Annotated in this window: 101 protein-coding genes, 3 pseudogenes and 2 riboswitches (2 of these 106 cut by a window edge); of the genes and pseudogenes, 82 read left to right on the top strand and 22 right to left on the bottom strand. The window is 28.0% G+C overall.

The window, feature by feature from the left end:
• Positions 1–146, top strand: the 3' end of a protein-coding gene (locus tag KGF38_RS00760; RefSeq protein WP_054271605.1) for an ArsR/SmtB family transcription factor. The gene continues 220 nt to the left of window position 1, outside the view; only the last 146 of its 366 coding nucleotides appear in the window; its start codon lies beyond the left edge, outside the window; the stop codon is at positions 144–146.
• Positions 147–310: 164 nt separating this feature from the next.
• Here KGF38_RS00760 and KGF38_RS00755 read toward each other — a convergent pair whose 3' ends face one another.
• On the bottom strand, positions 311–1,060 hold the full coding sequence (locus KGF38_RS00755; RefSeq protein ID WP_227832075.1) for an EFR1 family ferrodoxin: 750 nt from the start codon (positions 1,058–1,060) through the stop codon (positions 311–313).
• A 362-nt stretch (positions 1,061–1,422) separates the two neighbouring features.
• Between KGF38_RS00755 and licT the strand changes: the two genes are divergently transcribed.
• The 3 genes from licT to KGF38_RS00740 all read left to right on the top strand — a co-directional run bounded on the left by licT (position 1,423) and on the right by KGF38_RS00740 (position 5,866).
• Entirely contained in the window at positions 1,423–2,265 is an 843-nt protein-coding gene (gene licT, locus KGF38_RS00750) for a BglG family transcription antiterminator LicT (RefSeq protein ID WP_074179899.1), read from the top strand.
• Between the two features lie 147 nt (positions 2,266–2,412).
• Positions 2,413–4,341 carry a beta-glucoside-specific PTS transporter subunit IIABC gene (locus tag KGF38_RS00745; protein ID WP_227832074.1) on the top strand — a complete coding sequence of 643 codons (1,929 nt, stop codon included), beginning with the start codon at positions 2,413–2,415 and terminating at the stop codon, positions 4,339–4,341.
• Between the two features lie 97 nt (positions 4,342–4,438).
• Complete coding sequence (locus tag KGF38_RS00740; RefSeq protein ID WP_167639899.1) at positions 4,439–5,866, top strand: 6-phospho-beta-glucosidase; 1,428 nt, start codon at positions 4,439–4,441, stop codon at positions 5,864–5,866.
• 361 nt (positions 5,867–6,227) lie between these two features.
• On the opposite strand, the gene KGF38_RS00735 is transcribed toward KGF38_RS00740, so the two are convergent.
• Positions 6,228–6,344 (bottom strand): hypothetical protein, encoded by a 117-nt coding sequence (locus KGF38_RS00735; protein ID WP_227832104.1) that lies wholly within the window; start codon positions 6,342–6,344, stop codon positions 6,228–6,230.
• Between the two features lie 90 nt (positions 6,345–6,434).
• Between KGF38_RS00735 and KGF38_RS00730 the strand changes: the two genes are divergently transcribed.
• The gene (locus KGF38_RS00730; protein WP_227832073.1) at positions 6,435–6,710 is read left to right on the top strand and encodes a hypothetical protein; all 276 of its coding nucleotides are present in this window, start codon (positions 6,435–6,437) and stop codon (positions 6,708–6,710) included.
• A gap of 230 nt (positions 6,711–6,940) precedes the next feature.
• Positions 6,941–9,763: a DEAD/DEAH box helicase gene (locus KGF38_RS00725; protein ID WP_227832072.1), complete on the top strand. Its 2,823-nt coding sequence runs from the start codon at positions 6,941–6,943 to the stop codon at positions 9,761–9,763.
• Between the two features lie 18 nt (positions 9,764–9,781).
• Here KGF38_RS00725 and KGF38_RS00720 read toward each other — a convergent pair whose 3' ends face one another.
• On the bottom strand, positions 9,782–10,171 hold the full coding sequence (locus KGF38_RS00720; protein ID WP_054271589.1) for a (deoxy)nucleoside triphosphate pyrophosphohydrolase: 390 nt from the start codon (positions 10,169–10,171) through the stop codon (positions 9,782–9,784).
• A gap of 477 nt (positions 10,172–10,648) precedes the next feature.
• Here KGF38_RS00720 and KGF38_RS20535 point away from each other — a divergent pair.
• From KGF38_RS20535 to gatY, 11 genes and pseudogenes are all read left to right on the top strand, one after another.
• A pseudogene (locus tag KGF38_RS20535) lies at positions 10,649–10,831 on the top strand (helix-turn-helix transcriptional regulator); the annotation flags it as partial.
• A gap of 27 nt (positions 10,832–10,858) precedes the next feature.
• The gene (locus tag KGF38_RS20530; RefSeq protein WP_413926740.1) at positions 10,859–11,074 is read left to right on the top strand and encodes an AbrB/MazE/SpoVT family DNA-binding domain-containing protein; all 216 of its coding nucleotides are present in this window, start codon (positions 10,859–10,861) and stop codon (positions 11,072–11,074) included.
• A 32-nt stretch (positions 11,075–11,106) separates the two neighbouring features.
• Positions 11,107–12,282, top strand: a complete 1,176-nt coding sequence (locus KGF38_RS00710) for a macrolide family glycosyltransferase (protein WP_227832071.1) — start codon at positions 11,107–11,109, stop codon at positions 12,280–12,282.
• Positions 12,283–12,574: 292 nt separating this feature from the next.
• Positions 12,575–12,976, top strand: a complete 402-nt coding sequence (locus KGF38_RS00705) for a DUF3139 domain-containing protein (RefSeq protein WP_074179890.1) — start codon at positions 12,575–12,577, stop codon at positions 12,974–12,976.
• 314 nt (positions 12,977–13,290) lie between these two features.
• A riboswitch (Lysine riboswitch) is annotated at positions 13,291–13,470 on the top strand.
• A gap of 146 nt (positions 13,471–13,616) precedes the next feature.
• A complete protein-coding gene (locus KGF38_RS00700; RefSeq protein ID WP_054271585.1) occupies positions 13,617–15,008 on the top strand; it encodes a YfcC family protein in 1,392 nt (463 codons plus the stop codon).
• Between the two features lie 13 nt (positions 15,009–15,021).
• Positions 15,022–16,209: a M20 family metallopeptidase gene (locus KGF38_RS00695; protein WP_074179889.1), complete on the top strand. Its 1,188-nt coding sequence runs from the start codon at positions 15,022–15,024 to the stop codon at positions 16,207–16,209.
• 100 nt (positions 16,210–16,309) lie between these two features.
• Complete coding sequence (locus tag KGF38_RS00690) at positions 16,310–17,470, top strand: glycerate kinase (protein WP_074179888.1); 1,161 nt, start codon at positions 16,310–16,312, stop codon at positions 17,468–17,470.
• A 254-nt stretch (positions 17,471–17,724) separates the two neighbouring features.
• On the top strand, positions 17,725–18,477 hold the full coding sequence (locus KGF38_RS00685; protein WP_054271582.1) for a MurR/RpiR family transcriptional regulator: 753 nt from the start codon (positions 17,725–17,727) through the stop codon (positions 18,475–18,477).
• A 101-nt stretch (positions 18,478–18,578) separates the two neighbouring features.
• Entirely contained in the window at positions 18,579–19,499 is a 921-nt protein-coding gene (locus KGF38_RS00680; protein ID WP_054271581.1) for a 1-phosphofructokinase family hexose kinase, read from the top strand.
• A gap of 2 nt (positions 19,500–19,501) precedes the next feature.
• Positions 19,502–21,433 carry a PTS fructose transporter subunit IIABC gene (locus tag KGF38_RS00675; RefSeq protein ID WP_074179887.1) on the top strand — a complete coding sequence of 644 codons (1,932 nt, stop codon included), beginning with the start codon at positions 19,502–19,504 and terminating at the stop codon, positions 21,431–21,433.
• An 11-nt stretch (positions 21,434–21,444) separates the two neighbouring features.
• Entirely contained in the window at positions 21,445–22,314 is an 870-nt protein-coding gene (gene gatY / locus KGF38_RS00670; protein WP_054271579.1) for a tagatose-bisphosphate aldolase subunit GatY, read from the top strand.
• A gap of 463 nt (positions 22,315–22,777) precedes the next feature.
• Here the strand turns inward: gatY and KGF38_RS00665 are convergent, their stop codons facing one another.
• The gene (locus tag KGF38_RS00665; RefSeq protein WP_054271578.1) at positions 22,778–23,344 is read right to left on the bottom strand and encodes a CD3073 family putative ECF transporter S component; all 567 of its coding nucleotides are present in this window, start codon (positions 23,342–23,344) and stop codon (positions 22,778–22,780) included.
• A 164-nt stretch (positions 23,345–23,508) separates the two neighbouring features.
• Between KGF38_RS00665 and KGF38_RS00660 the strand changes: the two genes are divergently transcribed.
• The 6 genes from KGF38_RS00660 to KGF38_RS00635 all read left to right on the top strand — a co-directional run bounded on the left by KGF38_RS00660 (position 23,509) and on the right by KGF38_RS00635 (position 29,186).
• Positions 23,509–24,030: a CD3072 family TudS-related putative desulfidase gene (locus KGF38_RS00660; RefSeq protein WP_074179886.1), complete on the top strand. Its 522-nt coding sequence runs from the start codon at positions 23,509–23,511 to the stop codon at positions 24,028–24,030.
• Positions 24,031–24,599: 569 nt separating this feature from the next.
• Positions 24,600–26,678 (top strand): TIM-barrel domain-containing protein, encoded by a 2,079-nt coding sequence (locus tag KGF38_RS00655; RefSeq protein ID WP_167640285.1) that lies wholly within the window; start codon positions 24,600–24,602, stop codon positions 26,676–26,678.
• A complete protein-coding gene (locus KGF38_RS00650) occupies positions 26,678–27,457 on the top strand; it encodes a PTS mannose/fructose/sorbose/N-acetylgalactosamine transporter subunit IIC (RefSeq protein ID WP_021385973.1) in 780 nt (259 codons plus the stop codon). The genes KGF38_RS00655 and KGF38_RS00650 overlap by 1 nt, the downstream gene beginning before the upstream one ends.
• Positions 27,444–28,259: a PTS system mannose/fructose/sorbose family transporter subunit IID gene (locus KGF38_RS00645; RefSeq protein WP_223153229.1), complete on the top strand. Its 816-nt coding sequence runs from the start codon at positions 27,444–27,446 to the stop codon at positions 28,257–28,259. Before KGF38_RS00650 ends, KGF38_RS00645 begins: the two co-directional genes overlap by 14 nt.
• Positions 28,260–28,278: 19 nt before the next feature.
• Positions 28,279–28,761, top strand: a complete 483-nt coding sequence (locus KGF38_RS00640) for a PTS sugar transporter subunit IIB (RefSeq protein ID WP_044213929.1) — start codon at positions 28,279–28,281, stop codon at positions 28,759–28,761.
• Positions 28,762–28,781: 20 nt separating this feature from the next.
• The gene (locus tag KGF38_RS00635; RefSeq protein WP_227832070.1) at positions 28,782–29,186 is read left to right on the top strand and encodes a PTS sugar transporter subunit IIA; all 405 of its coding nucleotides are present in this window, start codon (positions 28,782–28,784) and stop codon (positions 29,184–29,186) included.
• A 465-nt stretch (positions 29,187–29,651) separates the two neighbouring features.
• Here KGF38_RS00635 and KGF38_RS00630 read toward each other — a convergent pair whose 3' ends face one another.
• On the bottom strand, positions 29,652–30,833 hold the full coding sequence (locus tag KGF38_RS00630; protein WP_227832069.1) for an ROK family transcriptional regulator: 1,182 nt from the start codon (positions 30,831–30,833) through the stop codon (positions 29,652–29,654).
• A gap of 208 nt (positions 30,834–31,041) precedes the next feature.
• Here KGF38_RS00630 and xylB point away from each other — a divergent pair, with 208 nt between their 5' ends.
• A complete protein-coding gene (xylB, locus tag KGF38_RS00625; protein ID WP_227832068.1) occupies positions 31,042–32,592 on the top strand; it encodes a xylulokinase in 1,551 nt (516 codons plus the stop codon).
• Between the two features lie 88 nt (positions 32,593–32,680).
• Positions 32,681–34,018, top strand: a complete 1,338-nt coding sequence (xylA, locus tag KGF38_RS00620) for a xylose isomerase (RefSeq protein ID WP_227832067.1) — start codon at positions 32,681–32,683, stop codon at positions 34,016–34,018.
• Positions 34,019–34,105: 87 nt separating this feature from the next.
• On the opposite strand, the gene KGF38_RS00615 is transcribed toward xylA, so the two are convergent.
• The 3 genes from KGF38_RS00615 to KGF38_RS00605 are packed head-to-tail and all read right to left on the bottom strand — an operon-like array spanning position 34,106 to position 37,914.
• On the bottom strand, positions 34,106–35,836 hold the full coding sequence (locus KGF38_RS00615; protein WP_223153226.1) for an alkyl sulfatase dimerization domain-containing protein: 1,731 nt from the start codon (positions 35,834–35,836) through the stop codon (positions 34,106–34,108).
• A 30-nt stretch (positions 35,837–35,866) separates the two neighbouring features.
• Positions 35,867–37,126, bottom strand: a complete 1,260-nt coding sequence (locus KGF38_RS00610; RefSeq protein WP_227832066.1) for a DUF1254 domain-containing protein — start codon at positions 37,124–37,126, stop codon at positions 35,867–35,869.
• A 14-nt stretch (positions 37,127–37,140) separates the two neighbouring features.
• Positions 37,141–37,914: a sulfite exporter TauE/SafE family protein gene (locus KGF38_RS00605; RefSeq protein ID WP_054271569.1), complete on the bottom strand. Its 774-nt coding sequence runs from the start codon at positions 37,912–37,914 to the stop codon at positions 37,141–37,143.
• Positions 37,915–38,228: 314 nt separating this feature from the next.
• Between KGF38_RS00605 and KGF38_RS00600 the strand changes: the two genes are divergently transcribed.
• From KGF38_RS00600 to KGF38_RS00565, 8 genes are all read left to right on the top strand, one after another.
• Complete coding sequence (locus KGF38_RS00600; RefSeq protein WP_227832065.1) at positions 38,229–39,449, top strand: S41 family peptidase; 1,221 nt, start codon at positions 38,229–38,231, stop codon at positions 39,447–39,449.
• A 331-nt stretch (positions 39,450–39,780) separates the two neighbouring features.
• Positions 39,781–40,239 carry a helix-turn-helix domain-containing protein gene (locus KGF38_RS00595; protein WP_054271567.1) on the top strand — a complete coding sequence of 153 codons (459 nt, stop codon included), beginning with the start codon at positions 39,781–39,783 and terminating at the stop codon, positions 40,237–40,239.
• Positions 40,240–40,259: 20 nt separating this feature from the next.
• Positions 40,260–40,616, top strand: coding sequence for a DUF4180 domain-containing protein (locus KGF38_RS00590; RefSeq protein ID WP_054271566.1), 357 nt, complete (start codon positions 40,260–40,262; stop codon positions 40,614–40,616).
• 159 nt (positions 40,617–40,775) lie between these two features.
• The gene (locus KGF38_RS00585; RefSeq protein ID WP_054271565.1) at positions 40,776–41,528 is read left to right on the top strand and encodes an ABC transporter ATP-binding protein; all 753 of its coding nucleotides are present in this window, start codon (positions 40,776–40,778) and stop codon (positions 41,526–41,528) included.
• A complete protein-coding gene (locus KGF38_RS00580; RefSeq protein WP_054277530.1) occupies positions 41,529–43,436 on the top strand; it encodes an FtsX-like permease family protein in 1,908 nt (635 codons plus the stop codon).
• 151 nt (positions 43,437–43,587) lie between these two features.
• The gene (locus KGF38_RS00575) at positions 43,588–44,265 is read left to right on the top strand and encodes a response regulator transcription factor (RefSeq protein WP_074179880.1); all 678 of its coding nucleotides are present in this window, start codon (positions 43,588–43,590) and stop codon (positions 44,263–44,265) included.
• On the top strand, positions 44,262–45,281 hold the full coding sequence (locus KGF38_RS00570) for a HAMP domain-containing histidine kinase (protein WP_227832064.1): 1,020 nt from the start codon (positions 44,262–44,264) through the stop codon (positions 45,279–45,281). Before KGF38_RS00575 ends, KGF38_RS00570 begins: the two co-directional genes overlap by 4 nt.
• 627 nt (positions 45,282–45,908) lie before the next feature.
• Positions 45,909–46,940, top strand: a complete 1,032-nt coding sequence (locus KGF38_RS00565; protein ID WP_227832063.1) for a transglutaminase-like domain-containing protein — start codon at positions 45,909–45,911, stop codon at positions 46,938–46,940.
• 115 nt (positions 46,941–47,055) lie between these two features.
• On the opposite strand, the gene KGF38_RS00560 is transcribed toward KGF38_RS00565, so the two are convergent.
• Entirely contained in the window at positions 47,056–48,030 is a 975-nt protein-coding gene (locus KGF38_RS00560) for an aromatic acid exporter family protein (RefSeq protein WP_227832062.1), read from the bottom strand.
• Positions 48,031–48,499: 469 nt separating this feature from the next.
• Between KGF38_RS00560 and pepI the strand changes: the two genes are divergently transcribed.
• From pepI to KGF38_RS00530, 6 genes are all read left to right on the top strand, one after another.
• Entirely contained in the window at positions 48,500–49,381 is an 882-nt protein-coding gene (pepI, locus tag KGF38_RS00555; RefSeq protein WP_227832061.1) for a proline iminopeptidase, read from the top strand.
• A 289-nt stretch (positions 49,382–49,670) separates the two neighbouring features.
• Positions 49,671–50,474 carry a hypothetical protein gene (locus tag KGF38_RS00550; RefSeq protein ID WP_074179877.1) on the top strand — a complete coding sequence of 268 codons (804 nt, stop codon included), beginning with the start codon at positions 49,671–49,673 and terminating at the stop codon, positions 50,472–50,474.
• Positions 50,475–50,485: 11 nt separating this feature from the next.
• The gene (locus tag KGF38_RS00545) at positions 50,486–51,616 is read left to right on the top strand and encodes an ATP-binding protein (protein WP_074179876.1); all 1,131 of its coding nucleotides are present in this window, start codon (positions 50,486–50,488) and stop codon (positions 51,614–51,616) included.
• 3 nt (positions 51,617–51,619) lie between these two features.
• Positions 51,620–53,029 (top strand): VWA-like domain-containing protein, encoded by a 1,410-nt coding sequence (locus KGF38_RS00540; RefSeq protein ID WP_074179875.1) that lies wholly within the window; start codon positions 51,620–51,622, stop codon positions 53,027–53,029.
• A 214-nt stretch (positions 53,030–53,243) separates the two neighbouring features.
• Positions 53,244–53,741: a CarD family transcriptional regulator gene (locus KGF38_RS00535; protein ID WP_054271555.1), complete on the top strand. Its 498-nt coding sequence runs from the start codon at positions 53,244–53,246 to the stop codon at positions 53,739–53,741.
• A 1,908-nt stretch (positions 53,742–55,649) separates the two neighbouring features.
• Positions 55,650–57,005, top strand: a complete 1,356-nt coding sequence (locus tag KGF38_RS00530; RefSeq protein WP_054271554.1) for a peptide MFS transporter — start codon at positions 55,650–55,652, stop codon at positions 57,003–57,005.
• 190 nt (positions 57,006–57,195) lie between these two features.
• Here the strand turns inward: KGF38_RS00530 and KGF38_RS00525 are convergent, their stop codons facing one another.
• Positions 57,196–58,077, bottom strand: coding sequence for a PhzF family phenazine biosynthesis protein (locus KGF38_RS00525; RefSeq protein WP_074179874.1), 882 nt, complete (start codon positions 58,075–58,077; stop codon positions 57,196–57,198).
• Entirely contained in the window at positions 58,064–58,816 is a 753-nt protein-coding gene (locus tag KGF38_RS00520; RefSeq protein WP_074179873.1) for a TrmB family transcriptional regulator, read from the bottom strand. The genes KGF38_RS00525 and KGF38_RS00520 overlap by 14 nt, the downstream gene beginning before the upstream one ends.
• Positions 58,817–59,070: 254 nt before the next feature.
• Between KGF38_RS00520 and trxA the strand changes: the two genes are divergently transcribed.
• On the top strand, positions 59,071–59,388 hold the full coding sequence (gene trxA, locus KGF38_RS00515; protein ID WP_054271551.1) for a thioredoxin: 318 nt from the start codon (positions 59,071–59,073) through the stop codon (positions 59,386–59,388).
• Between the two features lie 349 nt (positions 59,389–59,737).
• Here the strand turns inward: trxA and KGF38_RS00510 are convergent, their stop codons facing one another.
• Complete coding sequence (locus KGF38_RS00510; protein ID WP_074179872.1) at positions 59,738–61,012, bottom strand: aminotransferase class V-fold PLP-dependent enzyme; 1,275 nt, start codon at positions 61,010–61,012, stop codon at positions 59,738–59,740.
• Positions 61,013–61,360: 348 nt separating this feature from the next.
• On the opposite strand from KGF38_RS00510, the gene KGF38_RS00505 reads away from it, so the two are divergent.
• From KGF38_RS00505 to KGF38_RS00445, 13 genes are all read left to right on the top strand, one after another.
• On the top strand, positions 61,361–61,948 hold the full coding sequence (locus tag KGF38_RS00505; protein WP_227832060.1) for a response regulator transcription factor: 588 nt from the start codon (positions 61,361–61,363) through the stop codon (positions 61,946–61,948).
• 72 nt (positions 61,949–62,020) lie between these two features.
• Entirely contained in the window at positions 62,021–63,067 is a 1,047-nt protein-coding gene (locus KGF38_RS00500) for a sensor histidine kinase (RefSeq protein ID WP_074179871.1), read from the top strand.
• Between the two features lie 63 nt (positions 63,068–63,130).
• On the top strand, positions 63,131–64,486 hold the full coding sequence (locus KGF38_RS00495) for an ABC transporter permease (RefSeq protein ID WP_074179870.1): 1,356 nt from the start codon (positions 63,131–63,133) through the stop codon (positions 64,484–64,486).
• Positions 64,487–64,496: 10 nt separating this feature from the next.
• A complete protein-coding gene (locus tag KGF38_RS00490; protein WP_074179869.1) occupies positions 64,497–65,183 on the top strand; it encodes an ATP-binding cassette domain-containing protein in 687 nt (228 codons plus the stop codon).
• Positions 65,184–65,947: 764 nt separating this feature from the next.
• Positions 65,948–66,784, top strand: coding sequence for a PRD domain-containing protein (locus KGF38_RS00485; protein ID WP_054271549.1), 837 nt, complete (start codon positions 65,948–65,950; stop codon positions 66,782–66,784).
• A gap of 434 nt (positions 66,785–67,218) precedes the next feature.
• Positions 67,219–68,796 carry a PTS transporter subunit EIIC gene (locus KGF38_RS00480; protein WP_054271548.1) on the top strand — a complete coding sequence of 526 codons (1,578 nt, stop codon included), beginning with the start codon at positions 67,219–67,221 and terminating at the stop codon, positions 68,794–68,796.
• Positions 68,789–69,970 (top strand): MalY/PatB family protein, encoded by a 1,182-nt coding sequence (locus tag KGF38_RS00475; RefSeq protein ID WP_074179868.1) that lies wholly within the window; start codon positions 68,789–68,791, stop codon positions 69,968–69,970. Before KGF38_RS00480 ends, KGF38_RS00475 begins: the two co-directional genes overlap by 8 nt.
• A 19-nt stretch (positions 69,971–69,989) precedes the next feature.
• Positions 69,990–70,589, top strand: coding sequence for a KpsF/GutQ family sugar-phosphate isomerase (locus KGF38_RS00470; RefSeq protein WP_054271547.1), 600 nt, complete (start codon positions 69,990–69,992; stop codon positions 70,587–70,589).
• A 24-nt stretch (positions 70,590–70,613) separates the two neighbouring features.
• Complete coding sequence (locus KGF38_RS00465) at positions 70,614–71,084, top strand: PTS glucose transporter subunit IIA (protein WP_054277507.1); 471 nt, start codon at positions 70,614–70,616, stop codon at positions 71,082–71,084.
• A 239-nt stretch (positions 71,085–71,323) separates the two neighbouring features.
• Positions 71,324–72,070 carry a DUF2087 domain-containing protein gene (locus KGF38_RS00460; RefSeq protein WP_074179867.1) on the top strand — a complete coding sequence of 249 codons (747 nt, stop codon included), beginning with the start codon at positions 71,324–71,326 and terminating at the stop codon, positions 72,068–72,070.
• Positions 72,071–72,137: 67 nt separating this feature from the next.
• Positions 72,138–72,812 (top strand): 4Fe-4S binding protein, encoded by a 675-nt coding sequence (locus KGF38_RS00455; protein ID WP_074179866.1) that lies wholly within the window; start codon positions 72,138–72,140, stop codon positions 72,810–72,812.
• 184 nt (positions 72,813–72,996) lie between these two features.
• Entirely contained in the window at positions 72,997–73,929 is a 933-nt protein-coding gene (locus KGF38_RS00450; RefSeq protein ID WP_054271543.1) for a TDT family transporter, read from the top strand.
• Between the two features lie 105 nt (positions 73,930–74,034).
• Positions 74,035–74,502 (top strand): C-GCAxxG-C-C family protein, encoded by a 468-nt coding sequence (locus KGF38_RS00445; RefSeq protein ID WP_054277503.1) that lies wholly within the window; start codon positions 74,035–74,037, stop codon positions 74,500–74,502.
• Between the two features lie 118 nt (positions 74,503–74,620).
• On the opposite strand, the gene KGF38_RS00440 is transcribed toward KGF38_RS00445, so the two are convergent.
• The gene (locus tag KGF38_RS00440; protein ID WP_074179865.1) at positions 74,621–75,475 is read right to left on the bottom strand and encodes a GRP family sugar transporter; all 855 of its coding nucleotides are present in this window, start codon (positions 75,473–75,475) and stop codon (positions 74,621–74,623) included.
• Between the two features lie 165 nt (positions 75,476–75,640).
• On the opposite strand from KGF38_RS00440, the gene KGF38_RS00435 reads away from it, so the two are divergent.
• From KGF38_RS00435 to KGF38_RS00390, 10 genes are all read left to right on the top strand, one after another.
• Complete coding sequence (locus KGF38_RS00435; RefSeq protein WP_176702539.1) at positions 75,641–77,605, top strand: BglG family transcription antiterminator; 1,965 nt, start codon at positions 75,641–75,643, stop codon at positions 77,603–77,605.
• Positions 77,605–78,063, top strand: coding sequence for a PTS sugar transporter subunit IIA (locus KGF38_RS00430; RefSeq protein WP_054271539.1), 459 nt, complete (start codon positions 77,605–77,607; stop codon positions 78,061–78,063). The genes KGF38_RS00435 and KGF38_RS00430 overlap by 1 nt, the downstream gene beginning before the upstream one ends.
• A 2-nt stretch (positions 78,064–78,065) precedes the next feature.
• Positions 78,066–78,386 carry a PTS fructose transporter subunit IIB gene (locus tag KGF38_RS00425; RefSeq protein ID WP_054271538.1) on the top strand — a complete coding sequence of 107 codons (321 nt, stop codon included), beginning with the start codon at positions 78,066–78,068 and terminating at the stop codon, positions 78,384–78,386.
• 15 nt (positions 78,387–78,401) lie between these two features.
• Complete coding sequence (locus tag KGF38_RS00420; protein ID WP_054271537.1) at positions 78,402–79,502, top strand: PTS fructose transporter subunit IIC; 1,101 nt, start codon at positions 78,402–78,404, stop codon at positions 79,500–79,502.
• An 85-nt stretch (positions 79,503–79,587) separates the two neighbouring features.
• Complete coding sequence (locus tag KGF38_RS00415; protein WP_074179863.1) at positions 79,588–82,188, top strand: alpha-mannosidase; 2,601 nt, start codon at positions 79,588–79,590, stop codon at positions 82,186–82,188.
• Between the two features lie 472 nt (positions 82,189–82,660).
• Positions 82,661–82,993, top strand: a complete 333-nt coding sequence (locus tag KGF38_RS00410) for a winged helix-turn-helix transcriptional regulator (RefSeq protein ID WP_021385918.1) — start codon at positions 82,661–82,663, stop codon at positions 82,991–82,993.
• Positions 82,994–83,039: 46 nt separating this feature from the next.
• The gene (locus tag KGF38_RS00405) at positions 83,040–84,317 is read left to right on the top strand and encodes a cytochrome c biogenesis protein/redoxin (RefSeq protein WP_074179862.1); all 1,278 of its coding nucleotides are present in this window, start codon (positions 83,040–83,042) and stop codon (positions 84,315–84,317) included.
• A 124-nt stretch (positions 84,318–84,441) separates the two neighbouring features.
• A complete protein-coding gene (locus KGF38_RS00400) occupies positions 84,442–85,830 on the top strand; it encodes a dihydrolipoyl dehydrogenase family protein (protein WP_074179861.1) in 1,389 nt (462 codons plus the stop codon).
• A 278-nt stretch (positions 85,831–86,108) separates the two neighbouring features.
• Positions 86,109–86,822, top strand: a complete 714-nt coding sequence (locus KGF38_RS00395) for a DUF434 domain-containing protein (protein WP_074179860.1) — start codon at positions 86,109–86,111, stop codon at positions 86,820–86,822.
• A gap of 136 nt (positions 86,823–86,958) precedes the next feature.
• Positions 86,959–87,810 carry a L,D-transpeptidase family protein gene (locus tag KGF38_RS00390; protein WP_074179859.1) on the top strand — a complete coding sequence of 284 codons (852 nt, stop codon included), beginning with the start codon at positions 86,959–86,961 and terminating at the stop codon, positions 87,808–87,810.
• Between the two features lie 180 nt (positions 87,811–87,990).
• Here KGF38_RS00390 and KGF38_RS00385 read toward each other — a convergent pair whose 3' ends face one another.
• Both KGF38_RS00385 and KGF38_RS00380 read right to left on the bottom strand, forming a co-directional pair.
• Positions 87,991–89,136: an iron-containing alcohol dehydrogenase gene (locus KGF38_RS00385; protein WP_074179858.1), complete on the bottom strand. Its 1,146-nt coding sequence runs from the start codon at positions 89,134–89,136 to the stop codon at positions 87,991–87,993.
• Positions 89,137–89,474: 338 nt separating this feature from the next.
• Positions 89,475–90,251, bottom strand: coding sequence for an IclR family transcriptional regulator (locus KGF38_RS00380; RefSeq protein WP_054271531.1), 777 nt, complete (start codon positions 90,249–90,251; stop codon positions 89,475–89,477).
• Between the two features lie 593 nt (positions 90,252–90,844).
• Between KGF38_RS00380 and KGF38_RS00375 the strand changes: the two genes are divergently transcribed.
• From KGF38_RS00375 to KGF38_RS00340, 8 genes are all read left to right on the top strand, one after another.
• Complete coding sequence (locus tag KGF38_RS00375) at positions 90,845–91,819, top strand: 2-keto-3-deoxygluconate permease (RefSeq protein WP_074179857.1); 975 nt, start codon at positions 90,845–90,847, stop codon at positions 91,817–91,819.
• A gap of 92 nt (positions 91,820–91,911) precedes the next feature.
• A complete protein-coding gene (locus KGF38_RS00370; protein WP_074179856.1) occupies positions 91,912–92,220 on the top strand; it encodes a UxaA family hydrolase in 309 nt (102 codons plus the stop codon).
• A gap of 152 nt (positions 92,221–92,372) precedes the next feature.
• Positions 92,373–93,533, top strand: a complete 1,161-nt coding sequence (locus tag KGF38_RS00365; RefSeq protein WP_021385940.1) for a UxaA family hydrolase — start codon at positions 92,373–92,375, stop codon at positions 93,531–93,533.
• Between the two features lie 51 nt (positions 93,534–93,584).
• Positions 93,585–94,487 (top strand): fumarylacetoacetate hydrolase family protein, encoded by a 903-nt coding sequence (locus KGF38_RS00360; protein ID WP_074179855.1) that lies wholly within the window; start codon positions 93,585–93,587, stop codon positions 94,485–94,487.
• Between the two features lie 81 nt (positions 94,488–94,568).
• Positions 94,569–95,462 (top strand): dihydrodipicolinate synthase family protein, encoded by an 894-nt coding sequence (locus tag KGF38_RS00355; protein WP_074179854.1) that lies wholly within the window; start codon positions 94,569–94,571, stop codon positions 95,460–95,462.
• A gap of 139 nt (positions 95,463–95,601) precedes the next feature.
• Positions 95,602–95,786: riboswitch (cobalamin riboswitch) on the top strand.
• Positions 95,787–96,012: 226 nt separating this feature from the next.
• Entirely contained in the window at positions 96,013–97,143 is a 1,131-nt protein-coding gene (locus KGF38_RS00350) for an ABC transporter substrate-binding protein (RefSeq protein ID WP_176702538.1), read from the top strand.
• Between the two features lie 72 nt (positions 97,144–97,215).
• Positions 97,216–98,241 (top strand): FecCD family ABC transporter permease, encoded by a 1,026-nt coding sequence (locus KGF38_RS00345; protein WP_054271524.1) that lies wholly within the window; start codon positions 97,216–97,218, stop codon positions 98,239–98,241.
• A 2-nt stretch (positions 98,242–98,243) separates the two neighbouring features.
• On the top strand, positions 98,244–99,440 hold the full coding sequence (locus KGF38_RS00340; protein WP_074179852.1) for an ABC transporter ATP-binding protein: 1,197 nt from the start codon (positions 98,244–98,246) through the stop codon (positions 99,438–99,440).
• 83 nt (positions 99,441–99,523) lie between these two features.
• Here the strand turns inward: KGF38_RS00340 and KGF38_RS20295 are convergent.
• The 7 genes and pseudogenes from KGF38_RS20295 to KGF38_RS00305 all read right to left on the bottom strand — a co-directional run.
• A pseudogene (locus KGF38_RS20295) lies at positions 99,524–99,640 on the bottom strand (transposase); the annotation flags it as partial.
• Between the two features lie 311 nt (positions 99,641–99,951).
• Complete coding sequence (locus KGF38_RS00330; RefSeq protein WP_074179851.1) at positions 99,952–100,509, bottom strand: hypothetical protein; 558 nt, start codon at positions 100,507–100,509, stop codon at positions 99,952–99,954.
• A 6-nt stretch (positions 100,510–100,515) separates the two neighbouring features.
• Positions 100,516–101,526 carry a hypothetical protein gene (locus KGF38_RS00325; RefSeq protein ID WP_074179850.1) on the bottom strand — a complete coding sequence of 337 codons (1,011 nt, stop codon included), beginning with the start codon at positions 101,524–101,526 and terminating at the stop codon, positions 100,516–100,518.
• A gap of 403 nt (positions 101,527–101,929) precedes the next feature.
• Positions 101,930–102,337 (bottom strand): hypothetical protein, encoded by a 408-nt coding sequence (locus tag KGF38_RS00320; protein ID WP_074179849.1) that lies wholly within the window; start codon positions 102,335–102,337, stop codon positions 101,930–101,932.
• Between the two features lie 81 nt (positions 102,338–102,418).
• Positions 102,419–102,718, bottom strand: coding sequence for a hypothetical protein (locus tag KGF38_RS00315; protein ID WP_074179848.1), 300 nt, complete (start codon positions 102,716–102,718; stop codon positions 102,419–102,421).
• A gap of 107 nt (positions 102,719–102,825) precedes the next feature.
• Positions 102,826–102,900 (bottom strand): annotated as a pseudogene (locus KGF38_RS20290) (hypothetical protein); the annotation flags it as partial.
• Between the two features lie 285 nt (positions 102,901–103,185).
• On the bottom strand, positions 103,186–103,911 hold the full coding sequence (locus KGF38_RS00305) for a pentapeptide repeat-containing protein (protein WP_054271522.1): 726 nt from the start codon (positions 103,909–103,911) through the stop codon (positions 103,186–103,188).
• Positions 103,912–104,356: 445 nt separating this feature from the next.
• Here KGF38_RS00305 and nrdE point away from each other — a divergent pair, with 445 nt between their 5' ends.
• The 11 genes from nrdE to KGF38_RS00250 form a co-directional block, all read left to right on the top strand.
• The gene (gene nrdE, locus KGF38_RS00300; RefSeq protein WP_074179847.1) at positions 104,357–106,456 is read left to right on the top strand and encodes a class 1b ribonucleoside-diphosphate reductase subunit alpha; all 2,100 of its coding nucleotides are present in this window, start codon (positions 104,357–104,359) and stop codon (positions 106,454–106,456) included.
• A 12-nt stretch (positions 106,457–106,468) separates the two neighbouring features.
• The gene (gene nrdF, locus KGF38_RS00295) at positions 106,469–107,440 is read left to right on the top strand and encodes a class 1b ribonucleoside-diphosphate reductase subunit beta (RefSeq protein ID WP_054271520.1); all 972 of its coding nucleotides are present in this window, start codon (positions 106,469–106,471) and stop codon (positions 107,438–107,440) included.
• Between the two features lie 79 nt (positions 107,441–107,519).
• Positions 107,520–108,146: a GyrI-like domain-containing protein gene (locus KGF38_RS00290; RefSeq protein ID WP_074179846.1), complete on the top strand. Its 627-nt coding sequence runs from the start codon at positions 107,520–107,522 to the stop codon at positions 108,144–108,146.
• A gap of 63 nt (positions 108,147–108,209) precedes the next feature.
• Entirely contained in the window at positions 108,210–109,109 is a 900-nt protein-coding gene (locus tag KGF38_RS00285; protein WP_074179845.1) for a helix-turn-helix transcriptional regulator, read from the top strand.
• 364 nt (positions 109,110–109,473) lie between these two features.
• A complete protein-coding gene (locus KGF38_RS00280) occupies positions 109,474–110,103 on the top strand; it encodes a hypothetical protein (RefSeq protein WP_054271517.1) in 630 nt (209 codons plus the stop codon).
• On the top strand, positions 110,104–110,886 hold the full coding sequence (locus KGF38_RS00275) for an ABC transporter permease (RefSeq protein ID WP_054271516.1): 783 nt from the start codon (positions 110,104–110,106) through the stop codon (positions 110,884–110,886).
• A complete protein-coding gene (locus tag KGF38_RS00270; protein WP_074179844.1) occupies positions 110,879–111,757 on the top strand; it encodes an ABC transporter ATP-binding protein in 879 nt (292 codons plus the stop codon). The genes KGF38_RS00275 and KGF38_RS00270 overlap by 8 nt, the downstream gene beginning before the upstream one ends.
• 32 nt (positions 111,758–111,789) lie before the next feature.
• Positions 111,790–112,749, top strand: coding sequence for an NrtA/SsuA/CpmA family ABC transporter substrate-binding protein (locus tag KGF38_RS00265; RefSeq protein WP_074179843.1), 960 nt, complete (start codon positions 111,790–111,792; stop codon positions 112,747–112,749).
• A gap of 145 nt (positions 112,750–112,894) precedes the next feature.
• Positions 112,895–113,587 (top strand): response regulator transcription factor, encoded by a 693-nt coding sequence (locus tag KGF38_RS00260; protein ID WP_054271513.1) that lies wholly within the window; start codon positions 112,895–112,897, stop codon positions 113,585–113,587.
• A gap of 153 nt (positions 113,588–113,740) precedes the next feature.
• Complete coding sequence (locus KGF38_RS00255) at positions 113,741–114,598, top strand: ATP-binding protein (protein WP_413926737.1); 858 nt, start codon at positions 113,741–113,743, stop codon at positions 114,596–114,598.
• Positions 114,599–114,821: 223 nt separating this feature from the next.
• Positions 114,822–115,343, top strand: partial view of an undecaprenyl-diphosphate phosphatase gene (locus KGF38_RS00250; RefSeq protein ID WP_054271511.1) — the 5' portion only. Its footprint extends 330 nt past the window's final position; only the first 522 of its 852 coding nucleotides appear in the window; the start codon lies at positions 114,822–114,824; its stop codon lies off the right edge, out of view.

Below are 115,343 nucleotides of genomic sequence, written 5' to 3'. Positions count from 1 at the left end.
TTGTTAATGTACGTAGAGAAGGAACAAAAAACTATTATTATCTTGATTCAAAAAAATCACAATGGAAATCACTAACAGAACTAATAAATCTTATATTTATTGGGATACAACATATTGGTGAAAATGATATAAGAAAAGGTGAGTAAAATAATTTAACAAAAAGGGAGTATCTCAAAATCAACTTTTTAGTTCATGAGGTTCTCTTTTTTGTATGAAATCAAATATATTTCTATGATTTTAACAATGAAAAAGGGGCTTATCTCAATTTTGAGACTGCCCCTTTTATAATGGTTTAAATAGCAAAAATATATTATTCTAAATAGTATCTTTCTTTATTCTGAGTATTATTTTTATACTCAATAGCTTCAGTAGGGCAACCGCAAATACATGCCATACAATGAGTACAGTTATTTCCCCAATCTGGTTTTTGATTTTTTAAGTTAATATTATTTAAAGGACATAGTTCTACACATTTTCCACAACCAATACATTTATCAGTATAGTGAAATCCTTTAGCATTAATAATCATTTTATAAAAAACTATATTTGTTATCCCACTTTTAATTGTACCTCCTAAACCACTAGGGGTAATGATTTCAAATTCATTTTCATTATTTATATCAGAAATAATTTTATATATTTGTTTATCTGCTTCTTTAATAATTTGTTTTGATGTTTCTTTATCTGGTGTAGGAAATAAAGCTATATAGTTTTCTGGCATTTTAATTTCTGCCATACCTTTTAGTTGCCAATCTTTATATTCACACAATTTTTTAATATAGTTTATGGATTTTGCTGTATCACCACCACAAGTCATTATAAAGTAAACTTTTTTGTTTCCCAAAAACTTTGTTTTTTTTATAAAATCTGTAACAACTACTGGTAATCTCCATGCATAAGTAGGGCATACGAATATGAATGGCTTGTTTGTTGATATTAAGTCATCTGTTTTTTCTTCTTTTATAAGTTGATTTAATGATATTAACTCATCGCTTAATTCTTGTGCAATTTTGCGAGCTATATATCGGCTATTGCCAGTACCACTAAAATATAAAATCATAATTATATCTCCCTAACTATTTTTTATTTTAATTCTTAATACTTTTGTTCTGATAAAGTATTTTATGGATATATTGTATTATAATAAACATAAAATTTACTAGTTAAAGAAATTATAGCACATTAATCGTTCTTATACTTATTGGTAAAGAATTTGATTACCATTAAATAATAGTCATAGAAGATGAAATATATAAAGAAAACGTTGACAAAATATGTCTAATGTTTTATCATAATAATTGGAATTAGGTAGTAATTGTTTAAGTACAAGCTAAGCTTATTCATTAATAATAGCAGTATCCTAGGAAGGAGTATGCCCATTATTATGGATAAGCTTTTTTTATGCTTAAAAGGAGGATAATCATGATAATTAATAAGATATTAAACAATAATGTTGTAATCACATTAGATGAAAATGATGAAGAAATTATCGTCATGGGTAAAGGCATTGGTTATCAAAAACCAAAAGGTAGTCTAATAGATAAAACTAAAGTAAACAAAGTATTTAGAATATCGAACAAAGAAATATCAAATAAGCTACAAGAATTACTTAATAACATTCCTATAGAACACATGAAATTATCAAGTGAAATTATAGAGTATGCACAGACAAAGTTAAACAAGAAGTTAAATGAAAGTATTTATATATCACTAAGTGACCATACATATTCTGCAATTCAAAGAATGAAAGAAGGAATAAACGTAAAAAATGCAATACTTTGGGAAATTAAAAGGTTTTACAAAGAAGAGTTTGAAATTGGAATGAAAGCACTAGACATTATCGAAAGCAAAACAGGTGTAAAATTACCTGAAGATGAAGCTGGCTTTATAGCTTTTCATATAGTAAATGCCCAGTTAAGTGAAGGTCATACTTTAGCATCTGATATTACAAAGTTAATACAAGAAGTACTTAGCATAGTTAGATATCATTTTAGGATAGAATTTCATGAAGAATCAGTATTTTATTATAGATTTATAATGCATCTTAAATTCTTTGTGCAGAGATTACTTTTAAATAGTGCACATGAAGGTGAGACAGATAAAGAGTTATTAAGTATTATTAAGTCTAAGTACAATAAAGAGTTTGAATGTGTAATCAAGATTAAGAATTTTATTAAAAAACAATATAACTACATATTAACAGATGATGAACTTATATATTTAACTATACATTTAGCTAAAGTAGTTAAAGATTCAAAAATATAAGTTGAATAATCTTGTAGTAGTTTATATAGGAATAACGATTGAAAGGAAGTGATACTAAAAAGATATACCTATGGTTGGATGGTAACATTGAGTTGGCCAAACCTTCAAATTTCAAAAATTTAATTTAAACGAAATATGGAGGAAAAAATGGGAAAATACAAACAATTAGCACAAGACATAGTAAAAAATGTTGGAGGAAAAGAAAATATTAGTGGATTAGTACACTGTATTACGAGATTACGTTTTACATTAAAAGATGAAAGTATAGCAAATGACGATGTGTTGAAAAATATGGAAGGTATTGTTACTGTAATGAAAAGTGGAGGGCAATATCAAGTAGTTATAGGAAATCATGTTGAAGCTGTATATAAAGATGTAGTTGAAATAATTGACTTAGATGACTCAAGTGAAAATTTGGAAACAAAGAAGTCAGGTAGTATGTTGGATAAATGTATAGATATAATATCAGGAATTTTCCAGCCAGTACTAGGAATAATGGCAGCCTGTGGTATGTTAAAAGGTTTTAATGCTTTATTTGTAGCAATGGGACTATATAGTGATGTATCTGGTGTATATCTGGTAATAAATGCAACAGGAGATGCATTATTTACATTTCTTCCTTTATTTTTAGGATATACTTCAGCCAAAAAATTTGGTTTAAAACCAATGTTGGGATTAGCACTAGGAGCTGCAATGTGTTATCCTGCTATACAAGGTAGCAGTATATCAGCAGGTACAGATGCGATGTATACTTTATTTAAAGGGACTATGTTTGCATCACCAGTATATATTGATTTCCTTGGATTACCAATAATATCAATGGATTACACTGGAACAGTTGTACCAATTATATTTATAGTGTATTTTGCATCTAAGTGTGAAAAATTATTTAATAAGTTTATTCCAGACTTAGTTAAGTTCTTCTTTGTACCAATGCTCACATTATTAGTTACATTACCTGTTGCACTTATAGTTATAGGTCCTATAGCAACATTTGGTTCTACACTTATTTCACAAGTTGTACTTTCAGTAAGAGATTTTAGTCCATTATTAGCAGGTGCTATAGTAGGATTTACTTGGCAAATTCTTGTTATTTTTGGTATGCACTGGGGATTTATTCCTGTATATATAAATAATGTTATGACTTTAGGATACGATAATGTTATGATGCCGTTCTTTGCTTGTACATTTGCAAGTTCGGCAGTTGTATTAGCTATATTTTTTAAGACTAAAAATAAGAAATTAAGAGAGATGGCAATACCAAACTTTATATCTGGTATATTTGGAGTTACAGAGCCAGCAATTTATGGGATACTACTACCTTTAAAGAAACCATTTATAATAAGTTGTATTGCTAGTGGTATTGGAGGAGCTTTCTATGGATTCTTTAATCTTAGAAAGTTTATAACTGGAGGGATGGGAATATTCGAACTTCCAGCAATGATTGAACCAGATGGAGGAATGGGCAACTTAATAGTAGCTCTTTCTGGTATAGCTATATCAATGGTTGTAGCTTTTGTATTAACTATGGTTTTATATAAAGATGAGAAAACAGAAGAATCTAAAAAGGTAAACAATAAAGTAGAAGAAGAAACAAAAGGAGTTAAGTCTGTTAAATTAGAAAAAGAGATAATAGCAAGCCCTATAAAAGGAGAAGTATTAAATTTAAGTGATATAGAGGATGCAGCATTTGCATCTGGTGTACTGGGTCAAGGTGTAGCAATAATACCTAGTGATGGAAAAGTAGTTGCACCAGTAGATGGAGTGGTTACGACCTTATTCCCAAGCTTGCATGCTATAGGAATCATTTCAGATGCAGGTGTTGAGGTACTTATTCATATTGGATTAAATACTATTCAATTAGAAGGAAGAGGTTTTAAGGCATATATAAAACAAGGTGACAGGATTACAAAAGGTCAAACAATACTAAAATTTGATATTGATGTAATAAAAGAGTCAGGATATAGTGTTGTAACTCCAATTGTTATTACAAATTCATCGCAGTTTTTAGATGTGGTAGAAACAGAAAGTAAAAATACTGAATTAAAAGATAATCTAATTACAGTTATATTTTAGTAAAAGATTAAGGCATTAATAAAATACTAAGGTATTAATAAAAGACTAAAGTATTAGCATAAGTTAATGCTTTAGTGTAATTTTAGGAGGCTTAACTATGAGTTTTAAAAAAGATTTTCTCTGGGGAGGAGCTACTGCTGCTAATCAATGTGAAGGTGGATATAATGAAGATGGAAGAGGTCTAGCAAATGTAGATGTATGTCCAACAGGAAAAGATAGAACAGCAGTTATTACAGGAAAATTAAAAATGTTTGATTTTGATGATGAACATTATTATCCAGCTCAAACTGGTATTGATATGTACCATAATTATAAAGAAGATATAAAGTTATTTGGTGAAATGGGATTTAAAGTATACAGAATGAGTATTGCATGGAGTAGAATATTCCCAAAAGGTGATGAAGAAACGCCAAATGAAAAGGGTCTTCAATTTTATGAAAATATATTTAATGAATGTAAAAAGTATAATATAGAACCATTAGTTACTATTACACATTTTGATTGTCCTATGCATTTAATTGAAAAGTATGGTGCATGGCGTAATCGAAAGATGATAGGTTTTTATGAGAAACTATGCAATGTAATCTTTAGAAGGTATAAAGGATTAGTGAAGTATTGGTTGACTTTTAATGAAATAAATATGATTTTGCATGCTCCATTTATGGGTGCTGGTATTTGTTTTGAAGAAGGAGAAGATGTTGAAAGGATAAAATATCAAGCTGCCCATCATGAACTTGTGGCTAGTGCGGTCGCAACTAAAATAGCACATGAAGTTGATGAAAATAACTCAGTTGGATGTATGTTTGCAGCTGGAAGTGTATATCCTTATAGTTGTAATCCTAATGATGTATGGGAAGCTACGAAGCTAGATAGAGAAAACTATTTTTTTATAGATGTACAATCTAGAGGAAAATATCCTAATTATGCCTTAAAGTATATGGAACAAAAAGGTATTACACCAGAAATGGAACCTGGTGATATTGAATTATTAAATAAACACACTGTAGATTTTATTGCATTCTCATATTATAATAGCCGTTGTGTTAGAACTGATAAAAGTGTAGATGATGTAGCTGAAGGAAATATATTTACATCTGCTAAAAATCCATATCTTTCATATAGTCAATGGGGATGGCCAATTGACCCACTAGGTCTAAGAATTACGTTAAATCATGTATATGATAGATATGAAAAGCCATTATTTATTGTAGAAAATGGATTAGGAGCTAAAGATATAGCTGATGAAAATGGTTACGTAGAAGATGATTATAGAATCGATTATTTAAGAGAACATATAAAAGCTATGTATGATGCAGTTTCTATAGATGGAGTAGATTTACTAGGATATACTATGTGGGGTCCTATTGATTTAGTAAGTGCTAGTACGGGTGAAATGGAAAAGCGTTATGGATTTATATATGTAGATAGAGATAATAGTGGTAATGGAAGTTTGAAAAGAAGTAAAAAGAAAAGTTTTGAATGGTATAAGAAAGTAATTGCTTCAAATGGTGAAGATTTAGATTAAATAAAAAAATATGAAACTAATAATGGGCATAATTTTTTAGTTTTGTATCGACTATTTAAACTCGCAAAAATGAACTGGATAAATAACTTATAATTATTATGTTAGATTGATTGAGATGAAAATTCATTTTAATAGACATAAAAAGTCATGAAAATAGAGTTAAATTAAAATGTACCCTATAGAGTAGATATATAATGTCTATTTTGTAGGGTATTTTTAAAGATTCAAAAGATGAAATAGATTAGTATGTTTATGACTATAATAATTAAAAGAATTAATGAGTACAAAAAAGATGGTTCCTACTCAATATAGGAATCATCTAATTAATGTTGTATAGATTTAAAAAAATTGTTTTTGATATTTATTTCTTACTTTGTTGTAGGCAAATATCTATACAATTACTTAGCCATTTAATTTGACCTTCTTCTCTTATAATCGCCCCATCTAATACAAGATAATCACCAAAAAAATTAGGAATTTCAGCATGAGCATCTTTTCAAAATTTATAATATAAATATGAATTGAGGTACTTCGTAAAACTAATATAAATGAGTGATAAATAATTAAGATGATAGTGAATAAAGAGCTAATTATTGATTGTTTAAAATCCAAGCAAGAAAGTATCATAAGTAATATTAGAAGTCTAGTTGAAATACCATTAATTAGAGACCAAAGTACAGTAGATATAAATCAGCTGTTTGGGATAGAAATAAAAAAAGCATTTGATAAGTTTATGCAAATAGTAAAATATAAAAATTTTGTTGTAAAAGATTTTGATAGATATGTAATCCACATAGAATATGAAGAAGGTGAAAAGGTGTTAATGATAATAAAGAGCCTTTAGTAGGAATTTTATATGCATTACTTATATTAAAGAAAACTTAATATAAAACCAAAGATAAAGATTAGATTAATAGATATAGAGACATACAAATTATATTAGTTTGTATAGTTTTATTTATTTAATAGGTATGGTATGTCTAATAATTAAGTAGCTATACAAGTGAAAATAAGGATTCTTCTATATTTTTATGATATAATTTAAACATATTTATAACAATTAAGGGGAAAAAGATGCAGGAATCAAAACAACTAATTATAAATTCAAAATATAGTAATTTATTAAATGAACTAAAGAAAAGCTTAAAAGAATGTAAAGCATTTTATTTTAGTGTAGCATTTATAAATTATAGTGGAGTACAGTTGTTGCTAGATACATTTAAAGAGTTAGAAGAAAAAAATGTAAAAGGCAAGATAATAACTACTACATATCTAAATTTTACAGAGCCAAAAGCATTAGAAAAAATAAAAGAATTTAATAATGTAGATATGAAAATATTCATAGCAGATAGAGAAAAAGGTTTTCATACAAAGGTGTACATTTTTGAAAATGCAGACCATTATAAAATTATAATAGGTTCTTCAAATATTACTCAAAGTGCATTAAAAAGCAATATAGAATGGAATGTAAAGATAGTTTCAAAAGAAGATGAACCATTTATAAAAGATGCATTGAAGGAGTATGATAACCTTTGGAAGATGAGTTCAAATCTTAATGATGAAGTGTTACAAAGATATATGTTATTTCTAAATGAAATTAAAAGAACAGAATTAAAAAGAAAAATGGTGTTTGATAATTTTGTACCTATTAGACCTAATAAGATGCAGATAAAAGCTATGGAAAATCTAGAAAGGCTAAGGGTTCATGGAGAAAACAAAGCTTTAGTTATCGCAGCTACTGGGACAGGGAAAACATATATGTCCGCATTTGATGTAATGGAATTTAAACCAAAGAGATTATTATTTATAGTTCATAGGGAAGAAATTTTAAAGAAGTCAAAAGAAACATTTGATAGATTATTAAGAGAAAGAAATTTAAAAACAGGTTTATTTACAGGCAATAAAAAAAACTATGAGGCAAATTATCTATTTGCAACAATACAAACTATGAATAAGCATTATACTGAATTTGAAGAGGATTATTTTAATTATATTATAGTTGATGAAGCTCATCATAGTGCGAGTAAATCATATCTAAATGTTTTGAATTACTTTAAACCTCAGTTTACATTAGGTATGACTGCCACTCCAGAGAGATGTGATAGTTTAAGTGTATTTGAGCTTTTTGATAATAATGTTGCCTTAGAAGTTAGATTGCATGAAGCACTTGAAGAAGATTTAGTAATACCATTTCATTACTTTGGTATAACAGATATTGAAGGTGTAGATTTAGAGGGTATTAATTTAGATGATACATCAGAGTTGGCTAAACGTTTAATGATACATAAAAGAGTGGATTTTATTATTGAAAAAATGAAATTTTATGGACATGATGGACAGTTTAGAAAATTATTAGGATTCTGTGTAAATATAGAACATGCAAGATATATGGCTGAAGAGTTTAAGAAAAGAGGTATAAATAGTGTTGCACTTTGTGGCGAGGATTCTATTGATAAAAGACAAGAATACATTGAACTACTAGAAAGTAATAAGGATAGCTTACAGGCTATATTTACTGTTGATATTTTTAATGAAGGTGTTGACATACCTTCTGTAAATACAATTTTAATGTTACGACCTACTGCATCTCCTATAATATTTATTCAACAATTAGGGAGAGGACTTAGAAAAAGTGGAGATAAAGAATTTCTAACAGTACTTGATTTTATAGGAAATCATAATAAGACATTTTTAATAGCTATAGCTTTAAATGGTGCAAGATATTATGATAAGGATAGTATAAAAGTAGCTGTAAGTACTGATTTTGCTAATATACCAGGATGTACTCATATTCAAATTGATGAGATTTCCAAGGAAAGGATTCTAACACAAATTGATAGAGAAAATTTCAGGTCAGCACAATATTTGAGAGAAGAGTATAATCAGTTCAAAATCTTATGTGGAGGAAAAGTACCATATTTGTTATTAGATTATATAAAATTTGATGGCTCACCAGACCCAGTTAAGTTTATAGATAAAGATGGGACCTATTTAAGTTTTGTAGGTAAAACAGAAAAGGATGATAGTATTAAAACTTTATTAATGGATGAAGATTTTGAAAAAATATTAAGAGAATTAAATACTAGTCTGCCTTTAAAAAGAATAAATGAATTTATTATACTTAAATATTTATTAAATCATGATAGTATTAGCATAGAAATGGCAAGTAATGAAATATTGAAGTATATTAATAAAGTAGACCAGGATAGTATAATTCACGCTTTTGAATGTTTAAATCATCAATATTGTGATTCATCAATGATAAAAAGTAAGATTAAACTAATAGAGTATAAAGGTGATAATTTATATAGAAGTAGTATATTTACACAAATAATTAGTGATAAAAAATATAGAAAATATATAGAGGATGCTATTACTTATGGGATTATTAGATATGAAAAAGAGTTCAAAGAAGATTACTATGGAGTACCATTCTTAAAGTTATATGAACAGTATAAAATGATTGATATAGCATTACTTTCTAATTATAGAAAGATTCATTCTTCATTTAGGGGTAGTGGACTTTTAACTAATGGGAATGAATATTTTCTGTTTATTGATTTGCATAAGGAAGAAGGAATAGATGAAAGAATAAACTATAAGGATAAATTTTTAAATCAAAATTATTTTCAGTGGCAATCTCCAAATTCTACACGACAGCTGACTGATAGAGGTAAGAATTTAATTCATAATAAAGATAGAAAAGTTAACTTACATTTATTTGTGAGAAAATATAAAGAAATAGATAAGAAGGCACAGCCATATATTTATATAGGTAAGGGTGACACTGTAGAATACAATGGGGAGAAACCTATAACAATGAAAATAAAACTTCATCAAGAGGTTCCTGTTAAAATATATAGAGAATTTATAAAAAAAGTAGAGATAATGAAATAGGGATATATTAATATATCTCTATTTCATTATCTCTTTTACAATAGGGATATCTGCAGGAGCCCATACTAAAGAGCTTAAGTTTTCCTTTCTAAGGTAAATTAATTTAGAGTGTTCATTAGGTGTAGGAAACTCTTTTATTAACGAACATTTTATACCAATTAAGTTTACTATAATTTTTTCATATTCATGAGTGTTTTCAGCAAATACAATGTCTGCTTTCACTTTACAACTTAATTCTTCTTGTATTTCTCTTTCTATTGCATCAAATAAAGATTCTCCTTCTTTAACTTTTCCACCTGGAAATTCCCAGTGATTTGGTAGAGACATATCTGGAGCTCTAAGAGCGCATAGAATTTCATTATTCTTATTTTCTATAATTGCAGCAACCACTTTTATTGTTTTTTTCAATGAAATCACCTCATAAAATAAAATACCATAATTAATAAATTTAAACAAATTTAAAATTATAAAGTTAATTATAGGGACGATAGTATATAAGCTTCGTGAGGGATTTACTTATTTGACCTAAATTCAGAATAGTATAATTGGATAGTAATCACATTAATATTTTTTATATTTATTGGTAAAGAATTTGATTACCATTAAATTTGAAAATTATTTAGAATTAAATTTAGTATGGTTTAAATAGTGTAATTGAAAATAGAGGCTGTATATATTTTTATTTATTGAACTTTTATAAATAGAAGATGCCATTTTAGATAAATTAAAGATTGTATCTATTAATTATAAATTTTCTTATAATATATTTATTAAAGGGTAAATGTGTACAAGAGAAATGTATATCAATATATACATAAATGTTAAAATTAGTTGATAGAATTTAAATAATAAATTTAGTACGATAAATATAGGAGATATTAAAATATGCTTAATACAAATTTGAAAAGACTAAGAAAAATTCATCAGTATACGCAAGAGGATTTAGCTGAAAAACTTAATATATCTAGACAATCAGTAGCAAAATGGGAAAGTGGAGAATCCACTCCTGATATAGATAGTTGTATTAAACTTGCAAAATTGTACAATGTCAAACTAGATGATTTAGTCAATCATTCAGAAGAAAAAACGGGTATTATAATACCACCTAAAGGAAAATTTTTCTTTGGAGCTGTTATAGTTGGAGAAGGTGGTCAGATTGTTATTCCAAAAGAAGCAAGAGATATATTTAATATAAATACAGGAGATAAATTATTGATACTTGGAGATGAAGAAAGAGGACTAGGAATTGTTCATCAACGTGATTTGGTAAATTTTATAGGTCATATGGGAGTAACAAATAACGAAGAATAATTTTAGAAAAATTATAAAAGGATGGATAAAATATGAGTAAAATAGTTTTTTTCAGCATTCCTGCATATGGTCATACTAATCCAACCATTGAAGTAGTTCGTGAATTAGTAGATAGAGGGAATGAAGTATTGTATTATTCTTTTAATGAATTTAAAGATAAAATTGAAGATACTGGAGCAAAATTTATTAGTTGTGATAAATATCTCCCAGAATTACGTCCTGAAGATGAGAAAAAAATTGGCAAGGATTTCTCTGGGTTAATTGAGATGATAGCAGACACTACAATATCTTTAGATGAAAAAGTATGTAGAGAACTTAAAGTTTTTAATCCAAATTGTATTGTATCAGACTCATTAAGCTTTTGGGGAAAGTTATTTGCACAAAAACTTAATATTCCATATATATGCTCTACAACAACTTTTGCATTTAATAAACATACAGCAAAAATGATGAAGCAAAGTTTTATGGAAGTTGTTCATATGTTTTTGGGGATGAGACGTATTAATAAAAAAATAAAGCTCTTACAAAGAAAGGGATATTATGTAAAAAACTTTGTTTCTATGATTTCTAATGATAATGATACAAATACTATTGTATATACATCAAAAGAATTTCAGCCAATGTCAGAAACTTTTTCCAGTAAATATTCTTTTGTAGGGCCATCAGTATCAAAGTTGATTGTTAAGCCTAAAGATAAAAAGAGAAAACTTATATATATTTCACTTGGTACGATTAATAATAAAAATGTTAATTTTTATGAAAACTGTATAAAAGCATTTAAAGATTGTGATGTTGATATAATTATGTCTGTTGGTAGAGATACTGACATTAAAAGTTTAGGGAATATACCAAATAACTTTGAAGTTAAAAATAGTGTTGAACAGATTGCTATACTTCAAGAAGCTGATGTGTTTATCACTCATTGTGGTATGAATAGTGTAAATGAAAGTTTATATTATGGGGTACCTATGGTCTTATTTCCACAACATTCAGAGCAGAGAATGGTAGCTAATAGAGTTGCTTATTTAGGTGCAGGACTGATGTTAAAAGAAAATAGGTCAAAAAATATTAAAGATACTGTATTTAAAGTTATGAATGATAATGGATACAAAGAAGAGGCAATTAAACTATCAAAAAGCTTTTATAATGCAGGTGGTTCAAATAAGGCAGCTGATGTAATATTACAGCTTATAAAGTCATATTGCTGAATATATAAATTTAGAAGCTAATATGATACTTATTATGTTAATTGAAATATTGCAATAGATATTCTAAAACAAATACTTGTGAAATTTTTATAATAATGAAATAAAACTACATGGAAAGTAGGAAATATATATACTACTTAATAAAAATACTGACAGTAGGGCCTTTTAACCTACCAGTTAGGGCATGTATATTGATACTAAATACGATGGATGTTATATTTTAATAGAAAAATATAACATCTTTTTTTAGTGAATTATAATAGTTTTAAATAATAAAAGAAGGGGAATTAGCATGAGAAAATATAGAATTATTTTAGTAGTATTAATTATAGGTATTGTAGGTATAGCAGGAAGTGTTGTATATAATAACTATTTCAAACCATGGAAGGAGGCTGAGATATATATCAATAAATATATGGTAAAGCAAGGCATTTTGGAAGATGATATAAAGAGTATTACAAAAGAAAAAGCAAAGAAAGCAAGCTATAATGGAATACTGTATAGAGTAAATTATAAAGATGATTCACAATATGAATATCAATATTTTTATAGTGATGATTATTATGCCCTATATGTAAATAAAGTTATGTTACAAATTTATAATGTAGAAAACAATAAGCTTCTAAAAAGTAATGAAGAATTAAAAAGTGTTAAGTATCCACCAATTTATCTTAAAAAAGAATTGAATAAATAGTTGAGGATACAATGGAATGATTTCTTATGGTAATCAATTATTAATAAACATCTAATAAAAATATCCAAAGATTCACTTAATAGAGAAAGTATAATTTGTTACATATAAAAACATATATCTTCAGACTTTAAAAAATTAGATATAAAAATATACTACATTCTTTGAATGTATGTGCAGATATAAAGTTTATTGATGTGGAAAATAAAATTTAATTCTAAGTATATTATATTGAAAATATTTACAATCTCGACATATTATGCTACAATTATTTACAATAAATAAAATTTAATAAGCATTACCTCATCTAATAAAAAGATTGAGGTAGAGGTTGCATTTACTAAGATTAGTATTGAAGAGGTTGGAAACCAATGAAGCAATATAAAAGGAGTAAGTGCCGAAGTGCTAGTGTCCAAAGCTAGTGCTGGGACTGTATTTAATAGGTACAGTACTGTCATCAAATTCATCCCGAATTTTGATGGAGAGCTATCTTAGATAAGATAAAGGGAAGATGTAGGTATATTGTATTTAGCACATTTAGCTCAACATGTATCCATGTTGAGCTTTTTTACATCTATACAAAATAGGATAGAAAAGGGATGCAATAATAAAATATTTTAATTTAAAAGTGGGGAGAATAAAAATGAGCAGTTTAAAAAAGAAGAGGTTTACTATGCCGCAGACACTTACTATAATATTCTTATTAATAGTAGTAATGGCAGTTCTTACTTGGATAGTACCAAGTGGAAATTTTGAAAGGGTAGATATAGACGGAAGGTCAGTTGTTGTAGCTGGAACTTATGAAAAAGCACCATCAAATCCACAAGGTATTACTGATGTATTTTCAGCTCCTATAAATGGATTTATAGATGCAGCTGAAGTAGTTGGATTTGTTTTAATAGTTGGAGGGGCTTTTGGAATAGTTAATAAAACAGGTGCAATAGAAGCCATTATAGCGCACACTGTAAATAAAATGAAGAAGTTTCAATTTTTAATAATACCTATATCTATGATTTTATTTGGTCTTGGTGGTACAACTTTTGGAATGAGTGAAGAAACATTACCTTTTTATATGATATTTATTCCACTTATGACCAGCATGGGATATGATTCATTAACCGCGGTGGCAACAGTATTTATAGGGGCAACAGCTGGATTTGGAGCGGCGACTACTAATCCTTTCTCTGTAGGAATAGCACAGGCATTGTCACAAATAGCACCAGGTTCTGGAATAGAGTTTAGAGTTGTTATGTTTATAATATATATGGCTATATCTATAGCATTTGTTATGATGTATGCTAATAAAGTAAAAAAAGACCCTAAAAAGTCTTTAGTACATGATATATCACTGAATCAAGAATCAATGGTTAATAGTGATACAAACATAAAAGAATTTACAAAAAGAGAAGCCATTGTAATAGCAATTTTCGTAATAGGTATGGGAATTATGATATTTGGTGTTTTAAAATTAGGATGGTATATAGCTGAAATTGCAATGATATTTACAGCCATAGGTATAATATCTGGAATAGCATCAGGGCTTAAGCAAGATGAAATAGTTAATTCATTTATAAGTGGAGCTGGAGATTTAATGACAGCAGGATTATGTATAGCATTTGCACGTGGAATCGTAATAATAGCAGAAAATGGATTTATAATAGATACAATTTTAAATTCTGCGGCAAATTTATTAAATGGATTACCAAAAACTATATTTATAAACTTAACTTTCTTAATAGAAGGATTAATAGCATTTTTAATACCATCAGCATCAGGGCTTGCATCACTTACAATACCTGTACTTGCACCACTTGGAGACTTAGTAGATGTATCTAGACAAATGATAGTTACAGCTTATCAATTTGGGATAGGTGTAACTAACTTAATAACACCTACATCAGGTGTTTTAATGGGAGCACTAGCAGTAGCTAATATTCCTTGGTCAAAGTGGGTTAGATTCATAGTTCCTCTAATGGTAGTATTAACAATTCTTGTAATGGTATTTTTGACAGTAGGATTATATCTAGGATTCTAATAGGAGGTAAGTTATGATAGAGAGTATAAAGAAAAGAGCTTATGAGATAGAGAATGAACTTGGAAAAGAAATTGAAGAAGTATGCGATTTTATATTCAACAACCCAGAGCTAGGAGATGAAGAATATATATCATCAAAATATTTAGTAGATAAAATGAAGGAATATGGATTTGACACAACTTATCCATACTGTAATATGGATACTGCTTTTAGAGCAGAGCTAGGAGATAGTGATGGTCCTACTATAGCGTTTTTAGCTGAGTATGATGCACTTCCTGGATATGGAGAAGATAAAGAGCCAGGTCATGCTTGTGGTCATAACTGGATTGCAGCATCTACACTAGGAGCTTGTATAGTATTAAGCAAGTTAAAAGAAAGTTTTAAAGGAAAAATTGTATTAATAGGAACACCAGCTGAAGAAACAACAGGAGGAAAATGTGACTTAGTTAAAGCAGGAGCTTTTGATGATATTGATGTAAGCTATCAGATGCATATAGAAGCTTTTAATAATATAAACTGCAAAGCTTTAGCAATAGATTCATTAGAGTTTAGTTTTGAAGGTGTATCAGCACATGCGGCTAGTCATCCTCATATGGGAGTTAATGCATTGGATGCAGTACAACTTACTTTTGCTGGAATAAATGCTCTAAGACAACATGTAAAATCAGATGTTAGAATACATGGTATAGTTTCAAATGGAGGAGAAGCTCCAAATATAGTTCCAGAAAAAGCTGCTTGTAAGTTTTTTGTAAGAGCTGCTGAAAGAAGTTATTTAGATGAAGTTACCAAAAAAGTTATAAACTGTGCAAAAGGTGCAGAGTTAATGACAGGAGCTAAGCTATCTTATAGATATTTTGAAAATTCTTTTGACAATATAATAAATAATAAAGTACTTCAAAATATAACAAAAAATAATTTGATTGAAGCAGGTATAACAGATATACTAGAGGGAAAAGATGGACCAGTGGGTTCTACAGATATAGGTAATGTAAGTCAAGTTTGCCCTACTATGTATACAGAAATAGCTTTAGATATAAATCCAATGGTATATGTTCACGAAAAAGAATTTCTAAATTATGCAAATTCTACAGAAGCTTATGATAAACTTCATAAAGCAGTAAAGGCAATGGTGGGTTGTGCATTAGAAATTTATTTAGAAGATGGACTACTTGATGAGATTAAGAAAAATCACATAAATTAATTTAAATTAAAAATAAAACAAAGAGGTATTACTTGAAAATCGGTAATACCTCTTTTATTAATATTATAAAATCGTATATTAAAATAAGGAGTAGATAAATATGAAAATATTAATCTCTATAGATTCCTTTAAGGGAAGTTTATCCTCAATTGAAGCAGCAAATGCAATCAAAAAAGGGATATTAAAAGTTGAAAAAGATGCAAAAGTAAAGATACTACCACTTGCTGACGGTGGTGAAGGAACAGTAGATGCTTTAGTTCAAGGAATGAATGGGACAAAAGAAACTATAGAAGTTACTGGGCCAATAATTAAGAAAGTAAATGCGACATATGGATTATTAAAAGATACGAATACTGCAATAATAGAAATTGCTCAAGCATCAGGATTGACATTAGTCCCAACTGAACTTAGAAATCCTTTATACACTACAACTTATGGTGTTGGAGAAATAATAAAGGAAGCAATAAATAAAGGCTGTAGAAATTTTATAGTAGGATTAGGTGGAAGTGCTACCAATGATGCAGGAGTAGGTATGCTTCAAGCTTTAGGGTTTGAGTTTTATGATAAGAATAATAAATTAGTAGATTTAGGTGGAAAAGTTTTAAATAAAATAAGACACATAAAAATAGATAATAGACTAAAAGAATTAGATGAATGTAACTTTAAAATAGCTTGTGATGTAAACAATCCACTGTTTGGAGAAAATGGAGCTGGATACATATATGGACCTCAAAAAGGTGCAACACGAGAAATAATTGAAGAGTTAGATAATGGGCTTAGAAATTTTTCTAATGTAGTTAAAAATGATTTGGACAAAGATATAGCCAATGTAGAAGGGGTAGGAGCAGCAGGTGGATTAGGATTTGCCTTTTTAGGATTCTTAAATTCAAAGTTAGAATCTGGCATAAAAATAATATTAGAAGAAATTAAATTAGAGGATGAGTTGAAAGATGTAGACTTTGTAATAACAGGAGAAGGTAGATTGGATAAGCAAACTGCTATGGGCAAGGCACCAATAGGAGTTGCAAAATTGGCTAAAAAATATGGGATAAAAGTAATAGGTTTGGCTGGAGCAACAACAGAAGATGCAGTTAAGTGTAATGAAGACGGCATAGATGCTTATTTTTCTATAGTAAATAGAGCTATGACAATAGAAGAGGCTATGGATAAAAAAACTGCTAGCGATAATATGACTGCTACCACAATACAAATATTTAATCTCATAACTAGTGTACAACAGTTAAGAAATAAGTCATATTAAAAATAAGATATGCTAGATAAAAAAGAAAGATATTACACATGAATTTAGATTTTTTCAGTGAGATAGACTGTTTATTTTTATTACAGAATACTATAATAAATTGAAGTACAAAATTATTATATTATAAATTTACATATATAGACATTGACTAAATCTTAATTGTGTATAAAAATAAGTAGTTAAGAGGGAATATATTATTTATATAATATTTGATAAAATTAGATAGACAAACTTAGATATAAGGAGAGAAAAATATGATAATTGAGCTAAACAAAAGTAATTCTGAAAATCTAACTAAGACAGAACTTGAAATAATTAAATTTATAAATGAAAATGAGTCGATATTACCAGAATTATCTATAGTAGAGATTGCTCATGAAACATATTCATCTCCAGCAACTGTTTCAAGGGCAATTAGAAAATGTGGTTTAAATGGATTTAATGAACTAAGGTATAGATTAACAGTAAAAGATGAAAATGATGATATACAAAATATGGGGGATATAATAAATAAATCTTTTATTGAAGCACAAAGGGTTATAGAACAAATATCTTTAACTACATTAATTAATATAATAAAAGCTATAAACGAGTCTAGTAAGATATATATTTTAGCAAGAGGACTTACTGAATATGTAGCAAAAGAGTTTAGTCTTAAATTGCAACTGCTCGATTTCAATGTGGTCTTTATAAATGACCCTAATATAATGAAAATAAAATCTAAATCAATAAAAAAAGATGAGCTTATAATTATTTTTTCATTGAATGGAAATACTGTGGAACTTGTAGAGTCAGCACAAAATGCCAATTTAGGAGGAGCTAAAGTTATAACATGCTGTTGTAGTGAAAATGCAAAACTTATAAAGTATTCAGATTTATATATTGTAGGATATAAGCATGAGCATATATCAATTTCTGAATATGAAGTATCATCTAGGTTACCCTTGTATATTATATCTAGGATAATTATAGACTATATGGTTAGGTATAATAATTCTGAGAATTAAATTGAAGAGTCTATGAAAATCGATTTTCTATTTGTGAAAAGATTTTCATAGACTTTTTTATTATAATGAAAATATACACAACAGAAGCAAGGGGGAAGACAATGATATATACATTAACTACTAATCCAGCAATAGACATGAATATATCTACTAATGGTATAAAAAGCAAATTAGTAAATCGTACATCTAATGCTATATATTCTCCTAATGGAAAAGGTCTAAATGTATCATTTGTACTAGGTCATTATGGTATAGAATCCAAAATATTAGGTTTTTTTGGAGGATTTTCAGGAAGATATATAGTTGAGGAAAGTGAAAAAAGAGGGTTTGATGTATTACCCACTTGGGTAGAAGATACGACTCGTATAAATATATTTTTAAATGATGGGAGTGACGAGTTTAAATTTGTTAACTCTGGGTCATATGTAGATGAAAAACAAAAGCTAGATATGTTGGAGAAGATAGAGTCTCTAGAAGATATAAGTCATCTATCGATAAGTGGTAGTCTACCACCTGGAATTGATGATAATTACTATGAAGAGATATTTAAAATTTGTAAAAATAAAAACATAAAAATAATACTGGATATAAGTTCACCAAAACTAAAGGAATTACTACAATATAATCCATATTTGATAAAGCCAAATGATGAAGAAATAAAAGATATATTTGGAATTATTGTAAGAGATGAAGAAGATATTAAAGATGTACTTAAGCTATTACACTTGAAAGGTGCTCAAAATATCTTGCTAACTCTAGGGGAAAAGGGTTCTTATTTTTATAATGGAAAATCGATTTATTATGCTAGTACTCAACCGGTTACAGTTGTTAGTTCTGCTTGTGCTGGAGATTCTGCATTGGCTGCTTTTTTGAGTATATGGTTAGAAAATCAAGAAGATATTGAAAATGCATTAAAAAGGTCATCAGCAACAGGAGCAAGTGTAGCTGAAAGTAATGGTATAGGTAATTTGGAGAATGTAGAAGACTATATAAAAAATATAAAAGTTAGAAAGGTGGTATAAAAATGGGTAAGAGGATGATTCTAGGTGTAACAGGTTGCCCAACTGGGATAGCTCATACTTTTATGGCAGAAGAAGCATTAAAAAAAGCTGCCAAAGAATTAGGTTGCGATATAAAAGTTGAAACGAATGGAGCTATAGGAGTAGAAAATAAACTAACAGCAAAAGATATTGAAATGGCAGATGCAATAATAGTGGCTTGTGATAAAAACGTCGATATGGATAGATTCAATGGAAAGCCAGTAATAGAAGTACCTGTCAAAGAAGGTATACACAAAGCTACTGAACTTATACAAAAATGTATGGATGAGAAAGCCCCTATTAGAAAAGGAAGTGCATCAAGTAGCAAACTTAAAGAAGAAGGTAATTTATCATTTGGTCAAAAGCTATATAAGGACTTAATGAATGGTGTATCTCATATGTTACCTTTAGTAGTAGCAGGTGGAGTACTAACTGCCATATCATTTTTGTGGGGTATTTACTCATTTGACCCAAATTCAGAACAGTATAATCAGATAGCAGCTACATTAAAATCTGTTGGTGGATATTCTATGAATTTGATGGTTCCTGTATTAGCAGCATTTATAGCTCAATCTATATCAGGAAGACCTGGTATGTTAGCGGGTCTTGTTGGAGGAATGATATCCTTTGACACAGGTTCAGGATTTTTAGGTGGAATTATAGCAGGATTTTTAGCAGGTTACTTAGTAAATTTATTTGTACATATATTAAGAAAATTACCAAGACAGTTAGAAGGTCTTAAATCAATTTTTATAATTCCTATAGTCAGTGTAGGTTTTGTCGGTGTAGTTATGTTATTGCTTGGAGGGCCATGTTCAGCACTTAACAATGCTATGATGAACTTCCTTTCAGGATTACAAAATTCAAGTCCTATAATATTAGGAATCGTAATAGGTTGTATGTCAGCATTTGATATGGGAGGTCCAGTAAATAAAGCAGCATATGTAACTGGAACAATGCTTCTAGGACAAGGAAACTATTTATTTATGGCAGGTGTATCTGCAGCTTGTATAACACCACCATTAGTAATAGCAATAGCATCTACTTTATTTAAAAACAGATTTACAGAAGAAGATAGAGCAGCAGGGTTAATTAACTATATACTAGGTAGTACTCATATAACAGAAGGAGCAATACCTTTTGCAGCAAAGAATCCATTAAAAGTGTTGCCAGTACTTATGATTGGTTCATCAATATCAGCAATTTTAACTTATATAATGAAAATAGAGGTACCAGCTCCACATGGAGGATTTTTGGTTCTAGGATTAGTCAATAAGCCACTTTTATGGGTAGGGTGTATATTGGTAGGTTCATTAGTAGGAGCCATACTTTATATGGTGGTTACACCTAAAGTAGTAAATAACAAAACTACTACAGAAAATTCAACTGAAATTAAAAATGAAAATAGACATAAAAGCACAGATAACATTACAAGATTGGAAAACGTATCTAATGGCATAACTTTATATGATGAAGAAACAGTAGTTTTAAATGTTAAGGGAAAAAAGAAAGCAGATGTAATTGATGAGATGGTTGAAATACTTGATAAATCAGGTGTTCTTTCAGATAAGAATAAATTTAAAGAAGAAATTTATAAGAGAGAAGAAATATCGTCTACAGGTTTTGGGATGGGGATAGCTATACCACATGCAAAGACAGATGCAGTAAAAATACCACGTGTAGCAGTAGGTGTATCAAAAGAAGGATTTGATTTTGAATCAGAGGATGGAAGTTTAGTAAATATTATATTTATGATAGCAGCAACAGATAGTGATGATAATTTACACTTAAAGACACTGTCTCAGCTATCTTCAAAGTTAATGCATGAAGAATTTTTAAATGAGTTACTAAACAGTAAAACAAGTAGAGAAATAGTATCGAAATTAAATAATGAAGAAATCAGTATAAGTATATAGGAGGATGAATTATGGCATTAGTGACAACTAAACAAATATTATTAGATGCACAAGAAGGACATTATGCAGTAGGTGCATTTAATGTAGAAAATATGGAGATGGTTATGGCAGTAATAGAGGCTGCTGAGGAACTTAAATCACCTGTAATACTACAAACAACACCTTCAACAATAAAGTATGCAGGGCTAGATTATTATTTAGCAAATGTAAAGGTAGCATCAGAAAAGGCAAGTATACCTGTAGCAATGCACTTAGACCACGGTTCAAGTTTTGAACTAGCTATGCAAGCACTTAGAGTTGGATATACTTCTATTATGATTGATGGTTCTCATGAAAGTTACGAAGACAATATTTCAATATCCAAATCTGTTGTAGATGCATGTATGCCTTCAGATATACCTGTTGAAGCTGAATTAGGTAAAGTTGGAGGTAAGGAAGACGACTTAGATGGTGGAGATGGTGGAGCATACACAGACCCACTAGAAGCAAAAGAGTTTGTAGAGAGAACAGGAGTATCATCTCTAGCAGTAGCAATAGGTACAGCACATGGTCTATATAAAGGAGAACCAAAGCTTGATTTAGATAGATTGTCTCAGATTAGAGAAGTGGTATCAGTTCCATTAGTGTTACATGGAGGGTCTGGAATACCAGATGAGATGATTAAAGAATCTATAAAAAGAGGAATTTGTAAGGTTAATTATGCAACAGAATTAAGGATTGCTTATAGTAATGGAGTTAAGGATGTACTTAATTCTGACCCAGAAGTGATTGACCCTAAGAAGTATGGGAAGAAAGGTTTAGATTCAGTTAAAGAGTTTGTGAAGAGTAGAATGGAAGTTTGTGGATGTGTAGGAAAAGCAGTAGGAACAGTAGAGTGTTAATAAAAGAAAATAATTTTATGAACATTTGAGATAAAGTTATATACAATTACAGAAAAATTAAAAAATAAAATAGAGAAGATTTAGTGTGTATTTATTTAACTAAATAACTAGTTCTTCAAGTATCTAGATAAATCTAGTTAAAAGATATTATACAAGTTTTAAAGTTACAATTGTATTAGAATATATAGAGGATTCTGTATATAAGTCAAATAATCTTAATAAGTATAAAGAATAAATTTATAGTTTAATAGTAGATTAAAATAAAAAATTGAATATGGATAATATAGAAATACAAAAAGAGATATTGAATGTTTCTGCAATATCTCTTTTTGAGTAATAAATTAGACAATTAAATTAATTTAAATACTATCTAATTAAATTGTTAATATTAAGGCCTAATAAAAAATATTATACAAAGATAAGTCTATGACTTTATTAATAAATCATATGTATAAATAACTCATTAAGACGAACTAGACGTATTTCTACTATATTGACTTATAAAACCTTTAGGCATTTTACTTATAAAATATACAACCATGATACAAGATAAAGGCTTGTCCACTATATTGCTGAGAATTCTTGGAAAGAATGCAGCAGTAAATATCTTCTGCCCAGATTGAACTAAAAAACCAACCAATAAATCAGCACCACTTCCACTTAATCCCCCAAATAATAAAACTGAAATAGGAGTACCAATTAAAGGACAAACAACAGCTAAAATTATTCCTGTGATAAGAGCCTCTTTATAGCCAAACCCTTTTTTCTTAGAAATATAACCGACAATAAGACCAAGAGCAATATTTACAAGAGCAAAAGGAATATTTGTAGGTCCTGATATAACACCTAAAACTAAGTTTGTGCATCCACCAATAAGAGCACCCCAAAAAGGACCTAATACAACAGCCCCAAGTACAGTACCAACTGTATCTAAAAATAATAAAGGTATGTTTATCATAGATATAAATATACCTAAGACAATGTTGATAACTATACACATTGAAGAAAACGTGATTTTTTTAGTATTCAATTATAATACCTCCTAAAAAATGTATACATTTATCATATTATAGATTATAAAAGATTACTAATTGTATATTTCTATATAGAATATTACGAATATAGAGCAAATAAATAATATAATTGGCGAAATATATAGTATTATTAAAGTTAAGAATAACTAAGGAGATTATTATGAAAAGAAGTAGAGAGATTGTAGTAGTATGTCATTGTATATTAAACTGTAACTCCAAAGTAGAGGGCTCATCAGAATTTAAAGGTGCACAAAATATAGCAGTAGATTTAATAAATAATGGATATGGAATAATTCAACTACCTTGCCCAGAGATAATTATGTATGGAATAAATAGATGGGGACATGTAAAAGAACAGTTTGATAATATGTTTTTTAGAAAACAGTGTAGACAAATGTTGATACCTTATATAATGCAGTTTGATGAATACTTAAAAAATAATTACAATATAAAAAGTATTATTGCAATAGATGGTAGCCCAAGCTGTGGTTATAATAAGACATGTAGTTCTGAGAAGTGGTCTGGTGAATTATGCGGTTGCACTGATTTGAGAAACAAAATAAATGATGTACAAATGGTAGATGGTAAAGGAATTTTTATAGAAGAGTTGGAAAAATTACTTAATGAATACAATTTGAATATACCAATAGTTGGACTTGATGAATCTGAAGAGGGCAAATAAATATATTATGAATATATTTTTAGAAAGTATGATAACTATTTATGATTAAAAGAGTATTGAATATTTGTAGTGATATAAATGAATTTTTAGTAATTTTAAAATTAAAAGAACAAAACTCTTGAAGATACTAGTTTGTTAAAGCTAGTATCTTTTGTTTTTGTCATAAAATCCATAAATTATATTTAAAACATGTATTAATTAATTAAATTACTAACAAATTCAAATTATACCAATTACCATTATAGAATGATTTAATACATATGGGGCAGTACAAAAAAATTACTAAAAATATATGATTTGTTATACTTTCTAATCATGACAAACTAAAAAATATAAATTAAAAGAAATTTAAGACATTAAAAAGTATTATTTTTTATTAAATTGGAAAATTACGTTAAATTATGGAAAACGATTGACAAATAGAGTCAAATAAAGTATATTATTGGTAAGTTAGTTTAATGTACAAATAAATGACAAAATAAAATCATCTACATCAATTCATATATTAAAGTAGTTGACCTAACAGTACATTAAATATAACACTATATCATCTATTTAGGAGGGTGGCTGTGGTAAGAATATTTGAAGATTATATTGAAAAAAGATTTGACAATGAACTATTGCGAATAGAAGCATGGGGAAAAAATTCTTTACGTATCAGGTCATTTGTAGACCAAAATTTTGTTGATGAAAACTATGCTCTTAACGAAAAACCTAAGTTAAATAAAGACGATATTATAATTAATAAAAATGAAGATGGTAGTGTAATCATTAAAAATGGAAAGATAAAGGCTGTCTTAGACCATAGAGATAGAATCACTTTTTACAATGATAAAAATGAAATATTATTGAAAGAGTATATTCGATTAAGAGCTGTAAAACATGATGATGGTGGGGAAGATGTAGGTACAATAGAAATTACCAAAGACTTCAACTCTACTCTTAAATTAAAATCAAGAGAATATCGACCAAGTTATAATGGAGACTTTGAAGTGACTACTAGATTTGAGTCTGAGCCTTTTGAAAAAGTTTTTGGAATGGGACAATATCAACATAAATTTTTAGATTTAAAGAACACTGTGCTAGAATTGGCACAAAGAAATTCTCAAATATCAGTTCCTTTTTATATTTCTAGTTTAGGTTATGGATTTTTATGGAATAATCCAGGGATTGGAAAAGTATCTTTTGCCAAAAATATGACAGAATGGAAGATGTTTTCTACAAAATTTATAGACTATTGGATTACTTGTGGGGAAAGCCCAAAAGAGCTAAATAAAAATTATTCTCAAGTCACAGGAACTGTTCCTATGATGCCTGAAAACCTTTTGGGGCTATGGCAAAGTAAGTTAAGATATAGAACTTCAGAAGAAGTTTTAGATGTTGTGGAAGAATATTCTAAAAGGGGAATTAAACTTTCATCAATTGCAATTGACTATTTTCATTGGCCTAAACAAGGTGAATATAAATTTGACCTAGATTATTGGAAAAATCCCAAGGAATTAGTTAGGAAACTAAAAGAAGAGTATTCAGTAGAGCCAATGGTATCTGTATGGCCTACAGTTCAAAGTGATGCAGAAAACTACAATGATTATTTAGAAAATGGTTATTTAGTTAATGTTAATCGTGGTGTCAGAATGACAATGCAAATTCAAGGAAATACGGTATTTGTAGATATGACAAACAGAGATGCAAGAGACTATGTTTGGGATAGAATAGATAAAAATTATAAACAGCTTGGAATTAACTATTATTGGTTAGATGTAGCTGAACCTGGATATTCTGTTTATGATTTTGATAACTATAGATATAAAAAAGGAAATGTTTTAAGTTGTGGTAACATTTATCCTATTGATTATTTAAAAATGATTTATCATGGTTTACATGATGATACAGAGTCTGTTGTAACTCTTGTAAGAGGAGCTTGGGCAGGAGCTCAAAAGTATGGAGCTTTAGTATGGTCTGGTGATATTGATTCTAGTTTTGAAGCTTTTAATAATCAAGTAAATACAGGATTAAATATGGGACTAGCAGGTATACCATGGTGGACGACAGATATTGGAGGTTTCCATGGAGGAAATCCTAAAGACCCAGAATTTAGAGAACTTATGGTAAGATGGTTCCAATATGCTACTTTTTCACCAATTTTAAGAATGCATGGAGATAGATTGCCTCATAGCAAACCATTATCAAATAAAGGTGGAGGTTCAATGGTAACAGGAGCTCCTAATGAAATATGGTCTTATGGTGAAGAAGTTGAAACAATTCTTACAAAGTTTATCAAAATTAGAGATAGTATAAAAACTTATTTATCAAAATTGATGAAAGAAGCTCATGAAGAAGGTATACCAGTTATGAGAACTTTATTTTATGAATTTCCTGAAGATGATAAAGCTTGGGAGATTGATAATACATATATGCTTGGAGATGAAATTTTGGTTGCTCCAATAATGAATTATAAAGATAGAGGTAGAAAAGTATATTTACCAAAAGGATATACATGGGAGAATATCTTTAGTGGGGTCAGTTATGAAGGTGGAAAAATTTATGAAATTGAATGCCCTCTTGAAGAAATTCCTATTTTCTTAAAGCAAAATTCTAAATATAACTTTGAAGAGTTAAAAAATATTTTGAGCGAGGTGAAATCATAATGGAACCACAATTATGGCAATTATTATTAATAGTAGTATATGGATTTTTTATAAACTATGAAAAAAATTCAACAATGTTTGGAACATATCAACCAGTAACAGCAGGTTTTATTACTGGTCTTATCTTAGGTGATATAAACACAGGTTTATATATCGGAGGGACACTACAATTATTATCATTAGGTATTAGTAACTTTGGTGGAGCATCAATACCTGATTATCAGACAGCAAGTATAGTAGCAACATTTATAACTATTACAACTAAGCAAGAAGCATCTGTAGGAATCTCTATAGGTATTCCAGTTGCTTTATTGATGGTACAGTTAGATGTTCTTAGAAATACTATTGGTATATGGCTAGTTCATAAAGCAGAAGATGGAGCTAGAAAAGGAAATTACAAAAATATAACATATATGCAAATGTTAGGAGTATTATTAACAGCAGCTACAACAGGTATTCCAGTTGCTTTATCTGTAATATTTGGACCTTCTTTAATTAACACAATTTTAAAATATACACCTGAATGGTTAACAGGTGGTTTAACAGTAGCTGGAGGATTACTTCCAGCAGTAGGAATAGGATTATTACTTAGATACCTTCCTGCTAAGGAGTATTTTAGTTATTTAGTAATTGGTTTTGTTTTAGCAGTATATATGAAAGTACCATTGTTAGGTGTAGCTTTAATTGGAGGAGCAATTGCACTTATAATTTACAAAAAGAATGTAGAAAATCAAGCACAACATTATACTGTGGCAGGAGGTATGGATGAAGATGAGTGATAATGTATCAGTAAATAAATCAAATGAAAAAGTTAAAAAAAGTGTTCTATGGCGTTGGTTTTTCACAAGTTCTGTTTCTTCAAATTATGAGAAGATGCAAGCTTTAGCATATTGTTATGCAGTACTACCATTTTTAAAGGTAGTATATAAAGATAACCCAGAAAAACTTCAAAAAGCTGTATTAAATCATTTACAGTTTTTCAATACTAATCCATGGGTTGCACCTTATATTTTGGGTATTAATGTAGCTATGGAGGAATTATCAAGTGAAGATACTGAGGAGGCTGTTACTTCAATTAAAACAGGATTGATGGGACCAGTGGCAGGTTTAGGAGATAGTTTATTTGTTGTTATTCCATGGACAATTTTTGGAGCAATAGCAGCTAACATGGCGATAGATGGAAGTCCATTTGGAATCTTATTATGGATTGCAGTGAGTGTAGCGTTAAAATTATTAAGTATACCACTATTTAATGCTGGATATACATCAGGTACTAAGCTAATATCTTCAATTGAAAAAAGTTTGAAGATTTTAACTGAGAGTACATCTATTTTAGGATTAATGGTGGTGGGAGCATTAATACCATCTGTAGTAAAAGCTAATGTTGCTTTGAATTTTCAACAAGGGGATTTTACAATGAAAGGTCAAGAAATATTAGACCAAATTATGCCTGGACTAGTTCCTGCAATTTTAGTTTTAGTTGTTTATTGGGCTCTTAAAAAGAACATAAAGCCTATATACTTAATTTTAGGTGTAATGGTTGTTTCAATAATTTTATATGCATTAGGTATTTTAAAATAAGGAAAGGGTGATATTAGATATGGAAATGAAAGGTATAAAAAATATTCGTATAGATGACCGTTTAATCCATGGTCAAGTTGCAACTATGTGGAGTAATAAGTTAGGTGTTACAAGATTAATGGTAGTAAATGATGCAGTAGCTAATAATTCTGTTCAAAAACAAGTTCTAAGAATGGCTACACCTGCTGGAATAGCATCATCTATAATTACAGAAGAGACTGCTATAAAAAATATTACTGCTGGAAAGTATGAAGGGCAAAATGTATTATTAATTGTTAAGTCTCCTGTTGACCTTATTCCATTTGTAGAAGCTGGATTAAAAATACACAATATAAATGTAGGAAATATGTCAAGTAGAAAAGATACAACAGTATTAAAACCTAATATCAGTGTTACAGAGGAAGAGAAAGAAGCATTTAAAAAACTTTTAGATGAAGGAATTGAAATAACAACTATAATGACACCTGATGACAAGAAAACTTATCTTGTAGATATTTTATAGATTTAGAGAGGTGTATTAAAATGAATAGTATTATTTTAATGAGTCATGGAAATATGGCTGAAGAAGTATTAAATTCTGCAAAAATGATAATAGGAAATTCTATAGATTATCCTACTGTAAATATGAAACAAGATGATGGAATTGAAGGAACAATAAAAAAACTTAAAAAGGCTTTGGAAGTATACAAGGAAAGTTCAGAAATAGTTATAATGGTAGATTTACTAGGTGGAACACCATGCAATGCAGCGTTATTAGAGGCTAGTAGTGATAACAGAATTAAGATTATTTCAGGGCTAAATTTAGGTATGGTTGTTGAATCAGCTTTTTCAGACACAAAAGAATTAGCAGTAAAACTGGAGAAAGTAGGTAAAGATAATATTTCTATTGTTGAGCCAACCGCAAGTTTATTATCTGATGATGAATAAATACAATATATATTAAGATTTAATTAATATATAACTTCTGAGAAAAGAATGCAAATAATTTTGTATTAACTACAGAATAAATTTGATTTTGGAATATACAATTTAAAGGAGTTATGGCTATATAGTCATAACCCTTATTTAAGATTATTTATATCCTTATAAAAATAGAACATGTATGAAGATATTCTTAACTTTTTTGAATTTCATAATTACTATAACTAATATTTAATTAAGATGAATATTTTATTGATTTAATAATTTAGGTCAGTTTCTAAGACTTTGAATTCACTTATATAACTTAAAGCTATTAAATAAAGTGACTTATGAAGTGATTCATCTGTTGTAAATGCTGATTTAGATGTAGTTGTATTTTTTAGCCTATTACAGTAAAAGTAATAGATAGATTCAATTTGATATTAAAAAATGTAACTAGCTTAAATAAGCTAGTTCTCAGAGTATTCAATATTATAATACAGCTATTTTATCATTTATTTCATTCATCAAAGTTAGGTTTTGTATATTTAAGAAGCTTTTAATATTGACAGCAGAGCCACCATATAGAGATGCCTCAGAACCTAACGATGAAATTTCTATATTTATGCCTTTGTTAAAAGAGCTAACTAGCATATCTTTTGTAATCTCTAATATTTCAGGTATATTTCTGATTATTTGGCTGTTTAAATATATTATCTCAGGAGCATAAGTTGCAATAGCGTTGTTTATAGCTAGTGATAGATAACTACAAAACTCATGGATAACTTTTTTAGTATTCTCATTATCTTCATAGTATAGTTGTTTTACCATATCAGGGTCTATTTTAGGAATATTTTCTAAAGAACAAATTTGTTCAAACACTTTCTTCTCTGAACAGTATTGTTCTAAACAACCACGATTTCCACAAGGACATAGTTTACCATTAGGCATGATAATAGTGTGACCAATTTCGCCACTCATGCCATTTCTACCACTATATAATTTATTGTTTATTATAATGCCTGAACCAAATCCACTATGAATACTAAGACTAAGTAGTGAATTATGTACAGTTGAAAAAGTACTCTCAGCTAAAGCTGTTAAGTTTGCTTCGTTTTCTATATGAATAGGGAAGTCGTATTTTTTACTTAGGATACCATATAAATCAATCTCATTGAGGTTATAATATGGAGTGAATAATATGTTATTTTCACAAGTAATCCCATGTATAGCTAAAGTAAGCCCTATTACATTATAAGGAGTATCTATTTTGGATATGTTATAGCTATCTATAATTTCATCTATTAATTGTATAACATTATCTTTATTTACTTGTATATCCATTAATTTCTTAGATTTTATAATAGTCCCATCTAAGTAAGATAGAGAAGAAAATATATAGTCATATCCAATATCCATACTTAAAGAAATCCCTGCACATTTGTTGAATACTAAAAGTATGGGCTTTCTTCCGCCACTATGAGTACTATTTCCAATTCCTATTTCATGAATCAGAGACTCATCGATAAGTTTTTTGGTAATAGCAGATATAGTTGCTTTATTTAATCCTATAGTAGAGGCTATACTTGCTCTAGAAATAGGACCATTCTTTATAATTTGTTCAAGTACCAATCTTTCATTCATTTCTCGAATAGTGTATTTATCAGTAACCAATTTGATATTCCTCCTTAAAATAATATTGTAATACTTTTTAGACAAAAATAAAAGGCTATTTTGCATTGACAAAGATAATTAAATATTTTATTATTAGTTCATAAGTTAGTTTAATATACTAACAAAAATAAAGCAAGTAAAATATGCCTAAAATATAAAAAATTTGAATTAGGAAAACGATAATTATTAAGTGATGTCTCAAGGAGGGATGAAGTTGGAGTATGTATTAGGTGTAGATATTGGTACATCAGGTACTAAGACAGTCTTATTTGATAAACTAGGAAATACTATAGAAAGTTGTACATATGAATATCCTCTTATACAAGAGAAAGCAGGTTGGGCAGAACAGGATGCAAATGATTGGTGGGAAGCTGTAGTTGAATCTATAAGACATGTAATTCAAAGTTCAGATATAAGCAGTGAATGTATAAAAGGAATTGGATTATCAGGACAGATGCATGGTTTAGTTATGCTAGATAAAGAAGGGAATACCCTAAGAAACTCTATAATATGGTGTGACCAACGTACAGTAAAAGAATGTGAAGAGATAACTGATTTGGTAGGTAAAGAAAGATTGATTGAAATAACTGCCAATCCAGCGCTTACAGGATTTACAGCATCAAAAATATTGTGGGTTAGAAATAATGAGCCTGACATTTATAAAAATACTAATAAAATACTTCTTCCAAAAGATTATATAAGATACAAATTAATAGGCGAATATGCTACAGAAGTATCAGATGCGAGTGGTATGCAGTTACTTGATATAAGAAAAAGAAATTGGAGTAATGAAGTACTAGACAAGTTAAATATAGATAAAAGTCTTTTAGGCAAAGTTTATGAATCTCAAGAGATTACAGGATATGTGACTAGGGAAGTAGCAAACTTAACAGGACTTAAAGAAGGAACAATAGTTGTAGGTGGAGCTGGAGACCAAGCAGCAGGAGCAATAGGAAATGGAATAGTTAAAGATGGAATAGTTTCATCTACTATTGGTACATCTGGTGTAGTTTTTGCATATACAAAGGAACCGAAAATTGATAAGGAAGGTAGAGTTCATACTTTTTGTCATGCAATACCAAATACATGGCATGTTATGGGAGTTACTCAAGGAGCTGGATTGTCACTAAAATGGTTTAAAGATAATTTCTGTCAAAGCGAGCTGGAAGTGTCAAACTCTTTAGGTAAAGATGTATATGAAATTATAAATAGTCAAGTAAGTCAAGTACCAACAGGATGTAATGGATTACTTTATCTACCATACATGATGGGGGAGAGAACTCCTCATCTCGACCCTTATGCAAGAGGAGTATTCTTTGGATTATCTCCAATACATTCTAAAAGAGAAATGGCAAGGGCAATTATGGAGGGCGTTTCATATAGTCTAAAAGATTGTATGGATATAATAGAAAAACTTAATATAGAAGTAAATGAAGTAAGAGCCTCAGGTGGAGGTGGAAAAAGTAAAGTATGGAGACAGATGCAAGCAGACCTGTTTAATCAAGATGTATATACTATAAATTCAAGTGAAGGGCCAGCACTAGGAGTTGCAATTCTTGCATTAGTAGGAGCTGGTATATACGAAAATGTCCAGAAAGCTTGTGAGACTATAATAAAAACTTCAACTAAATTAGAGCCAATAAATCAAAATGTAGATACATACAAGAGATATCATAGATTGTATAAAAAGATATATAAATCTTTAAAAGATGATTTTAAATTATTAGATGAAGTAGTTAATTTTAAAGATGAAGAATAAAAATATTTTAAGAATGAAAATAAAAGATAGTTTAAATTGAGAAAAATATTACATACATCATATGTGTAAAACATTAGGAGGATATGAAATGAGTGAAATATTTAAAGGAATAGGACAGATAAACTTTGAAGGAGCACAATCTAACAATGAGTTAGCATTTAGATACTACAATCCTGAACAAGTAGTAGGAAATAAGACTATGAAAGAGCACTTAAGATTTGCAATGAGTTACTGGCATACTTTATGCGGAGAAGGTAATGACCCATTTGGAGTAGGTACAGTGGAGAGACCTTGGAATAATATAACAGACCCAATTGAAATTGCAAAGATTAAAGTTGATGCAGGATTTGAATTTATGTCTAAAATGGGAATTGAGTATTTCTGTTTTCATGACAGAGATATAGCTCCAGAAGGCAAAAATTTAGAAGAAACAAACAAGATATTAGATGAAATAGTTGAATACATAAAAGTTAAGATGAAAGAAACAGGTATAAAGTTATTATGGGGAACTGCTAATATGTTTGGAAACCCAAGATTTGTTCATGGTGCATCTACAACATGTAATGCTAATGTTTACGCTTATGCAGCAGCTCAAGTTAAGAAAGCCATGGAAATAACTAAGTATTTGGGAGGAGAAAACTTTGTATTCTGGGGTGGAAGAGAGGGTTATGAAACTTTACTTAACACTAATACAGAGCTTGAAATGGACAACTTTGCAAGATTTCTACAAATGGCTGTAGATTATGCTAAAGAAATAGGATTTACTGGGCAGTTTTTAATAGAACCTAAACCAAAAGAGCCAACTAAACATCAATATGATTTTGATACTGCTACTGTTTTGGGATTTTTGAGAAAGTATAATCTAGATAAATACTTCAAAATGAATATAGAAGCAAACCATGCTACACTTGCAGGACATACTTTCCAGCATGAATTGAATATGGCAAGAATAAATGATGTTTTAGGAAGTATAGATGCGAATCAAGGAGACCTATTATTAGGGTGGGATACAGACCAGTTTCCAACAAATATATATGATGCAACACTTGCTATGTATGAAGTGTTAAAACAAGGGGGAATAGCTCCAGGAGGCTTCAATTTCGATTCTAAAGTAAGAAGAGCATCTTTTGAAGTGGAAGACTTATTCCTAGCATATATTGCAGGTATGGATACATTTGCAAAGGGATTATTAGTAGCTCATAAATTATTAGAAGATGAGGTATTTGAAAACTTTACTAAAGAAAGATACTCAAGCTTTGGTGAAGGTATAGGTAAAGACATAGTAGATGGTAAAGTTGGATTTAAAGAATTAGAAATTTATGCACTACAAATGCCAGTAATAAAGAATAAGTCTGGAAGACAAGAAATGCTAGAAGCTATACTTAATAGATATATATATGAAGTAGATACAATATCTAAGAAGTAGATATAATCTATAAAATACAAAATCAAATTAAAATCATAATAAAATACCTATTTTGAAATAACAAATTCAAAATAGGTATTTTAAAATTTACTGCAACCAAAATGGCATATTTACAAATGGAGTAAACTTATCAAATAAGTCTAAATAATCTTGAGCTTTTTTAGGGTTATCACATTGAACTAGACCATTTTCAATAGCTTGAATAATTGAGAGTTCTTTTGTAATTAATTTTGCCCAAGTTTCTTTAGAAGAATTAATTGAAACATCAGCTTTTATGTCACTATCCTGATTATGTATTTCAACAATCCCTCTACGTAACTCTAGCTTAAATGTTTCATTAGTATCAGTCACACATGCAAGTAGTGTCATATGAACATCAGAACTTTTAGGGCCATTTAATTTAACCTTAAAAGATTCAAACATAGCTTTGGATGTTAGACCTATAAATGAGTTTGAAAATGGAGGAAATCCAGCATTAGCTCCAACTTGATTTACTATCTGTTCAAAGCATCCATCTAATGCCATAGCACTAGTCAAATACCAATTACGCCAAGTAGCATTTTCTGTTTGGTATCCAAGCATACGAATAGCAGTTGCTTTAAGTCTTCTAGCCTCCATATCATTATTATCTATACGTATAGGATAATTTAATATCTCTGTAGCCCATTCATAATCTTCTTCATGGATAGCTTTTTTAGCCTCAGCTAATATTATTTCACGACCACCCATAATTTTTACATATTTTTTAGCTGCATCTTTAGGATAAATAGGATTTAATTTACTTGCCTCACCATTAAACCAACCTATATACTGGTCATAAACAGCCTTGATTCCCTGCTTAAATGTTCCATAAAATTCACCTAGACGTTCTCTTTGAAATAGATGAGGAGGAAGTTTTCCTAACTCATTTATTGCATAATCAGGAGTATACCCCATATTTATAAGTCTAACAGCTTGGTCATGAGTATATTGTATAGCATCTCTATAATCTGTTAGAAGGGAATTACATTCATCTTTACCATGTAAGGGTCTCATATGAGTTCCAACTAAATAATGTGGTTGATATTCACGAATTTTATCAATCCCTGTGTACCATTTCTTGGCATCGCGGACAGTACCTCTAACAGTATATATATTAGGGAATATTTCACCTTGGACAGCATCTCCAACAAACATTATCTTCTCATTAGGTAAAAATATACACATAGCATCTTCTGTCTCAGCTTCACAGTGGAATAGTTCTAAATCAACTCCTGATATAGTTATCTGTAATCCATCTTCAACAGATGAAAATGTATTCGGTTCAATAAATTTATTAGAACCTTTTGATAAAACTGGTCCACATCCTAAATTAACATAACCATGTTCTCCTTTAGGAAGTATAGAGCCATACATCCAAACAGCTCTTCCCATTCTAATATCTAGTAGTTCTCCACTAGCTTGTGAGAAGTGTTTTATAAATGTTTCATCAACAATAACTAGAACTTCTTTACTTTGGCTTTGTTCTTGACTCACACAAACACTCATACCACCCCAATGGTCCCCATGATTATGAGATATTATCACAGCTTTAATAGGTTTATCAGTAATCTTACGAAAATGCTTCATGATTTCTTCCATCATTTCAATAGTCTCACCTGGGTCAATAATTATAATTCCATCAGTTCCTTCAATCATAACAGGATAAGATAATCCAAAACCAACTGCACTATATACATTTTCGCCTGTTTTATAAATTTTCTGTTCCATTGTTTTAGAATGCTCTGTTAATCTAGGATTAACAAATTTTGATTTTTCAGTATAAGCAAAATTACTCATGAATATAACTCCTTTTAAATATTAACAAATTTATTGGTTTACTCTAGTAACAACTGGAGGTAGCCATTTACCTAAAATGGCATCTTCACTTGGGCCATATAATCTTAGTGTCATGTAAAATTTATCTTTAGGTGATGGTAGCCAGTTTGATATTTTATTTTTATCTTTAGGTGATTTATTTTGTATATATATGGTTAGTGAACCATCTTCGTCGTAAAATAGTCCTTTTGTACGGTCTCCAATAGAGTAGCGGTCAATTTCATTATCTACTAAGAACGCATTTTTAAACAAATACATCGTTAATGACCAAAATTGGCTAACAGGAGGAAGTTCATTTTTATTGAACTTTATCTCATAATCAAAATTTCCATCTAAAAATTGACCAGTACTATCTTGGAAAGTGCTTGGGTATAAAGATTCTTCTGGTTGATTAGCTAAAGCACCTTTATGCCACACTACTGAACGTTGTAAATAATCTTCTCCATAATTACCAATACCTTTTCGAGCAACTCTCCAGAAGTTATGGGATTCTCCAAATGCTAAGCCACCTTCATTAATAAGTTTTTTCGCACTATTACAAGCTTCATTTAATATATCATCAGGAACTTCTTTTAGCTGTTTTGATGATAATATGTCTGTTCTAGTTTTTAAGGTTGGGATTAATAAAAGTATGCTATTAAGGGTTTCAAAAAATTCATGGTAATTTGAATTTTTATATATTGGCAAATCTTTGGTATCATGGTCATCATGATGTGTCTTGTTAGACATCTCGGAGAGTCTATGTATTCTAAACTTGTTTTGTATATCTTTAACTTCCTGAACATCATTTTTATCATTGATAAGAACCCTTAAAAATGCTAGTGCAAAAGGTGTATCACTTTTAATTACATTGGTATCTTTAGGTAAATCACCATTCCAATCTGGTCCAATAACAGTAAATTTATTTGATTTTGTCCCAGTTAATCTTCTACCAATATTAGTAATTGTTTCTGTAAATAAGTCTAATAACTGTATAGAGTAGTATCTATCATTGGTGTCTGGAACTTCTATTACTGCTGGTTGTTCACGTAAGTCTAGCCAAGCTCTTGAATATGTTGTATCATTGTTTGGTGCTGGTATAAATGATGTTTTTGGTGATGCTACAGTGGCAGTATGAGCAAATTCATTAAAATTTGTTGTCTTAGTCTTTGGGTTAATAATTTGTGTATAGAGTAATTCATACATACCTACTATTGGATATCCATAGATATAAGCATTTTTAACTGTTTCAAATAAATTAGTTTTGTTCATTTATAGTCTCTCCTTTAAAATAATCTTATTATATTCCACAGACATGTCATTATAACGAATAACATGACTGAATTATAAGCAATGATTAAATTACTTTTATTTATTTTTTTATTAATAGTTGTACCGAATATTCCACCTAAGATTGCAGCTGGAATTATATATAGTAACATCGATATTTCAAGTCCTGAAGGTATTGACTTTGAAATTAATAGAGTTATTATCTTTGAAGCTTGTGAGAATAGTATTAGTATTATTGAGTTAACAGATGCACTCTTTAAATTCATTGAGAAAAATAATGTCAGAGCAGTTATATTTATAGGGCCTCCACCTATTCCTAAAAAAGATGAAATCATTCCTAGAGTATATCCAAGTAAAACTGTAAATATACGATTCTTTATATGGAATTGTTTTTTGTTAGGTAGATTTATGTACACCAGTATAATTACTAATAAAGACAAAAGGAGTCCATTTTGAATTAGCTTTATAAACCTATCTTTGTTAATAAAATCAACTATAAATTCAAATATCTCAGTACCAATTAAACCACCTAAAATTGCACCTATTCCAAGTAGGACAGTCGTAGGTTTTTCAAATTTAGTTTTATATTTAATATGTTTAGTAACAGCAGAACAAGACATAGTAAATACTGCACATGTTGATAAAAAGTTTATAACTGAAGCATCTAGTTCAGTTACTGCATCTAGTACTGGTTTTATGATAATTCCGCCACCAAGACCAGAAATTGCACCTATAATAGAGGCTATAAATCCTACTATAAAAAATACCATATATATCTCTCCTATTCTGAAGTTTTATGTTGATTTCTTGATAGTAATTGTTCCCTAAAATAGTAAAATAATTTATCTATTTTTACAAATACTTTAGGTATATGATAAAATGTAGTAATTATTTGACCCTTACATTTTGATTTGTTTGAAGTTATTTTGAGTTAAAATAAATTAAAAAAGATAAGAATAGTAATTTCTATTTACGATAAGAATATTAAGATATTAAAGATGCCTAACTAATATACGAATTATAATAAAGTTTAAATATTATTGTTAGAGATTTATGATGGTACTAATATATTAAAATATAAAATTTGAAAGTTGATGATAACTATATGAAAAAGAAAATATTGTTTTTAGTAATTATTTTAACATTTATAATTTTATTAGGTAATTCTACTTATTCCCAAAAGAATCAACTATCTGAAGAAGAAAAGATGGATGATTTTAAACATGTATATAATGTTATAAAAACAGGATATCCTTATTTAAATGTAAATAAAAGAATTAATAATACTGATTGGTTAGAAAATAAGGACGAATATATAAAAAGAATAAAGAGTACTGAAAATGATGAAGAATTTTTAGAAGAAATGTCATCCATATTATCTGAATTAAATAACAAACATACAGAGGTAATCGATAATAAAAAACGATATGAGCTTTTTAAGAAATCATATTCTAATAATGATTGGTACGATTTTCTTAATGATGAAAAAGTTGTTGATAGATACAATTCTATAAATCCTAAAATAAAAGCTCCAAAGGATATTTTTGAGAAAAAAGAATTAATTTTGGAAGATGTAATCAAAGGTAAAGTAGGATACATGTATCTACCATCTATGTCATCAAAGCATGGACCTATAGACAATGATTTAAAAGCAATTGAAGCATATATTAATACTCTAGAAAAACATAAAGCTTTAATTATAGATATAAGAGGAAATTCAGGTGGAAGTGATAGATATTGGCAAGGAATTGTATCTAAACTTATAAAAAATGATGTTAAAATAAATGGATATAGAATCTATAGAAATAATAATGAAATAGTAAAAAAATATACAAGTGTAAGAAATATAAAATTAGAACCTGTAGAAAACTTACCAACAAACATAAAGAAAAATGCACCAGAAGAGATTATGAAAGATTTTAGTGGTTTTGAAAATACTTCCTATACCATAAAATCGAAAAGTGACTTAAAGTTTAAAGGCAATATATATTTGCTTGTAGATAAAAAAATATATTCATCATCAGAGGCATTTGCTATGTTTTGTAAGGAAACTAAATTTGCTACTTTAGTAGGTGAAACTACTGGAGGAGATGGTGGATGTATAGACCCTGTATTGTTTAACTTAAAAAATAGTGGTCTGATAGTTAGAATGGCGAGTTGTATGTATTTAAATAAGAATGGAGTATGTGATGAAGAATTTAAAACTATTCCAGACTTTAAAGTGAGAGATTGTGATAGAACTAAGAATTTTGAAGATGATAATTGTATAAAAAAGGTACTAGAGCTTGAAAATATTAAGAATTAGAAAGCTTTTAAAAGTTATCTTGTTAGTTGAAATATTGAAATATAAAAATGTAAAAATACACTGTGAAAAGCAATTTGAAAAGATTTTAAATTTTTTCAAATTGCTTTTTTACTTAAGAGATTTTTCATTATAGTCGTACATGATTAAACAATTTAATTTATAAGTTTAGTAAAGATATTATAATAAGTTACTAGAAAATGTTAGAATGCAATAAGATGGAATTAAAGTATATTAAAGTCTAATAAATAGCAATAAAATACAAAATAAATTTGACTTTTTGATATTTCTAAATTAATATATTGTTATTATCAAATGAAAGGTAAGTGTAATTATGGACGAAAAGTTTTATACAATAGACCAAGTTGCAGAGATTTTAGAAATGCATCATAAGACAATAAGAAAATTTATAAAAGATGAAAAATTAAAAGCTAATAAAGTTGGCAAACAATGGAGAATATCAAAAGAAGATTTAGATAGGTTTATGGATGTAAAGAGTGATGAGAATAATGGTTTAGAATTTAAATTGAATTCATATAAGGAACTAGGATGTATTCCAAAGGTTAATGTATCTACAGTAGTTGATATAAATAGTATCTCGAATAATGAATACTCACGTTTATCAAACTTACTTTTGGCACTTGTAAATAATCCGACCTCAATGTCAAGTGGCTCCACTATTAACTTGAAATATAATGAAAATGAAAATAGGCTTAGAGTTATGTTATGGGGAGATATAAAGTTTATTGAGGATATGTTAGGTTCTATATCCATATTAATAGAAAACATTTAAAACAGAAATGAGGAATAAAAATGAATTATAATATAAAAGAACAAAATGACAGAAAATATATTTTTTTAGAGAGTAAGTTTAATTCTGAAGGAGAAATAATGGATATTATATCTATATGTATGGAGCATGGTATAAATTATCTTATGCTTAGTAATAATTCACTTTCAGATGATTTTTTAAATCTAAAAACTGGATTAGCAGGTATTGCATTACAAAAATTTATGACTTATAGGATACAAGTTGTTGCAATTATTGATGATGAAAGCAGGATAAATAAGAGATTTTCAGAATTAATGCTAGAGCTAAATAAATCAAATAATTTTAGAGTAGTGAACAATTTTGAGAGTGCTAAAAAACATATCTCAAATATAAATTGATAATATAAAGTTATAGACTAAATACTTTAATAGCCTTTTTGCCTATGTTACGAAAGTGTAATGTTAACAGTTAAAATGTAATATTTGCTTAAGGATTTATTTATATAAAACCTTTAAAATAAACATATATTAAAAAATTAGCAACTGGAGGCTATTATTATGAAAGAAATATTAAAAATAAAAAATATATCAAAAGATTATGGGATAAAAGGATTTAGAACAAATGTATTAAAAAATATATCTCTTACAGTCAATGAAGGTGATTTTATAGCGATAATGGGTCCATCTGGTGCAGGGAAAACAACATTACTAAATCTTATGTCTACACTTGATAAACAAACTTCAGGAGAGATAATCCTAGATGGAATTAATATATCAAAAGTAAAAAATAATGAACTGTCAAAACTAAGAAGAGAAAAAATAGGATTTATATTTCAAGACTACAATTTATTAGATAACATGAAGTTAATGGATAACATAGCACTTCCTCTAGCATTAGGAAAAAAGAAAAGTAAGGAAATAGAAGCTAAGGTATTTTCTATAGCCAAAAAATTTGGATTAGAAAATCATTTAGATAAATATCCTTATCAGTTATCAGGAGGGCAAAAACAAAGAGGAGCAGCAGCTAGGTCATTAATTACAAACCCAGCAGTTATATTTGCAGATGAACCAACAGGTGCTTTAGACTCTAAGTCAGCATATGAGCTTTTAGAATCATTAGAAAGAATAAATAGAGAAAATAATGCTACTATTATAATGATTACACATGACCCTCTAACTGCAAGTTATTCTAATGAAGTATACATGATAAATGATGGGAATATAAAGTGCAAATTAAACAAAGGAAGTAACAGAAAAGAATTTTATAAAAAAATTATGGATATGTTGGCCTCTATGGGAGGTGACATGTAAGTGAGTATACTTGGAATTGCGTATAATAATTTTAAGAGTAATATAAGAACGTATCTAGCATTTTTTATATCTATGGTTTTTTCAGTAGTTGTACTAACTAATTTTGAATTATTAAGATATGGTGATGCTATAAATGTATTGCAAGGAGAAAATAAAAATTTTACATTATCAGTGTTAATAGCTGTAATAATGATACTATCAGTATTTTTATTTTTCTTCATCTGGTATGCAACAAATATATTTTTTAAAAATAGGTCAAAAGAAATTGGGATATTGTCTTTTATGGGGTTAGACTTATATACGATAGGAAGAATATATTTTGTAGAAAATATGCTTATAGGGGTAAGTTCTTGTATAACAGGAATAATTATAGGAATAATAACTTCTAGATTTTTTCAAGTAGTGATAATAAAGTTATCTGGATTTGATATAAAGGTATCTAATGGACTTAGCATGGAAGCTATACTATATACTACTTTGATATTTATTTCTATATTTATAGTAATGGCTATAAAAGGTTTTATAACAATATGTAGAAGTAGCGTAATAAATCTAATTAATACATCTAAAAAGCAAGAAAAAATACCTAAAGTAGGAATAGGGATATATATTTTAGCTATAATATCAATTATAGTAATAGGATATGGTTATTACCTTTCTACTAATATAAGGACTGGAAATATAATGAGTGTAATACCTGTTATAGCTATAATAATAGTTGGGACTTATGGACTATTTAAATCAGTTGTTCCTGTTATATTTGATATTATAATAAAAAATAAAAAAATATTATTTAATGGAAACAATATAATTGCAATAAACAATATAAATTACAGATTAAATAAAAACTATAAAACTTATGCTATAATAGCAATAATTATAACCACTACAATATCTACTCTTGGAGCATCAGTTGCAATGAAATTTATACATCAAAATGCTCAAGAGCAAAGAAATGTATATACTGTCAGTATAGTTTCATTGGACAAAGATGAAGTGAATAAAACACAAATAGAGAATATAATAAAAGATACTAATAAGATAAAATATTCAGTAAACCCAGAGCTAACAATTTTAGAAAACACAGATAGTAAGAATGTTTATGACAAAACTAATGCTATAATAAAATATAGCGATTTTAGCAATATCCTTAAAGAAAATGGTCATGATGAAGAATTAAAAGAGTATGGTGATAAGCTAGTTAGAGGAGATAATGTAATAGAGTTAAAAAGCCCTCAAACTATAGTAACAGTAGCTACAAAAGAAGCTCATGTAACCCTTGATGGACATTTATATAATATTTCAAAGGGAGAAGTAAAAGTTCCAGTGTTAGGCACAGGATTTAATCAAAGTATCATAGTAGTAAATGATGATACATATTTCAAATTAAGAAATAAAGGACAACAAGTATATTTTTATGGGGCAAAAATATCTAAAGAAGAAAATAGCCAGGTGATGTTTAAAAATATTGAAAAGAATCTAAGTTTAAAAAATGGTTATATTCAAAATGGATATAAAGCTCAAAATGAAAGTCAATGGATGAAGTTTGCATATGTAGTGCTTGTATTTTTATTCTTAGTATTTGCACTTGTGGCTGGAAGTATAATTTACATGAAAATATATAGTGATGCATATGAAGATAAAGATAAATACAAGATTTTATTGAAAATAGGTACTACAGAAAAAGATATAAATAGAGCTATACTTAAAGAAGTAGCTATCTTTTATACTTTACCAATGTTAAGTGCAACAATATCTAGCTATTTTGCATTGAGGTTAGCAGGAGAATTAATGATGGCTAATTTATTTAGTATATATATACTAAGTTTAGTTATATGCTTGATAATATTTATAATATATGGAGCAGTATCTGTCAGTAAGTTTAAGCGTGTAGTATATAAAAACTAATTAATAAATTACTAAAAAACGAGGAGATTCTTTTAATAAGAGTCTCTTTGTTGATTAACTAAAGAATTTGACCAATAAACCTATATAAAATATGTTATTATATTAATAATTTATAACATAATTAAATATTAAAATAATGGAGAGTACGCAAATGTATAGAATTTTATTAGTAGAAGACGATATTGATTTATCAAAAGAAATTGCTCTTGCATTGGATAAATGGGGATTTAATGTAGAATTAATTAATAACTTTGAAGCAGTTTTAGATGAATTTATAGACAAAAAACCAGATGTAGTACTTTTAGATGTAAACTTACCATTATATAATGGTTTTTACTGGTGTGAGAAAATTAGAGCTATTTCTAATGTACCAATAATATTTTTATCATCAAGAGATTCTGATATGGATTTAATAATGGGGATAAATAATGGAGCAGATGATTATATTACCAAACCATTTTCTATAGATATATTAGTTACCAAAATAAACGGTATAATAAGAAGAGTCTACAATTATAGTGACTCTAGTAGTATTATGTACTACGACGAGTTGATATTTGATGTGGGAGGAGGAATTATAAAGCACAAATACAAGGATGAAAGTTTAGAATTGACTAAAAATGAAATAAAAATTTTAACCTTATTATTAAAAAATAAGAATAGAGTTGTATCAAGGGAAAGTCTTATGATGACTCTATGGAATAATGATGAGTTTGTGACAGATAATGCACTTACTGTAAATATGAATAGATTGAGAAGTAAAGTTAAAGAGTTAGGTTTTGATGATTTTATAAAAACTAAGAAGGGCATAGGATATATAATACAATGATAGCGAAATATTTAAAAGGTAGGTCTAAGTATATTATCATCTGTTTAATTATAGTCAGTATAATAAATATATACTTATTTGCTATAGATGTATTTAAAAATAAATATGCAGAGTTGGTATATTTGGATTTTTTAGTAATATTTATAACAATATTATTTTTTGTTGTGGATTATATCAGCTTTAGAAATAGTTATAAAAGTTTATATGATTGTATAGAAGATAATGGTGAAATAGATGGTTATTTGGTTGAGGGACAATCTTTTGAAGAGAATCTAATGAGAGCTATTATAGAAAATCTAAAAATAAAAAATAACAATGATATAGAAATTTATAAACAATCTTTAAAAGAATTAGATGAGTACATGGCTAAGTGGGTTCATGAAATAAAGATTCCAATATCTTCTTTGAGTATAATTACAGATAGGTTAAGCAGTATAGAAGATAGTATAGATATTAAGAATCAAGTTGCTAAGATAAACTTTTTAGTTAACTCCATTTTATATAGTAGTAGAAGTAATACCATGTTTGAAGATGTATTTATAAATAAGGTTAAATTAGAAAAATTAGTAAAAATGGCTGTAAAAAATAACTCATTTTTGCTTATAAAAAATAACATTGAAGTTAGTTTAAATAAACTAGACTATGATGTCTATACAGACTCTAAATGTATGTCATATATTTTAGACCAAATTATTAATAATGCCATAAAGTATTCTAAAAAAGCTGGTAAAATTGAGTTTGATTCAAGAGAGTTAGAAAATGGAGTAGTATTATCTATAAAAGATTTTGGAATAGGCATAAGTGAAGAAGATATAGTTAGGATTTTTGATAAAGGTTTTACAGGTACAAATGGAAGAAATCAATTGTATAAGTCTACTGGAATGGGGTTATATTTTGTAAAGAAAATGATAGATAATTTGGGTCATGACATTGATGTATGTTCAAAAAATGGTTCGTACACAATTTTTAATATCTATTTTTATGATATATCAGATTATTTAAACCTAGATAGTTAGGTTATTATAAAGACTATAACAATATTAGAGATAAAAATATTTGTATAAATTTTATAAAGACTTTTATCTACTTTAAAATAAAAATATTACTGGAATAAAAAAATTCCAGTAATATTTTTATTTTAAACCTGTCCCTATATTTAAATAAATAATATTTATAGTATAATTAAAATATAATAAAGTTTATCATAATATAGTATTTTTATGAATACATTCTATATTTTTCCAGAAACTGTATTGAATATTAAAATTATAATAGATATAATATTAGGTGGAGATTGTATAAAATGTATACAAAATTAGCCTTAACTCTATTATTTACAATTCTATTTATTCTTGCCATTACTAATAATTGGATAGAGATAGCATTTGCTACATGATAATGGTGTTGAATATATTAATTACCATCATTTTATCAAGCTGACAGCAAAGGCACTGATTTTCTAGTTATATTGTATACAAACTATGTAAAAATATCGACTAGATTTTCCATGAAATTTGAACATTTCACAAAAGTATGAATGTAGAAACAGACATGTTGACAATCCACCTTTTTAAATCTAAAGTGAGCCTTATTAATGGCAAGGAATAAGAAGTAACTATATTTTATAAAGGAGAATATTGAGTATGAAGAAAATTAGAAAGTTAGCTACCAAGTTATTGATTGCGACAATAATTTTAACTTCAGGTATGAGTATCACAGTTTATGGTATGACAGCCAAGGAAGTAACTGCAAAAACACCAAAAAGCTATGTCACAGGAACTAATAGCATATATGGCCCAAAGCTGTCACAAGCACAATTGAATTCAGTAGCACAAGCAACAGCAGATTTTATGAATAAGAAAATCACAAAGAATATGACCACAGATGCTAAGATTTTAGTTGCCTATAATCACATTAAAAATAACACAACATATGTTGACTGGAACGCAGCAGAGGGAGCCAATACTGCCTATACATTGGTTACTAAAAAAGGAGCATGCTCTGGAATGGCTAGGAGCATGAAGGCTTTGTGTGATGCGATGGGAATTGAATCTTATTATGTCCACAGTAAATCAAATGACCACCAGTGGAATCTTATACGTTTTGGTGATGGGCGTTTGTATCATGTAGATATTGATGCTAATAAGTCAGCAGGAAAGGACATTATATACAAGAGTCTTAGCCACCCATTACCATTTGATAAAACAGCATATCCAACAGTTGGAGCAGTAGTACAAACTCAAAAACCAGCACCACCTGGGAAGCACACTATGTTACCACATCAAGAAGGGGCAAAGGTTGTTGGAAAATTTGGAGATATAAAGGACAAACATGTAATGTATGAAGGTGTTCGATGTATTGTAATTAATTCATCAGTAAATACAGTTAAATTTATAGGTAGTAAATCAAATTTAAATCCATCAAATCTTACGATTGCTGTAATAGGATTTATGAACACACCATATGGGATGTTTGCATTAGCGCCAGAAGGTAAACCTGTTGAATATCCTTTTGAATATGATAAGCCTTTTTCTTTAGATTTTAGTGGTAGAAATCGTTCTGGTGCAGAATTAGCGAAGTACTGCAAAAAAAATGATGTGACTATTAAAATAGAAATTACCGATGAAAAAGCTAATATTGGACTTGGTCAAGTAATGTATATTCGATATGAATAATGATTAACTCATGACCATAGAATAAATTATAAACATTGCGCCCTCTTATTGGGGGCGCATTTAACATTATATCTGATATTTTTTAGTTGGGTCAACTACTGTATTTCTCCTCTTTTTATTTATAAAAATTATTATCTCTAAGTTCCTGAGCATGTATACGATTAATTAAAAACTGTTTTAACTTAGTCAAACATAAGAATAAAATGGCTCTATTCTCAAATTCTATTCTATTTACAGGTAAAGGTTGATTTTTCATACTTGACAATAATCTATCCGATTCCTCAAGAAGTAGATTTCCTGTTTCAGCTTCAAATTTGGTATAACCTATCTTATGTATGAAAGCAGATAGAATATGAGCTTGTGGTGGTGTAGAATTTAGTTGAGATACATAACCATACAAACTTTCTAAAATATCCCTTTGACTTTTTATAATATCCATGTGCTCTAAGAAGAATCTAGTGTCATTTAATAAAGTATTATTAATATTATCATAAGTTTCAGAAATACTTCTATCAATAAGTGAATTTAATGTATATAAATCTCTACTATATTCATTTTCTTTTTTAGGATTTACAATAATATCTGCAATGTCTATAAGTACAACGCTCACTTCTTCTTGTAACTTTTTTTGAACTTCATAGATTTTATGTATATTTGTTGGAATATACATGTTTATTATGACACCTATTCCAGTCCCTATTGCAAATATTCCAGCTTCGTTTAAAATCCACTTAATAGATGTTTCTTCTTGAATGAAGTAATGGGATGCGATGACTACACACATAGCAATGACATCTTGAATATTTAATAAAAAACAAAGTGGTATAATTATAAATATAAATATTGAAAATGAAGTCAAATTATATCCTAAAATATTAAAGCATAAGTAGGAAAAAAGAGTACATAAAAGAAAACCATAAAACTTTCCAATAAAGCCTTTAAGAGTTTCTTTTTTAGTGTCTTTTACTGTAAGTAGTACTATAACTCCAGCAACCATTGAGTATTCTAATTTTAATAGCCAAGCAATAAATATAGCAAGAGAGCATCCTAAAGATAACTTTATAACTTTAAGTAAATCAATATCGTTCAAATACAAACCTCCTTTAAAATGTAATAAAAATAATTTTATCATAAAACCAATTTTATTTGAAATGGAGTTAACAATATTTTATTTAAAAAATACTGTAAAAATCGATAAAAAGATAAGCAAATAGAAATACAAAGATATCTTTTTTAATGTAAAACATTGTAGAATACAAAATATTATAATGAATATAAAATAATTATATTCTATTGAGGAAATAATATTTTATATTACTATTATATTATCGAACAATATAACTATAAATATATCTATTATTATTAACATAAAATAAAATTATATAGTTAATGTGATTTTATAATTGATTTGGTATGGAGATTTTTTTCTTTTATGTTATACTATTTATGAACACAAAAGTAAAGATTAAAATACATCAATAAAGGTGTATTATAAGCTTTAAATAGCCATATTAATGAACATAATTATTGTTCATAATAGCAAATTGGAGGAGATAAACATGAAAATTACTGAAGGATATATGCCTTTTGAAGGTTTTAAAACCTATTATCGTATAGTAGGAGAAAACACTGAAGGGAAGAAACCATTAGTACTACTTCACGGAGGACCAGGTTCTACACACAACTATTTTGAAGTATTGGATAAGGTAGCTGAGAGTGGTAGACAAGTAATAATGTATGACCAAATTGGTTGTGGAAATTCATTTGTAGAAGGGCATCCTGAGTTATTTAATGCTGACACTTGGATAAAGGAGCTTATTGAACTGAGAAAGCATCTAGGACTTGAAGAAATTCATCTATTAGGTCAATCTTGGGGAGGTATGCAGGCTATTTGGTATGCTCTTGAGTATAAACCACAAGGTATCAAGTCATACATTCTTTCATCTACTCTTTCTTCTGCAAAGCTTTGGGAGAAAGAACAAAAAAGAAGAATCTCATATATGGATGAGGCTGACCAAAAAGCATTGCTTGATGCAGTAAATACTGGAGATTACTCTAGCAAGGAATATAATGATGCGCTAGAAAAATTTATGGAAATGTATTGTGCAGGTGAAGTAACAGAAGATTCTCCTGAATGCTTAAGAAGACCTAAAAAATCAGGTTTTGAAGCATATATTGTAGGATGGGGACAAAATGAATTTTCGCCTACAGGGACACTTTCTGGATATGAGTTTACAGATAGATTACATGAAATCAAGGAACCTTGCTTAGTAACTAGTGGGGCAATAGATTTATGTTCACCATACATTGCAAAAACTATGTATGATAGAATTCCTAATAGTAAGTGGGAGTTATTTGAGTATTCAAGACATATGCCATTTGTTGAAGAAAATGATAAATATATAGAAGTTTTAACTAAATGGCTAGATGCTAACGATTAAAAATAATGTGAATTTATATAAAAAAGAGGCTGGACATATTGTCTAGTCTTTTTTTATTATTAATAGAAGTATTAAAATCTTATCTAGATTTACAGATAATGGAATTAAATTTATGTATATGTATTTAATTTTACTGTATTTTAGAAATTTTTTTATATATTGGTATAATTATTCTGTTTAAATTTGCTTAAAAAGTATATTAATTATAATAAGAAACAATTATATAAATAGGAATAGATTATTATAATTAGTATAGAGATAAAAATAATTATAGAGAGAAAGGCATATTATGGAAAAATCAAGAGTTATTGAAATGATAAAAAATAATCCTAATATTATATCTACTTTAAATAATCCAACTGATGAAATGAAACTACTAGCTATCAAAGAAAATGGGCTTGTACTAGAATATATAAATAATCCAACTAGAGAAATGCAAGAGTTAGCAATAGATAATAATGTTAGGGCGATTAAATTTGTAGATAATCCAACTGAAGATATGATGATAAAAGCAGTAAATGAGGGGTGGAGTATACTAGACTATATCAAAAATCCGACTGATAGAGTTATTAAGATGGCTATAAATCAAGCTGGATGGGCTATTAAGTATGCTAAAAATCCAAGTGAAGAACTGCAATTATTAGCAGTAAGAAAAAATTATGATTCAATAAAATTTATAAAAGAGCCTTATGAAAGTGTACAAGAAGAGGCAGTTAGAATAAGTTATGATGCATTAAGATATATAGAATCACCTAGTTATAATGCAGAAATTATAGCTATAAAAAATAATGAAGCAGCTATTGGCTTTATAACTGATTTAGATAAGAATAAAATGTTAGAGTTTTTGAAAGTTAACATTTTAGTGATTAAATATATTATAAAGAAAATATCTAAAGATGAATTAGAGGGAGTATTAAAAGACGTATTATCAAAGGAAAATGTTGAAGAAAAATATGTTAGAGATTTTTTAAACTGTAGTGTTATAGATAGGAATAGTGAAAATCTGCCAATAGATAAAATTATGTTTATTTATAAGTATGGAAGTAAGACAGCAAAAAAAATAGCTGTGGATGAGAAATTAAAGATTATGTAGGAGAGAGAAAAATGAATTTTATAGATACATTAAAAAGCGTTGACTTAATATTATCCACTGGAGAAGTTCCCTTAATAGTGGGAGAAAGTGGGATAGGAAAAACAGCTTTAGCAAAAAAACTTGCTGAAGAAAATAATTGGAGTTTAGTTGTTATTGATGGCAACCTACTTAAAGAGGGTGAAATAGGTGGTCTTCCAACTATAGAATCTTATGTAGGAGTTAATTCAAATGGATATAAGATTGAAAAGAAAACAACAGTATATGCTGTTCATAACAAATTAAGAGAAATTGATGAAGAGATATCTAAAGGTAAGAGTGTTCTTTTATTTATAGACGAGATAAATCGTTGTGAACATACAGTGCAACAAGAACTTATGAATTTAATTTTGAATAGAGAGATTAATGGATATAGGTTGCATGATGATGTAAAGATTTTAGCAGCAATGAACCCATCAAGTAAATATGGTTCAGACTTTGATTATCAAGTTGTGGATATGGATGCAGCCCAAGAAAATAGATTTGTTTGGCTGAATATGGAGAGTGAGCATACACAATGGTTAAAGTGGGCAGTTGATGAAGGAATTGAAAGAGAAGTTATAGAATTTATTTCTACTTTTCCAGAATATCTTCATAAGATAAATGAAGATGATGTAAGAGCAACTCCTAGAAGTTATGAAAGAGTATCTAAAATTTATAAAGTTTATAAAGAAAAAAACAATTCAATTCCTAGAGCAGTATTTTTAAATGTTATAAAAGGGAATATAGGTAAGGTTATTGCAGAAGAGTTTATAAGTTTTATTGAATCAGATTCTAAACCATTAATATCTTATGAAGATGTTTTTTTAGGAGAATCTATGGATGATTCTATTATAGAAAGAGTAAAAGATGAAAGTCATACAAGGCTTTATCTATCAGCTATGAATATCTTAAAAAACTTAGAATTAAATATTAAGAATGATAAATATGAATCAAATCAATATATTAATAGATTTATTGAATTTTTAAAAGTATATCCTGTAGACTTAATGATAGGAATTATGAAGGATATTAGAAACAGTTATACTGAAGTATATAAAAAAGCCATAGAAAATGAAGAGTTCGTAAAATCATATTTTGAATCTTATAGTCTAATAAGGGGATAATGTATGGAAAATTATTTTGATAAGCAAGCAAAAGAACTTTATAATAAAGCAAGTGAAATTATAAGTACTCATTCTATGCTAAAGGCAAATCGTGCGAATGAGAAATTTGATGTAGATATACCACAAGATTTTAAGTATGAGTTTTTTAATCTTATAGATAAAGTTAATTTAAGTCTTATGGAAGAAAAGGATAATTTTTATGGATATTTTTTGTTTCAGATGTCAAGAGAGATAAGATTTGATATAAGTAGCCCTACAGGTGTAAATTTTAAAGGAGCTAAATATGTTATATACTTTAATCCAATGGTTTTTTTAACACTTGATATAGAGCAAATGGAAACTACAATTAAACATGAAATTCATCACATACTATCTATGCATTTGGTGAGAGCTAAGGAATTAAAAGGAAAGTACAGTACATTAGCTATCAATATGGCAATGGACATAGTAGTAAATAAATTCTTAACTAATTTGCCACCATATGCAACTACTTTGGAATGGGTAAATTTAAAATATTCCTTAAAACTTGAGCCATATGAGCCTTTTGAATATTATGTAGAAAAAATCCAAACTGAATTAGATTTACTAGAAGAGGATGAAGATGGTGAAGAAGATGATAGTGATAAATATGGAAATATAGAAACTGAATATAGTCCAGAAAACACTCATAATATTTGGGAAGAATCTAATGATATAGATGAAAAAACTCTTAAAGAATTTACTGAAAAATTTATTAATAGTTCTCAAAAAGGTAAAATTCCTGCTTACTTAGAAAGTATGATATCATCAATTAAAAATAGTAAAGGTGAATTGCCATGGAACTTGTACCTTAATAGGATAATGGGTACAGTTGAAAGTAATAAAAAGAAGACTATAACAAGAAGAAATAGAAGACAACCAAATAGATTAGACCTGAGAGGGGAGCTTAGAAGTCATAAAGCAGAAATAGCAGTTGCTCTTGATATAAGTGGAAGTATCAGTGATGAAGAGTTTAAACAAGCGATTAAAGAAGTTCTCAATATTGTGAAAAACTATAGTCATGAAATTACGGTTATAGAATGTGATAACGAAATTAGACGTGTATACAAGGTGAGAAACGAAAAGGACCTAAAAGATAGAATTAGTATAGGTGGAGGTACTAGATTTTCTCCAGTATTTGAATATGCCAATAATAAAAAGATTAATTTGTTAGTTTATTTTACTGATGGGAAAGGTGAAAGTAAACTACAAGTAGTACCTAAAGGGTACAAGATTTTATGGGTTATTTCTGGAAGGGGAGATGAACTTTCATTGAAAGAGTCTTATGGAGCAGTTAAGAAACTTACTAAAGTCGAAATAAAGAATGAAATATTAGAGATAAACGATGTAAGAAGTGATGGATATTCAATGAATAGTCAAGCTCCAATTTTATAAGTACTCATAAAATATAAACTATTTTAATTTATATTTGCGATGTAAATCTAAAAAAATACATTAACTAGTGGTTAATGTATTTTTTTATTTTAATAATATAAGTTTTATTCACATTAAAGTCCCAAAATATGTTAAAATATAATATATAGCAGATAGTTTTGGCAAGATGAATTCAGTTGCCAAAGCTATTTTTTATTAAGGATGGTGATGTTTTTTGTTTAAGGTTGATGATTATATAATGTATGGTATGACAGGAGTATGTAAAGTCCTGGATATAACAAACGAACAGATTACAAAAGGAATAAAAAAAGAGTATTATGTGTTAAGCCCTATTTACTCTAGTAACACAGTAATAAAAATTCCTGTAGATAATGAGAAAGTACCAATGAGAAAGTTACTTTCTAAAATTAATGTTATTTCATTAATAAATGATATTCCTAATATGGATACACTATGGATAGACAATGAAAAAACAAGAAGTGAGCAATTTAAAAAAATACTTAGAAATGGTAAATGTGAAGAGTTAATAAAACTAATAAGAAGTATATATGATAATAAAGAGTATGTAAAATCTATTGGTAAAAAAACACATCAAGCAGATGACAATATAATGAAAGAAGCCGAAAGATTATTGAATGAAGAATTTGCAACTATTTTAGATATCTCTCCTGATGAAGTTAGTTCATATATATCAAGTCATATACCTCAATAAAGTATTTTATAGTATCTTTTATTTAAAAATCATAATCTAATAAAATATAATTAAAAAATACGAGCAGAATATAATTTAGATTGTAAGTATTAAAACATAAAAAATATTGAATTTAAAATAATTATACATAATTTAAATATAGACTGTAATAAATTTGAAAAAATTAATATTCAATACAAACGGTAAAATGAAGTATAAAATTAATTTTAAAATATACATTTATAAATATTTTTTTGTTGTTTTTAATCAATTTATAAAATTAGCTACTTGGATTTATAGTATGATGGTTTATCTAGGTTAAAAATTGTATAATATTATCAAATATTTTTTTATTTTAAACAAATAAGATGGATACTATATTGAATAGAATCCATCTTATTTAAATTTCATTTATAGTTATTTGTTTAGGAACTATTTTTTATATATGAAAATCTATTGTAATAGAGTGTTTTTGGATTAGGATATTTTTAAAAAAATATAATCGACAAAATAAGACTAAATATATGATAAAACTTATAATTAAGAAAATTACTGTATATTTACAGTATAACTTGAAAAATTATAGTTGTACAAAATTTGTTAATAATTTTATTAGAGTAATATGGAATGATTAAATAGTTTGTTTTTAAATAAACTTTTTCTTTTTTAGTTAAAGTGTAATTAAGATAATAAATAAATATGATTATTTATAAATGCTTCAATATTGTTAAAAGAATATTTATTAGGCATGTTTAGTTAGATTGCTTATAATATACTTGAAATAATTGTATTTATCTACATTTAGAAATTTAAGATAAAAAATGATTTTTAGAAGATAAAGTATATATAAGTTTGAAAATTTAAGAAATCTATTAAGTTAATTAAATATATAACAGTTATTTAATTAACGTAATAAATTTCTTAAATTCAATTTGAATTTTTTTATATCTTATTTACTGTCATTATTTTTAGAAAATATATCTATTTTGAAATGTATGATTTGCTTATTATATATTGAATACAAAAAGCTTATTTTAAGAAATAAATAAACTAATAAAAAGGTCAAAATTTCATTTCTAAAAAACATTCTAGGTGTTGATTTAACTTATATTTCCATACAAAATATTTTATATAATATACTTGACAAATATAATTTAAATTTTTCTAATTATTTACTGTCGATTAATCGATTTTTTCCTTGCATATAAGTATATATTTATGGTACGATTTACATGGTGAAATAAATAGGGGGAGGTGAAAAATAAATATTCGTGAAAAAGTTTTCAAATTGAGGCATTTTTGTGTGAAATACATTATAAATACATAACATAGCTTCAGTTAATATTATTAAAACGAATATGTTGATAATCACTTTAAAGTAACAGTTTTTATGTTTAGATTCACAGTGTTTAGTATAAGCTTAATTATAAGAAATAAATCTAATCTGTGAATAGATAGTAGTTTATTTGTTTAAGTTGAGAATTGGTTAGATGAAGTAATATATAGATTTAAAAAGTAAATAAAAACATTATTTTAATAAATATATGTTGCTTTATTTGAGACTCCTTTAAAAAAGCACTTAAATGTAATTATATAAGTCGCCACAAAAGGAGGAATTTAGTTTGTAAAATACTATCACGTAAAAAAATAAGAATTGCTATGGTGAAGATTTTTTCATGGTTTTAAGTAAGAATCTAATGATTTATAAATATATCTGAAAATAATGAATTTATATAATTTAACTTTATAATTAAAAAGCATATTAAATTTGTTCCATGAAAAGATAAACTCTACAAATAAAAACGCAATTATCTTAATAATTATTACAAATTGTTTTACAAAACAATGTCACCATATCTTTCATTAAAAAGAAAGAATCTGGATAAAACGTAAAAATATAAAAATACAATTAAGAAAGGATTTAAACTTATGAGCACAACAGTAAATAAGAAGGGTAAATTCCCTATAGGATTTTATATCTGTTCTACAACTTTCTCATTTGAAAGAGCAGCATATTATTCTGCTAAATTTTTAATTTATATATTCCTTACAACAGCTGTAATTCATGGTGGTCTTGGAATAGATAAGGGGCAAGCTGCTATAATGCAAGCTAACCTTGTTGCATTCACATATCTTGCACCAATCATTGGGGGATATATATCAGATAGATGGATAGGAGCTAGGTATACTATACCTATAGGTATGCTTATCATGGGAATAGGATATTATCTTGGTTCTATTGCAACTACAGTTTCTATGGTAAATGCAATGATAATATTAGTTTCAATTGGTACTGCATTCTTTAAAGGAAACGTATCAGCAGTAAATGGACAGCTTTTTGATAATCAAGAAGAGCTTGATACAGCATTCTCAGTACAGTATTCTTTTGTTAACATAGGTTCTTTTATTGGAACTACAGCAGTTGGGATACTTTATGCTAAGACATTTGCAAAAAATGGTGTGCTTGGATTCTCTCAATGTTTCTTCATAGCAGCTGTACTTTGTGTAATAGGTGCTATATGGTTCACATATGGATGGAGATTCCTTGGAAATGCAGGAAAGAGACCATTTAAAGAAGGTGTAGTTGCTGAAAAAGTTGAAGCAAAAGATAATTCGCCTCTTACAGGTATGGATAAGAAGAGAATTTGGGCTATTATACTTATTTCATTCTTCTCTGTAGTATTCTGGTTATTCTGGTACTTAACTTATCTTGCAGTTTATGATTATGGTGCAGCATTTGTAGACATGACTATAGGAGGGTTTGAGATTCCTCTTGCTTGGTTTGACTCATTAAATGCACTTGTATGTATAGTATTAGGGCCAGTTCTTGGAGCATTATGGTTCAAACTTGCTAGTAGACCACAAGGAGATATAAGTTTATTTAAAAAGACAGGTCTTGGATTAACATTCTTAGGTCTTGCATTCTTAATGCTTGTTGGAGCAGAACTTTCAAGAGGTGTTGGAGCTCCTGAAACTGCTAAAGCTAGTATAATATGGATAATAATGTTTGGTATACTTCTAAGTTTTGGAGAAATGTTATTCTCACCACTTGGTAACTCTTTCGTAAGTAAGTATGCACCTAAGAAACTTCTAGGTGTTCTTATGGGAGTATGGACATTTGCAACTTTCTTAGCTGGTCAAGGATATGGATATATATATGCATTCACTCTTAAATTTGATATGATTAAGGTATACACTGTAATTCCAGTAATACTATTTGTTGCAGCTATACTATTATTCTTATCTGATAAGACATTAAGTAAACTTGTTGAGGATGATAAATAATTATTATTTTATATAGATTAATCTACAGTAATCATATTGTATTAGGTTAATTTGTAACTAATTAATAATAAAAAGATTTGCTCTTAAGTATGATATTATTATATATATTAGAGTAAATTCATTAGAAAATAGATAAAAAAATACTAGTCTTAATTGACTAGTATTTTTTTTTATTAAATTAGATAAAGGCTTAATACATAATTTCTCCACTTAAAACAGTATAAGCACTTCCCCCAATTTTTACAGAAGATATATTATTATTTTCTTTTTCTATATTTACATATACTTTTCCAGGTCTGTTTATAAAATTACCTTCCTCACCAATAAAACTAGTTTTTTCTAAAATATTATGTTGTACTATATAAGATGATACACAAGCATTTCCAGTTCCACATACAGGGTCTTCTGTAACTCCAACATATGGTGCAATAGATCTTAAATGATAGTCACATTTTTTATCTATAGTCTCTATGCAAAATGGAGTTATACCAATTATGTTATTTTCACCACTAAATTTTTTGATTTCATTTAAGTCTGGAGAAATATTTTTTAAATCATCTAAAGATTTTAATCCAAATACAAGCCACCAAAGTCCGGTATTTACCTTCATAATTGGATATTCAAGAAGTCTATCTTCATTTACACCTATCATTTTCGCAAGTTCTTTTCTGTAGTTATCTAAATTTCCAAATTCAGGAGGATTTTGCTCCATCATAAATATATTTTCATTATCTATTTCTTTAAGTTCTACGGATAGCACACCAGCTTTTGTTTCTTGATAAAATATATTTTTATTAGTATCAAGTTTTCCCTCTTCTAAAAGTGCATGAAAAGCTCCTACTGTTGCATGACCACATAAATCAACTTCTAAACCAGGTGTAAAGAATTGCACTTTGAAATCTGCTACATTTGATTTTGAAACGAATGCAGTTTCTGATAAGTTCATTTCTTTAGCCACATTTTGCTTGATTTCATCAGAAATATTGGATGCATCAGTAACTACACCAGCAGGATTTCCACCAAAAGGTACAGTTGTAAAAGCATCAACTTGTTTAATCTTAATTTTGTTCATTTTTGAAACCTCCCTTTGTTTTTTCTGAAATATAAATTTCATGTTTTATGTATTGAGTTCCAATATATAAAATATTAGAGTTTTTTGTCCAAATTGAAATAGCTTCACTTCCTTCAGATAAGTTTCCTGTCAATATTTCATTGTTATCTACAATTAAAATCATTCCTTTGTAAAGCTTTTTATTTTCAAGTGTAGTATCATTTCCTCCATGAATATGAACATTACTTAGACCTTCAAGCATTTTATTTTCTAAAAGTAGTATTTCAACATTAATATTTTTTTTACAAGCAACTAGAAGGTCATTTTTTAGTTCAAGAATTTCTTCATAAGGACAAGAAATTATAATCTCTTGACTTGCATTGTTTATCATTTCTGTTGCTTTTTTTAAGATATTTTTATCACCTTTTATATTTAAAACATATTCTATATTCTTACCTTTATTTAATACCTGTAAGTTATCATTTAGTTTGTCTATAGAATTATTAAATTCTTCTTTTTTATTTTTTAATAATTCACTAGGATTTACAGGTACATATTTAATGGGGTCAGTTCCAACATTGATAATTATATTATTGTTTATTAGTCTTGTTATATTTTCATAGACTTTTGATTGTGGGACACCTGATAATTTGCTTATCTCGTATCCTGTTAAAGGATTTTCTTTTAATAATGCTATGTATATTTGAGATTCATATTTTGTAAATCCTATATTTTGTAACTCATTAACTATATCATCCATAGGTAAACTCCTTTTATAAAATATTAGTAACTACATAGGTAGTTATTAATTAGATTTTATAACTTAAATAGTGAAATGTCAACTAGAATTAAGTGAAAAATAAAAGTTTATAGTATAAATATTTAACATTACAATTATACCTGGTGTAAGATTAAGGCTATTAAAAATGAGTAGTTACAAAAAAGTGACTAATTGAACTGTTACATGGGTCGTAGTATATTAATATCAAGAAAACAATAAAGGAGATATATGTTATGTCAAAAATAATAAATAACAATGAATTTATAAACGAAGTAGAAAATAAAGATGGATTAGTGGTTGTAGATTTCTTCGCAACTTGGTGTGGACCTTGTAAGATGTTATCACCAGTATATGAAGCATTAGGAAATGAGATGGCTGAAAAAGCAAATTTTTTAAAAGTGGATATAGACCAAAGTATAGAATTAGCTCAAGAATTTGAAGTATCTACAGTACCAACTGTAATAATATTTAAAGATGGAAAACCTGTAGATAGATTAATAGGATTCATACCTAAAGATAATTTGAAAAAGAAAGTTGAATCATATATGTAATTAAAATAAATCTCATATGCAAACAAAAAACTCATCACAGTGAGTTTTTTTGTTTATATTTATATAATATAAATCGTTGAAGTGGTTACAAATAAGTGCCTAATTGTTAATGATATTATCTAATGATATATTATTTATATAAAAGAAAAAGGAAAGGTTATTAAAAATAAAAATTCAATGTAAAAAGGTGAATTCTAGTAGATGAATTCACCTTTTTACATTGAATATTATATAGATTTTGTATAAAAAATGTATCTCTTTTGATGATTAAAAGTATTTTGATATAGTTCATTTTTTATGTGGCAATAAGATTAATCTTTATCTATTGCTGAAAAAGAATAGAAAAATCTTATTTAAAAGCCAAAGTTTTAATAGCATATATAAATCTATCTATCTCATCAAAAGTATTGTACATTCCTAAACTTATCCTAACAAGACCTACAGGATTTTCCCTCATAAATCTGATGTATGCTTCTTTTGAGCTTATACCTAATAGTCTTTGTACATAAATATCTGCTCCTACTAATCCAGCTCCAGTTTCTATTCCAAAGTTATTAACTAGATATTTTGCGACATCTTTATAATACATATTACTTATATTGAAAGATATATTTGGGATAATTACATTGTTTGATTTATCTCCATATATTATCACGTTGGGTATTTTCTTCAATTCTTCTTTAGTATATAAAAATAATTCTCTTTCATATCTTGAAATTCTGCTTAGACCAATTTTATTTAAAGTATTTAGTGCTTTTCCCATTGCAAGAGTTCCAAAATATTCTGGATATCCTGCTTCAAAACGCTGTGGGATATTTGCATATATTATTTTGTCGTCGGATACAAACTTGGTAGAACCTGAGCCATATAGTGCAGGAGTAAATTTTTCAAAGAATGATTTAGGGCCTACTAGAGCACCTCCATTTAGTGGGGAATAGCATTTATGCCCACTAAAAACAATAAAATCTATATGCTCATCACATTCATATGGCATCATTGAAAAAGGTTTGTGCTGAATTACTTGAACAATATCTACTAATATCTTGGCACCATACTTATGAGCCATTCTTGCTATTTCATATATAGGAGTGGTTATACCTGTAACATTACTAGCACCTGTGACTGTAACAAGAGATACATTACCAGCATTATTTTTAAGCATATTTTCTAATTGACACAAATCAAGTTCTCCTTTTTCTGTAATTCCAACAACCTTTGTAGGAAAATTAACTTTAAAAGGCAGATAATTAGCCATATGCTCCATTGCTGTAGTAATAACAAGTTTATTTGAATTTTCTTTCTTAAAAAATTCTGCTAATAAGTTGATTCCCTCTGTAGCACTTTTCACATAAATAACAGAGTCTTTTTCTTTATCTCCATCAATAAGCTTGAGAATAGTATGTCGTACATTCTCATATTCTAAAGTATTTTTTTCTGAGATTATTCCTGGAGCATTGATATAAGTAAGCCAAGGAATCTCACAATTTAAATTATCTACCACGTTTTTTAAAACTAATGGAGTAGCAGAGTTGTTAAAATATATTCTTTTAACAGTTTCACCATTTTTAGTTTTAACTTTAAGATTTGCACCTTCAATGTATTCTAATAAATCCATGAATGGCATAAAAAAACTCCTTATCTAATAAACTATTTTATTTTTTATTAAACAAGCTTAAGTTTTAATCAAGAGCTTGTTTAATATATGTTATGTTTTTAGAAGAGGTTTTGTTAATTAATGCCTATTAAATTGTTTGTTGATTTTATTAATATTTGTGAATTGATTATTAAATATCTTACTAGAGATATTTAAAGGCTGGATTGAGTCAACTCGAATTTGACAAGTACAAATATTTAAATAATAATAAAGTTGAGTTTTGTTTAAAATATAAATAGTTATAGAGTTAGATTAACATTCAGTAAACATTCATTATATATAATAAAGAGATTGATATTTTATTTAGGAGATGATTATATGAGAGTATTAATAATAGAAGATAATAAGGAACTTTCTTATAATATAAAGTCAGGTCTGGAAAATGAAGGGATTGTAGTAGATATAGCAAATTGTGGATTAGATGGAGAAGAAAAAGCATTTATAAATGACTATGATGCTATATTATTAGATTTAAATTTACCTGATAAAGATGGAATAGAGATATTAGAATTTTTTAGAAGCAATAATCTAAATACTCCAATAATAATTGTAACTGCGAGAGATGGAGTAAATGAGTTAGCTAAAGGTCTTGATTTAGGTGCTGATGATTATATAGTAAAGCCATTTCAAATTATAGAATTAAGAGCGAGGATACAAGCTGTTATAAGAAGATTTTATGGTAGAACAAATCCAGATATAAAAGCAGGACCTATTACAATAAATCCAGCATCAAGAAAAGTGTATGTATATGATAAAGAAGTAAAGTTGGGGACTAAAGAATTTGATATAGCAGAATATATTGCAAGTAGATATCCAAATATTGTATCAAGTATAGATATATCAGAACACGTTTATGATGAATATTTTGACCCATTATCATCTGTATTAAGGGTACATTATAGCTAGATTAAAAAAGAAATTAAAAGAAGAGGCAGGTAAAGAGATAATAATAACAACTAGAGGGATAGGATATTCTATATGCAAGGATTAAAAGATAAAAAAACTATAGTGTTAATCTTATATTCTGTTATAGTTTTTATAATTTTTACAATAGGTATAAATTATATTATAAACACACCTGATACAGATAAGAACTCGGTTTATAAAGAACTAACTCCATTTAATGGTGAGATAGCCCTAGATAATGTGTATGATACAGATAAAATAGCAATGAATAATTATAATTTAATACTTAAGAATAATTTTAATGTAGTGATGATACTATTTTTTGCTTTTATAGTAACATCTAACTTTATACTTTTAGCGATACTAAATCGATTGGAATTTAAAGAAAGAATAGAAATATTGAATAATATAAATAACATTAAAGATGAGAATGAAATATTGAGTATAGACCCTATTATGTCTAGAGTATATAAAGATTTAAAAAATAAATTTGATTCTCATATTGAGGATTATAAAAGATTGAATTCATATCTATCACATGAACAAAAAAATGCTATATCTATATTGAGAACAAGTTTAGAGCTTGATGGAAATAAGGAGTTATTAAATACTCTTGATAAAGTTTCAAATAGCGTAGAAGATGTACTTGCAATAAGTGATATAAAAAATAATGAGGATATGTATGAGGTTGATATAGCCTTAATATGTGCACAAGTATGTGATAATTATTCTAAAGTGTATAGTAATTTAAAATTTGATTTTGATGAAGATGAAAATATGAGTATCTATGGAAAAGAAAAGTGGATTTATAGAGGAGTATCCAATCTTTTAGATAATGCAATAAAGTATGGAGAAGGTAAAGATATATATGTAAATGTAAAAAATCAAAAGGGCAGTGTTATTGTATTGGTAAAAGATAATGGTATTGGAATGAATAAACATCATATAGATAAAATATTTTATGATAGATATAGAATAAATGAACTAAATAAAGATGGATATGGTATAGGTCTTAGCTTAGTAAAGCATGTATGTAATTTATGTAATGGCTTTATATGGGTTGAAAGTAAAGAAAATAAAGGCTCAACATTTTATTTAGTATTTAAAGAATATAGGTAAGAATTAATGAAAATTATAATAATATTGCTAACATAGTATTCAATTAATAAGAGGAGATATAAAGTGTATATTTTAAATAATGCAATCAAAAATTTGATTAGAAATAAAGTTCATAGTTCATTTAGTATAGTTATTATGTTATTAATGGTTTTATCAATAGCTATTTTCTCAATAATAAATTTAAGTACATCTATTATAAAGCAAAAATATGAGAAAAAACTTGAGTCAGAGGTTAGCATTAAAATTAATGAAAAAAAGATTGTCCAAAATGATTCAGCAGAATCTTTGAGAGGATATGATATTTTAAATTTGGACGACTATCTAAATTTTTCAAAATCAAAATATGTAAAAAAAATATCACTTATAGGGAATCTTATGGTATATCTCGACAATAATAAAAAACATGTAGTTAGGAATGATAAAAATCTTGTCTATGATAACATAGTAACAAACTATGTAGTTATGGGATTTACGGATAAAAATACAAGTCTCAAATACTATAATTTAGATATAAGTAAAGGAAGAGTATTTCAAAACGAAAATGAGTGTATAGTAAGTGAAGGTTTTTTAGAAACTAATAAGTTTAAGGTTGGAGATACAATATCTTTGCTAAATGATTATGGTACTAATGTGAAGTTAAATCTAAAAATAGTAGGTCTATATAAGAAAAAACATAGCAATAAAGTAGAAAATACTCAAGACATAAGTACACACAACAATATATTAACCTCATATGACACTTTAGTTGAGTTTGAAAAAAAGATTAAACCAGAAAATCAGATACTTTATACAAGTGCTAGTTTTTTACTTAAAGATTCTAATAGTAGAAAGGTTTTTGAGGAAGAATTAAGAAATAAGGGGCTAAGTGAAATCTATAAAGTTACTATAGATGAGTCAGCATATTATAAATTAATGACACCAATAAAACATTTGTCTAGTGTAGCTTTTACATCTACTCTTGGAATATTAGTGTTAGGGTCGATATTATTGATGGTAAGCTATGTAATATCAATAAAAAAAATAAAATATGATATAGGAGTATTGATACTAATTGGAATGTCTAAGTTTAAGATAATTAGAAGTTTTATTTATGAAAGTATCATAATGGTTTTTATATGTATTATACTTGGATTAGGAATTGCAAGTATATCAGAAAAAGCAATATCAAATTATGTTTTTGAATATCAATATAAATACAATATAACATATAATGACTATTTATCTGATTATGTGGGAGATATAAATATAAATGATAATAGTATCAAGCAAGAAATGAAAAGTTTAAAAGATAAATCTATTTTAAATTTTATTCTTAATATAATTATTATGGCAATGATATTTATATTGTTGAATGGTGTAATACCAATATATAGTACAATTATGTACAAGCCAATACAAATAATTTATGATATAAATTAGGTGATGCAGATTGCCAATACTTAAATTAATTGATGTTAATTATAAATATGAGGGCAGTAGTAAGTTTGTATTAAAAGATGTGAATGTAGAATTTGAAACTGGAAAAATGTATGTTATTATAGGAAAAACTAGAGCAGGAAAGAGTACTTTGTTATCTACAATAGCAGGTCTTAATGATTGTAGTAGTGGAAGTATTATATATAATGGTGAAAATTTAAAAAGTATAAATAAAAATATTTATAGAAGTAAACATATAGGTGCAATATTTAAAGACTATAATCTGTTAAATAATGCTACTGTTTTAGATAATATTATTCTGACTATGCTAATTGGTGGAAATAGAGAAAAGAATAAGAATGAAATTATATATAAGATTCTAGAAAAAGTAGGAATTGATAAAGAGAAAGTAAACTGCAAAGTGAAAGATTTATGTCACTATGATAAGAAGAAAGTCTGTATTGCTAGGGCACTGTCTAATAATCCAAATTTAATAATTTGTGATGATATTATAGAAAATGTTGATGATAAAAGTGAAAAAAGTTTTGTAGATGTATTTTATGAACTAGCATCTAAAGATAATAAATGTGTGATAATAGCTACAACTTTTGATAGAATTGCTTTATATGCTGATGAGTTATGGGGAATAAATAATGGAAAATTAATGTTTATAAAAAGTAGAGATAATGAGATAGATTAAACTATTAAATTACACGAAAATGAGCTACAGTTGGGGGAAACTGTAACTCATTCTATTTTGGGGGAGATAGGTTGAACTTATTGGTTATCCGTATCATGTTTTTAGTATAGTCACTTATTTAAATTTATATACATTTTTTTATAAATTTTACATAAAATGTTAAATATTCATTGAAGATAGTAATAGACATGAATAGTAATCTTATAAAAATAGTAAAGATGTAGCTAAAATAAAAGAAATGAAAATGCATTGTAAATAATTAAAAAAAGTATTTTTAAAGTTATAGGAGATAAACAAGTACTATAATTCAACAGAAAAACAAAAAATATAATACAAATAAAGTTATAAAAAATATTATAAAAAATATAGTCTAATTTATGAAAATTAAAAGTTATATTATTTAATACATATATATTTGAGAAAATATTAGCAATACACTATAATCTGAATTTCAATAAAAGCATATATTTTTTAAATTAAAATACTTAAAAATACTGGAAAATAATTAAAAATTAGTTTTAGAAGATAAAATATAGAGTAATTTTAATTAATTGAATACACAAAAGAAATACTTGAATATATTTAAATAAAAAAACGATAAAATATGACAATTTAATTAAGGGAATTTAAAATATTTTGTTATTGTAGTATTATAGGGGAAAATGCAAAATATATTCGAAAATGAAATTTTAAATATTGACATTAAATTAAATATAATATACTATGTAATTGTGATGAGAGATTTTTTTTAGAGGGGATTTATAGTGAATATAAAAAAAATATTTAATAACAATGTAGTAGTAAGCTCCCTAGAAGATGGCACAGAAATAATTATTACTGGTGCTGGAGTTGGATTCAAGAAAAAAGTAGGAGATTTGATAGATGAAAATTTGATTTCTAAGAAATATTTTGTTCAAGATAATCAAAAAGACAAATACAATCAAATACTTAACAAGACCTCTATTGAATACTTTAAAATTTCAGAAGAAATTATAGAAAAGGCTAATGAAGTTTTAAATACTCAAGTGAATGATTCAATAATATTAGCCTTAACTAGTCACATAGAATTCGCTGTCCAAAGAGAAAAACAAGGTATAAAATTACCAAACTTAATATTGAATGAGACAAAACAACTTTATAGAGAAGAATTTGAATTTGGGTTATGGGCAATTGATGAAATTGAAAAAAAGATAGGAATAAAATTGCCTGAAGATGAAGCTGGATACATAGCTATTCATATAATCAATGGGTTGGAGAATTCTCAGAAGGATGAAGGTATTAATATACTAGAGTTTTCAAAACAAGTTATTCAGATAATTGAAGAAGTACATGGGTTTAAATTAGATGTAAATTCACTAAATTACACTAGACTTATAACTCACTTAAAGTTTTTTGTTCAAAGGATTCTAAGAAAAGAAACTTATAAAGATAGTGATATTGAAGATATGTATAAGTTGGTGAATAAAAATTATAATAAACCTAAAATATGTACTGAGGAAATTGCAGCATTGGTATTAGACAGATTTGAATATAAAATTAGTAAAGAAGAAGAATTATATCTAATGATTCACATAAATAAAATAACAAACAGTGGTTGTTAGGATTGTAACTGATAAGCAGGCAAAACCTAAGTCATTGAACTTAACTATTAGATTAAGTTTTTTGATTTAGGCTTTTTTATTAAATACAGACAGTGAGTTTTAGGATTGTAACTGGTTAAGCAGGCAAAACCTAAATCATTGAACTTAACTATTAGATTAAGTTTTTTGATTTAGGTTTTTTTATTAAATACAAGCAGTGAGTTTTAGGATTGTAACTGGTTAAGCAGGCAAAACCTAAATCATTGAATTTAACTATTAGGTTAAGTTTTTTGATTTAGGTTTTTTTATTAAATATAGACAGTGAATTTTAGGATTGTAACTGATTGAGCAGGCAAAACCTAAATCATTGAACTTAATTATTGGATTGAGTTTTTTGATTTAGGTTTTTCTATAAATTTGATTATGTTTTTAGATGAAAATAGGAGGGTAAAATTATGAAAAAAAATAAGTTAGGTTTATGGAACTTCTTCCAAATGTTAGGAAAAACGTTTATGTTCCCAATAGCACTACTTAGTGTTTCAGGGATGATGTTAGGACTTGGTGCAGGTTTTACAGACCCTAAGATGATTGCCATGGTTCCGTTTTTAGGAAATGAATATGTCAACATGATTTTAAATTTCATGCTGACAATAGGATTATTTGCATTTAATAATTTGGGAGCATTATTTGCAATGGCAATTCCATTGGGATTATTAAAAAAAGAAAAAGAGTTTGGAGCTTTTTCAGGTCTAGTAGGATTTATAGCAATGCATATAGGTACGAATTTTTATTTAACAAGAGCTGATTTATTAGTACCAGTAGACCAAATGTCAACTAATGGTCAAGCTATGATTATGGGAATACAAACATATAATACAAGTGTTTTAGGTGGTATTGTAGCAGGTCTAATTGTTTATGCAATATATGATAAAGTTAGTAATTTAAAAATGCCAGAATCATTAGGATTCTACAGTGGGCCAAGACTAGTTCCAATTGTGAGTTTAATAGTTATGAGTATTGTCGGATTATTAATACCTATTGTTTGGCCACCATTTTTCAATGCATTCCAAAATTTAGGAAAATGGATTTCTTCAGCTGGGCCATTGGGATATTTCTCATACGCAGTGGCAGAAAGAGTTACAATTCCATTTGGATTAAATCATCTTGTAACATCTGTATTCCGTTTTACACCAATAGGTGGAACTGCTGTTATTGATGGAGAAACATACTTTGGTACATTGAATATGTTTATGGCATATGTAGAGAATAATCAGATTATACCTCTTGATTTAGCTGGTAAAATGGAACAAGGTAAATTAATGATTCAATATGGATTAGCTGGTGCTGCATTAGCTATATATCGTACAGCAAAACCAGAAAATAGAAAAGCACTTAAGGGGCTTTTAATATCAGGAGTGTTGACAGTTATTATAGGTGGTATAAGTGAGCCAATAGAATTCTTATTCTTATTTATCTCACCAGCATTATTTGCTTTCCATACATTTATGAATGGTTTAGCAAACATGGTACTTCCATACTTAGGTGTATTAATGGGATTCACAGGAGATTTAATTGCATTCATAAGTTTTGGTGTGTTAAGAGGAACAGCTACAGGATGGCCAATAGCAGTATTAGTAGCAGCTTTATACTTTGCAATATACTATTTTGTATTTAAGTGGGCAATTATTAAGTTTAATATAAAGACTCCAGGACGTGAGGATAAAGAGCTAAAAGTATCTGAAGGAAATGGTTCAGATTTTAAAAATTTATCTACATATAAAGGACAACAGATGATAGCTGCGTTAGGTGGGCAATCTAATATATTATCATTAGACAATTGTGTAACTAGATTACGTTTAAAATTAGAAGATGTATCATTGATAAATGAGGATGCAATTAAAGAAGCTGGTGGTATAGCAGTTGTTAAATTGGACGAGCACACAATACAAGTGATTATAGGAACTCAAGTGTACTCTTTAAGAAAGCAAATGGATAAGGCTATGGAAGGTCATTTGGAGGCATGTAATGATTAACTTTGATAAAAAAATAGACCGATTGGGTACATATTGTACCCAATGGGACTATGTAGAAGATAGATTTGGAAAAAAGGGATTACTTCCTTTTACAATATCAGATATGGATTTAGAGTTTCCATATGAAATAACAGAAGTTTTGCAGGAAAGATTGAATCATAGAGTTTTGGGATACAGTAGATGGAAACATGAGGATTTTAGAGATTCAGTTACGAATTGGTACACTAAAAGGTTTAATTGTAATATTGATGGTAATTGGATATATTATAGTCCTAGTGTAATGTACTCAATTAGTAAACTTATTGAGATATTCAGTGATGAGGGAGATGGAATTTTGATAAATACTCCTGCATATAATGCTTTTTATGATGTTATAGCAAATAATAATCGTAATATTATAAAATCACCTCTTGTAAATGAAGATGGATTCTATTTGATTGATTTTGATGATTTCGAGAAAAAGTGCAAAGAATCTAAGATATTTATTTTATGTAATCCCCATAATCCAACTGGAAGAGTGTGGAGTGAGTTAGAACTTGCTAAGATGATAGGTATTTGTAAAGACAATAATGTAAAGATAATATCAGATGATATACATATGGATATTGTGTATGATAATAGAATGACTCCTATTTTAAAGGTTGCAGAAAGCTATTTAGATTCTATATTTATTTGTACATCAGCATCGAAGTCTTTTAATATACCAGCATTGACTGGGTCATATGTGATTATACCAAATGAAAGTACGAGAAATAAATTTGAAAATATCACTAGATATCGTGATTTTGTAAACTCACCTGCAATACTGGCAATACTAGCAACAATGGTTTGTTATAATGATTGTGAATATTGGTTGGATGAGTTATTAAAATATCTTAAAGATAATCTTGAATATACAATTAAGTATATAAAGGATAATTTAGAGCCATTAAAGTTGGTTATGCCAGAAGGTTGTTATTTTGCTTGGATAGATTTTTCTGACCTTAAGGTAAGTAGTGAGATATTTCAAAAGTTATTGATGGATATTGGAGAAGTAGCTATTATGTCAGGAAATGTATATGGTGAAGAAAGTGAGTTTTATTTACGATTAAACGTAGCCTGTTCAAGGGAGAAGCTTGAAGATGGTTTAAATAGAATTAAAAAAACTATAGATTATATTGCAAAAAATATTTAATATAGAAAGGGAGATAGTTATGAGCTATTTAAAAACAATGGTTGATGTTATGACTACTGAAATGAATGCCATAAAATGTTTAATAGATGAAGCAGGTATTGAATATGAAAGTATAGTTAATGAAATTGCCAACTGTGAAGGTAAAGTGATTTTTATGGGTGTAGGTAAATCTGCACATATAGGTAAGAAATTGGCAGCTACATTTGCCAGTACTGGGACACCAAGCTTTTTTGTACATGCAACAGAGGCAGTACATGGAGATTTGGGAATGATTGAAAGCAAAGATATTACAATTCTAATCTCAAATAGTGGAAATTCTATGGAAGTAGTGAATTGTATAAAGTATGTTAAAGCAATTGGTTCTAAAACAATTGCATTTACTTCAAATAGAAATTCAGTATTGGCAACAGAGTGTGATTATGCTTTAATATATCCAGCAAAGGATGAAGCAGACCACTTAAATTTAGCACCAACAACATCATCTACGATTACTTTAGTTTTAGGAGATTCTATTGCATGTGCATTATCTAAAAATAGTAATTTTGATTCAGCTGATTTTTATAAATACCATCCAGGAGGAAGTCTAGGTGAGAAACTAAAAGCAGCTAATAATGGTTAAAAGTAAAGAAGGAGAGTATGTTTTATGTTCAAAATGTTTAAAAAGAAATCAATAAAGTCGCCCATATCAGGGAAAGTAATAGAATTATCTAAAATTCCAGATGCTGTATTTTCTCAAAAACTTATGGGAGAAGGTGTAGCTATAGATTCTACAGGAGACATTGTTTATGCGCCACTTAATGGAAAGATAGCAGTAATAGCAGAAACTAAACATGCATTTGTAATAGAATTAGAAAATGGAATGGAGCTTCTTATTCATGTTGGTCTAGATACGGTAAATCTAAAAGGCGAAGGGTTTGAAGCGTTAGTAAGTGTGGGTGAACAGGTCAAAGAAGGAACACCAATGTTGAAGATTAACCGTTCTTTGATTGAATCAAAGGGTATATCACTTATTACTCCAGTTACAATAACTAATTATTCAGAGTACAATATGAATACATATAATGTAGGTAATAGTGTTGAAGGTGGAAAAGACACTATAATTGAGTTTAAATAAAAAACTAAAATATAGGATTAGTATCTATAAATTTATATTTTATAAGATTAATCACATAGGTTTGTTGGATAAAAAGAAATTCTTTAATTATTAATTGAGGAATTTCTTTTTTTATATTCTAATTTCAAATTAATAAATAAACGAATTTCATAAACAAAAAATGAAAATGTTGACTATATAAATAAACTTTAATATAATATATCTATGTAAAACATAAACTATAGAATGGAGATATACATATGAAAATTGAAAATCTTTCTATCAATGATATTAAACAAGGTTATGTATTTAATGATGAGTTAAATTGTTATATTTGCATTACATGTGCAAAAACATATGAAATGGGAGAAATATACAGAATAGATGATAGATTCTTTGAAGCTTCAAAGGCTATTGAATTGCATATGGAATTAGAGCACAGTGATTATTTAGAAAAAATGATTAATGGTGATTCAAAATATAACACACTGACTGAAAATCAAAAACAATTATTTCAATTATTTATTAGTGATTTACCGGATAAGGAAATTGCAAAAAAGGTTGAAGTATCTACATCTACTATTCGTCATCAAAAATTTATGTTTAGAGAAAAAGCAAAACAGGCTAAACTGTATTTAGCATTATATGAGTCTGTATTTGAAGAAAAATCTAATAGAGGTAGTACTATAATACCAATCCATGAACATGCTAAAATGGTTGACGAAAGATATGTAGTAACTGAAGAGGAGAGAAAACACATTTTAGAGACTTCCTTTGAAAGTATGAATCCTCTAAAATTAAAAGTATTTTCCTCAAAGGAAAAGAAAAAAGTTGTAATTTTATCTAAGATTTTGGAAAAATTTGAGTATGGTAAGCAATATTCAGAAAAGGAAGTCAATCAGATTTTAAAATCTATATATAATGATTTTGCAACAATTAGAAGATATTTAATTGAATATGGTTTTATGAGTAGAAATAAAGAATGTACAAAGTACTGGTTAACATAATGCTAATGGAAAAGTCTACCAATATATAATATTATTTTTACTTTGTTAATTCTGGAAGGAGTTAAATATGAATAATGAATTGAAATGTATTTTATACAGTAAAGGTGTAGATATTGTTCGTTTTATTGATATATCTGAATTTCCAGCAAGTCAAACACATGGTTTTTCTAAAGCAATTTTATTTTGTATAGGATTATCAAAAAAATTCGTTACAGATATATATAATAACTTACCTACAGATAGTGATGATTTCTTAGAAAAAGAGGAGAAAGTAGAAGAGTTAGCTGATTGGATTTCAAAATATATTCAAGATAAAGGTTATAAAGCTTATTCTCAATCAGAAAAAAATAATCTAGAACATGGATATTCTGAAAAGGGTTATATTAATCCAACAATGCAATCAGGTATTAGTACTTTACCACATAAGACAATAGCAAATATTAGTGGTCTTGGATTTATGGGAAAAAATAATTTGTTTGTAACTGAGGAATATGGTTGTGCTTTTAGCATGTGTACTGTGCTTACAGATGCTCCAATTTCTGTTGAAAGATATCCTTTAATGGATTCGAAGTGTTCAGATTGTAATATTTGTGTAGAAAACTGTCCTGCAAAAGCTATACATGGAAATGAGTGGGCTTTGCCAGGTAAAAGAGAGTCTCTTATTGATATTTCAAAGTGTTTTTGTGTATTGAAGTGTATGATGAGTTGTCCATGGTCATTAAAATATGCAAACCAGAAATAAGTCTACTAGATATTAAATAAATAAACCAATCGCCTTAATATATTAAGTATATAGATACTTATAATAATGAAATTAAACTTAATAGATATTTTCTATATAAGAAAAATGGTCACAATATGTCAAATTGACCATTTTTTTGATATAATTAAAAATACAAATAACTTAGTAACAAAGGAGGTAGAATTTGAATTTTTTAAAAAAATATCCTATACCTATTGCAAGTCTGATTTTATCAATATTTACTTTAGGTAACTTATTACAATCTTATAGTGAATCATTACGTAATGTAATTGGATTTATAGGATTTGTTTTATATGCAATTTACATAGTAAAAATAGTATTACTAAAAAAGGGTGTTAAAGAGCAATTAGAAAACCCCTTAATATCAAGTACATTTCCAACTATAACAATGGCAACGATGATATTTGCTACATATGTAAAACCATTATCTTTAGAATTAGGTATTGTAATTTGGAGCATCGGAGTTGTAGGTCATATTGTGTTGATAATCTTATTTAGTAAGAAATTCTTAGTTAAATTCTCAATAAAAGCAGTATTTCCATCTTGGTATATAGTCTATGTTGGGATAGTTGCAGCAAGTGTTACAGCACCAGCATTTAATCAGTTTTTAATAGGTAAAGTTGCTTTTTGGATAGGATTTATATCTTATATAGTTCTTATACCAGTAGTTTTAAAAAGAGTGTGGATAATCAAGGAAATGCCTGAACCATCTTTACCAAGTATAGCTATATTAGCTGCACCAGGGTCATTACTATTGTCTGGATATATTAATTCTTTTTCAGATAAGAATAGTGTAATATTATACTTGTTATTTATACTTTCGATTGTATTTTATATTATAGTTTTGGGGTATTTACCAAAATTATTAAGATTGCCTTTTTATCCAAGTTTTGCTGCATTTACATTCCCTATGGCAATAAGTGCAATGGGTATGAAACTAATGAATGGTTATCTAACTAAATCAGGCCATCCTGTAAGTTGGATTTTATATGTTTCTAAACTAGAAGAGATAATAGCTACAGTGATTATTTTGTATGTTTTAGTTTTATTTATTATATATCTTAGTAAATCAGAAACTACATCTAAAGCTAAATAAAAATTATTAAATATACGTATTTAGTAAAGATATTAATATCAATGGATGAAAGTGATATGAATTTTAGAAATTTAATTTAGCTTAATTTTATTGGAGGATAAACAAATGAAAACAAAAGAGGAATATGTAAAAGAGGTTAGAGCAATAGCAGAAGAATACTTTAGAAAAGGAGAGTTTTTTTGTTCTGAAGCAGTTCTTCAAACAATAAATGATGCTTTAGGACAACCTTTGAGCCCCGAGATAACTAAGTTAGCATCAGGATTTCCAATAGGACTTGGAAAAGCACAATGTCTTTGTGGAGCAATATCTGGAGGTGAAATGGCTTTAGGTATTGTATATGGAAGAGTTCATGGTGAAACTATGAATCCAAAGATGTTTGAATATGCTAAGGATTTACATGATTATATTAAGAAAGAGTATGGTGCAACATGTTGTAGAGTTATTACAAAGAAGTGGGATGGTGATAACTTTATGTCTCCTGAAAGAAAAGAACACTGTATTAAAATAACAGGTCAAGTCACAGAGTGGGTTGCAAATAAACTTGTTGAAGATGAAAAACTTAAGATTAAATAGAATTATAGTAGCCTGTAAATTTTAAAAACTAAATTTACAGGCTTTAATTGTATAATTAATTTTTAATAATACAATTAACTCTAAATATATAAATAAAATTGTTCAAACAAATAAATAGTTATTTTATAATACTCAGCATAAGGACACCAGACATGATTAATATTATGCCAAGAAAAATAGAAAACAATTCTTTTTTATTTTTCTTCTCTTTAAAGAATATAATACCCCCTAAAGTGCCTACTATCACACAACTTTGGGAAATAGAAAAACTTATTGTAACCCCAAATGTATTAGTTGTTATAAACATACCTAAATTTGCTATTGACCATAGTACTCCAGTAATTAAATTAAATAAAACATTTTCCTTATATACAATTTCTTTAGAAAAATACTTCACAATAATAAATGAAGTTATCAACATACCCACAGATTGAGGTAATATAATTCTATATCCTTCGATTGAAAATATTTGATTAGTTACAACATATAATGCTAAAAATAAAGAAGATAATAATACAACTCCTACACATTTTAACATATTGTTGTCAGTAGATTTTTTTGTTTGATAGTTTGTAAGAAGTATGCCCAGTACTATACATAATATCGATGAAGAACCAATCAAGAACATTTTAGAACTAGTCCACTCATTAAATAAGAGTACAGCTAATAGTGTTGTAAAAGTCAATTGTGAACCATTTGAAATTGGCATTACTTTAGATACACTAGTAATTTGAATTGCTTTAAACTGCATTAGTTGTCCTAAGCTCCAGAATATCCCAGAAATCATACTTACAAAGAATGAAAAAAATGTAATCTCAGGATGCATAACCAAAGTTATTATAGTGGAAAATATAAACGCACTTATAGATGTACCTAAAAGTTGTTCATAAGGAGAACTTTTTTTAAGATTCGCAACTATAGGCATCAATCCCCATCCCATTACAGGAAGCAAAGCAATAATTATTGTCAGCATTAGGTTATTTCCTTTCATATTAAATTTAGACAGTTTTTAATTTATCATCTAAAATTAAAGTATTCAATACATCAAAATTACCGTATTTAATAAGGAAATATTAGTAGTTTTTTAGAAAAACATTTTCCATTAAAATAAAAACAAAGGGAAGGAGTAAATTTGAAAATGTTAACTGATATGATTCAAAATCGTGAAATTAGAATAATAAAGTTTTTATTAAAAGAAGGTCATACAACTGTCAAAGAAATAGCAGATGATTTAGATGTCTCAGAAAAAACAGTTTCAAAATCTCTTAAAGAAGTAGAAGCAGTGCTCAAAAAGATAGGTCTTTCTTTAGTGAGAAAACCTAAAATAGGTGTTTATATTGATGGAGATTTGAAAAAAATACTTCCTTACCTAGATAATAAAGGAAGTCAAATTCCTACAACTAGAGAGGAGAGAGTAATATATATATATTCAATATTGTTGAAAAGTAATGATTATATCACTATACAACAAATCTCTGACGAATTATATATAAGTCGTGGAACTATTGAAAGAGATTTAGCTGAGGTTGAAAAATTGCTAAAAAATGAAGGAGTATCTATATATAAAAAACCTAGTAAAGGAATAAAATTGGATATAAGTGAAAGAGATAAAAGGCAACTTACTGCTAAGTTTATACATAAATTTTGGAGCAGAAACTGGTATATTAAGCAAGAACAGGAAAGCTTTTATCAGGCCTTTGAAAAAATACAAGCAGATGTAAATGGTATTTTTTCTGAAGATGATTTATCTATAATCATTGACATTCTTAGGAATTTCAGCAGAGAAAGAAATTTTGAGTTTTCTGATTATGAATTTCAGTCATTAGTTATCCATTTAGCCATAGCTGTAGAGAGGATTAGAAAAGGTGAGTATATAGAAGAAAGCTTGTATGTTGGTAATATTGAAAATAATCAAATGTCAAATACAACTTATTTAGCAAAACAATTAGAGCAAAAGTTTTCTATACTATTGCCAAAATCTGAAATTGGATATATAAATTTACATCTAGTAGCATCTGACCAACATAGAGATACTACTGAACTAAAAGATACGTCAGATAATCACTATGAGACAAATACAAATAATATCTCAAATCTTCGAGAAATTATTAAAAATACATTGTATGAGACAGCTTACGACAAAGATTTGATTGATGGACTAACTTCACATGTACATTCATCAATAAATAGATTGAAATACGGTCTTAGTATTAAAAATCCATATGTAAATACAATAAAGCAAAACTTTTCTTTATCATTTGAACAGGCTTTGGATTTAAAGAAGGTAATTGAATTTATATATGATATTAGGATAAATGATGATGAATGTGCTTATATAGCGCTACATTTTGAAGCTTTTAGGGAAAGAATGAAAGAACTTCCACAAAATGTTAGAGTTGTTCTAGTATGTAGTACAGGTCTAGGTTCATCCAGATTATTATCTGCAAGGATAAAAAAATACTTTCCTATGATAAAAATTGAAAAGATACTTTCTGTACAAGAATTAGTATCTAGTAAAATTGATGCAGATTTGGTGATAAGTACTATTTATTTAGAGTTAGAGACGATTCCTACAATAATAGTTAGCCCTATTTTAAATGAAAGTGATATAAGAACATTGGAAAAAAATATACAAAATGTTTCAGGGAATACTTCTAAAAAATATAAATCTTTTAAAAACCTAATCTTTAAAGAAAATATTCTATTAAATATTGAAGCTTTAAATTATGAAGATGTAATTAAATGTATAACAGATAATTTGATAAAAAAAGGTTTTGCAAGAGATGGAATCGCTGAGAGTGCAATTGAGAGAGAAAGTTTATCTTACACCTCTTTTCAATCTATAGCTACACCTCATGCTAATCCTAGTTATATTAAAAAATCTAATATATCTATTGCAACTTTAAAAAATCCTATTACATGGGGAAATGAAAAGGTAGAAGTTATTTTCTTTATTTCATTAGAAAATGACAAAAACTTAGAGCTTGATGAAATATATGAAGTTTTTTATGACTTCATTGACAATAAAAAAAATATAGATGACATATTAAGTGCAACTTCACCAAAAGAAGTGTACGATTTGCTAATGGAGGAGAATATATAGTGAAAATATCAGATGTATTAAAAAAAGAGCAAATTGTTTTTAATCTTGCTACAACTACAAAAGAGGAAACAATAAAAGAATTGAGTAGCATATTTGTTAAAAATGGAATTGTAGATAACAAAGAAGAATATGTTAAGTCTGTTTTAGAAAGAGAAGAACATGCAACTACAGGTATTGGTAATGGGATTGCTATTCCTCATGGGAAAAGCAATGCTGTCAAGCAATCTTCTATAGTATTTGCAAGAACTAAAAATAAGATTGAGTGGGACGCTTTAGATGAAAAACCAGTAGATAGTATTTTCTTACTGGCTATAAGTGATATTGATAAGGATAGTAATCATCTTGTATTATTATCTAAATTGGCCACTAAGCTTATGGATGATGACAATGTGGATGCACTAAAATTAGCTAATTCAGAGCAAGAAATAATTAATATATTTAATGAAGGAGATATGTAGAGATGAAAAGAAAAATCATAGCAGTAACAGCATGTGCGACAGGAGTTGCACATACATATATGGCAGCACAAGCATTAAAGAAAGCTTCAAAAAAAATGGGACACCTTATAAAAGTTGAAACACAAGGAGCTACAGGGATAGATAATGAATTAACTGAAAAGGATGCACAAATTGCAGAAGTAGTAATATTTGCAGTAGACACTAAAGTTAGAAATGCTGAACGTTTTGAAGGGAAAGAAATATTAGAAGTACCAGTTAATGCACCTATAAAGGATGCAGAAAAAGTAATAAATGATGCACTAAAGTTAATTGACAATAAATAAGTGGAGGGAAATATAATGTTAAAAAAGATAGTCTCTGAGTTAAAAAAGCATGTCTTAACAGGAATTTCATATATGATTCCATTGGTAATTGCAGGTGCTATGATAATGGCAATATCTCGTGTGGGAGGTTCTTTCTATAACATACCAGATATATGGGATGCTAAATATGCAGAAAGTGCTAGTAGTATTGTTAGACTATTGCATGATTTAGATGGTTTTGGAGGCACTGCCTTAGGATTAATGTTTCCTGTAATTGCTGCATTTATAGGATTTTCTATAGCTGACAAATTAGCCATTGTACCAGGTCTTGTTGGAGGTATGATTGCTAAGGATATAGGAGCAGGATTTTTAGGAGCTTTAGCAGTTGGTTTAATAGCAGGATATACATGTTTATTTATTAAAAATCATGTTAAACTACCAAAATCAGCAGCTTCAATAGTACCAATATTCATAGTACCAGTATTTGGTACGTTAATCACTGTTGTATTAATCAATTATGTGATAGGTATTCCTTTTGCTACATTAAATACTGGATTAGAAAATTGGTTAAATGGATTATCAGGTACAAATCAGATATTAATGGCAGCTATTATTGGAGCTATGATGGCAGTTGACTTAGGTGGACCAGTTAATAAAGCAGCTTTAACAACATCACTTGCATTATTAACAAGTGGAATTTATGCACCTAATACTGCTGCAATGGTGGGAATTGTTATACCACCATTAGGATTGGGCCTTGCTACTATATTAGCAAAACAGAAGTATAATAAGCAGTTACGTGAAGCAGGTAAATCATCTCTTATAATGGGGCTAATTGGAGTAAGTGAAGGGGCTATTCCTTTTGCAGTAGAATCTCCATTAAAAGTAATACCTTCATGTGTAATTGGAACAGCAATTGCTTCAGCTATGGCAGTTGGTCTAGGTTCAGTAAATGCAACTCCAATTAGTGGATTTTACGGGTGGTTTACAGTAGAGAACTGGCCAATGTATATATTATCAATAGCAGTTGGAACGGCAATTGTGGCTGGTCTAGTTATAGTATTACGTGGAAATCCAGTAATTGAAGATGATGAATTTGAAGAAGATGATTTTGATGAAGCAGAGTGGGAATCTTAAAATTCAATATAAATCTTATGCTAGATAAGGTATTAAATATTAGTTTTGGATTTAAATATAAAAGACAAGGAACAGAGGAGATTAAATGATAAAAGCACATATTGTTAATCATACACACTGGGATAGAGAATGGTATTTTACTTCTGGGGATGCATTAGTACTTAGTGAACAACTATTTACAGATATAATTGATGAACTAGAACGTAATACAGATGTAAGTTTTGTACTTGATGGCCAACTTTCTATTTTGGATGACTATGTACAACTACATAGAGAAAAAATAGAAATCATCAAAAAGCTAATAAAGGAAGATAGACTGCATATTGGACCCTGGTTTACTCAAACAGATGCATTCTTTGCTAGAGGAGAGTCTATTTTAAGAAATTTAATGATTGGTATTTTTGAAAGTAAAAAATATGGTAAGTATATGAGAATTGGATATTTGCCAGATACATTTGGATTTAATGCACAAATGCCTGTCTTATTAAAACATGTAGGTCTTGACAATATATTCTTTTGGAGAGGGATACATCTTGGTAAACAGGTTCAATCACCATACTTTAAGTGGAAAAGTCTAAATGGTGAAAGTTATATATATGCTGTAAATATGCCACATGGATATGGAACAGGTATGCTTTTAGAACCTTCATCAAAGTATGTAAATGGACGTTTAGACCCTGCAATTGATTTTATCAAATCTTATAGTGATGTAGATGAAGTACTAATACCTTCAGGAAATGACCAATTGAATATAATCGGTGATTTTAAAAACAAAGTTAAAGAGATTAATGATATAGGAAAATATTCATATATAACAAGCTCATATCAAGAGTTTTTGAAGTATGTAAAATCTATAGAGTCACTAGAAAGTTATAGGGGTGAATTTAGAGAGCCAGTACTTGCGAGAATACATAAATCAATTGGTTCTAGTAGAATGGATATAAAATTAGCCTGTGATAAACTAGAAAATAAGTTGATTAAAAGGATAGAACCACTATTAGTAATTGCCAAAAAGAGTAAGATTGAAATAAGCAATCAGTTATTGATAAATACATGGAAAAAACTTTTAGAAGGACAAGCACATGATAGTTTGGCTGGATGTGTAACTGATACTGTGACAGAGGATATTCTTCATCGTATAAGAGAAGCAAACGAAATATGTGATAGTATTGAAAATACTATTGTTAAAAAAATTTCGGAAGGGCTTAAATTATCTAAAAATGATATTTTAATATTTAATACAGAAGCTAAAAGTTTTAATGGATATAAAGAGATACAGGTTGTAAGTGATAGTAAAAATATTTGTTTTAAAGATAATTTAGATGCCACTATAATTGAAGAAACTTATGTTAAATCGAGAGAAAATATATTAGAAGAGACACCTGCTGGTAATATATTTATTGAAGAGCCAGGTTATTATATATTAAAAATAAGAATAAATATACAGCTTCCTGCACTTGGATATAAGGTTGTTAGTTTTGAATCAAGTGATAAGGAAATGTTGGTACTTAATGAATCTAATGATACCTTTATATCTAATGATAATTATAAGATAATGTATGAAGATGGAAGCTTAAATTTACAGCTTAAAGATGGCACTTATATATCAAATTTTTTAACATTAAGAGACAGTGGAAATGCAGGAGATACTTATGATTTTTCTCCATTAAAATACGATGAAGATATCAAACTTTCATTTAATAAAGTATCTACAGAAAAAGTTCTAGGATATGAAAAAATAATGGTTGAAGGTATCACTTTACTACCACTTACATTAGAAGATAGGAAAAATAAAAACCTTAATGGAAAATTAAGTGTAAAAGCTAGTATTACTTTAGTAAAGGAAAGTCCATTAATAGAAGTAAAACTTTATGTTGATAATACAATACACAATCATAGGTTACGTGTTCATGTAAAAACTGATATAAAAGATAACAGAAATATAGCATCATTACCATTTGGATATATAACAAGAGAAAATGGAGTTGTTGACAACTGGGAAAAAATCTATAATGAGATGCCTATAGATTTAGAGCCTTTAGAAAGTAATATTACACTGACAAATCAAAATAGAAGTTGTACTGTATTTACTAGAGGAATAAAAGAATATCAACATATTGAAGATGAAATTGCACTGACTTTACTTGCTACTACAGATGAATTAGGGAAGCCTGACTTATTATATAGACCAGGACGTGCTTCTGGTGATACGACTAAAAAAGGTCATATAAGAATTAAAACTGATAAAGCCCAAATTCTTAAAGAGGTAGAGTTTTCATTTGCAGTATACATGAATTCTAAACCATTTGATGAGTTAGAAGTTGCAAGTTTAACTCACAAGTATCTACAGGAATGTGTAAATTATCAATTACAGGACTACAATTTCTTTTTGTATCGTATAGATAATAAGATTCAAAAATCTATCATTGAAAAATCTGTAAGTAGAGAATTGGAAATAATATCTTTACCAGAGAACTATCTTGTGTCAGCATGTTACCTTTCTTACTATAGTAAAGAAAAATTTGTAATAAGATTGGAAAATCCAACTAGTAAGAAAATGATATTAGATGAACAAATATTTAAAAGTAGAAACGGGAAAATAGTAAATGCAATAGAAGAATTACAAGAACAACAAGTGTATGAAATAGCACCTTTTGATGTTATTTCAATATTATTAGATTTATAAGTGAAAAATAAGTTTATTATTTTAAAGTCTGACTGACAGCAATCGGTCAGACTTTTTAATTTGCATAAATTTGGGTAAATATTAATATATAAGTCTAGTATTTTGTATAAAGTTTGTTAAAGTAGAAAAATAGTTTAACAGGATAAGTTGTTTATACAAAGAACTATTATATTAGAGTAATTTTATATGCAGTTTAGAATCGACAAAATTTTAATGAAATGAATTAGGGTATATACTTCAATAACAATTATTCAATTTGATTTTATGTTAAGTTCTATGTAGTTACAAAAAAGTGACCAATTGTGATATGTATATAAAACTGATATATTAATTACATGAAACTTAAAATAATTTGTTTTAGGGAGATATACAATAAAAATTTTAATTAAGTAAGCTTAGAAGTATACATAATACCTATAAACACATACTGTTATAACAATTTATTTAATATTAAAGAAAAGAGGAGAGTAAAATGTACAATATAGATGACATGATATATGATTGTCCAGTAGAGGCTTTATCTAGTATATTAGGTAAAAAATGGGTAGCTATAATAATATGGGAAATACAAAAAGATAAAAAAAGATTTGGAGAGTTACAAAGAGCTATACCAGAGTGTAGTAAGAAAATGCTAACTCAACAATTAGATTTTTTAATTGAACAAGAGATTATAGTTAAGAAAAAAAGGTTGGTTAATAATATTGTAGAGTCAACCTATTTTTTAAGTGAGTCAGGATTACTATTACTTCCTGTTATGGAAAAAATGATAATGTGGAGTAATAAAAACTTAAACTGTGATAAATAAATCTTAAAATTTTAATATTGGAAATAAAATAAGGAGGAATTTTAGCTTGCAAAATGTAAATTTATTTTTAGTATTTATAGAAGGTATAGTGTCGTTCTTTTCACCATGTATATTGCCAATTTTACCTATTTATTTGAGTATATTATCAAATAGTAGTGTAGAGAGTTTAAAAGAAGGAAAGACAAATTTTATAAGAAGTTCTCTATTTAAAAATACTATATTCTTTGCTCTTGGAATCTCGACAACATTTTTTATATTAGGTTCATCAGTAAGAGTTTTGAGTATGTTCTTTAGTGAGAATAAAGATTTAATAATGTTCATTGGTGGGATTATAATTATTATCATGGGCTTATTTTACATGGGAATAATTAAATCTTCAATATTGAATAGAGAAAAAAGATTTAATGTAAAGTTTAAAGAAATGAAAGCAATAACAGCTTTTATATTAGGTTTTACGTTTAGTTTTGGGTGGACACCTTGTATTGGGCCGATACTAGCATCTGTATTAGTAATGGTTTCAAGTTCAACCAATCATCTTAGTGCAAATCTTTTAATAGCAGTATATACTATTGGATTTATTTTGCCATTCATAATTACATCTATGTTTTATAGTAAACTTTTTAAAACTATAGACAAGATAAAATCCAACATGGAAATTATTAAAAAAATAGGTGGGCTTATACTTATAGTATCAGGAATATTAATGATGGTAAATGGATTTGGGAGTATAAGCAAACATTTTAATATCCCACAAAATAGTAAAATTGAAAGTAATCAGGAAGATAATAAACAAGCAAATTCTAATAATAAAGAAGATAGCTCTAGTGATACTGGTGGTCAAAAAGACTCTAATGATGGAAATAATAAATCAGGAGCTAAAGATGAAGAGAGAATAAAGTCTATTGATTTTACTCTAACAGACCAATATGGTAAGACACATAAATTAAGTGATTATGAAGGTAAAGTTGTATTTTTGAATTTCTGGGCTACATGGTGTCCTCCATGTAAAGAAGAAATGCCTCACATAGAACAACTATATAAAGACTATAAGAAAAATAATGAAGATGTAGTAATTTTAGGTGTAGCTTCACCTAATTTGGGTAGAGAAGGTTCAAGAGAACATGTGATTAACTTCTTAAAAGAAGAAGGGTATACTTTCCCTGTTGCACTTGATGAAGATGGAGCATTAGCGTATCAATATGGAATTAATGCTTTTCCAACTACGTTTATAATTGATAAAGAAGGATATGTAACTCAGTATATTCCAGGAGCTATGGATAAAGAGACTATGGCATCTTTTATTGAGAATCAAAGAAATAAATAGATTAAAATGTTTAAATATAAGGATTCAAATCAATTTAAGGTTACAAAAAAGTGCCTAATTGTACTACCTAGATAATCTTGTTATAGTAAAAGTATAAATAATACAAGAAGGGGTTGAAAATTATATGAAAAAAACATTTGATGCAATAATAATGGGATTTGGAAAAGGTGGAAAAACATTAGCAGGAGATTTAGCAAATAAAGGCTTAAAAGTAGCTTTAATAGAAAAATCAAATAAGATGTATGGTGGAACATGTATAAATGTGGCATGTATACCAACTAAAAGTTTAGAAAACTCGGCAAACAGTGTAAAAGCGAAACATATAAGTTCTTGGGAAGAAGCTCAAGCTGAATATGAGAAAGCTATAGATAAAAAAGAAACTTTAATTACAAAACTTAGAGAAGTTAACTATAATAAATTAAATTCAAATGATAATGTAACTATATTCACAGGAATGGGAACTTTTATTGATGAAAATACAGTTCAAGTTAAAACTGAAAATGAAGTTTATGAGTTAGTGGCAGACAAGATATTTGTTAATACTGGTTCAAGACCATTTATACCTAATATTAAAGGTGTGGAAAATAAAAATGTAGTATATGATAGTGAGTCTCTTATGAATCTAAGGACTCTACCTAAAAAAATGACAATCATAGGAGCTGGCTTTATAGGTCTAGAGTTTGCAGGTATTTACAGTTCATTTGGAGCAGAAGTTACAATATTAAATTCTAATAATGGTATTTTACCAAATGAAGATACTGAGGATTCAGAAGAAATAATAAAACTACTTGAAAAGAGAAATGTAAAAATTATAAATAATACAAAGATAAAAGAAATTAAAGAAGTTTCTAACTTAGCTATAGTAGAGTATGAAATAGAAGGTAAATTACAGGAATTAACAAGCGATATGATACTTGTAGCCACAGGAAGAAAGGCAAATACTGAGGGGTTAGGACTAGAAAATGCAGGTATAGAATTAAATGAAAGGGGATTTATTAAAGTATCAGATACTCTTAAGACTAACAAAGAGCATATATGGGCTATAGGAGATATAAATGGAGGTCCACAATTTACTTATATTTCACTAGATGACTATCGTATAATTATTAATCAATTATTTGGAGATAAGACTAGAAGCAATAGTGATAGAAAAAATATACCAAATTCTATATTTATAAGCCCAGCATTTTCAAGAGTTGGTCTTAATGTTAAACAAGCTAAGGAAAAAGGATATGAAGTATTAGTAGCAAAGATGCCAGTCGAAGCGATTCCAAGAGCTAAGCAAATCGGTAAGACAGATGGTTTTATAAAGATTGTGATTGATAAAAAATCAAATAAGATACTTGGAGCTACTATGATATGTGAAGATTCAAGTGAGATTATCCACTTAATTCAATTAGCTATAGATTTAGAAGTAGAGTACACATATTTAAGAGACCGTGTTTATGCACATCCAACTATGACAGAAGCTCTTAATGATGTTCTATCTCCTAATATGATAAAAGAAGTATAATCATAAATTTAAATATATAAAGCCTAAAATTATCATTATAAATAGATTTTATAAAAAGGATACTATAATAAATTACTAATAGTATCCTTTTTGTATTGTAAAGTTATAAATGTACTATAGAAATTATTATTTTGTATTATAAACTGGAATTAAACGATATAATTTAAGTATGGGATAACTTAAATGGATAATATAATAGTATCAAAAATATTTTAAAAGAGTAAGTTTATCATACTTAAGATATTAGAGCAATGTTTAAAATAGGGAGGTGAAATCATATGAATAAAGTATCTAAAAGAGGGTTTGATGAGAATGATAAGAGATGGTTTTCAAGTAGTGAATTAGTAAGGCTTATAAAGGCTAAGGAAGAAATAGAATGGTTAATAAATAGAGATTATAAAATAGACCCAGTTGTTACTTTTGTTGGAGATAGGTATCAGTTTTCCATAAGACAAAGAGATGCACTAAAAAGGGCAGTATGCACTGAAGAAAAAAATATAATAAGACAGTCAAAAAAACTTTCTCTAGATAAAATCAAAGAAGGACTTATAAATATAGATGGTTTTAATTTAATAATAGCTATAGAAGTAGCATTATCTGGTGGAACTTTAGTAATAGGTAGTGATGGTAATATGAGAGACTTAGCAGGGCTTAGGGGGACATATAAGATTATAGATAAAACAGAAGAAGCCTTAAAGTTGATAGGAGAATTTTTTAATAAATACAATGCACAAAAAATTAGATTTTATCTAGATTCTCCAGTTTCTAATTCAGGAAATTTAAAGTATAAGATACTGGAGTATGCTAAAATATGGGGAATTGAAACTGAGGTAGAGCTAGTAAAAAATGCAGATGTCGTATTAGAAAAATTAGATAGAGTAGTTAGTAGTGATGCAGTTATAGTTGATAAATGCATAAGCTATTTTAATATTGCTAGAGGTATAATTGAAGAATATATTAAGGATTGTAATATTGTGAATTTAAATAAATAGATAAATATAAGTGAGAAAAAACCAGTCTGTATATAGCAATATTATCAGTAATACAAGTAAAGTTTGAAAATAGGAGAACGAATACATATCGAATTTCATAAAATGTTGTAAAAAGACATATGAGAGGATGGTATGTGTGAAGCTAACTAAAATAAATATTAAAAAATATAGAACACCTATATATAAATATGCTTTAGTAAATGTAAATTTGAGGTCCGGCAAATCTACAAATTCAAGTATTATAACTGTAATACCTCAAGGAGCAAAAATGGAGGTATTAGATGAAGAAGATGAATGGATTAAAGTAATGTATAATTCTCAAGAAGGGTATGTATATAAGGACTTAGTATCAGTAAGCGAATATACTTGGAGTAACTTAAATTTAAGAGAAGACAAATCTACGACTTCAAATATAATTACAGTAATTCCCGAAAAATCTAGGGTCGAAGTTTTAGAAATAGATGGGGATTGGAGTAAAGTTGTATATGATGACAAAATAGGATATGTTTTTAATTATTTCTTATCAACTGATGGAAATAAACCTAATGAGTTAGATTATAAGTATTTTTATACTGATATGACTAAATTTGTTAACGAAAATAATATTAAAAGCACGAGTGACTATCTAATTGTGACAGACCTTAGAAATAAATATACTTATATTTTTAAGAAAGATAATGGAAGTTGGGGTCAACTTTATAAGTGGCAATGTACTATAGGGAAACCTGAAACTCCAACTATAACAGGGACATTTTATATAAGTGGAAGAAAACCTTCTTTTGGGACAGATGAATATTCGGTTAAGTACGCTACTAGAATTAAAGGTGGATATTATTATCATTCGGTATTATACGATTCGACAGGTAGCTATATAATAGATGGTAGACTTGGTGAAGCTCTTAGTCATGGTTGTATAAGATTGAATACAGAAAATGCAAAATGGATATACGATAATATACCAGATACAACAACAGTCATAATTCATTAATAAAATATTTGATTTGTTAATTAAGAGCTAAGATTCTTAATTAATAATAGTATATGTTAGTATTTGATAAGAATTACGATTTGAAAGATGTAGTAAGAGAGTGCCAATAATAAAATAATTGTATTTTGAGGCACTCCCTTATAAGTATATATAATTAATTTATGGGGGAGGTTGTTATAATTAAGATATTTTCATAAATAATTCTATAAGTTTATCCTTGTCAAAGAAAACAGGATTAGCTCCAGCACATGCATCTTTCATAGAGTTTTCTGCAAGTAACTCAAAATTAGGATTATCAACACCTACATCTTTTAGAGATTTTGGGATTCCTACTTCTTCAGAAAGAGCTTTTATTTTATTTATTACAAAGTCAACACACTCTTTATCTGACTTATTATGTACATCCATTCCAATAATCTCAGCGATTGGACGGAATTTAGAAGGAGCAGATTTAGCATTTTCTTCTTCAACTATTGGAAGTAGCATGGCATTACATACTCCATGAGGTAAATCATATAAACCTCCTAATTGATGGGCCATGGCATGTACATTACCAAGTCCTGCATTACTAAATGCAATTCCATTTAAGAAACAAGCGTAACACATTTGTTCTCTAGCTTCTATGTCATTACCATTTTTAACAGCTCTTGGAAGGTATTTAAATATCTGTTTTATAGAATATAAAGCTGTTGAATCTGTAACATCATAAGCTCCATTAGCCACTACAGCTTCTATAGCATGAGTTAAAGCATCCATACCAGTTGCTGCAGTTAAATTAGATGGTTTACTAATCATTAATTCTGGGTCATTTACTGTCATTGTAGCTAATGAATTGGTATCAACCATTATCATTTTTACATGTCTGTCTTCATCAGTTATAACATAGTTTATTGTAACTTCAGCAGAAGTACCAGCAGTAGTAGTTATGGCTACAATAGGAAGACATTTTTTAGAAGTTTTGTTGACACCTTCATAATCCCTAATATCTCCTCCATTAGTAGCTAATATAGAAATGGCCTTACCACAGTCTTGTGGAGAACCTCCTCCTATAGTAATAATAAAATCACAATTTTCTGACTTTAATATTTCAAGCCCTTTATTTACATTAGTTACAGTTGGATTTTGTTTAACTTCATCATAAACAACAAAATCTACACCTATCTGAGATAGAATATCTGTTACTTTTTTTACAGTACCGTTTGAAACTAGAAATTTATCACTAACAACAAATGCTTTTTTAGTTCCCAGTGATTTAATTGAATCTTTAGCTTCATTAAGACACCCTTTTCCAAGTAAATTTATTGGTGGTACATAATAAATGCTCATAACTAAAATCTCCTTTTATTTTAAATTGATTTTTATATAAGAAATGTATATCTAATAATCTTTCTTTAGCTTGTTTATCATATAATTATGCCTTAGATTAATACATATATATGAGTTCTTATATAGGAATTTAATTCGTAAATACGATTATGATTAGAATTTAACATAGTATTTTTATCATGTCAACAAAAAAATAAAAACTATCATAAAAAAACAAAGCTACTGTAGTTAAATCAGTAGCTTTGTTTTTTATTGTATAAATCAAATAAATATGCCAGTTTAAAATAGAATCTTTAATTATTACAATTTTCAATATATCGTATCTGTGAAATATTAACTTAATTTATTATAATATCTTCATTGCGTTCTTCCATCATAGATTGAATATTTTTCTGAGCATTTAAAAGTAATTCTTTTATCAGTTCTATTTTTTCTTCATTAGCTCTAAATAATGGTAGTGTTACACTAACAGCAGCTCTTATACATCCATTTTTTCTTATTGGTACAGCAAGACATTTTAGATGTTGCATTGATTCTTCACATTCTGAAGCTATTTGTGTTTTTTTAACTTCAAGAAGTTGCTCATATAAAACATCAAAGTCTGTAATTGATTTTTCTGTAAAGCCTTTTAAACCATCTGGATATAAACTTATTAGTGTTTCCTTATCAAAATCACATAAAAGAGCTTTTCCAAGACCTGTACAATTAGCAGGTATTTTTTTACCAACATAAGAAATAAGTCTAATTGGTTCTGGCGAATCTACTTTACCAACATAAAGGACTTCATTGTTGTCAAGTATACCAAGCTGGCAAGTTTCAGAACAAGAATTAACTATATTAGTCATTTCTTCAATTACATAATTGAAAATAGTTCTTTTTTCAAAGAATGAAGAACCTAATGTGTAAGAACGTATCCCTATAGAGTATTTGGATGTATTTTTGTCAATAGTAATATATTTTCTAGCACTAAGTGTATGAACTATAGGAAAGATGCTACTTTTTGGAGCATTAATAGCATCTGCTATTTCTGTAAGAGTATATCCGTTTTCGGATTCAGCTAATGCTTCTAAAATATCTAATATCCTAGCTGTCGGGCGATGATTATCTGAAGTCATAAATTTCCCCCCTCTTTTTATTAATTTAAAGTATTAGAATATGTTGATTTTAGCACACTATGTGATATTTTACAATGTGGAAAATAAATATGTAAATTTGTACATGAAGAAGCTATTGATTTAAGGACTGATAGATATTTTTTAGAAGATTATAAATTAATAATTATATTAATTTCCAAAATATACCTAAAGAAAGTTGGTGATATTTAGTTATATAATTTAAGAGAATCTATTTAATAGCTATATTTTGTATAGATATATCAAAATATTATGAATTGTATCTTATAATTTGTGTGTCATTTCAATTATGTAAAAAATTTTGTATATTTTAGTAATCTATATTTTTTAGTGCTTTGTATTTTTGCATATAATGAAGCTATTTGATAATACATAATATATTGTCAGATAATTTGAAAAAATTTTGACAAAAATTTATTTTTTTTATTGACTCATAAATAGGAAAATGCTATCATTAATTCAAAGATTCGTAAATAAAAACTTAGTTCTTAAATACGAACCGAAACGGCCGTTAGAATTAAAGCTAAAAATTTAATAAGAGTAATTAAATATCATGTTTTAGGAGGAGTAACTTTATGATAATGGATTTTATTAAAAAAATTCCTGCAGGTATGATGATAGTTCCAATGTTTATAGCAGCTTTCATTAATACATTTTGCCCAGATATTGTGCAAATAGGTTCATTTACAACTGCAGTATTTTCAAGCGTTGGGTCTGCAACTATAATTGGAGTTCAGCTAGTGTGTTTGGGAACTCAACTTCAATTTAGAGAAATGCCAAAAGTTTTAAAAAGAGGTGGAATCCTTCTTGGTTCAAAATTTGCTATAGGTGCTTTAATAGGTATATTTATAGGTAAACTATTTGGAATGGATGGAGTACTTGGTCTTACAACATTAGCTGTTATAAGTGCAGTTACAAATAGTAATGGTAGTATATATCTTTCATTGATGACTTCATATGGAGACGAAACAGATTGTGCAACTATGAGTTTACTTACTTTAAATGATGGACCATTTTTTACATTAATAGCTCTTGGGACTTCAGGTCTTGCAAATGTACCTTTGTTGTCTTTATTGGCTGCAATAGTACCAATACTTGTTGGTATGATAATAGGTAATTTTGATAAAAAAATGAAAGAATTTTTAGAGCCAGGATGTAACTTGCTTGTACCTTTTGTAGGATTTGCGCTAGGTAGTAGCATAAATCTTGCAAGTATACTAAAAGGAGGCTTATCAGGAGTACTACTTGGATTAATATCTGTGTTTGTAGGAGGTATATTTATAGTATTCTGTGATAAATTTATAGGAAAACGTCCAGGATATGCAGGGTGGGCTGTAGCTACAACTGCTGGAAATGCAATTGCCGTACCTGCTGCTGTTGCATTAGTTGACCCATCATGGCAACCATATGTTGCAACAGCAACAACTCAAGTAGCAGCAGCAGTAGTTGTCACTGCGATATTAGTACCTCTTATAACTAGTTGGTGGGCTAAGAAGTATGGGTGTCCTAAGTTCCCAAAACAAAAAGAGGATGGAACAATAGTAGCTTAATATTACATAGTTTACTATTTAAATAGTAAACTCTCTAATTAGATTTTAGGATATTAATAAAACTATATTATTTACAAAGGAGAATAAGAATAATGATAAATGCAGTGATAATTGATGAAAAAGATAATGTTGCAGTAGCTATTGAAGCAATAGGTAAGAATAGCGAAATTAGTTTTAAATTAAAAGATAAAACAGTAAAAACAATTACAGCACTAGATGATATAACTATTTATCATAAATTGGCTATAAAAGACATGGCTGAAGGCGATAAGGTTACTAAGTATGGAGAACATATAGGAGAAGCAAATCAGGAAATAAAAATTGGTCAGCATGTACATATCCATAATGTTAGAAGTGTTAGAGAAGATTTGGATGAACAAGCTATGGCTAGTATAAAATAATTCTTTTAAGTTTATAGAAGTTAAATTCATTGTTTTTTACTATTTAATAATTGTCAAATATGATTTTAAATATTTGATTAGTAAGTGTAATAAAAAGTTATAATACATAAAAATTACGGAAGGTATATAGATTATTTTAGGAGGAAATCAGTATGAAATTTTATGGATATAAAAGACCCGATGGAAGAGTTGGTATAAGAAACCACATATTAGTATTACCTACTAGTGTTTGTGCATCAGATACAACTAGAATAATAGCATCTCAAGTTCAAGGAGCAGTTACTTTTAATAATCAAAATGGATGTTCACAAGTAAATTCAGACCAACAATTGACTATGGATGTCATGGCTGGATATGCAGCAAATCCAAATGTATATGGGGTAATAGTTGTATCTTTAGGATGTGAGAATTGTCAAAATGATTTGGTAGTTGATGCAATAAAAGAGAGAACAAACAAACCAATAAAAACTCTTGTAATACAAGAAGAACATGGGACTTTGAAAACTATAGAAAAGGCTGTTCGTTATGCTAGAGAAATGGCTCAAGAGGCATCTTTACTCAGAAAAGAAGAATTTCCAATATCTGAAATTATACTAGGAACTGAGTGTGGAGGGTCTGACCCAACAAGTGGATTAGCAGCAAATCCACTAATAGGTGAATTAAGTGATAGACTTGTTGATTTAGGAGCAACATCAATTTTAAGTGAAACTACTGAATTTATAGGAGCAGAGCATATATTAGCTAGAAGAGCAGTAAATGAAGAAGTAAAAGAAAAAATATTACATATAGTACATAGGTATGAAAATTCGTTAAAATTAGTTGGAGAAGAGGTTAGAGAAGGAAATCCATCTCCTGGAAATATAGCTGGTGGATTGACAAGCCTTGAAGAAAAATCACTAGGTTGTATACATAAAGGTGGTCATAGACCAATAAGTGAAGTATATGATTATGCTAAACAAATTGATAAAAAAGGTCTTGTTATAATGGATACACCTGGAAATGATGCTTCATCTGTTGCTGGTATGGTTGCAGGAGGGGCTCAAATAGTAGTATTTAGTACAGGTAGAGGAACTCCATCAGGAAATCCAATAGCTCCAGTGATAAAGATAACTGGAAACAAAATAACTTTTGCAAATATGGAAGATAATATGGACTTTGATGCCAGTCCAGTTATATATGGTCCACAAACAATGGAAGAATTGACAGATGATTTATTAAACATGATTGTAGATGTAGCAAATGGAAAGCAATCAAAAGCAGAGTCTCTTGGATATACTGAAATGGCAATAGCTAGAGTATGTAACTATGTATAAGATTTAAGTAAAAGACTGAATATATATAGAATTTTAATAAAGGGTGAGATTATGAAGTTTGTCAGTTTTACTAAAGGAAAAAATGAATGTAAAAGGATAGGTTTTTTTTCTAAAGATGAATTATTTATTATAGACATTAATTCCTTAAATATTAGCAAATCTTTTAAAGATTTAAATGATTTAATTCAAAATATATCTCAAGACGATATTATAAGGATAAAAAGTATTATAAAGGAAGATAGATTCCACAATTATGATGTTTTTAAAAGAGAAGAATGTATTATACATGTTCCGATAGAAAAACCTATACATGATATTTTATGTGTGGGAGTGAACTATAAAGACCATCTTGAAGAAACTCAAACTCACTTTGATAATAGTTTTGAAGAACCTCAAAAAACAGTTTATTTTACAAAACGTGTAACAAAAGCGATAGGTCCAGAAGATGAGATAGATGGTCATTTTAATATAAATAGTCAATTAGACTATGAAGTTGAACTTGGAGTAGTAATAGGTAAAACAGGTGTTAATATTAAAAAAGAAGAGGTCGAAGATTATATCTTTGGGTACACTGTTATAAATGATATTTCTGCTAGAAAGTTACAAAAAGAGCATGTTCAGTGGTTTAGAGGAAAGGGATTAGATACATTTACATCTTTAGGCCCATGTATCTTACATAAAAGTGAAATTTCTTTTCCTGTAAAACTTAAGGTATGTAGTAGAGTAAATGGTGAAGAAAGACAAAATTCTAATACAAGATTATTCATATCAGACATTTCAGACATAGTTTCAGAACTTTCAAAGGGGATGACTTTAGAGGCTGGAGATATTATAGCTACAGGTACACCTTCTGGAGTTGGTATGGGTTTTTCGCCCCCTAGATATATGAGTAGTGGAGATGTAATTGAATGTGAGGTTGAAAGTATTGGAATTTTAAGAAATTACATTAAATAAATGTTTTAATATAGGTAATGTTAAGGCAAAACCTGAATGTATTAAATGAACATATTAAAATAAATTTTAGGAGTTTAAATTATGAAAGCAGAATTTTTGACACCAGTGGTTACAATATTTGATGAAGAAGGAAATTTAGATAAAGAAGGAAATAAGAAAGTCTATGACCATCTTATAGATGGAGGTGTAGATGGTCTAGTTATAATGGGAAGTACTGGAGAGTTCTTTAATATGTCTATGGATATGCAAAAAGAACTTATAGATTTAGTAATTAGTCATGTTAATAAGAGAGTAAAAGTGTTTATAGGTACAAGTCGTATGAGTATAAAAGAGTCTATAGAGCTTTCAAATTATGCACATAATAGTGGAGCTGATGGAGTTATGATAATAAGCCCTTATTATTTCTCTCTTGATGATGACAGTATTGAGTTGTTTTATAGTGAAATAGCTAAAAATACAGAAGCTGAAATATATCTATATAATTATCCAGATAGAACTGGCTATGATTTGAGTCCAGAACTTACATTAAGACTTGTAAGAAAACATAAAAATATAGTTGGTTATAAGGATACAGTAACTTTAATGGGGCATACTAGAGATTTAATAAATACTATGAAAGCAGAGTTCCCAAATTTTAAGATATATAGTGGTTATGACGAAAACTTTATACATAATCTAATGTCTGGGGGAGCAGGTTGTATAGGAGGTTTATCAAATTTAATTCCAGAAGTTTGTTCAAAATGGGCAGAAGCTTATAATAATAGAGATATGGATAAGGTTATAGAAATTCAAAAATATATCAACAAAGCAATGGATTTTTATTTAATAACAAACCCATTTATACCAGCAATGAAAAAAGCTCTGAATATAAGGGGATTACAAGTAAGTGATTATATGACTGCTCCTTTTACAAAACCAAATGAAAATCAAGTATGTGAGATTAAAAAATTAATGAATGAATTAAATATATGTTAACTGCTTAATTAGATATATAGTAAAAAACAAAGAGTGTTTTAAAATGATTTTTATAGTCATTTTGGGCACTCTTTATTTTATATGTTAAATCAACCTTGCAAAGTTGCCAACAATAAACTACAATTATCTTAATAAAAATTAAATTAAATAATACTAGGGTACTAGATTAGTTTAATAGGGAAAGTGATGCAAGTTCACTACAGCCCCCGCTACTGTATACGGATACGAAATCAAAATCCACTGAGATTTATATGAAAAATTTTGGGAAGGGTGATAGAGGAAAAGCCGTGAGTCAGGAGACCTGCCCAGTATTACATAGGTTCAATTTAGGGTGGAAATTGTAATTTATAATAAAATGAAATATCAATTCATTTTTTGTAAAATTGATATATAAACTTCTCCTTTCTAAATTAGGAGAAGTTTTTTATTTTATTAAAAGGTTATAATTATTAAAGATGACTTTAATATAATTTTAATGAGATATATTTTAGAAATATATGTTATTAAAATTTTTAACCACTTATAAAAATAAAATATTGGAGTGAAAGAGATGAAATTTAAAGTAAATGTTTTAAAGCAATTTTTTCTAAGTATTATGATAGTTCTTTTAGTAGGAGGTCTTATAGGATGTAGTAAAAATGATAAAGAGAATGCACAAGTTAGTAGCGGTAAGAAGTTAGAATTAAAATATGCAAGTGGATTTAGTGTTGAAGACTTAGAGAATGGAATTAAAAAAGTAACTGATGGAGATAAAAGAGAACTGATTTTAATCCCTAAAAAAATTGAAGTTCCTGAAAAGTATAAAAATGCTAATATAGTTAGAACACCTGTAGATAATGTATTAATAGCATCTACAACACAAGCCTGCTCTCTAAGAACAATAGGTGAGCTAAATAGCATAAAAGCAGTAACAACAGAGGAACAGTATTGGACTATCAAAGAAATTAAAGATTTGATGAAGGATGGAAAGATACATTATGTTGGTTCAAACTTAGCACCAGATTATGAAAAAATAGTAGACTTAAATCCTGATTTAACTATAGTTAGTAGTGGTCTATCAGAAGCTGATACAAAATTTATTGATAAACTAAAAGAATTAGGACTTAACTATGTTGTAGATAATGAATACAAAGAGCAAAACCCATTTGGAAGAATGGAATGGACAAGTTTAATAGCTGCGTTTTATGATAAAGAAGATATAGCCACTAGTGAATTGAATAAAACAGTACAAAAGATAGAAGAAGTAAGTAAAAAGATAAAAAACAAGAACAAGCCTAAGGTAGTATGGGCATCTGTATATGAAGGAAATGCTTATGTAGCACCTAAAGATTCATATGTAGATAATATGATAAGAATGGCAGGTGGAATAAATGCATGTGCTTCAATGGATTCAAATGAAGGAAGAGTGAGTATTGAACAACTACATGAAGTTGCAAAGGATGCAGATATATTTGTATACTCATCAAGCTCAGATTATGCACCAAACTTAGAGTCTATAAAATCTAGTGCACCTGTATTGGCTGATTTGGATGTTGTAAAAAATGGTAACTTGTGGGTATTTGCTCCAGATTATTATCAATCAGTAGATAAGACTGATGAATTAATAGTAGATTTAGTTGAGATGTTTCATCCAGGTACTACAGGTGAAAAAATTAAACATTATATAAATTATGATAAATAATATATAATACGACACTAAAAGATGAGTTTTATGGATTTTAGTTAATATAGATTTGTTAAGAGGGGTATATAAATGGATTTTATTAATAAAATGAGAATAAAGAATACTACAATATTTATAGGACTAATTATAGGCATGATACTTACTTTTTTAGTGTGTGTAGCATTTGGCTCTGTAAAAATTGAGTTTAAAGAAATAATAGATGTTGTATTAAGAGGTATGGATAATACAGAACATTATAAAATAATATACAACATAAGGATTCCAAGAGTACTTGCAACTATGGTGGGTGGAGCTTGTTTAGCAGTATCAGGAATTTTACTACAGATATTTTTTAAGAATCCAATAGTTGAACCATATATATTAGGTGTATCTTCAGGCTCTACTTTATCAGTAGCACTTATGATTTTAGGTGGATATACATTAGGATTTGAAAATATAACTTCAATGAGTATATTTGTAGCAGCATTTATAGGAGCTTTGATTGTAATGTCTGTAGTCATTTTATTTGCAAGTAAGGTAAAGAATATAACAACTCTTTTAATAATAGGAATTATGACTGGATATGTATGTAGTGGTATAACTAATGTACTACAATCATTTGCAAATAGTGAAAAATTAAAAGAATTTACTGTTTGGTCGATGGGAAGTTTTTCTGGATTTACTTGGGAAAAAGTAGAGATACTTATACTGATTGGTATGTTAGGTCTTTTAATGAGTATCTTTATAATAAAACCTCTAAATGCTTTTTTATTAGGAGAAGAGTATGCTAAAAGTATTGGTATAAATATAAAATTTTTTAGATTTTTGGTAGTATTTATATCTAGTATACTAGCAGCAATAGTATCAGCATTTGCAGGTCCTATAGGATTTATTGGACTTGCAGTACCACAAATTTCAAAACTGATATTTAAGACATCAGATAATAGAGTGCTAATACCAGTGGTAATCTTTTTAGGAGGTATAGTTACAGCTCTTTGTGATTTGATATCAAGAGTAATTTTGTCACCAGTAGAGTTACCAATAAGTACAATAACATCTTTATTAGGAGCACCAATTGTAGTAATGCTATTGATGAAAAGGAAGGACAGGGCTTAGGTATGTTGAAAACTAATAATTTAAGTGTGGGATATAATAAAAAAGTAGTTGTGAGTGATATAAATATAGAGGTAAAAAATGGAGAAATATTATGCCTTTTAGGAAGTAATGGTGCTGGAAAAACTACTATATTAAGGTCTTTATCTAAACTTATAACACCAATAAAAGGGGATATATATCTAAATGACATAGATATAAATCATATATCAAGAAAAGCATTATCGAAAAAAATGGCTTTAGTGCTTACAAATAGATTATTAGGTGATTTAATGACTGTACAAGATATAGTTAATATAGGAAGATATCCATATACAGGTTTTTTTGGTAGTCTATCTAAAAAAGATTTAATAATGGTAGATGAAGCATTAGAATCTGTAGATGCATTGCACTTAAAAAAAAGATATTTTGATGAACTAAGTGATGGAGAAAAACAAAAAGTATTAGTTGCAAGAGCTTTAGTTCAAGAGCCAGAAATCATTATATTGGATGAGCCTACAACTCACTTAGACATAAAGCATAGGTTAGAGCTTATAAATATACTAAAAAAATTAAGTAAGGAAAAATCAATTTCAGTAATACTTTCATTGCATGAAATAGATATAGCATTAAAAAGTTGTGATAAAGTTGCTCTTATAAAGAATAATAAAGTCATAGCTTATGGTCAGCCTGAAGATGTAGTGGATGAAGATATTATAAATTCACTTTATGAATTGGATGATAAAAACTTTAATAGTCTATTAGGTTCAGTAGAGATTAGTAATAAATCTAAAAATGAAGTTTTTATAATTGGCGGAGGTGGTAAGGCTACACCAATTTATAGAGCTTTTACTAAAAAGGGTATAGGTTTATATTCTGGAATAATACATGAAAATGATGTTGATTATGAAATTGGTAGAACTATGGGCATAAAGATGTTTACAGAAAAGCCATTTGAACCAATAAGTGATGAGAGTTTCGATTTGGCTATTAGAAATTTAAATGATTCTAAGATTATAATAGATACAGGATTTCGTGTAGGAGAAACAAATAAAAAAAACATAGACATTATAAAAGAGGCTTTAAAATTGGATAAAAAAGTGTATTCATTTAGAACAATAGATGAGAGTAAGAAGTATTATAATGAGCTGAGTAATAATATAGAATATATAGATAAAGTTTCAAAAATTATGGATAGTATCAGCATGAACAATTTTCTATAGATTGTAAGATAAATTTTAATTTTAAACTAGAAAATTTATAAAAGAGTATCTTAATAGTTTTAAATACTATGGATACTCTTTTTTTAAGTCTGGAAATATTTATGTGTATCATTTTCATAGTTTCTAATTATCTCCGGTTCAAAATCTCCATTTCGGTCTCTTGGAATATTTAAAATCATTTCTCCAAAATCTGATTTAACACTTTTATTTCTAGAGTTTTTAGTATTTTTGTTCTTATTATCATAACCTAAATGGTCATCAAACTATGCTTCTAACATTTGATGAGTTTTACTTGCCAATAAATCTTTTAGTATATCTTGAATATCTGTAGTTGTTTTTACATCATATTTTTCAATAAGTTTTTTAATATTTTATTTTTGTTAAACATAAAAAGTGTGCACCTTCCTTTGTATAGTGATATTTAATAGTTTTAATTATCATCACTTTTTAGAAGAATACACACTTTATTTTAAAGACTCCTTCACTCTAATTAGAATGAAGTCTTATTTCATTATTTGTTGGAATTTTCTTTTTTATTAATATAGGATAAATAATAACTATCATCAAAAATAATTAATATACATTCTAAAATTATTATAAAATTTCCAACTCCATAAACAGTCCAATATTCTTTAAATAGATAATCTCCATTGAATATTCTATTTACAAGAGGTGCTGAAAAATAGATAGTCCCAAATATAGATATTAATATCATAATTGACATAAATAATATATTGTTTAAGAACTTGTGTCTTTTTTCTCCTCTCTTTAGAGAAAGAACTAAAACTAATACGGATATCGCAGAAGGAGAATATTTAATATAAATATCATAATAATCCTCAATATGGATTTGAATAAAAAGCTCTACAAGTACATGAATTGCTACTGTTGAAAGAATTATGGTTGATAATATGTTGCCTTGTTTAATTTTTTTCTTTAATTTAAATTCATTAACTTTATTTTCAAAACTTTTCTGACATATATTTTCATTAGACTTTAAGACTGATTTACATTTAGGACATACAGTTGTATTATCATCAAATTCTAAATCACAATTTTCACAATACATAAGTATTTATACCTTTTTTTCCATATACATTCCATTCTCTTCCATCCATAAGTTAAATCTTTCTGCTTTTCTTGCACTTCTAGAATATTGTAGTGCAGCATAATTAGCCTTATCAAATATGTCCTTAATAACCATGCTATATAAGTTCACTTCTGCCAACATTGTCATAACTGGAGGAGTAAATGTTAGTGCTGAGAATACTAATCCAAGTACCATGTATCCTATTTGTTCATTATAATCCTTATATTTAATTTTCATACTACCTTGTACATCTTCAATTATAGCTTCAGGAGTATCATGTTTAGAATATGCATCTTTAAAAAATATAAACATATCATTTTCTACCATAGCCTTTACAGATTGTAAATCTATTTCAAATGATTTTATATCAGTCATTGTTTTAACTACTGAAGCTTTTTCTTTAGTAAGCGTTGTATATAGTGAAGGTAAATCACCTTTTAATGCTATTAAATTTGTTATAACTGAACGCATAGAATTAGCACTTCTAAAAGCAGAGCCTCTACTTAAATATCTGTCATAAGCTTCTCTGTCATATTTAGTTATATATGTACATAAACCTTCTTCATAATTATTTCCTTCAAAATCTACAAAGTGAGATAAATACATGTATACTACCTCATCATTATACTTTGGTGCTCCTACTTCTTGATTTTTTCTAGCTGCTGACATTGCATATGATAATTGACTTGCATTAGTCGTATGTTTAATGGGTTCTTTACTATAAGTCTTAGGGAAATCCATATTTTTTTCTAAATATGAATTACATTTTTGTATGAAATTACTTCCTTTAGGTGTCAAATCTTTTAATTCACCAACTGAGATACCAATATCTTTTAATGCATTACTGTATTCCTCTGATGCAGTAAGTACATCTGCAACAGTGTTCATATCCATATCTGAAGATTTTGCAGATACAGCATATGAATTTACTGTTGTTGATACAAGAAAAGTAGTTGCTAGTGTTAAACTTAATACCTTTGATTTAGTTTTTTTCATTTGTTTTCCCCCTCAATATATATTTAATTAAAGTTAGAATATTCTTGAAATTCTAACTAAAATTCAAAAGGATTTTATGAATGATATTGTAGTGATAATATGATTTATATAAAAGGACTGGCCATAGATTTAAGAGTGATAATTTAAGAAATACATTCTATACAAGTAGTATAACATAAAAAATTAAAGTAAGGAATGTATAAAAAAAATAATATATAAATGTAAATTAATGTAATGATTTATATTTATCAGATTAAAACAATTAATATAATATTTTAAATCTGATAAATATTGAGCCTCTATATTCGCTTTTAAGACTTTGTAAAAATTAGTGACTATATTTTCAAACCTAATGTCATGTTTTGAAGCATTTACAAATATTTCAATATATCTGAAATTCAAATCAAGTATTAGAATTTGATAATGATAAAAACTGTTCGATTTCTGAAATTGTAATCTGTTTTAAATCAATTTTCATTTGAAACTTTGTTATTGGCATATCGAATACTAAATGGGATTTTTTCCATTCAGCACTTTTTTCCTCCCAAGTAACAATATTATTTTCTTGGACATATTCCAATTTATCATTAATTAAAATAGTAGAATAATACATACATCTCTCGCCGCAAAGTGCAGGATATAACCTAAAATTAATTACATTAGATGGTAGAAGAAAGTCTGTGGCATACTTCCCATCCATTGTTTTATAGTAATTCGAATATATTTTTTCATTTTCATTGAATCCATTTCCTGTATTGTAATAGCATACTGGTAAAGTACCTAAACCTCCAGAATACCATTTCCAATTCAAATCATTCTGCTTTTGTTGAACATTGAAATCTATAATATTCCTAGAACGATAATAATATTTAGAAATTCTTAAAAAATGTTTCTATTTTTCCTTTGCTATATTATAGTGGTTAATTAATTTTTCGCTTGATATTTCACAGATATGACAAATGGAAAAGAACATTAAATACTCTGCTGGCAGCTGCTTATTAGCTAACCATTCTTGAACAATCAATATATAATGCCCATCACCATCAATCATAATGTTTGATACATTTGCATCCATTAATAAAAGTTTCAAAATTGGAATATTTTCAGAATATAACATTTCTAATTCGGGAGATAATGGATCTTTAAAATTACCAACTTCTGAAATTGATAAGTAATATTGCCATATTGACATATATCTCGAGTAGACATACCTTTTGAGTACATTCCAATCACTTGGTTCTTTATTTCTGATATATCATTTTCATAGTTTCTAATTACCTTTGGTTAAAAATCTCCATTTCAGTTTCTTGGAATATTTAAAATCATTTCTCCAAAATCTGATTTAACACTTTTATTTCTATATCCATTTCTAGAATTTTTAGTATCTTTGTTCTTATTATCATATCCATCATAACCTAAATGGTCATCAAGCTACGCTTCTAAGATTTGATGAGCTTTACTTGCAAATAAATCTTTTATCATATCTTGAATATCTGTAGTTGTTTTTACATCATATTCTTCAATAAGTTTTTTTAATATTTCGTTTTTGTTAAAAATAAAAAGGGTTCACCTTCCTTTATATAGTGACATTTAATAGTTTTAATTATCATCACTTTTTAGAAGAATACACACTTTATTTTAAAGACCCTTTTTTTACATTTATAGGTAGCCAATAGCTTCCTCTCTAGTTAGAAAGAAGTGAATTCCTGTAGTTGATTCTTTCCATCTATTTTCATTAAATTCTTCAGCTATAATCGTTTCTCCTACTCTATATATAAAATTTTCATCAGCATATGCACGAGCACTTTTAAAAGATTCTTTGCCATCTATGCTTGTAATTGACAGTACTTTTGCTTTATCACATCGACAAGCATTTGATGTAGCAGAAACTCTTTTTGCATCACTTGGAATTAATAATTGTACCATTCTAAAATTAAAACACTTTTTATAGCCTATAAATGCTCCTGTCTCAGGACAGTATAACTTGAAAAAGCGAGTATTTTCATCTGATACTACTCCATCTAAAGTGGCATATTCTAAGTTGGAGTTTTCTAAATTAGTTCCTCTTATATCTGAATTAGATAAATCACAAAATCTAAAATTAGCTCCACTTAGGTCTGCATTTTTTAAGATGGAATTTTTTAATGAACAATTTGAAAAATAAGAGTTACTAAAGCTAGAGTTTTCTAAATCTGCTTCTTCTAAGTTTAAATCAATAAGGTCAGACCATGAAAAATCAATATTACTTAAACAATATCCCTTTAAATTCATATTTTCTAATTTTATTTCTCTTAAATCAGCTCTTTCTCCATCATTCTTGTCTTTAAGCCATAAATAATGTTTTTTAAGTATCTTTTCAAGTTCATATTTAGAAATATCTCTCATAAAAATCACCTTCATGAATTTATTTTTATACCTTCAGTAGTAAAATAGTTATATATATAATTATATAACAACAAATGGAAAACTCCTAACTATTATATAAAATATTAAATATATTGTAAGAATATAAAAATAAAAAATAAAAAGATTATAGGAATAGTATATAAATTAATTTTCTGTTAAATCCTTTAGAATTTCTTGAAAATAAAAATAATAGAAGTAATAGAATAATAAAAGTTTAGATATAAAAAAATTTGTGTATATACTATATGTAGTATATAATAGATAAAGCACTGACTATATGTAGTGCTTTTGTTTTTGAAAAATACTTATTATATTTAGATATCTATAAGTTATTTTAGGAATTTAAACTAGTAAATACTAAAAGAAATAATAATCAAATTAAATGAAATTATAGCACAAGATTATGTTAAAAGGACGGTAAATAATGAATTGGATAGAGCTTAACAATCAAGTGATAATTAAAAATGAACAAGGTAAATACCAATTAGAAAAAGACAAGGAAGCCTTAAGTAGTTACATAGAAGAATTTATAAAACCAAAGTTGAAAAAATTTAAAGACTTAGAAGAAAGATTAAAGTACTTAGTAGATGAAGGTTATTATTCAGAAGAAGTAATAAATAAGTACAGTATGGATTTTATTAGAAAGGTATATAAGTTTATTGAGGAATATAAGTTTGAATTTCAATCATATATGAGTGCAAACAAGTTTTATCAAAATTACGCATTAAAAAGCAATGATGGAAAAGAAATATTAGAAACATATAATGAGAAAGTATTAATTGTAGCTTTGACATTAGGAAATGGTGATGAAAGTCTAGCTCTAAGTCTTACAGATAAAATAGTAAAACAAGAGTTTCAACCAGCTACTCCAACATTTTTAAATGCTGGAAGAAAAAGAGCTGGAGAGATGGTATCATGCTTCTTATTATCTGTAGAAGATAGTACAGAAGGCATATCATATGCTATATCTTCATCAAACCATTTATCAAAGATTGGTGGAGGAGTTGCACTAAACTTATCTAAACTTAGAGCATCAGGTGAATCAATTAAAGACATAGAAGGAGCAGCTGGAGGAGTTGTTGGTGTAGCAAAAATGTTGGAACAATCCTTTAGTTATTTCAATCAAATGGGAGCTAGACAAGGTTCTGGAGCAGTTTACCTTACTGTGTTTCATCCTGATTTTGAATTATTGATGGATACGAAAAAGATAAATGCTGATGAGAAAATAAGACTTGCTACATTATCACTAGGGGCAATAATACCTGATAAGTTTATGGAATTAGCAGAAAAAAATAAGATTGCATATGCATTTTATCCTCATACTGTATATAAGAAGTATGGAGTTTATCTTGATGAGATAGAAATGAATGAGTGGTATGAAAAGTTGGTTAATGATAAGGACATAAGAAAAAAAGAAATAAATCCTAGACAGATGTTGACTAAAATAGCACAGATGCAACAAGAGAGTGGATACCCATATGTAGTATACATAGACACAGCAAATAAGGAACATACATTAAGAGATGCTGGAATGGTCAAGATGTCTAACTTGTGTTGTGAGATATTCCAATATCAGACACCTTCAAAAATAGAAGGTTATGGAGGTAAAAATGAATGGGGACAAGATATAAGTTGTAACCTTGGCTCTCTAAATATAGCTAATGTTATGGATAATAAAACTATAGAAAGTACAGTTGAGACAGCAATAAGAGCATTGTCATTTGTAGCAGATAGTACAGATATAAAACCAGTGCCAACGGTTAGTAATAGTAATAGTAAGTCTCATTCTATAGGATTGGGAGCTATGAATTTACATGGATATTTAGTAAGAGAAAATATTTTATATACCTCAGAGGAGGCCATAGATTTTTCTAATGTATTTTTTGCAATGATTAGATATTACTCAATTAAAGCATCGATGAAAATAGCTATAGAAAAAAATCAAACTTTTGAAGGTTTCAATAAATCAGAATATGCTAAAGGTAGAGAAAGCAAAGTACTATCAAAATACTATGAGCAATCTTATTTACCAAATTCAGATAAGGTAAAGGTATTATTTGAAGGTATCCATATACCAACTAAAGAAGATTGGGCAAGTTTGTTAGACGAAGTAAAAGAAAAAGGCATATATAATGCTTATTTGATGGCAATAGCACCAACTCAAAGTATTAGTTATGTGCAAAATGCTACATCAAGTATAATGCCAATTACTGAACCAGTAGAAGTAAGAACGTATGGAGATTCTACTACAATATATCCAATGCCATTTTTAACAAATGATAATATGTTATATTATCAATCAGCATACAGGATGGATATGAGAAAAGTAATAGATTTAGTAGCAACAGTTCAAAACCATGTTGACCAAGGCATATCAACAACACTGTTTGTCACAGATGAAAAGACAACTAGAGACATAGCTAGACATTACATATATGCATATAAAAAAGGTCTGAAAAGTTTATATTACACAAGAACAAAGATGACAAGAGACACTCATGAGTGTTTAGTATGTTCAGTATAGGGAGAGAAATATATGACGTTTAATTTACATAAAATACATAATGCAGTTAACTGGAATAGAGAAGAAGATGGATTTACACAGGCTTTTTGGGAACAAAATGTAAAACAATTTTGGCTTCCTGAAGAAATATCTGTTTCTAAGGACATCAAGGTATGGAATGAACTAAGCGATAAGGAAAAGGAACTATATAAGAAAGTATTGGGTGGTTTAACATTATTGGATACAAAACAAGGGAATAATGGAATCCCATCTATGATGAGTTTAACAGAAAATCTACAAAGAAAGGCTGTCCTATCTTTTATGGGAACTATGGAAGAAATACATGCCAAAAGCTATTCTTCTATATTTATGACTTTACTTTCTAACTCAGAAATAGATGAGTTATTTGAGTGGATAGAAACAGAGCCAACTTTACAAAAAAAAGCTGACTTAGTTTTAGCTCAATATGAGAATACAACAAGTAAAAAAGGTTTGTATTTATCAATGGTTACAAGCGTATTTTTGGAGAGTTTCTTGTTTTACTCAGGGTTCTTTTATCCATTGTATTTATCTGGTCAAGGAAAGATGGTTGCTAGTGGAGAAATAATATCACTCATTCTTAGAGATGAGTCTTTACATGGTAAGTATATAGGATTGCTTGCACAAGAAATATACGACGAATTTGATGAAATTGAGAAAAATAAATTAGAAGAGAATATGTATTCTATACTTAATAGTCTTATGGATAATGAGGTAGAGTACACAAATGTTATATACAGAGAAAGTGGGCTTGAAAAAGAGGTTGTGAATTTTTTAAAATACAATGCAAATAGGGCTTTAGAAAATCTAGGGTTTGAGAAATTATATACTGTAGATGCTATTAATCCAATTGTATTAAATGGTCTTAGTACGGAAACTAAAACACATGATTTCTTTTCAACTAAGGGGAATGGATACCAAAAAGGAGTATATGAAGAATTAGAAGATGAAGATTTTATAATATAATTTATAAATTGTGACATACTGTTGTCACTTTTACCATGATAATATCAATGTATAAAATATATATACGGAGGTATTTTTTATGAAATATGAATGGAGAAAAAAAGAAAAAGAGTTATACTTACCTAAGGAGAATCCTATATTAGTTGAAGTACCAGAGCAAAAATTTATCATGTTAAGAGGTAGTGGAGACCCAAATGATAAAGAATTTACTGAAGCAATAGGAGTACTTTATTCTTTGGCATATGCAATAAAAACTATGCCTAAGAAGGGAATTGTGCCAGAAGGATATTTTGATTATACAGTTTTTCCTTTAGAAGCTATATGGGATAAAGGAGAAAAAAGCAAATACTCAGATATACTTATTAAAGAAGATTTAGTTTATACTATGATGATACGTCAGCCAGATTTTGTTACGCAGGACCTATTGGACAAAGCTATCAATATAGTAAAAAAGAAGAAGCCACATAATCTTCTTGAAAAAATTAGGTTTGAGTCTATTAATGAAGGCTTGTGTGTGCAAATGCTTCATGTAGGTTCATATGATAATGAACCAGAAAGTTTTGACATTATGAGTGAATTTTGTAAAAGAAATAATCTTATAAGAAAATCTAATGTACATCGTGAAATTTATATAAGTGATGCTAGAAAAGTATCACCTCATTCATTAAAGACTGTTTTGCGTTTTGAAGTAAAAAGAGAGTTATAAGCGTTATATTGTGGTATTATATTACTTTATTGTTATACTATAATAAAGTAATGAGGTGATTATATGAAAAGTAATAGATTGTTTGAAATTATTTATATCCTTTTAGATAAGAAAAAAGTAACTGCAACAGAATTAGCTGAACACTTTGAAGTATCTAGGAGAACTATTTGTAGAGACATTGAAATACTGTCAGCTTCTGGTATTCCAATTTATACTGACAAAGGCAGAAATGGGGGTATAGGTATTTTAGATAATTTTACCTTTGATAAATCTATTTTGTCTGAGCAAGAACAGAAAGAAATTCTAGCCTCATTAGAAAGTTTAAATATTCTTAAATATCCAGAAGTTGATTCTACACTATCAAAACTTAAACCTTTATTTTGTAAGTCAGATATAAACTGGATAACTGTTGATTTTTCTCATTGGGGTAGTAATGATATAGAGAAAGATAAATTTATAAAAATAAAATCAGCCATTTTAGATTGTAATATTATAACTTTTGAGTACATAAATACTTATGGAAAGGTAACAAAGCGTTGTGTAGAACCACTTATGCTTTGGTTTAAAGAGAAGTCATGGTATATCAAAGCCTATTGTCATCAAAAAAATGATTATAGAATTTTTAAGATTGTAAGGATGAGAAATATATGTGTTTGTGAACAGACATTTATAAGGAGTATACCAGTTGAAGTTGGAGAGATAAAAGAAGATGAGAATGAAAGTATTACTTTAAAGTTAAAAATTTCTAAAGATGTAGGCTATAGAGTGTATGATGAATTTGATATTGATAATATATTGTATGATAATGATGGAGATTTCATCGTAACAGTACAGTATCCAAAAAATGATTGGATTTATGGGTATATACTTTCTTTTGGAAAAAATATTGAAGTATTGGAGCCAATAGATGTTAGAAATAAAATTTTACAAATTATAGATGATGTTAAAATGAAATATTTATAAAGATTATAAAAAGTGAAGTCTGTTTAGACTTCACTTTTTTGTGTAGTTTTAAGATTCGATTTTATATCTTATAATACTTCAGAGTTTTTCTACTTTTGTTGATATTATTATCAAATATTAATACTAATTATGTACATATCATTATATAATATTTATAGATTATTATATAAGTAGATTACTAGCGTTATGTGTATATTAACATTTAAAATAGATTGAATATACTATTTAATATTTTAATTTAAATAGCAAAAAATGTAGAGAAAAATTATTTTATTAAGAAAAATTTAATATATTGACAAAATTTAAGTGCTCATTTAAACTAGTAATTGATAATAATATTCAATATTAAATAATAGGAGGAGCTATGAATAAATATCTTCTAATAAATCCAGTGGCAGAAAGAATGTATGGGGAAAAGTTTCACCTTGTCAAAGAAAATTTGATAAAAAAGGGGTACATAATGGCAGAATGTGAGCCACAATTAGAATATGTAAAGAAGCAATATAAAGAGTATACAAAAAAGACTGAGAATACAATGTTAGATTGTAGATGTCCAGAGAGTATAAACCTTTTAAAAAGAAATAATTTGATAGATAGTTTTGAAATACCTATGATAGAACCAATACTAGTAAGAACTTGTAGGGTTTTATATGACAAATATATCAAGAGTGAAGATGATATGCTGATAGTAACCTCTCCATGTACACAATTAAGGGATTTTGCAAGTGAAAAATTTAAGGATAAGAGTAATGCTATATTTTATACATGGAAAGAATTTGCTGAAAAAGAAGGTATAAAATCACTTGGAAAGATAGATGAATCTCCTATTCCATTAGGATATTTCAAAGACTCTTTTGAAAAGGTTCTTGAAGTATCGACTGAAGAAGAAATCTTAAGCGAAATACAAAATATAAGAGATGGTTCTAAAGATAAGTATGATATAGTAGAAATGTTTTATTGTAAAGATGGGTGTAATAATGGAGATGGTTTGTAAATGGTCAATAAATTTAATAATAGGTTTTTAAGTCTAGTAAAAAGTGTTTTGATATTTTTTATAATTCTTTTATTATGGAAAATTACTAATTATCTTGGTATCTGGAGTGATTATATATTACCATCACCTGAAAAGGTGTATAGTACATTTTTAAATATGATAAGTGATGGTTCAATATTTATTAATGTATATGCAAGTATGAAAAGAGTTTTGATAGGATTTGCAATAAGTACTGCAATAGGTGTACCTCTAGGGATATTCTTTGGAATTCATAGTGGAGTATATGAATATTTTAAGTCACTAATAAATTTTTTGAGAAATACACCTCCACTTGCTTTAATACCAATGCTTATACTATGGTTTGGCATAGGAGAAGAATCGAAAATTATAATTATAGTTTTGGCTTCTTTTTTCCCAATCTTTACAAGCACATTAAAGGGGATTAGGAATTGTGACTCAAAACTGATTGAAGTAGGTAGAGTATTTGAGTTTTCAAAGATTCAAATAATATTTAAAATAATTATACCTAATGCCATTCTTGATATTGCAGTTGGACTAAAGTTGGCTCTTGGATATAGTTTTAGAGCGATTATTGGGGCAGAGCTTGTAGCAGCTTCTTCAGGTCTTGGTTACTTGATATCTGATGGAAAGGAAATGTCTAGAACAGATGTTGTCATTGTAGGTATAATTGTAATTGGACTTTTAGGAATAATTACAGATTATATATTTTCAATTATTGTGAAAAAGGTAAGTAAGGGAAAGATGGTGGAAGCCTATGAATAATTTAGTATGTGATTCTGGGTACATAATCAGAAATCTATCTAAAAGTTATGAAGTCAACAATGAAGAACACATAGTTCTTAGTAATATTTCTTTGAACATAGATAAAAATCATATAACTGTAATTTTAGGTAAAAGTGGATGTGGAAAGACTACTTTACTTAGAGCAATTGCATCCCTTGAAGATATAAATAGTGGTGAGATTAGATTTGTTAAAGATAATAAAGAGTATAGACCTAATGTAGGATTTGTATTTCAAGAGAGTAGATTGATGCCTTGGTTAAATGTAAGTGAAAATATAGCCTTTCATAATCAAAGAAAAAACACTATTTTAAGTAAAGTATTTGGTAAATTCAAATATCACAGAAGCATTGCTAGTAAAGGTATAAATGATAATTCCATAGATTTAGAGACTAATGATAATTTAAATTACTTAAATAGACCTAATAAGAAAAATTGTATTGATGTAGAAAAATATCTTAAGATGATGAACTTGCAGAAATTTAAAAATTCTTATCCAAATGAGTTATCAGGAGGTATGGCGCAGAGAGTAAGTATAGCTAGAGCTCTTTCTTTCAATCCAGATATGTTGTTTATGGACGAACCTTTTTCGGCATTAGATTATTTTACAAGGATTGATATGCAAAATGAAGTTATAAGAATACATAAGTCAACTAATAAAGGTGTAATATTTGTAACTCACGATATCGATGAAGCATTAAAGATAGGCAAGAAAATAGTTGTTTTTACAAACAAAAGAAAAATAAAAGAATTTAATATAGAAGATGATTATGATAGAGATTTGGCTTCAGACTATTATATTAAATTAAAAAAAGATATTTTAATGACAATGAAATTAAATAAAGACATGTAAAGAAATTAATAATATTTTAAGGAGTAAAGTAAATGAAATTAAAAAAACTATTGGTAGGTATAACGATATTAACGCTTGCAACAACATCTTTAGGTGGATGTGCTAAAAAAGATGATGGAGAAAAACTTTCAGAAATAAATTTAACTTATGTAAAATCACCATTAAATGTTCCTTCTATAATTCAAAAACAGGATGATTTATTTGGAAAGGAATTTAAAAAGGATAATATAAAAGTTAATTTCCATGAAATTACTACAGGACCAGAGCAGACACAGGCCTTAGCTGCTGGAGAAATAGACTTTTTACATGCATTGGGTGGTACATCAGCTTTGATAGCTGCATCTAATGGAGTGGAATTAAAGATACTGAACACTTATAGTAGGTCACCAAAAGGATTTATGATTTTAACTAACGATGGTTCAATAAAATCAGCAGCAGATTTGGCAGGTAAGAAGGTAGCAGGTCCAAAAGGAACTATACTACATCAAGTATTAATTGCAGCTCTTGATAAAGAAGGATTAAGTATGGATAATGTAGAGTTTATTAACATGGGTATCCCAGAAGCATCAGCAGCTCTTGCTGATGGCAGTGTTGATGCTGCATTGATTGCTGGACCAGCAGCCCTTAAAGCTATGAAGTCTGGAAGTAAACTTGTAGCAAATGGTGAAGGTTTAGTAGATGGGATAATAGTAACAGCTGTTAGTACAGATTTTGCAGAGAAACATCCAGAGATAGTTGAAAGATTTATGAAGGTTGAAGAAGAGACTTTAGAATATGTAAATAATAATTTTGATGAAGCTATGGAAAAAGTAGCTAAAGAAGTTGATTTAAGTGTTGAAGAAACTAAAGAGTTGTATGCTTGGTATGATTTTAGTTTAGATATAACAGATAAAGACATATCTTCACTTGAAGATACACAAAATTTCTTAATAAAAAATGGATTGCAAGAGAAAAAAGTAGACATAAAAGAATTAATATATGCTGCTAAGTAGAAATTATGCTAAAATAATATTAAATAGAAACTATAATAAAAGTTTAAGTTACCTTAATTAAGGTAACTTTTTCTATTTTATATTAATAATTATATTTATTTTTAGTAGGTTTAGTTAATGTTAAAATAGATATTGGGAGGAATATATGAGTCATAAAATATATATTGTGGAAGATGATATATCAATAAGTACATTACTTAAGGATTATATTGAGAAATATGGATTTGAAGTGGTTGTTGAAGAAAACTTTGATGATATAATGGTTACATTTGAAAAAATAAAGCCAGATTTAGTGCTATTGGATGTAAATTTACCTAAATTTGATGGTTTTTACTGGTGTAGATGTATTAGACAGCAGTCTAATCTACCTATAATTTTTATATCAGCTAGAGATGGGAACGTAGACCAGATTAGAGCTTTAGAAAGTGGAGCAGATGATTATATAACAAAGCCTTTTTATTATGATGTAGTAATGGCAAAGATAAAGAGTCATATAAGAAGAGTCTATGGTGAATATTCACCTAAAATAGAGGAAAGAATAGTTGAATTAGATGGATTGAAGTTTTATCCAGAGAGGTTGGAGTTAGAATTAGGTGGAAAAGTTCTAATTATTACTAAGAAAGAAGGGATATTGATTGAATGCCTCATTAGAAAATACCCAAAAGTAGTAAGTAGAGATTATCTGTTAGAAAAGATATGGGATGATATTGAATTTGTAGAAGAAAATACTCTAAATGTAAATGTTAGCAGGATAAGAAAAAGATTTGAGGAATTAGGTATAGATAATGCTGTTCAAACTGTACGAGGATTAGGATATAAATTAAATAAAAATTGGTAGGGAGAAAATATGAAATTATTTTTTAGAGATTGTAAGGGTTATATTTTTATATATTATATAGGAATATTTATGACAATTATTTATTGTAATCTTATGAAATTTATCAATTTGGGAGAGAGTTTATATATTCTTTTATTTAGCTCTTTTATATTATTGTGTTTTTTAATATATAAATACTATAAGCATAGAGAAGTATATACTCTATTCAAAAAAGGCATAAAATCTCTGGATGAATCATTCTTGTATTTAGGAAATTCTTTCTTGGGAAGAAATATATCAGCTATTTTAAAACAACAACATAAATTATATCAATCAATGATACAAGAACATAAAAAAGTACATAGTGAACATTTAACTTTCATCAATCAATGGATTCACCAGATGAAAACACCAATATCAGTTATAAGTCTTCAACTTCAAGAATATGAGGGAGAAGAAGTAACAGAAAACATAAGAGAAGAACTAGATAGGCTAAATAAAGGTCTAAATATGGCGATGCACTTTGCAAGGGCAGATAATTTCCAAAAAGATTTTGTGGTTGAGAAAGCTAAATTGAACGAAATTGTAGTTGGTATTGTAAATGAAGAAAAGAGGCTATTTATAAAAAATGAGATAATTCCGAAGATAAAAATAGACAAATTTACTTATGTTTATACAGATATAAAATGGATGAAATTTATAATAAACCAGTTGATTACAAATGGTGTGAAATATTCTAAATGTTATAGTAACTACCTAAATATAAAAGCTGAAGAAAACAATAACTATGTAACACTAAGTATAATAGACGAGGGTGTTGGGATTGTTTCTAAAGATATAAAAAGAGTATTTGACCCGTTTTTTACAGGGGAAAACGGTCGTAAGTTTGGAGAATCTACAGGTATGGGACTTTATCTAGTAAAAAAAGTATGTGATGATTTAGGGCATAAAGTCAGCATAAAATCAGAGGTAGGAAAAGGCACAGAAGTTTCAATAATGTTTAATAAAGATAATATGAATAATTTTCTATAATAAATCTTTAATTGATTATGTTTTTTATTAATTTATATATTATTTGTTGAATGAGATAATTACAGTTAAAAAATCTAATTTTAATAGAGTTTACCTGCAAACCTTACATAGCTGTAAGGTTTGTGTAATGTTTGTAGATAGTTAAATTTTCTAATCTAAATTACAATTAGTATAAGAAATAACATAAAAAATAAATTTTGCAAAAAGGAAAGGATGTTTATTGATGAGTTTAGATATTATTTTCATATTAAAATCAGTTATGATAGCTATAGTAGAGGGGCTTACGGAATTTATCCCAGTTTCATCTACTGGTCATATGATATTGGTTGGTAGCTTGATAGATTTTAAAGGACAATTTGCTGAAATGTTTGAGGTTGTAATACAACTTGGAGCAATATTAGCAGTAGTAGTACTTTATTGGAAGAAAATAAAAGATAGTGTTATAGAATTTTTAAAATTTATATTTACTGGTGGAAAAGAAGGAAAAACTGGCTTTAAATTTGGAATGAATGTAATTATAGCATGTATTCCATTTGCGATTGTGGGGGTTCTATTTTATGACAACATAAAAGCCTTGTTTAATTTACAATCTGTAATTATAGGATTTATAGTTGGTGGGATTTTATTACTAGTGGTAGAGACTTTGTTTAGAAAAAAGAAACATTCTACTGATAATATAGACAAAATCACGCCAATACAAGCATTAAAAGTTGGAGTTTTACAAGTTTTATCTGCATGGCCAGGT

Source organism: Clostridioides sp. ZZV14-6387, from assembly GCF_020657835.1.
GTDB classification, from domain to species: Bacteria; Bacillota; Clostridia; order Peptostreptococcales; family Peptostreptococcaceae; genus Clostridioides; species Clostridioides difficile_A.
Note: the sequence above shows the minus strand (reverse complement) of the source record. Positions and strands in the feature narration are given on the sequence as shown.

Coding starts and splice junctions, on each gene's coding strand:
- gatY (WP_054271579.1), top strand. CDS start 21,445: ATGGCATTAGTGACAACTAAACAAATATTATTAGATGCACAAGAAGGA.
- KGF38_RS00520 (WP_074179873.1), bottom strand. CDS start 58,816: ATGGATGATATAGTTAATGAGTTACAAAATATAGGATTTACAAAATAT.
- KGF38_RS00270 (WP_074179844.1), top strand. CDS start 110,879: ATGAATAATTTAGTATGTGATTCTGGGTACATAATCAGAAATCTATCT.
- KGF38_RS00530 (WP_054271554.1), top strand. CDS start 55,650: ATGAGCACAACAGTAAATAAGAAGGGTAAATTCCCTATAGGATTTTAT.
- KGF38_RS00480 (WP_054271548.1), top strand. CDS start 67,219: ATGAAAAAAAATAAGTTAGGTTTATGGAACTTCTTCCAAATGTTAGGA.
- KGF38_RS00350 (WP_176702538.1), top strand. CDS start 96,013: ATGAAATTTAAAGTAAATGTTTTAAAGCAATTTTTTCTAAGTATTATG.
- KGF38_RS00285 (WP_074179845.1), top strand. CDS start 108,210: ATGAAAAGTAATAGATTGTTTGAAATTATTTATATCCTTTTAGATAAG.
- KGF38_RS00590 (WP_054271566.1), top strand. CDS start 40,260: ATGAATTATAATATAAAAGAACAAAATGACAGAAAATATATTTTTTTA.
- KGF38_RS00540 (WP_074179875.1), top strand. CDS start 51,620: ATGGAAAATTATTTTGATAAGCAAGCAAAAGAACTTTATAATAAAGCA.
- KGF38_RS00545 (WP_074179876.1), top strand. CDS start 50,486: ATGAATTTTATAGATACATTAAAAAGCGTTGACTTAATATTATCCACT.
- KGF38_RS00505 (WP_227832060.1), top strand. CDS start 61,361: ATGAGAGTATTAATAATAGAAGATAATAAGGAACTTTCTTATAATATA.
- KGF38_RS00355 (WP_074179854.1), top strand. CDS start 94,569: ATGAAAGCAGAATTTTTGACACCAGTGGTTACAATATTTGATGAAGAA.
- KGF38_RS00745 (WP_227832074.1), top strand. CDS start 2,413: ATGGGAAAATACAAACAATTAGCACAAGACATAGTAAAAAATGTTGGA.
- KGF38_RS00650 (WP_021385973.1), top strand. CDS start 26,678: ATGGAACCACAATTATGGCAATTATTATTAATAGTAGTATATGGATTT.
- KGF38_RS00315 (WP_074179848.1), bottom strand. CDS start 102,718: ATGTCAATATGGCAATATTACTTATCAATTTCAGAAGTTGGTAATTTT.
- KGF38_RS00365 (WP_021385940.1), top strand. CDS start 92,373: ATGAAATTTTATGGATATAAAAGACCCGATGGAAGAGTTGGTATAAGA.
- KGF38_RS00415 (WP_074179863.1), top strand. CDS start 79,588: ATGATAAAAGCACATATTGTTAATCATACACACTGGGATAGAGAATGG.
- KGF38_RS00460 (WP_074179867.1), top strand. CDS start 71,324: ATGAAAATTGAAAATCTTTCTATCAATGATATTAAACAAGGTTATGTA.
- KGF38_RS00465 (WP_054277507.1), top strand. CDS start 70,614: ATGTTCAAAATGTTTAAAAAGAAATCAATAAAGTCGCCCATATCAGGG.
- KGF38_RS00680 (WP_054271581.1), top strand. CDS start 18,579: ATGATATATACATTAACTACTAATCCAGCAATAGACATGAATATATCT.
- KGF38_RS00675 (WP_074179887.1), top strand. CDS start 19,502: ATGGGTAAGAGGATGATTCTAGGTGTAACAGGTTGCCCAACTGGGATA.
- KGF38_RS00500 (WP_074179871.1), top strand. CDS start 62,021: ATGCAAGGATTAAAAGATAAAAAAACTATAGTGTTAATCTTATATTCT.
- KGF38_RS00550 (WP_074179877.1), top strand. CDS start 49,671: ATGGAAAAATCAAGAGTTATTGAAATGATAAAAAATAATCCTAATATT.
- nrdF (WP_054271520.1), top strand. CDS start 106,469: ATGACGTTTAATTTACATAAAATACATAATGCAGTTAACTGGAATAGA.
- KGF38_RS00470 (WP_054271547.1), top strand. CDS start 69,990: ATGAGCTATTTAAAAACAATGGTTGATGTTATGACTACTGAAATGAAT.
- KGF38_RS00410 (WP_021385918.1), top strand. CDS start 82,661: ATGTACAATATAGATGACATGATATATGATTGTCCAGTAGAGGCTTTA.
- KGF38_RS00400 (WP_074179861.1), top strand. CDS start 84,442: ATGAAAAAAACATTTGATGCAATAATAATGGGATTTGGAAAAGGTGGA.
- KGF38_RS00330 (WP_074179851.1), bottom strand. CDS start 100,509: ATGTATTGTGAAAATTGTGATTTAGAATTTGATGATAATACAACTGTA.
- KGF38_RS00700 (WP_054271585.1), top strand. CDS start 13,617: ATGAGCAGTTTAAAAAAGAAGAGGTTTACTATGCCGCAGACACTTACT.
- KGF38_RS00445 (WP_054277503.1), top strand. CDS start 74,035: ATGAAAACAAAAGAGGAATATGTAAAAGAGGTTAGAGCAATAGCAGAA.
- KGF38_RS00275 (WP_054271516.1), top strand. CDS start 110,104: ATGGTCAATAAATTTAATAATAGGTTTTTAAGTCTAGTAAAAAGTGTT.
- KGF38_RS00610 (WP_227832066.1), bottom strand. CDS start 37,126: ATGAACAAAACTAATTTATTTGAAACAGTTAAAAATGCTTATATCTAT.
- KGF38_RS00305 (WP_054271522.1), bottom strand. CDS start 103,911: ATGAGAGATATTTCTAAATATGAACTTGAAAAGATACTTAAAAAACAT.
- KGF38_RS00525 (WP_074179874.1), bottom strand. CDS start 58,077: ATGAACAAAATTAAGATTAAACAAGTTGATGCTTTTACAACTGTACCT.
- KGF38_RS00510 (WP_074179872.1), bottom strand. CDS start 61,012: ATGCCATTCATGGATTTATTAGAATACATTGAAGGTGCAAATCTTAAA.
- KGF38_RS00640 (WP_044213929.1), top strand. CDS start 28,279: ATGGAAATGAAAGGTATAAAAAATATTCGTATAGATGACCGTTTAATC.
- KGF38_RS00740 (WP_167639899.1), top strand. CDS start 4,439: ATGAGTTTTAAAAAAGATTTTCTCTGGGGAGGAGCTACTGCTGCTAAT.
- xylA (WP_227832067.1), top strand. CDS start 32,681: ATGAGTGAAATATTTAAAGGAATAGGACAGATAAACTTTGAAGGAGCA.
- trxA (WP_054271551.1), top strand. CDS start 59,071: ATGTCAAAAATAATAAATAACAATGAATTTATAAACGAAGTAGAAAAT.
- KGF38_RS00605 (WP_054271569.1), bottom strand. CDS start 37,914: ATGGTATTTTTTATAGTAGGATTTATAGCCTCTATTATAGGTGCAATT.
- KGF38_RS00265 (WP_074179843.1), top strand. CDS start 111,790: ATGAAATTAAAAAAACTATTGGTAGGTATAACGATATTAACGCTTGCA.
- KGF38_RS00685 (WP_054271582.1), top strand. CDS start 17,725: ATGATAATTGAGCTAAACAAAAGTAATTCTGAAAATCTAACTAAGACA.
- KGF38_RS00290 (WP_074179846.1), top strand. CDS start 107,520: ATGAAATATGAATGGAGAAAAAAAGAAAAAGAGTTATACTTACCTAAG.
- KGF38_RS00425 (WP_054271538.1), top strand. CDS start 78,066: ATGAAAAGAAAAATCATAGCAGTAACAGCATGTGCGACAGGAGTTGCA.
- licT (WP_074179899.1), top strand. CDS start 1,423: ATGATAATTAATAAGATATTAAACAATAATGTTGTAATCACATTAGAT.
- KGF38_RS00565 (WP_227832063.1), top strand. CDS start 45,909: ATGAAGAAAATTAGAAAGTTAGCTACCAAGTTATTGATTGCGACAATA.
- nrdE (WP_074179847.1), top strand. CDS start 104,357: ATGAATTGGATAGAGCTTAACAATCAAGTGATAATTAAAAATGAACAA.
- KGF38_RS00475 (WP_074179868.1), top strand. CDS start 68,789: ATGATTAACTTTGATAAAAAAATAGACCGATTGGGTACATATTGTACC.
- KGF38_RS00380 (WP_054271531.1), bottom strand. CDS start 90,251: ATGACTTCAGATAATCATCGCCCGACAGCTAGGATATTAGATATTTTA.
- KGF38_RS00635 (WP_227832070.1), top strand. CDS start 28,782: ATGAATAGTATTATTTTAATGAGTCATGGAAATATGGCTGAAGAAGTA.
- KGF38_RS00325 (WP_074179850.1), bottom strand. CDS start 101,526: ATGAAAAAAACTAAATCAAAGGTATTAAGTTTAACACTAGCAACTACT.
- KGF38_RS00455 (WP_074179866.1), top strand. CDS start 72,138: ATGAATAATGAATTGAAATGTATTTTATACAGTAAAGGTGTAGATATT.
- KGF38_RS00260 (WP_054271513.1), top strand. CDS start 112,895: ATGAGTCATAAAATATATATTGTGGAAGATGATATATCAATAAGTACA.
- KGF38_RS00370 (WP_074179856.1), top strand. CDS start 91,912: ATGATAAATGCAGTGATAATTGATGAAAAAGATAATGTTGCAGTAGCT.
- KGF38_RS00375 (WP_074179857.1), top strand. CDS start 90,845: ATGATAATGGATTTTATTAAAAAAATTCCTGCAGGTATGATGATAGTT.
- KGF38_RS00395 (WP_074179860.1), top strand. CDS start 86,109: ATGAATAAAGTATCTAAAAGAGGGTTTGATGAGAATGATAAGAGATGG.
- KGF38_RS00570 (WP_227832064.1), top strand. CDS start 44,262: ATGATAGCGAAATATTTAAAAGGTAGGTCTAAGTATATTATCATCTGT.
- KGF38_RS00730 (WP_227832073.1), top strand. CDS start 6,435: ATGATAGTGAATAAAGAGCTAATTATTGATTGTTTAAAATCCAAGCAA.
- KGF38_RS00585 (WP_054271565.1), top strand. CDS start 40,776: ATGAAAGAAATATTAAAAATAAAAAATATATCAAAAGATTATGGGATA.
- KGF38_RS00690 (WP_074179888.1), top strand. CDS start 16,310: ATGAAAATATTAATCTCTATAGATTCCTTTAAGGGAAGTTTATCCTCA.
- KGF38_RS00705 (WP_074179890.1), top strand. CDS start 12,575: ATGAGAAAATATAGAATTATTTTAGTAGTATTAATTATAGGTATTGTA.
- KGF38_RS00695 (WP_074179889.1), top strand. CDS start 15,022: ATGATAGAGAGTATAAAGAAAAGAGCTTATGAGATAGAGAATGAACTT.
- KGF38_RS00615 (WP_223153226.1), bottom strand. CDS start 35,836: ATGAGTAATTTTGCTTATACTGAAAAATCAAAATTTGTTAATCCTAGA.
- KGF38_RS00345 (WP_054271524.1), top strand. CDS start 97,216: ATGGATTTTATTAATAAAATGAGAATAAAGAATACTACAATATTTATA.
- KGF38_RS00440 (WP_074179865.1), bottom strand. CDS start 75,475: ATGCTGACAATAATTATTGCTTTGCTTCCTGTAATGGGATGGGGATTG.
- KGF38_RS00420 (WP_054271537.1), top strand. CDS start 78,402: ATGTTAAAAAAGATAGTCTCTGAGTTAAAAAAGCATGTCTTAACAGGA.
- KGF38_RS00360 (WP_074179855.1), top strand. CDS start 93,585: ATGAAGTTTGTCAGTTTTACTAAAGGAAAAAATGAATGTAAAAGGATA.
- pepI (WP_227832061.1), top strand. CDS start 48,500: ATGAAAATTACTGAAGGATATATGCCTTTTGAAGGTTTTAAAACCTAT.
- KGF38_RS00710 (WP_227832071.1), top strand. CDS start 11,107: ATGAGTAAAATAGTTTTTTTCAGCATTCCTGCATATGGTCATACTAAT.
- KGF38_RS00385 (WP_074179858.1), bottom strand. CDS start 89,136: ATGAGCATTTATTATGTACCACCAATAAATTTACTTGGAAAAGGGTGT.
- KGF38_RS00660 (WP_074179886.1), top strand. CDS start 23,509: ATGAAAAGAAGTAGAGAGATTGTAGTAGTATGTCATTGTATATTAAAC.
- KGF38_RS00280 (WP_054271517.1), top strand. CDS start 109,474: ATGAATAAATATCTTCTAATAAATCCAGTGGCAGAAAGAATGTATGGG.
- KGF38_RS00340 (WP_074179852.1), top strand. CDS start 98,244: ATGTTGAAAACTAATAATTTAAGTGTGGGATATAATAAAAAAGTAGTT.
- KGF38_RS00645 (WP_223153229.1), top strand. CDS start 27,444: ATGAAGATGAGTGATAATGTATCAGTAAATAAATCAAATGAAAAAGTT.
- KGF38_RS00755 (WP_227832075.1), bottom strand. CDS start 1,060: ATGATTTTATATTTTAGTGGTACTGGCAATAGCCGATATATAGCTCGC.
- xylB (WP_227832068.1), top strand. CDS start 31,042: ATGAAGTTGGAGTATGTATTAGGTGTAGATATTGGTACATCAGGTACT.
- KGF38_RS00595 (WP_054271567.1), top strand. CDS start 39,781: ATGGACGAAAAGTTTTATACAATAGACCAAGTTGCAGAGATTTTAGAA.
- KGF38_RS00725 (WP_227832072.1), top strand. CDS start 6,941: ATGCAGGAATCAAAACAACTAATTATAAATTCAAAATATAGTAATTTA.
- KGF38_RS00435 (WP_176702539.1), top strand. CDS start 75,641: ATGTTAACTGATATGATTCAAAATCGTGAAATTAGAATAATAAAGTTT.
- KGF38_RS00575 (WP_074179880.1), top strand. CDS start 43,588: ATGTATAGAATTTTATTAGTAGAAGACGATATTGATTTATCAAAAGAA.